The organism is Cytobacillus horneckiae (assembly GCF_002835735.1).
Lineage (GTDB): Bacteria > Bacillota > Bacilli > Bacillales > Cytobacillaceae > Cytobacillus > Cytobacillus horneckiae.
On the sequence record NZ_PISD01000013.1, the window covers coordinates 1 to 115,343 of the forward strand.

Here is a 115,343-nt window from a genome sequence, read left to right on the forward strand (position 1 = left end):
GTTATAATAAGACCATATAAAAAATGGTCAACCAGAAATATTTTCATATCTGATTGACCTTATAATACGAAAGGTGGCAGGTTAGCGACATAAGGACAATTAAGACACATTTTTTATTGTTAGTATTTTAGCTGTACGAAGCTCCAAAGTAAGTAAGTACTATCATCCTTTGAATTAGCATCAAGGAACATCCCTAAATCGCTTATATTGTACGATAAATTGGTAATAGTAGAAAATTCTTGATTTTAAGTGATTTTTGTTTTATTCTAATGAATATAAGCTTTCTAGGGTTCCGCTTTTTTACAAGGTCTGGTCCGAGAGAAAGCGCAAAGCATTTAAGCTTTGTTCACGGAGGGATAAAAGCCCGGGAGATATCACAAATATTTGTGGTATTTCCCGGGCTTTTTTTGTATTTTTATCAATCCTCCTAGGGACAATATAAAAAATATTTGAAAGAGGTGTTTTGATTTATGTGGTTACTAGTAGTCATTGCTGCACTGTTTGAAATTGGGTGGGCAACCGGATTAAAATATGCAAATGATCCTATGACATGGACATTAACGATTATTGGTATTGTTGTTAGCTTTAGCTTATTGATTGTATCATCAGTCAAGTTGCCGACTAGTACTGTCTATGCGGTATTTGTTGGGCTAGGTACTGTGGGTACAGTAATTGTTGATGTAATATTTTTTGGAACATCCCTAAATATAGGTGCCATCCTGTTTGTTGCACTCTTATTAGTAGGTGTAATTGGATTAAAAATGGTGACTGTTGAAAAGAAAGAAGTAAAGGGGGCAGGTAAGTAATGAGTTGGGTGATTCTTATTCTTGCAGGTATCCTTGAAGTGATAGGTGTTAATGGTATTCAAAAATATACTAAAGGTAATACAGTAAGTGGAATAATTTTTATCATTTTTGGTTTTAGCATTAGCCTGTTTTTGTTAGGAGTAGCCATGGAAAGTATCCCTTTAGGAGTCGCTTATGCGGTTTGGACTGGTATGGGAACAGTAGGTAGCGCTGTTGTGGGAATGGTTTTCTATAATGATTCAAAAGATGTTAAAAGAATCGTATTTTTAGCGTTAATAATTATAGCTGTTGTTGGTTTGAGAATTGTAACTATTTAATCAGTGATAAATAGACCAAAATGAGTTACTGGAAATCGTCAGATAGTAACACCAACACAAAAAAATGAATTCGGTTAAAAATAGAAAGGAGGTGAAAATATGCATCACAAAGCACCGTTGGTAGAATTTATGGGGTTAACTTTTAACTTGTCTAATATGTTAATGATTACTGTGTCTAGTGCTATCGTATTCTTAATTGCTGTAATTTCCACACGCCGTCTGGCGATGAAACCTACAGGAATGCAGAATTTTTTTGAATGGATCATGGATTTTGTTAGAAACATAATTAAGAGCAACATGGCTTGGAAAGATGGAGGGAGATTCCACGTTTTAGGGATTACCCTTCTCATGTATGTGTTCGTTTCAAACATGCTAGGACTTCCATTCGCAATCGTCTATGGTGATACTCTATGGTGGAAATCACCAACAGCTGATCCCGTAATTACATTAACTTTGGCTGCGATGGTAGTTGGTCTTTCACATTACTATGGCATAAGGGTGAAGGGCTTAAAAGGATATTTTAAAGACTTTGCCAAACCAATGTGGTTCTTATTCCCGTTAAAAATCATCGAGGAATTTGCCAACACATTGACGTTAGGTCTTCGTCTTTACGGTAACCTTTATGCAAAAGAGATCTTACTTTCCCTATTGGTAGGTTCACTTGCTACAGGAGTTGCTGGCACACTTGTTGCGGTTCTGCCAACATTAGCATGGCTTGGATTCTCAGTATTTCTCGGTAGTATTCAGGCATTTATTTTCTGCATGTTAACAATGGTTTATATGTCCCATAAAGTGAGCCAAGACCATTAACAAACATTTGTAGATTATATGAACATAATTTTGTTTTAATTTTTTATTTAAGAGGCACTACCTCATGGCTATCAAGCTAACATCGTTGAAATTTAGTGTAATGCTTGTTCCATTTTAGGAGACTTCCTTTAAATAAGGGGAAGTCTTGTTTTATTAAGCGGAAAATGAAACCGTATTTAAATATTCTTTAGTGATCATTTAGAGTCTAGATCAAGCTGCAAATTTTAAGAACTTTCTCTAATTACTTGCTCTTTTGATTTACGTGAAAAAAATAAGTGGTGAAAGTAGATGGGGTATGACTGATAAACAATTAAAAAAAGTAGCCCTCATTCATTTTGCTCTTCATGGTTATGAAGGTGGATCTTTAACCTTAATAGCAAAAGAGGTTGGTATAAAAAAACCGTCCATATATACACATTTTAAAAGCAAAGAAGAACTTTTTATTAGTACCTTTAATGATGCTGTGGAATGTGAAATCTTATTTATAAAAAAATTTATTTCCGAAAATAAAACAAAACCACTAAAAACAGCTTTGTTTAGCTTTTTGAATAAATATTTAGATAATTGTAAAAACGAAAGAAATACCAGTTTCTTCTTGAGAACTTCATTTTTCCCTCCGGTACAACTTGAAAAAATAAAATTACAAAGAAGGGAACAGATAAATATATTTTTGAACTTGAATATATTTTCAGGACACTATTTTATCAAAAATCTGATGTGCTACATTCAAATGTTAATCCAAAAACAGCCACAGTAGCATTCATTACAATGTTAAATGGATTACTTGCTGAACAATTATACGGTGATCCAGAACGTCTTGATGAGAGAATATCTGAATCTTGGTTTGTTTTTTGGCAAGGTATAAGTACAGAAATTTACTGGTAGTATTCGGACAGTCCAATGCTTTTAAAAGAAAATGTTGTTGGCACTTTTAGTCTTAACGATGTTCCAACTTTTTGATTCTATCTATCTCAGTAAAAAAGTAGAATAAAACTAACTAGGATGAAATTAAACTATCACTATTTTATATTCTCATAGAAAATAGAGCTATAAAACGAGCTGAGAGCATATTCGAAACTTATGGTAATAATTGTATTAGGTAATAAAATAACAGGAGAAATTAAAGATGGATTTTATATTATCAATGATAATCGTTTTATTATTTACAAAGGTCGCTGGCCACTTATCAGTATTATTAAAGCAACCTGCAGTCCTGGGAAAATTACTTGTTGGTATTGTACTAGGACCAGCATTACTTGGATGGGTTAATGATGGACCACTTATTCAACAATTTGCAGAAATCGGCGTACTGCTCTTGATGTTTATGGCAGGACTTGAAACTGATTTAGATCAATTAAGGAAAAACTGGAAACCTGCCTTTGCAGTTGCTCTTGCTGGTATAATTCTTCCTTTCTCTGGGGTCTTTTTAGTAGGGGAACTTTTCGATTTAGGTTTTTCTCAATCATTATTTTTAGGGGTATTATTTAGTGCTACTTCTGTTAGCATTACGGTTCAAGTTTTGAAAGAGTTAAATAAAATGGATACTAAGGAATCTGCAACTATATTAGGAGCTGCTGTTATTGACGATGTTTTAGTTGTTATACTGTTTGCAGTGATATTGAGTTTCTTTGGAACAGGAGATAGTGGAGGATCGTCAATAGGTTTATTAATTGCAAAGAAAGGGCTCTTTTTTGCAGTTGTCTTTATAGTCGGTTGGTTGGTTGTCCCAAAAGTTTTAGAATGGTACTCTAAGCTAAAGATTACTGAACCAGTTATTTCCATTAGTTTGATTATCTGCTTTGCATTCGCTTACTTTGGTGAAATGTTAGGAATGGCGGGGATTATTGGCGCCTTTGCAGCTGGATTGGCTATTTCACAAACAGCATTTAAACACACAATTGAAAAGAGAATTGAACCAATTTCTTATGCTGTATTTGTTCCTATTTTCTTTGTCAGCATAGGATTAAATGTTTCTTTTGATGGAGTAATGAATCAAATTTGGATTTTAATTCTATTAACAATTGTAGCAGTTTTGACAAAACTTTTCGGTGGTGCAGTCGGGGCTAGGCTCACTGGGAATAGTTATAAATCATCACTAGCTATTGGATCTGGGATGGTTTCAAGAGGTGAAGTCGCATTAATTATTGCTGCAACAGGACTACAGAGCGGACTCCTTCGTCAAGAATATTACACAACAATTATTTTTTCAATTATACTAACTACCTTAATTGCTCCACCATTACTAAAAATATTTTTCCAACAAAATTCAAGTGAGCTGCTAAATCAAAAAAAAATATATAAAGGCCAGTAGAAATAATTTTTTAAAGACACTTCTTAGCGATTAAGAAGTGTCTTTTACTCAAATGAAGTTAACTGTATCTGTATTATCTTTTTCTTATGGAACTATCGTGGCAGTTTAGTTTAATAAGATGGAGTTGTGAGGTGAGATTTTATCGGAACAAGTTCTTGTTCCGATTGCCGATTAGTTAAAAATCTAACTGAATTTTACATCTATTTTATTAAGCTACAGGTTATCACAATTTTTGCTTCGAATCATGGCAAAGTAAAGTTCATGTCGATATCAGATCTGATTCTTACTATTGTCTGGGCCGATTGAAAATGTAGGTGTGAGCCCAGAAAAGTCACCAGCTAAGCTCGCTAAAGGATTCCATTTATTAATTTCTATTCTATAATCTCCTGCATATACCGAAGGATCCAACTGCACGTGTTCTACTGTTCCAAGAATCAGATGATCCTCGCCGACAGGAATAATTCGATCCAGCTTTAGCTCAAAAGCGATTGGTGCTTCGAGCACCGCGGGCACATCGACTTTTTTGCAGATTTTAGGCGTGACACCGGCAAGCTCAAACTCATTCCTTTGTGGCTCGAGATTGGCAGACGAACGCTGCATTGCTTCTCCTAAAGATTCAGATACCATATTAATGACAAACTCACCAACCTCACGAATATTGGTAAGTGTATCCTTGATTGTACCAGCCCTCTCTCCTACACCGGGTCCAATAGAAAGTAGCAATGTCGGTGGGTTGCGAGAGGCAATAGTAAAAAAACTAAAGGGAGCTAAATTAAGAAACCCTTCTTTACTTTTAGAGGAAACCCACGCGATTGGTCTAGGCACAACCGAACCAATCATTAACTTATACATTTCTTGTTCGTTTAAATCGGTTTTAGTAAAATGAAGTGAGTCATATCCTGGCATAATAAGTATTATCCTTTCGTTAATTAATTCATTTGCTCTATTAAGTATAGTCACGTGCTTTAAGAATAATAAAGTACGCACTTTGAAGTGCGTACTTACATTTAGGGAAGTGATCTTGATGACCAATTATACCGAACTTAGTGGAAAACATAACCACCTAACTCCATTTGACTACACGTTAACCGTTTTGGGCGGAAAGTGGAAGATGAAAATCATGTATCAAATAGCATGCCAAAAAGTTTTACGCTACGGTGAACTCAAGAGGAGTATTTTAGGTATCACTCATAAGGTGTTGAGTTCTCAATTGAAAGAACTAGAAGAAAGCGGTATTGTCAAACGGGTGCAGTACTCACAAACACCACCAAAAGTGGAATATTCTCTAACTCCAAGGGGTAAAACTCTCATGCCGATTCTTGAAGAAATGTGCAAATGGGGGATGCAATATCTCCCCGATGAACAGAGAATACATTCATCAGTAAACTAATTACACACCATTCTAGATTGAACTATTAACGTTAGTTGAAAACAGCATGGAGCAGTTTACCTCTTGGAAGCTGCTCCTTTTTCATTAAGCTAACATTACTATATTTCCAATTGATAGTATTATCTAGGTGTGTGAGCCTCATGGTATTGAACTCATGTCGGGGGATAAGAACATAGTCCTGAAGTTGCTAATATAGCGACTTTTTTGTTTTATCGGTACAAGTTCTTGTCCCGATTACCGTAATGGAAAAGAACATGGTCCGAATACCGATTAGGTATGTATCTAATCAATTTTCGTCCGCTAATTCATTAAGCTAACGGGAAACGTTAGCTCAATAAAAACAGCGTCAGTCTAGGACTTTATTTTCTCGTCCAAGGCTGACGCTGTTTTTACAGTTGGGACTAGTCTAATACTTTTTTTACGAGCTCTGACGGTTTATAATTCGAAAAACCGCGTGGGACCAACATATCAATTCTAACACTTTATTTTTTTCTACAGCAATCCTTTTAGTTACACTTATATCTTCTTTACTTGGCTGTGTATCATAAGAAGGATGGTACAGGACATGTTAATGTTTGGAATGTTCGTTATTACCTAATTGGGGTCTCGCCATTGACGTTACCCCTATACGAAGTCCTTCAAATGAACATTTTAGGGGCCACCTTATATATCAAGGCTTTTATCCTTAGCGTGGGAAATCCGATATATGGATGGTGCTACCTCAAAAATAAAAATTCCTTCAAAGCAGTATTAAAATATAAAAAGCTATAAACTTTTAAAAGTTTATAGCTTTTTATATTTTAATCTTGAGATAAATAAATCCAATTTCTTTCATCAAATTCTTCAATAATATAGCTTGAACCTATATTTGCTAGAATTTTATTAAAAGATTCTATATTGTCTTCATTATCATACAAATCTTCTTGAATGTATTCTTTAATAATAAAGTTTGTCAAATTTGTGTTATTAACAAAATCTGCAAAGTATGATCTTAGCAAAATTGAATCTTCTTCATTTAATTTTTCATCATTAATTAATGAAATCCTAAAAACATTTAAAATCTTGTTAATATCTTCTTCGTCCATATAACATAATGGTTCTAGTTTTTTATCTTCTTCTGTAAATGGATTTCTAGTATCTTCAATTACTACATAAGATAAGATATTTTCATCTTTTAACACATGAAAAATTTCTAAATCACGTAATTTTAAAATTCTATGAAGTGATATCATAATTTCCTCCTATCCAAATATTAATTTAGGAAATGTTAATAATTTTGCTACTGTTAAGCCTACTAAAGCTGCCATTGTTATCAAAACTGAAGGTTTTGCTATTATCTGATTCCAAGACAATTTATTGACTTTTTTACGTTCTTTATCTAATTTTTCTTGTTTCTCTAATCCCTTTTTAAAATCAGCTGTTTTCTTTACATTTTTTTGTACAGATTTAGGAACACCAGCTGAATCTAGGGTTTTTTTATGACTTTTCCCCCCTGTAACTCTTTCAGCTCCCTTAACTTTTCCTTTTTCCACATGTACATGCCAATCATTATTAACTCCATCAACGTGGGGTCCTTCAACACGGTACTTCCAACCAGCAGAACCTGGGACGTCTTTCATAGTAGCAGCTGAAGCATTAGTAGGTCCAATACTTAAAAACATAGTCGATAAAAATAAGACCGATATCTCACGCTACCCCTGAGCAACGATTAGTTGTTATTAAAAAGTTAACAGAGTCAGACATAGCAGAACATGTTGAACTAGGTATTTCTTTACTAAGTTCTGCATTAGAAGCTTGGCATTTTAGCTCGCATTATGGTTTTGAGTTTGGTGCACATTCAAGAGATTATGGATATTCACCTACAAGTCGAGAACAAGTGGAAAACTGGTATAAGATATTTATTGAATATACTGTTTCGTTAGCGATATCTGATTCATCGTATTCTTATATAGCTAAATCTCTATTGGCTGAAAAGTTCAGAGGTTTATGGGTGAAGGCTAGAATGTTTGAAATTCTTGAAATTGCATCAGAAAGTATTAGAGAAAAGGAAGCCTGGAGAGAGGGATGGCTAGCGGTAAAAACCACAATTAGGTTTGATGGAACTAAAATGGATAGAGAGGACTTAACGAGACTAAATACCTTGGCTGAGAACTTGGAACCAAAAACACTTATTGAAAGAGCAAGACTATATGCACTTCTAATAGTAGGAGTACATTGGACCTAGAGGATGTTGAGGAGCATGACGATAGTGCATATATTAATGCAGAAAATACCTCAGAGTCACTAGGAAATGAGATAGGATCTAATGATCAACTTCTTCAGGAGTTATTACCTGAGTTATTGTGGAGGAAGATTAGAGAGCACATACTACTAATTGACGAAAATAAAAGGAATTATCAATTACTAAGAGGGATTTTACAAGGAATATCTACCTATGATAATGAGCTTGTTGATAGATTGTTAGACTCGGTTGTTATTGACGAAATACTCGGAAAAGCATATCCTTATCTCCAAGTAAGTATAGGAGTTGATTCAAAAGGTATAGACAGAATTATCAAATCACTAATTATCGATATAGCTCCTATATGGCAATACAAGTATTTAAGCTATGGAAGATACCTTGACTCAATTAGTGATAATGATTTTTGTGGGTTTTTGGAAGTTATTTCTCAAAAACCTGAAGGTGACACGGTTTCAATTGATATAATGAATAGGAGACTTCACGGACATCAGGATAAAAGACAAAGTGAAATAATTGTTAACTTAGGACAAACATTGTTATTAAACTTCAATTACTCGAACCGTATCCATTCTTTAGATTATGAGATATCAAATATTATTAAAGTAAGTTTTAATGGAGATAATGGAAAAGAAAATGCTAAGAAATTATGTAAAAAAATTATTTTAGCCATTGAAAATTATGAATTATCTCCAAGAGAATATAATAATACCTTATACTCTTTAGCCTCAATTCAACCTCTAGTCTTCATGGATTGTTTTTTAGATAGAGAGGAAATTAGCTATAGGTTAAAGCATGTCTTTAATGAAGGAATAAATTCTTTAAAAAATATTGAACCTAAAATTATCTTGAGATGGTGTAATGTGAACCCAGATACTAGGTTTCCTATAATTAGTTCTGTAATTATCCCCAATTATAGAAATGAAAAAACAGGAGGTTTTGAATGGTCTTCTCTAGCAAATGAAATTATAAAAGATTCAAAAAAGCCTGTTGAAATTCTAAACAGATTTAAAACCTCCTTTAGGCCAAATTCTTGGAGTGGTTCCCTTGCTAAAATGATGCAAGAAAGGATGGGTCTAATAACCATTTTAAAAACTCATGAAAATCCAGTTATTATGGATTGGGCCGAAAATAAGGAGATAGAGCTGTATAAAGAAATTGAAGATATAAAGAAGTGGGAACTAAGTTTTGAAAGTGAAAGGAACGAAAGGTTCGAATAATAGTTGTGTTTATGTAAAGATATAATGTAGAAGCTCTACCGAAATATGGGTAGAGCTTTCTTTTTTAATTAGTTGTAGCTTTAAAAGAAAGTTCGTTGATCAAAAATAACACGAAAGCCCACATTCTACGATAAATAAAAAGAATCCATTTTGAAAAAAAGATTGATCAAAATGGATTCTTACCCAGCAGATTTAAGTTTAGTTTTTATAAAATAGTTTAATCACTTTCGAGGTGTCTAAAGTTTATTTTCAACTTGGCTAATAAATGATATAGTGACTCCTATTACGTAGCGTGAAGATCAAGAGTTTATCTTCTTTTAAAATGGTGTAACTTTTTTAAAGCATCACGACATTATTCAAAACATCGCATCCTTTTTATAAAGTAAGGGTAAGCTTATTAAAAACATAACAACCCCTAAAGCTAAAAAATATAGTGGCATCGCAAGGATAGTTCCGTTATGAAAAACGCTCATACCATAGGTTGTAGCACTGACGAGTAAATAATAACCTAAGCTAAATATCGCACCCGCAGAACCAACGACATCTTGAAAGTCAACGAGCGCTAAGCTTAAACAGTTGGGTAAAGCAGTACCTGTACCAAATAAAATAATGAACACACTAACAATCACGAGTGGCATTTGGAATGAAATCGGTAAGAAATGCACCGATGTAGCGAGCAATGTACCTATGAGCATAATGGCTAAGCCGCATACGATAATCTTCTCAGGTTTTGTGTGGCTCACGAGTCGTTTAGATAGCATCGCACCTGCAATAGAAGCGAGTGCAACGATAATGCCTAAAAAACCATACATCGCACTTGTTAGTGTAAAATATTGCGTGAAAATAAATGGTGCTTCGGTATAATAGCTAAATAATACACCGTTAATACCGCCAATTAATACGCCATAGCGCCATAGACGGGCATTTGTCATCATGCGCTTTACTATTGGCAATAGGGGCTTTACTTCGATTGCAGCAGGCGCTGTTTCAGGTAAGCGTAAAAACGTATAGCAAAATACAATAACGCTCATAGCAACTAACACCCAAAATACAATTTCAAAGCCAAAATAATAATCGGAAAAGCCACCGATTAATGGGCCAATGGCTGGTGTGAAGGCAAGGGCAGCTGAAATTTGAGCAAACAATTTATGACGCTCAACACCAGTAAAGCTTTCGCGTAAAATTGTTTGTGTCACGACAGAGCCAACACTTGCACCAAACGCTTGAATAAAGCGTGCAACTAATAAAACCGCCATTTCATTTGCTACTAAACAAAGTACGTTACCAATAAAATATAAAAACAGCCCATAAAGCATTGCCTTGCGACGACCGATTTTATCGGATATACGCCCAAAGAAAAATACCCCAAAGGCAAAAGCGATAAAGTACACGCTCATCGTAAGCTGTGCATCACTCATAGAAGTTTTAAACGCTTCTGCGATAGAAGGTAATGATGGGCTAAAAATAGTTTCACTAATTTGTGGGAAGCCTACTAATACAATCAGTAATAATAAGCTAGGTGTTTTGTTTCCGATGTTTTTCTTCAAAATAATCCTCTCCTAGATAATTATAGGTTTGAAAGAAAAACATCGTAGCTTGGGAAATGGTGGCTTCACGAGTTTAATTTTTTCTAATTCACTCATGAAATTCACTTCCTTCTAATTAAAAATACTAAATAATTATACCATCCAAAAGGATAAAACGATGCAACTTTTTTATAAATGGTATAACTTTCTTCAAAACGGTACATCTTTTTTATAAACGGTACATCTTTCTTTCAAATCCACATTTACTTATTGCCTAGACCTTGTGTAACGGACTAAATTGGGGTAGGTTAGCATTCCTGTATTAATTAAAAATGTTATAGAGTTTGTGAAAAAGTGTACTTAAACTATCGGGGGCTTTAGTTAAATAAGAAATAAATAAAATTATTATTGACTTAAGAGTGTAATGACAACTAAAAAAAGATAAATGTAAAGAGCCTTGCTTCAATCAATATGTAGCAAGGCTTGTATTTAAAGTTTAAATTAATCCCTTTATTATCGGATAGTTCAATTTCAGAAGTTAAGTTAGAATAGTTTATTTGTGGCCTACCTAATTTCTTTCCCTGAGATCTGGCTAAGGCTATTCCTTCGGCTTGCCTTTGCTTTATTTTTTTTCTTTCTTGTTCGGCTCATAGGCTAATAAACTTAGGAATTGGTCTTCAAGCATTTTTCCTAAGTCACCCATACTTCTAATTTTTCTACTATCAAACAATTCTTCATTATCAAGTACTACAATATCTGCTTTAAGATTCCGAGTTATATCTTTCCATTCTTCAATGATGCCATCATAATCTCTGCCAAGTCTGTCAAGTGAATCAAAATAGATTAGGTCTCCTTCTCGTATAAAATTTTTCAATGTCTTATAATTTGGTCTGTCAAAGTTTCTCCCTGATGCCTTATCTATAAAAATGAAACGGTCTTCAACACCTAACTCTTTCATTTTTAATACTTGTCTTCCTTCGTTTTGATCTTTAAAACTAACTCTAACGTAAGCCATTCTAACCACTATAAATTCTCCTTAATACTCAATTTTTATTCTATGAAAATTACCATTATTATACATAAAATCCTTAAAAGTATATTATTTTTGTAAACGTTTATAAATAAAGTATTAAGCTTTTATAAATGAAAAGTCTATATTTATCTTTATTGTCCTAAAAGTATAAAATATTAAGCACCTTTATTTTTACACCGTCCAAATTTGCAGACGGTGTAATGCGTTTTTTAGCTTCAAAATTAAATAACTTTATTATCATTACACATTTAAAAGAGAAGCTGCCTAATGAAATGTAGTAGAAAAAGCGAAAGGTCTTATGGTGGGCGACCTAAAAGGTATCACAAGAAACATGCATGCATGAGACATGCTATTGAGCTATATAAAATGGAAAAATACACAGAAATTTCCATAAAATTTTTGTTCGCTTATGGACCTATTTTCTCGGTAAAATGGTATGATTATAAAGTAATATTTAACTAAAGTGGGGGATATTAGAAAATGAGTAAATTTGCAAAATTGTTAGCTACTGGCTTATTAGCTGGTGGAATCTTGGCTGGTTGTTCTTCTGAAGAAACAGGCACAACGGATGAACCAAAAGAGGAACCAAAAGCAGCAGAACAAAAAGCTAAAAATGCTTCTGAACCTAAGAAGGATGAAGCCGGTAACACAATCCTAGAAGAACCTGGCCAAGCAGCAGAAAGTGACCATTTCAATGCGGAACTACTTAAAATTGCAAAGGTTAATGAAACAGTAGACGTTGCACCTTTAAAGATTACAGTAAATGATATTAAGTTAATTAAGTTAACAGACGTTGATCCAACTTTTGCAGAAGAAGTTGCTTGGTCAATGGATGGGGATGCAGCTGTCTTGGAGAAAGGATTTTCATACCTTCAAATTACATACTCTGCTGAAAACACCGAAGAACAAAATATTGAATGGTATGACTTAATGAACATCATCACTGACAAAGGAGAGCAAATTGACGGTCAGTTGAAAGATTTTTATGTAGATGATGCAGACATGGATTCAGAGTTTATTGGTAAAGTTAAGAAGGACTTTACAGATACATTTGTGGTTAAGGATGAAGACATTAACAAAGTTAAATTGGTTTTTGGTAACACAATGAATGCTGATACTTACGATGATATTACTGGCGAGCAAACAGTTGAATATACGTTTGAATAAAAATAAAAAGGCTGCGGTTGCAGTCTTTTTTATTTTGAACAGTATGTAAATTCCTACAAAAAAAGTTGTGCCTGTTAACCAAACGTATACAATCATGGTAAATAAGGTGGAGCCGGTAGTATTAATATATGGATATGTAAAACCTTAGATTTAAACATTCCATCAAATTATCAGATATTGGGATATGGATTTTAGAACATTTTTGTCCATCTTTATTGCAATCGGTTGTGTTTTATTGTTTGTCATAGATTACATCTTTAGAGACAAAACGTAATCGATTTTTATAAGAACTGAGCACCTAATTAAGATATAACATCATTCTTCCTCACATAATGAAAAAAAGACGGGATAAACCCCCGTCTTTAATTTTTTCCTCCAAAATGATGAATTCAGTTAATTTTACAATTTTAAAAATTTTATTTTACCTAAAAAAAGTCTGATACCTTGTGGATATCAGTCTTTTTTTAGGATGTTTCTGCTTTAATCCAATCTATAAATATAATAACTTTAGGAATTTTGACATTTTAGCTATATATTTATTATTCAATAAATTTCCTAATCACTATCGATTTCATTTTTAAAACAAATATATAGTTTGTAAAAGTATACCTTTATAAACTATTAACATGAGGTTTTAAAAAGACTAAATTCTCCTAAGAGTATATTAGTGGAATTATTTTGGAATACGACTTGGCATCACTGATAAAGAGTTTAATTGGAATGACATTATCTATTTAAGTTAAATCAAGCGAAGAATGATTGGTTTATTTTTTTTTCTTCTTTTATTGAATATTTAGAATGTTTATGGAATTTTATGTTAAAATTGTTATATGAGATTAATGATGGGTGTGCATATATTAACGAACGAGGACAGATTAGTTGAAGAAAATGGTGATTAAGGAGGCTTAATATGGAACAAGTTAATTTTTTTGAAAACAATCTTTGTTACGAAAAAGTGGAAAACGCATACTTGTTACACAAAAAAATAATAAACGAACGTTTGCCATTTGCTGATGTCCAACACGTTGGAAGTTCAGCCATACCCAATAGTCTTACAAAAGGCGATCTTGATATACAAGTGCGTGTTACACTGGAACAATTTCCAATCGCAGTTCAAACCCTTGAAGCGTTATATGAACTTAATGAGGGTAGTTCAAAAACGGATTGTTTCAGGGCATTTAAAGATAATTCAACCGTTCCTGCTCTTGGAGTGCAATTAACTGTGATTAACTCAGAAGTTGATTTCTTCTGGAAATTCAGAGAAGTTTTGTTAATTAATGATAAATATCGAAAGGAATATGATGATATAAAGAGGAATTACGAAGGGAAAGAAATGGATAAGTATAGGGAAGCCAAAAGTGAGTTTTTCGGAAAACTTATGGAAACACCTGAATTTAGGAAACTAAAATAATAATAGTTATTTGACACAAGGAGTTAAAGAATGGAAAGTAAAATTAAATTTTATGAAAGTGAATCCCAAAAGTTCCAACCCTCTAAACACTTTATTTCACGAATTCAAGAAATGGAAAATAAGAGTAGTTATGGAGCTAAACTTTCCTTGAAATGGACGGAGATTTTAAATCAAACACTAATCAATGAAACCTACCCAGTGATTCACCCGATTGGTCAAGAGACATTTTCATTATACGCAGAGTTCCCAACTGGGGTTTTTGAATATGCTTTAGATATAGACGGTGCTATTTCCTTCATAAAAGAAAACAACTTTAAACCAGTCAAAGTTTCTCCATCGAGCATTATTAATTCTGTTGACCAGGGTAACATAAATAAAGATCCAAACAAAATAAAACCAAATCATAAAAATCCTGTAATGGTATTACAAAGTCATTATTTAACTGATAATAAACCTTATTGTATCAATGGGAATCATCGCATATTTGAGGCTTATCGAAACAACGATAAACAAATAGAAATATTTGTATTTAAAGATTTAGAATTTGTTCCTTTCTTTTATGATATTCTAAGCAAAGCTGCTTACTTTTTTGAGATTGATTACACAAATGTAGTTAGTAATAAAAGGGATTTTATAAAGAATGAACAGGGTGCTTTCGCATATGATTTATAAATAACTTGGTTTGCAGTTATTCAATTAACGGGTACGATTGTTAGAATAATTATTAATAAAGCGAAAAAACACAGAGGATGCTAAAACCTCTGCATTTTCTTATGCGATTTACTTGACTGAAAATATGTGATTTAAATCGTTATTTTACTTGTGAATTGACATTTTCTACTTCATAACCGAACTACTTAGAGTTATCCCTGGCTTCTTTTTTACAAGCCCCGATTTTATTAATCGCAGGCGGGGTTTGCGATCCCTTTTTTTCAGCCGTCATTAGGAAGAAAGACCCCTTTTTTTTCGTCGCTCAAGGATTAGCGACAAACTTACAATATTGTTATATTTATTAATTGTATACTTTTACAAACAATTTTTATAGATAAAAAAAAAGTATCATCCTTGTCTTTTTTCAGATTTTCTTTACTTGCAACAGTGGCTCCACTTACTTACTTAAATTTGAAAACGGCCAAGTTTGCTGTAACAAACTTGACCGGAGCATAATATTTAATATATTCATCAAAATAACTCAGGGAAGTCTATTTCAGGTTTAAGCATCAAACACCTAGCCAAATGGCATTTTTACCTTTCACGTTGGCTATTTGGCGACAGCTAATCCTACTTTTTAAAAGAAATTGGTTTATGTTTTAAAGAAATGGGAATCTAATTACTAACCGAATAAAAATGTTTCCTAGGGTTCCGCATATTTTGTTTGGTCTGGTCCGAGAGGAAACTCGCAGTGTTTAACACTACTGTGCCACGGAGGGATAAAAGCCCGGGAGATATCACGTTAAGTGGTATTTCTCGGGCTTTTTTATATATAAAAAACTTAAAGGAGTGTCAGAGATGAACACAAATGGTCAAAAAGCGCTCGAACTTGCGGCGCAAATCTCTACTACAGAAAAAGAGAAAAGGAAAGTGAAAGAGATAGAAATGGGACTTCCTGCTTCTGAAAGTGTTACTGATGAAAATATTACTACGTTTGTTCGTGGTGAACATCCATCATACGCAGGATTAGCGACATTTTTAAGAAGCACATATCTTGAAGATGTTTCTAAGGTTGGAGAAGTAGATGTTGCTTTTGTTGGTGCCCCTTTTGATGCAGGAACAACCTTTAGACCAGGTACACGATTCGGTCCTGAAGCAATGCGAAACATTTCAAAATTGTACCAAACGTATCATTTTGAAGCAGGTATTGATTTGAAAGAACACATTAAGATGGCTGATATCGGTGACATCTATTCCGTACACAATTTAGAAAAGCAATTTGATCAGTTAAGTAAGGCTGTAAGCCATATTGTGAATAATGGAACATTCCCTGTTGTTCTTGGGGGAGATCATTCAATCGCGTACGGTACAATTAAAGGACTAGCTGAAGCAACCGAAGGAAAAGTCGGTGTCATTCAATTGGATCGCCATTTAGATATGCAAGAAAAGGAAATGGATGAACGCATGCACGACACGCCATTATTCCACGCAAGCAATTTACCGAATGTAGATCCTAAAAACATTGTTCACATCGGTATTGGTGGCTGGCAAAACGATGTTAAAGGGGCACTTGCTGCAAAAGAGAGAGGAAATACAGTATTAACAATGGATGATGTTGATGAACTAGGCATCGATCGCATTGCTGAAATTGCCTTAGAGAAAGCATGGGCTGATGGTGTAGAAGCAGTATACCTCACAATAGATGTCGATTGTATCGACAGTGGCATTTCGATGGGAACTGGATGGCCTGAGCCGGGTGGATTTTTACCACGAGAAGTTCTTCGTTTGGTTAAAAAGCTAGCAGAAAAAGGATTAGCAGGTCTAGAAGTCGTGGAAGTAAGCCCCCCATATGACCATAATAATCAAACGGCACTAATGGGAACTAGAATTGTTTGTGATGTGCTAAGTTCATTGGTGAAAAATAAGCATTTAGGTGCATAAGTTAGTAAATCTCGTTGCTGTATTTCGGCAATGAGATTTTATTTTATACTTTTATAAACTATTTTAAATTTAATTAAGCAAGCCATCCAAAAAGTCATTTTAACTGTGCTAGCAGCCATTTCGAAAAGGAACGTATTGACAGCAAAAAATAGACAGGCTGAAGGTATTCAGGCAGCTAAAGCTAAAGGAATAAATCAGTAGAATAGATAGCTAGGGATAATGCGATTTATCGGTATAACATAGTATTGAAAATCTCATGCTCCAATTACTTCATATGAACATCTATATAATCTTCCAAGATATATATAGTTTAGGTGATAACACAAAAAAACCTTCCTATAGCACTAGGAAGGTTTACAATTATATTAAATTAATCTGTAAGACTAGCAAAATATGCTGTATAACGTTGTAATCCTTGTTGCTTCACAAATGTCAGACTGAATAAAATTCTATCATTGACTAGCTTTGATTATTAATTAGTTCCCCAAATGGCTCTTCCGCCCGTATGACCTGTATTTTTATGAATTTCTTTGTTTACTAACTCCATTCTACCTCTGTTTTGATGATGATGCCATGTATAATTTCTTGGCGGTTTCCTGCAAGAATATCCCTTTGTTGCACGGGAGAAAACTTAGCTCTTAGCGATGCATTAGCTCTGCTAAAATGTACAGTATTTGAAGACTTAAGTAACTCATTAGGTAGTGTCATGCTATGTGTCGATGAAATATAGGAAGTATTTTCTAAAACCTTTTTTCATGGTACACCCCAAAAGTTTGATTAAAAAATATTATAAAGAAGGTGAGCTCAACGTTTCATATGAAATTCATCCATTTTTCAAAACGGTGTAACTTTTTGGTCACTACCTTTAGGATCTTTTTTCATTCAATAATCTTTCAATTTTTTTCGAATAATTTTTAACAGAAGAATAAAAATTAGCTTTTAATAGTTCTGTAATTTCAGAAATTAATTGCTTGTTTATATTTTGTTCATTTAAGCGTTCGTCAACAATTCTATATAATACTTCAGAAGCTTCTTGTACAATTGTTTCATCTTCATTTTTAGCTAATTTTTTGATTTGTAACAGCAACCAATTGGAATCACTTTTGAAATTAATAAAATGTTCGAGAGCAAAACATATTTCTCTTACATTATCTCCAGAAAAAACAGCCTCGCCTTCTTTGTAAGTAAATGTTGTTTTATCCTCCGGGAATAATGTATTTGCTGAATAAGGTTGCTCTGGATTACGATAGAGTCTTGAGATGAAATCATCAAATGATTCAGCTATCTTCTCTTCAAGTTCTAACTCAACATCATAATAGAATATAGAAGGGTCTTTTTTATTTCGTTCAAAGATCCATAATGTTCTTTTGCACTCTTTTTGTCTTTTTAGGTGAAGGGAATTTAGAGAGTTGAATGTTAAACCAAAATCAATTTTTGAATTTGTTTTTTTCCTATGCAACTAAAGTGGAAGTTTAGTTGAACAAGAAACAAGGGTTTTTAGGTATTTTGTCTAATTGGTATTACTAACATTAAAATGGGGTCGACATTTTATGGTAATTAAAAAAACAAAACATTAAGCATCGGTCCTTTCATATGCCGATTTTTTCTCTTTACTAGCTAAAAGTATCTTCTCTGATTAAAATAGAAATAATATGAATACATTCAAAAAATTTCGAGGTGATTTAAGTTGAAACAATGGATAAAGGAAATTGAAATTGATGCTCCTATTGATTACGTATGGAACTTTTTAGATGGATCACTGGAGAATATGCAAAGGATTATGCCGGAGGTTCTGGAAAACAAACCAGTCAAAGTAACTGAAGAAGTGGTTGGAAGTGTATACCGTCAAAGATATAAAGAAGGTAAAAGAATTGAAGAATATGATGTCGAAACGCTAGAATACCTCAATACTCCTGACCAAAAGAACCTTAAAGTTGGTTTCACATTAGCTAAGATGTTCGAAATTACCGCAAAGTATGAATTAAGTAAAATCAACGATAAGAAAACACAGTTTACATACACTTGCACAAATCGGCCATTAAGAGCGTTCCTCAAACTTTTTTTATTTTTTGCAGGTGATAAAGTCGTCATAAAATTTTGTGAAAAAGTGAAAAAAGAGGCTGAAGCCGATTACCAAAAATCCACTATGCTGGTAAAATAGCTTCTAAAACAAAGTTATCGCAGCCATCCCTCAATTTTGTGAGGCTCGAATTTAAGAGTTTGAGTGGAAGACTATTTTAAGACGTTTCTTTGAGACAGAAAAAACCACCCATTTTTGATAATGAAAACGCAGAAATGGAAAATGGGTACTATTTTCAGATTAATTATTATATAAATGGCTTTTGGCACAAAATGATTGACCGATTAAGAAATATCTCGATTAATATCTACTATTTTCTTTTTGTAATTAAAAGATTGTGAAGAAATGGAACTAAATAAAAAGTATTTTTATGGTTGCTGCACAATAATGGTAGCAACTTTTTTATGGGACAAACGCGGCGGGTTAGTTGGATATATTATTTATTTGTTGAAATAGATAATACTAGATAAGTTCTTTAATTATTTTTATTGTGGAGGGGTTTTATTGGAAACGCTGTTTAGATATAACTGGGCGGTAAGAGAAGATTGGTATCGTTGGTGTGAAGATTTAAGTGAAGAAGAACTATTACAAAACCGAACAGGTGGAATGGGAAGTATTTTACATACTTTTTTCATATTGTTGATGTAGAGTGGAGTTGGATACGTCTCTTACAGGGTAAAACCGACTTTCAGGAGAGCTTCGATAATTATAAAAGCTTGAACAAGATTCGGAAATTGGATAAAGATTTTCATTTAGAAGTCGAGAACTTTGTGAACAACTGGAATGCTAGTATGGAAAACAATTTATTTTACGATACCCTGCCAGATGGAAGTGTTGTAACTGATACTTGGGGTGAAGTGGTGCGACATGCTATCGCTCATGAAATTCACCATATAGGACAATTATCGATTTGGGCAAGAGAATTGGGAAGAAAACCTGTCTCTGCAAACCTTATCGGACGTTGTCTTTCCTCTAAATCAAAAAAGTAATTCAAATTAATTAGGTTTCTTTCTGAAGTGAAAATGATTAAACACCTGGGGGCGTTTCTTGATAAAGAAGGTTCGCTTTTTCTTATGTCTCAAACGGGGCAGGTTAGTTGAACAAAGCATGGGTTACCGACATAAGTTCTGATATTGTGAGATAATCAAAAGATATTAAGACTTTATGGTGTTTCTTATTCAATTGCTGTCTTGTCTGCTTTTACCATTAATTTATTATTTGCAGAGCTTGTTATAAGAAAGTCAAAAATTTAATATTTATCATTTAAACAATTATTCGGAGCTCTTGGGCTTTTGTGTTCCTGTTGTTCTTTTATGTAAGATAAAAAACGAAAGTCGCAAACAGTGCTCAAATGATTTTACGATATTTTTCATTGCCATAGTGTTTTCGGATATTTCTTTAAGTAGTTACAATTGCTCATTTAAATAGAAAAAGAGTAAAGAATAATTGTTCATCTTTACTCTTTCTTTATTTTTAGTTCCAAATGGCCTCAACCCACTCGGGGTGATCAATAAATGGATTTCGATTATGCTGATAATCGTTGTAAATGCTTTCATTTCTTTGTCTCTCAAAGTTATCTACTGGATCTTGATGATGCCATTGTATAAGGGTCGAAAGCTTGCCGTGATATGGAGTTGTGCCATTATTCACAACGTTATTTACCTCTAAATCTAGTTCACCACGATCTCCTTCATAACGAACATCCATATAAAAGATCATTCGAGCTACATCGCCTTTGACTTCATCATGGGGTTCCCATGAATCGTTATCCGTAAATGTATCAGGAGCCTCACCTTGAGGGGATCCTCCATTATCAAAATCTTTATTTCCACGTGAGCTATTTACCGAAACATCTGTCGGTCGAAGATGATGTAAATCAGTTCCAGGTCCCATTGCAGTTCCGAAATTACCATGGGATTTTGCCCATACATGTTCTCTATTCCAATTATCTACACCTGAACCGTTTGATGATTTACTTTGTGATCTACCCGTATAAAGTAAAATAACGTTATTTGAGTTATTAGGATCTGCATCTGTTTGTTTCAAGGCCTCCCAAACGCTACTATAAGAAATTTCAGTATGATCATCAATAATATTATGCAAAGCTGCTTTTAATTCCTCACCTGATTTCCCAATGGCTGGATCATAATACGATCCTGTATAGCCACCTTCGTCACTGCCATCACCTGTTTCACCATCTGATGAGAGAAGAATCATTTCAGTCGTGTTTTTTAAGCCGGGATGTGAATAATAGGCTGTTAGATTTCCAGTTACCTTAATTTTTTCACCCTTTAACTCAGGGTTGCTTTTTAGACCAAATTGTGAGCGAAACTGGGACGGAAGCTGAACATAAAGCATATTTGAAGTGTTTGTTTCCATACTTGAATCTGCAATAGCCAAAGAATAATCATCTGGATAATTATTTGTAATGACAGATGTTGATGAGACCGGTTTACCAACTATATAACCTTCAACAGTTTTAATTGAATTATTTTGCTGTTGAATAGCCTGTGATACCGGTAACGATATAGATAATGCCTTCGAAGAATCAAATGAAAATAATAAAACAAAAGCTAGTAAGGCCAAGCTTGATAATTTCATAAATTTTCCCATGTGAATCCTCCTCTAATATTTGGTTTTTATTAATATAACTGTAACACCTTTCTGTTATAATATTTTTAATAATATGTAAATTATTTCTTTTTAAATAAAGATAGGAAAATATATATAGAACTATTTAATAACGCCATTGTTTTTTATCACAAATTGGGATTTGTCCAAACTGGATCTTATTCTTTTTATATGGGGAATGAAGAGCAGATAGATCTTATCATGACTAAAAATTGAAAGGTGGATAACTATGTATATCCCAAAATATTTTAAAATTGATGATGAAGAAGTGATATATGATTTTATCGAAAAAAATGGATTTGCAACGGTTTTTTCTCAACATAATGGTGAACCATATGCTACACACCTTCCATTAATGTTAAATGAATCTAAAAATGCTCTATTTGGTCATTTTGCACGTCCGAATGAACAATGGAAATATATGGATGACCAGCAGATACTTGCGGTTTTTCAAGGTCCTCACTGTTATATTTCTCCAACTTGGTACGAAACTACTAAAGCAGTACCTACTTGGAATTATGTATCTATTCATATATATGGAAAGATGGAAATTGTCGAAGATAAAAAGGTAATATACAATTCTTTAGATGATTTGGTAAATAAATACGAATCCATTGATAGCATATACAATTTAGATAACGTTGAATCTAGTTTTATAGAGGGAATGAGTAAAGGAATTGTAGCTTTCAAACTAAAAATCACAAAAATTGAAGCAAAAGCTAAATTAAGTCAAAATCATCCGGTTGAACGACAAAAATTAATTATCAAGCATCTAGAAGATACTCATCAACAAGACAATATACAAATTGCATCGCTTATGAAGAGAAATCTTACAGCGTTTAAATAGAAACTCTATTGAACTATATGGACTTCTTTAAATAAAGGGAAGTCTTTTTGTTATGTTGCTATAGGGCAGTATCCTAAATAAGGAATAAATTGAAACAATTACTTCTGTATGCCGTAAAAAAAATTAAGAAAAAGTAATTTTCATATACTATAAATGAGGCAGATAAGTGAAACATTTTTTGATGTTAAGTCGTACATTTTAGATGAGTATAAATAGAAGGAGATGAAATGTATTTTTAAAAGTGTATTAGGTATCTTAATTATCTTATTCATACTAGGAATATGCTTTTTAATGATGTACTGGGGGTTAAACCAAATCTATAAGTATGCAATAAAGTCAAAACAATATAATGACGCAGAGTTAGCAAAGGAATTATACTCCTTAAAGGAACGAGTAGAATTGCTAGAAAGAAAACTTGAAAAAAAGTAATAGGAAAATTTTTTTCTTTTTCCTCGGTCATCGACAACCAATCAGGCTGGCATATTGCCAGCCTTTTGTAATGGACTAATTTGGGGCGGCATTTCTGAAATAACTGAAAATGTTATAGAGTTTGTGAAAAAGAGTACTTAAGCTATTGGGGGCTAACGTTAATTAAATCTCAAATAAGGATCTAGTATAGGGAAATAATTATGAATTTCTCAAAGGCATGGCAATTAAATAGATCCGATAAACAGATTCAAGGCTACTCTGGCTAAACATTAAAAGCATAGGATATTCAGTTATCATTACTCATTCGTTGTTTTGGAGATATCTGTAAAATAAAGGGATTTCTACCGAGCTGCTAAAAATATATTTAGCGATAGTTGCACAATGATACGGATGTAGCATTATTTGTTCCTGAGTGACTCCCACTTCGAATAAGTATTTCTTAAATGTGGTATGTCATTAATAGAGTCTCAAAGCAAGCTGGGATTAACAAGAGTATTTATCCTGACCAGATTTAGTATCAAATCAAAAGTGGGTGCATACATTACTTCACACTAGAAAAAATTCAAGAATTAAATAGAAATTTGTATCGATTGAAGATCCTGTCCCAGAAGACCATTTACTCCGAAAAATCATAAATATTCTTGAAAATGTACTTCCTTAACAGATAAAGGCCGCCCTTCCTTATGGAATTCGTTCAGAAAGGCAACTTGAAAAAAAGAAATCAAAATGAACATTGCTTGTCGTTGGTTTCTTGGACTACGCTTACAAGAACTCGATCCATATCACTCGACCATTAGCTGAAATCGTCGTCGAAGTAATAATGTTATGTAAAAAGCTTATACAGAATAAACCAAAGGGTATCTCCACAAGCTGAGAACACATTAACTGTTCTTGATCTCATTTTGTCTTTTGGTGAGGTTTACTGTGTTCGTACTTAATCAATTCAACTGGTGGATATTCTTTAGGAAGATTCTTCATTGTTTGACGATATGGTTCGACCGCAAAGGGTCAGTTCCAAAAATTTATCCATTACTAGTGGAGGAATTAGTGTGAATATTTCCCTAAACCTTTTTACTATTTATTTCCTATAAACGAAATAGCTACCGTATCAAATTGTGAGGGCTGTGGCATAACCGTTAATATGGGTATTGAACTATTTTTAAGAAAAACAGTTGACATTTCTTCTACTTAGTAATACGATGTACTTGTAATAAGCAATACTTAATAGCGTGATTTCCCAAAAGCTATTCAGTAAAAATTTCTTTCAGTACTATGTTATACTGAATACAAGTCAGACATAATAGAGGAGGCTCTACACATGGAAAATTTAACTGAGATGCTGAAGGGGTCGCTGGAAGGCTGTGTGCTGGAAATCATCAGCCGCCATGAAACCTATGGCTACGAGATTACTCGCCGCCTGAACGAGCTTGGATTTACCGAAGTCGTGGAAGGGACTGTCTACACCATCCTCGTGCGATTAGAAAAGAAAAAACTAGTGAGTATAGAAAAGAAACCGTCAGATATGGGGCCCCCCCGCAAATTTTACTCACTTAATGAGGCTGGTCGTCAGGAACTTGAATTATTTTGGGAAAAATGGGATTTTTTATCAAAAAAAATCAACGTCTTGAAGTCAACCTAGTTTCATAAGATATTTTTGGAGTGTCTTATTCAGCTTTATAAAAAAGGAGGAAAAATACCATGATGGAAATGTTCAAAAAAATGATTGGTGATAAAAAAGAGTATAAGATGATGATGGCACGGGTTGAAGCCTTGCCAGAGGACTACCAGTTTGTATTTAAGAAAATCCAAAACTATATGTGGAATTTCTCTGCGGGCAACGGAATGGATATGCTGCACATGCAGTATGAATTAATCGAGTTGTTCGAAGCCGGTGCGGCGGAAGGCAGACAAGTGCTGGAAATCACAGGGGAGGACGTGGCGTCCTTTGCCGATGAACTAGTGGCAAACGCTAAAACCTATGTTGCCAAGTATCGTGAAGATTTGAATCAGAGTATTATGAAGCGGTTTGAAAAAAAATAAATTCAATAGAAAATACAGACTGAATAGCTGGTTATAAAAATGAATTGTCACCTTGGTTATTCAGTTATATTTTTAACTACGTACTAAGTTATACAGGTTATCAGTCACACTTAATAGAGGGTATAGACAATCTAGCTCCCAGGGCGCTCGACCGGATAATGACGGATCTCGCAAGCGGCCTTGCTGAGCATTTTATAAGGAGGAAAAAGTATGAGCAATGTAGCGATTTCTGTAAAAGGGTTAAAAAAATCGTTTAAAGACAAGGAAGTCTTAAAGGGGGTGGATTTTGAGGTGCGTCGTGGTGAAATTTTTGCGCTGCTGGGCTCAAATGGAGCGGGCAAGACGACGACGGTCAACATCCTCTCGACACTGATGAAGCCCGATGGCGGCGAAGTAGGTATTTGCGGATTTGACGTCCATCGTCAACCAGATCATGTTCGCCAGAGCATCAGCCTGACAGGGCAGTTTGCTGCTTTAGACGGCATGCTAACCGGGCGGGAAAACCTGATGATGATTGCCAAGTTGCGGGGAGTTACCAATCCCGCTCAAGTCGCCGACCATTTGCTTGCAAAATTCAGCCTGACCGATGCGGCCAACCGCCGAGCGGATCAGTATTCTGGCGGGATGAAGCGCCGGCTTGACATCGCCATGAGCCTGATTGGGACGCCAGCAGTTATTTTCCTCGACGAACCGACGACAGGGCTTGACCCTGAAGCGCGAATTGAAGTCTGGGATACGGTCAAGGAGCTTGCCGGCGGCGGCACGACCATCTTGCTGACGACCCAGTACCTGGAGGAAGCTGAACAACTGGCGGACCGCATTGCCATCTTGCATGGCGGAAAAATTATCACGACTGGTACCCTTACCGAACTCAAAGCGATGTTCCCGCCAGCGAAGGTGGAGTACATCGAGAAGCAGCCGACATTGGAGGAAATTTTCCTCGCGATTATCGGCAAAAAGGAGGAGATGTAAATGAAAAGTAAAACAGGAGTATTACTGGGACGTTTAATGCGCAACATCATGCGCAGCCCGGATACGATTATCACGGTGGCGATTACGCCAATTATGATGATGCTGTTGTTTGTCTACGTATTTGGCGGAGCTATAGAGACAGGAACGGACAACTACGTCAATTATTTATTGCCGGGAATATTGCTTATGGCAATCGCATCAGGCGTAGCTTACACTTCATTGCGACTGTTTACGGATGTAAAGAGCGGGCTGATGGCACGTTTCATTACCATGCCCATCAAGCGCTCGTCGGTATTATGGGCTCACGTGTTGACCTCGCTTGTTTCCAATGCACTTACTGTCGTGGTGGTTATCCTTGTCGCCCTCTTGATGGGCTTCCGTTCCAGCGCTGATATCCTGGATTGGCTCGCGGTAGCTGGGATACTCGGGCTGTTTACGCTGGCACTGACATGGCTAGCGGTCATTCCCGGATTGACAGCGAAGTCTATGGAAGGGGCGACAGCCTACTCGTACCCGCTGATATTCCTGCCGTTTATTAGTTCGGCCTTTGTCCCCACCGAAACCATGCCTAAAATTGTCCGTGCGTTCGCTGAGAACCAGCCCGTGACTTCAATCGTGAATACGATTCGTGCCCTCTTGTATGAAGGGTCTGTAGGCAACGGTATCTGGATTGCGGTTGCCTGGTGTGTCGGCATCATGGTCATCGCTTACTTCTTCGCCAGTAAACAATTTAAACGCCAATTAGGGTAAGTACACCATTACGGGATTAGCCATGTCAACAGTCAGCCGCTGCGATGAATGCATTTGCTATCAATGGAAGGCTGCTAAAATACCTGGGCAACCATCGACGAATCATGGAAATCCTCGAAATGGGTGTGGTTGCTCAATCACATATCCAAAAGCGAGATTTGCATTGCAAGCTTTAGAAGAATGTACAGCGGGTGGTGCTCTTTCACAGGAGGAGAAATAAAAAGAATAAAGCCCATAGCCACAAATATAATTGATGGAGGAGTATGGAAAGGCGCCAGCTATATAAAAAATTCAGGTTCAAGGAAAACACGTTCAGGAACCTATGATGCCGAAATAGAGAATAGGAGATTGATACATTTTGGTAAAATTAAAAGACTTTAATATTGATTTTGACTGTACTCAAGTGACACCTTTTTTCTAAGTCCATGAAGACTATCGGATACGATAGAAGCAAAGTAGAGTTAACCTATAATTATTAATCAATATTTAATGAGAATAAAGATTTAAATGCTATCTTTGTTTCTGAATATATTTTCAATGTAAAACGCAAGTGATTGGAAAGAACATGTAGTATAGAAGGCGATACAAATGATGGAGTAGTTTATGCTTCTATAAAAAACTTAGATCATTTATATGTATCTAATTATTGTTTTAGTGTTAAAAAAAGATTTACAGGAGCATATATTTCATTCTATTCCAATGAATATTTATTATATGGGAGCAGTGGTGCTATTGATATTATTTCAAATGATCCCTCTAACATTATTAAGCTAAAAGATAACTATAAAAACCTTTATGATACGTACTATGAGATCTCTAATGAATGATTAAACCATTTGTTAATTTACTAATTAAGTAAAACAGTATTGTACTAACAGGGCTATCATTGATAAATAAATTTAGATAAAAAAGTGATGCTAAAGGTAACCATCAGCATCACTTTTTTTTATTCCTTTTCTACCGAGATTCTGTAGCGTCTTATTTGCCTTACAACCGTTTAGTTTACAGCTAAACGATTGCTTGTTTCTCTTTAGCTTGGCTCGTCTTTAAATCTTCGTAGAAATGAGCATGAGCTGTTAGGAAGTAAGATGATAACCAAAGATAACCGATACCTAAAGTGAAAATACCAAGAATCGCCCATCCGATAAAGCTTAGGTTAAGTACGAAATACCTCCACTTATGTCCATGCATCATCTTTCTACTTTCTGTGATCGCTTGATTCACCGATAGTTCAGGGTGATCACGTAAAATGTACACCGCTTGTGAATAAGCCATACCTTTAATAATCCCTGGAATAATCAATAATAATGTCCAAAAGAAAATATAAATACTTTGTAAAATAGATATCCCTATCGCCCTGAAGAAGCTGAAATACTTAAACCCGGTAAATAACTCTCCAATACGCAGTTTTGAATCTCTGACCATCGTTAAATAGGCAAGCATAAAAGTGATAGCGAATGGTAATAAAATAATAGCAATTGCTAAATTTATTACTGCATAGCTTAAAGTTTCTTCCCACTCGGGATATGGAATGAGTACCATTTCTACCACAACGGTCGGAACAGAAGAAATAAGGAAATAAATAAATGTAAATAGAGCTCCTATCCCCCAATTTCCTTTTAACGATTGAAGTGACTGCTGTTTAATTTGTTTGCTATTCATAATATACACCTCCTTTTCACCCAAACTATTATAACGCATGTAAAATTTTAGTTCAATTTCTTTTTTATAGTGGGATTATATGATATTTTCCATTAAAAACACTTTTGCCATCACCAGTCAGTCGCTATAATCGGGCGTATGGTTCAATCCTCATATGACTAAGAATGATACAGAAATAAAACCATATGATTAAAACTTTTCATGTAAAAGCTTTATTACAATGAGTTGCCTTTTTGGTAGCTTTTGTTATTAATCAAATGGGGTCAATCCTTGTTCAACGGTATTTGGAACAAAAGCGGCAGTCTAGGTTAACAAGAAGAATCTAATATTTATTGATAAAATATAGGCAAGAGGTGAGTGAAATTAGGCGTTGATATTCGCACAAAACGCAAGTCATTTCATTCATTTTGATAGACCAGATATTATAATTGAATCAATTAATAAATTAAATTACTTTTTATTAATGGGGGAGTTTCTTCAAAACGATTGATCGCTCTTTTCTTATGTCACAAACGGGGCAAATTAGTTCTGGATTTAAATGTAAAGGAAATAACCGTATGCAAAAAAAAGAGACTAAAACACTTGGTCCCAGAATTAGATTTATTAACGGTTTACCATATTACTTTCTTTATGATTCCAAACAACTCCATACTTCTAATTCGGTCGTTTTTTCACTACGTTGATTAGTTCCTCCGAACAGGATCGGGCAATCATGAAGTACTATTTATATATAGTAAAAATAAGTCGGTTTCTTAGAGTGTAAGAAACCGATTTTTTCATTTTAATCACATAAACTTATGAAAACATCCTTATATACGATGCTCTTTAATTGTTGTTAAAAAGCATTGCATTGAATTTGTCATATATACATCTTTTCGACGTATAAAAACGGTTGAAATGCTACTGTATTTTTCTGGTATGGGGTGACAATGAACGCTGCCACTAGTTGAGAGGTTCTCAACAGTTGATTCTGGTACAAGAGTAATTCCAAGGCCAAGTGCAACACTATTTAAAATTGTCTCTAATATGTTGAATTCCATAATTCTTTTTGGGGGTATTCCTTCATCTTTTAGCCAGCGTTCTAATTTAGAACGATATCCGCATCCTTGATTAGAAACAAGGAGCGGTGTTGCTATAAATTCATCTATATGAAAGGTTTCATTTTGCGTAACAAGAACGAGTTTTTCTGTACATACATCATATTGTTCTAAAAGTGGATGTTTAATAGGTCCTGTTATAAAGGCGCCATCTAATTTGTGGTCGGCTACTTCTTTTATGAGTTCCTCCGTTAAACCAGCTTGTAGTGATAAATCAACATTTGGATATCGATTATAGTAAGAGGCTACAATGGCTGGTAACGTTCGCACTGTTTCAACTGTTCCGATTTTTATGGTTCCAGTTGGTGTATCACTGTCAAGAAAAACTTGTCTCAGTTCTTCAACATCCTGCAAAATTTTATTAACGTATTCAACCATTTTTCTCCCTTCCGGATTTAACGTCATTCCTTTTTTATGTCGATAGAAAAGTGGCGTTTTTAGCTCTTTCTCTAGTTGCTTAATACGTGCTGTTACATTAGATTGAACATAATTTAATTCCTTTGCGGCATTACTGACGCTTCCATGGTGTGCAACACTTTTGAAAATTTGTAAGTCACGCAGTTCCATTAAAATTCCCCCCTTAATACAAGGTATCATTATAAGTGATGATTAGTATCATTTTCAATCATTTTACGTGATATGCTTTCTTTTTTATAATTCTCATTGGATTAGAGATTATATGAAACGGGGGATAACCATGAGAAAGGGTCAAATGATTGTAGGTGCGATAGCTTGTTTAATCGCTAGTATGTCCTGGGGAGCAATGTTTCCAGTTGCAGATCATGCACTAGAGTATATAGATCCATTCTACTTTTCGATGATTCGATATGGGGCAGTTTCGGTTGTTTTAGTCATTTTACTATTGATGAAAGAAGGTATGAAGGCATTTCGTTTAGAGGGAAAAGGAAAGCTACTCGTCTTCTTCGGGACCATGGCATTTACTGTATATAACGTGCTTATTTTCTTAGGTCAGATGTTAATGGGGAAATCAGGTGTTATGGTAGCGTCGATTATGGAAGCACTTATGCCGATGATTTCAATTGGAATTCTGTGGGGCTATAAACAAGTTAAACCGAAGAAGTACATGATAATAAGCATGATTCTTGCATTTATTGGAGCTGTTTTTGTTATTACTAATGGGGATATGAGTTTCTTTCTTACATTAGGGGATAGCTTGTTTTCATTATCCTTTATGTTAATTGGCGTTATCGGATGGGTAATCTACACAATGGGCGGGCAAACATTTCGAGACTGGTCTACCCTTCGTTATTCAACTTTGACATGTGTATTGGGCACAGCTGTAACAGGTATCTTAACGATAATAATCACAATGCTAGGGCATGTGCCAGTACCTAGTATGGAAACGATTTTTACTATTAAATACGATTTATTGTTTATGATGATATTACCAGGTATTGTGGCATTACTTAGTTGGAACTATGGCGTGAAAATTTTATCATCTGTAAATGGCATTTTATTTATTAATTTCGTTCCAATTACTACATTAGTTATTATGATGATACAAGGATATAAAATAACCATTTTCGATGTAGTAGGGACGCTGCTTGTAATTATAGCCCTCATCCGAATTAACATATATCAGCGTAAAGAAGAAAACATGAAAAAGCAGATTTTAAAAAGCAGAACAGTTATGGAAAGCTAGAAATGCTGGAGACTGAATATACTTATTATAAATATATTCAGTCTCCAGCGGAAAAAACCAGTTTACTCGACAATCCCCAAGTGAAACGCTCCCTACAGAGGAATAACTCACATATTCTCGTCCAGACAACTGTAAAATCGCTTTCTACAAGGGAAGAGAAAACGAGCAAGTATTGGCTACAGATATTACACTTTCTCGTGTAATACAAGCTGGAGCTATTCCAATCGATACTTTAGCCACAATGTCTGAAATCTAAAATATGGAATCGTCCAGATGCCATGAAGTTTGCAGATATTTATGAAGAGGTTATGCCAAACTACCATCTACTAGTGTAAAGTTACCAAAACGCATACAATGAGGGGCAAGCATCTGACTGAAGTGAACCAATTTTATAGTCATTAACAAATTCGTTTGAAATCGTGATGAGTGCTAGGAACCGGTGTGTTAATAACCGGTTCTTCTTAATTTTGATCCTTTTCTGAGATTGAAAGTATATTTATTACAATATGAGTTGTTACTTCTATATTATAAAAAAATGTTCTGTAAAATTTACTTCCATCTTCCATTAAATTTAGTAAAAATCGCTTTATTTGTGGATTAAAGTGCCGATAATATAGATGTTTGGATATAAGTATAGAAGATTTCAGAGACTAAATAGTAATGTCTAATACTAAGCATTAACTACAGGGGTTTTACTTAGAATTCAATTGAAAAAAGTAGATAAATATTAAAATGTACGATATTAAGGATATTTAGCTTGTTGGAAAAGTCGTATTAAAATGATTATTTATTAGAGGCCATAAAATGATTACTGGTCTCCTTTTTTATGCAAATTATAGAATGCTCCCTTCTACTTTGAATATAGACAAAACAAGTACTGAACTTAAACCTATACTGCTTAAGAAGAAAATACGAGGAGTAAGTAAAGATGAGAAAATTTTTAAGTAAACTAAGCTTAAGGTTAAAACTAATGATGGGGTTTTCTATTGTAATTTTAATGACTATGGCCTCAAATGGTTTTATTATCTATTCCATAAGTAACATTAATCAGAATATGGAAAGAACTTTGCACGATCTTCCTTTATTGATTAACAATGAAAAAATTGCAGCAAATATGGCAGAGAGAACGAGTCTTTTGCAAGCATATTTTTTATCAAATGACGAATCGTATCGTATCCAGTTTGAAAACGGTATTGAAGAAAGTATTGTCTTAGAAAATAGGATTTTAGAGCTTTCGGATTCTGAAAGAGCAAAAGAGCTTATCGAAAAAAAAGTTGAATGGGGAAATTTAAGCAATCAAGTACTGGCAGAATGGGATGAAGGAAATAAAGAAGAAGCAATAAATACCTTAATTAAAGAAGTTCAGCCATTAGAGAAAGAATTGATTACAGGATTCAAAGGCATAGCTACTGAAAATGAAGGTAAAATTAAGGAAATTGCAATAGAAATTATTGAAAATGGAGAAAGAATCATATTAACCAATATAATCATTTCTCTTAGCGTAATTGTGATTGCTTTATTAATTGCAATGAGTACAGCAAAAATAATAATAACCCCAATTAAAAATGTAATGGAACGAATGAAACGAATCGGCTCAGGAGATTTATCACAAGAGCCTCTAACAGAACTTACAAATGATGAAATTGGGCACTTAGCACAATCTATGAATGAACTACAAGCAGACTTGAAAACTATTTTACTTGATATTTCTGATGTATCAGAAACAGTAGCAAGTCATAGTGAAGAGTTAACGCAATCTGCAGGAGAAGTAGCATCCGGAGCAGAGCAAGTTTCTATAACCATGCAAGAACTAGCAAATGGCTCCGAACAGCTAGCTTCAAAATCCACTGAATTAGCATCTATCGCCTCAAACTTTACAATAAAAGTTGAAGAAGCAGATCATTATGGGAAAGAAATTGAATCTTCATCCAACGAGGTTCTGCACATGACAAATGATGGACAAGAATTAATGGATTCTTCCAGTAACCAGATGAAACAAATTAATTCTGTAGTTAATGATGTAGTAGAAAAAGTTGAAACGCTATATGAAAAATCGAAAGAAATAACTAACTTGGTTGTAGTCATTAACAATGTTGCTGATCAAACGAGTCTTTTATCTCTAAACGCAGCCATAGAAGCTGCTAGAGCTGGAGAAGCAGGAAAAGGGTTTGCCGTTGTTGCTATTGAAGTGAAAAAATTAGCAGGGCAAACAGCTCAATCAGTTAAGGATATCACTCGTATAGTTGAAGATATTCAAGGGCAGTTTGAAGTTGTTGTATCGTCATTAACAAAAGGTTCAGAGGAAGTTACAAAAGGAACTGAACAAATTGATCATACGAGCAAAACATTTAAGGAAATAAATGCATCTGTTGGAGCAATGGTAGAAAGCATTCAATTCATTTCAAATAGTTTATCTGATGTAGCAAATAACAGTGTGAAAATGAACCAATCTGTTCAGGAAATCGCTGCGATTAGCCAAGAATCATCCGCTGGTGTTGAACAGACCTCAGCTGCAACTGAACAAACAGGAAGCTCTATGGAAGAAGTCACCGGTAGTGCAGAGCAATTGGCAGGTTTAGCAGAACAATTAAACAAACAGGTAAGTAAATTTAAACTTCTCTAAGTGAATGGAGTATTGAAGGGTAGATGAGATGAAAAGTGGTGTTATCCCATTCTGCTACGAACGGGGGCTTTCCTTGAAAAAGGGGGAGCCCTTTTGTTATGTAGCTAAATGGGCAATTTAGTTGAAGGATCCATGGATTTTTATGGTAGTATTTATATAGTAATGCAAAAAAAAAGAGACTTAAATGTTTAGATGAGGTGATTATTTCATTGGTGATGTTAAATCAAGATTCTCAGTACATTAGAGCAATATATCTTAAACGAGAATATAATATATCGTACGACCATTTTCCTCTTAATTTACCAGTGATTCAAAATTTGCAAAAATTAGTGTTTCATCCAAATGTAACTTATATTATTGGTGAAAATGGAATGGGAAAGTCAACTTTACTGGAGGGTATAGCTAAGGCTTTAGGGTTTAATCCAGAAGGAGGTACATTAAACTTTAATTTTTCTAGTTATGATTCCCATTCAAATTTAGACGAGTACCTTCGTTTAATAAAGGGATCGAACAGGGCGGAGGATTATTTTTTCTTTAGAGCTGAAACCTTTTATAATGTAGCAACCAATATAGAAGAATTAGATAAAGAACAAAAATTTGGTCGTAAAATTATAGATTCCTACGGAGGTAAATCACTACATGAACAATCACATGGAGAATCTTTTTTTGCAGCATTTAACGAGCGTTTTCAAGGAAATGGTTTATACATCTTAGATGAGCCAGAAGCAGCCTTATCACCATTAAGACAAATGTCGATGCTAGCTAGAATCAATGATCTTGTTAATCAAGGGTCTCAATTTATTATTTCTACTCATTCGCCAATTATTATGGCTTATCCGAATGCAAAAATCATTCAACTTAGAGAAAATGGAATTAGTGAGTCCAAATTGGAGGATACAGAGCATTATTCAATTATGAAGCAATTTTTTGAAGATAAAGATCGAATATTACACCATCTTTTTCAATAAAAATAGTATAAAAAATTTTGCAGTTCTTGAAGAATGAAATTGTTTTGTAGTGATATTAATTTAAGACGAAATAAAGAGTTAAACAGTTATGCAATCGAATCTAATTGGTCTGTTTTTTATTCATTCTAAATAAAACCAAAAGCTGATCATGTATGATCAGTTTTTTTATTTAGTCCAATTTTGTTAAAAACTTTCTATGTTCACTAATCATTATATGAAGTTTTACTATTATTAATTGGGAAATCCTTCTCTATTGTCACTGTTTTCAAATAAAAGAGTTACTATTTAAAAGCAAGTTGGAACCCAGTTTATCGTAATAATATTTTATGAATTGAACAAAATAATGAATAGGAAAGGAGGGCTTGCAAATGCTTGTTAAAAAGTATTTAAAAGGTTTGGTAGTTTTACTTACGATCATTGTGGGTGTAAACACTGCAGGCTTGCACGGCGTATTTGCCGAATCCAGTAACGAAACACAACCTATGGAGATGGTGAAAAATATTGAAGTCGAGCTGAACGATGATTACTTTAATCCGAAAGACATCACTATTTCCAATGGAAAAACGACAACATTAATATTAAAAAACAAAGGTAATAAGGAACACACTTTCACGGTGGAAAAGCTCGGAATTGATGTCGAGCTTCAGCCGGGAAAAGAAAAAACCATTACCGTGAAACCGAATAAGCCAGGTACATATGAACTGTTATGTCGGTACCATTTCAATGAAGGAATGGTTGGAAAAGTAATAGTTAAATAACGTTATTAAACATTACGGGTGCTATAGCACAACAAGGAGATCGTCACAATGGCGGTCTTTTTTAACTTAATGGGCAGGTTTGTTGAACAAAGAGCTTAATTAAATATTTATTATTGATTAATTCTAATTGGGGTCTTGCCGCATTGCCAGCAATTTAATATTTTTTAATACCCCAAAACAATATTTTTGTTTTGAGGGTTATCTTGTTTCTAAGCTTGATGGTGATGGGGTACCGCCAACATTTCGGAAATTTTGTACGGTAAGCAAACACGAAAAAAGCCAAATCCCTGTACGTTAAGGGAATTGGCCTCTTATCAATTTATAGCACTTGATACAAATTCAAACATAAAATTATTCATCTTAGGTCCTCCGTTGAATAGTGGATTATTATCTCGATCAGTATATCCACTACTATGTACACCTATCACTTGATTGTTTGTATTTAACATGGCAGAACCTGATTGACCTGGTGATGTATCGATAGTATAGTATGCAATTTGACTATCTTCATTAGTAACATTTCCACGCATACCATACTGATTAATAGCCTCATCTTCCCTAATCAAATCACCTGGATAACCGAATATTCCAATATTTTGATTCAGAATATTATTTACTTGTCTAATTCCTGCAAAACCTGCACGATCCCCTGCATGACGACCATTAGATTGTGCAAGGACAAGTACAGCGTAATCTTCAGAAATTGACCCTGTATTAATCCAATTAGAGGTAACAAAATAATCTATGGCATTATAGGCACCAAACCATGCTGTACTTTCACTTACACCGGGATGAACTGTTGCACTGACTATTCCTCTTTGTGTTTGAGCATTTACAACACAATGTCCATTTGTTAATACTCTATCTCTACCGATTAAAGTCCCTGTGCAAGTTCCACGACTGCCATCCGCCCATTCCAAGGTGATATACGTAATAGCACTAAAAGGAAACATTGTTGTGTCATTTACCATAGCTCTTCCATCTGGCCCAATTATTACAAATGGAGTTATCTCTCTTTTTCTATTATCGTCATTTATTCTTGGTGGTATAAGTTCTTGAAAATCAATTTCTAATAAATCACCTACAAAAATGGGGTTAAGTTCCCCTGATCCTTTAAAACTATCTGTTTCATTTATTAGGTCTATACTTTTTTTACTATAATCCTCATATTTAATTACTTCCCCTTTTGAATTAACTTTATCCAAGGGGTGTGAAGATTTTTTTTGATCAAAATTGAATTCTCCTAATGATCCTTCTGCAAAAGCACTGATAGGAACTAATAAAAACGCGAATAGAAAGACGACTAGAAACATGTTTTTTTTCAATATATTTCCTCCTCTTATAATATAATTATATTATAATGAATTTTCTGAAAAAATAAACCATTTTTTGGTCAAAAAAATAAAATTTGGTAATTAATCAATTTTTTAACTCGTTTTAAAAAGTTTCTTTATATTAATCTCTTTTCTCTATTTGGATTAATTTAATTTCAGCTGGGTATGATTCTAATACTTCTTCATACCAAATCGCCACCTTATCACCATTTTTTATTCCTTTTCCAAGAAACTTCATTCCACTATCATTAATTTTTGATACTTCCTCAAACTTTCTTGAAAACATGATATCTTCATGTGAAAAGCCTTCTAAATCTGAAGGCTTGATATTTTCTCCTTTTATAAAATATGTGGTTCCTTGATAAAAGACAATATGGCCAATATCGGTTGGTTGTCTTCCTTTTATAGAAATATTGCTACTAATTTCACTAAAAATCCAAATTCCAATAAGGAAAAATAGTAAAATTCCAAGATTTAAAATTGGTTTTGGGATTTTTTTTTTCATTGATTACACCTCCAAATAAAATTCATTATATTTTTGTGTTCGACAGATTCTATAGTAGCTCCTATAGTCATCATTTTTAAATCTTGCTTGAAAAGAAAACCTCACAGATCCTTTTATATGCTTGCCGTACAAAGTTTCCGAAATGTTAGCGAGGTCCCATACCCATCAAGCTGAGGTAAATCACTATACCTAAAACAAAAAAAGTATTTCTTTCTATAATATGATGGAAAGGATGGTGGCCAAAAAAGTGGGTTTTGTGCAAAGGACGAGTAAGTATCAAGCCAAAGATTTAATCGCTTTATGCGTGGGGTTAAGTCAAAAAGCAGGGAGTCCTTCTTTGACTCAGTTATGCAGTGTCTAGAATCTTCAACGGGAGTCTTGATTAGCCCTGAAGGACTTAATCAACGTTTCAACCCTTCGGCTGTCAGGCTTCTACAACAGGTTTTAACTTCCTTGCTTTCTCAAAAGCTAATTACCTCACAGGTTCTTTCTCATCGTTATACCTCTCAGTTTCGACGTATACGAATCTTGGATTCTACTACCTTTCAACTCCCAGATGTATTTGCCTTCACCTATCAAGGATTTGGAGGCAGTAGCCATACGGTCGGCGTAAAGATTCAATTAGAATATGACCTTCTCAGTGATCAATTCCTGTATATTCACTCAGGACCTGGTAAGCAAAATGATAAAACCTACGGTTCTACTTGCTTACAAACGGTGCAAACAAGTGATTGATGTATACGTTGTTTAGGATACTTTGACTTGAAAGATCTCCATCAAATGAATGAGGAAGGGGCTTATTATATCTCTCGGTTAAAATTAAACACTCGAATTTATCTGAGAAATCCTAATCCTGAGTACCAGAAAAATGGTAAGGTCAAAAAGAAATCCGAGTATATTCAATTGGATATGGAAGAGATAATGAATCAATTAAAACCTGGACAAACCTATGAGATTTCTGATGTTTATATCAGCCAGCATCAAAAGTTACCTACTAGAGTCATTTTTCATCGACTTACAGAAGAACAAACTCGAAAACGGCGAGAAAGCCAAGCGTTAAAGGAAAAGAAGAAAGGTATTGTCATGAAAGAAAGGAGTAAACGCTTGAGTGCGATGAATGTATATATAACCAATGCACCATCTGATGATGTTCCAATGGAATACGTTCATAACCTTTACTCTTTATGTTGGCAAATCGAGTTACTCTTTAAAACATGGAAGTCCTTCTTTGAAATTGATCACTGTAAAGAGATCAAAAAGGAGCGCTTAGAATGTCATCTCTATGGTCAACTAATTGCCATCCTTCTTTGTTCTTCCACCATGTTTCAAATGCGGCAGCTACTCCTCAACAAGAAAAAAAGGGAAATCAGCGAATATAGAGCCATTTATATCATCAAAGATTATTTTTTATTACTGTTTCAAGCTATAAACAAAAGCACCCAAGAGCTATCAAAGGTTCTGTTTCGCCTGTTTGACCTCCTACAGAAAAACGGGCGAAAGTCTCACCGATACGAGAAAAAACAGTCTTTGATAAATTATTGGGTGTTGTCTATCAGTATACCATGTGCCAAAAGAAAGCAGCGTAATTTTTAAAAAATAGCCTGTCCTGGCTTATTTGGCATGCCTTTTTTCAGTCTTTGCTTATTTTTAATATTCACCCAAAGTGCTCTTTTCTTGAATAAGCTAATCTTATTTTGCATATTGGTACCGGTCTACGCAATAAAACATTGTGGTATTATACCCAAAATAGAAATGGAGAGTTTATAGGTCAATTGCAATTATTTAATGGTTGTCTTCTGAAAATGTGATTTGAATCCAATGAATGTATAAAGCAAAAACGAACTAGATTTGTTACTGTTTTGCTTCATTCTTTAGCCCTTCCAATAGCTTCGTTATTGTAGCAATTGCGTCTTCTAAGGCGTTTTTATCATCTGGATTACCTGCTATCCAAAGGGCTGCTTCATTCATTGCTCCTGACAGACAATGGGTCATAGCATCCACAGATAATGGTTTTAAATATCCTTGATTTTTCATATCTTGTAATTGCTCTCGTAAATGTCTCATTGAGTTTTGTTCATCAATTAATCTAAAGACATCCCAGCCTAAGACTGCAGGACCGTCAATTAAAAGGATTTTCAGGTTCTGTTCTTCAACTACAGCTGATAAAAAGGCCTGGCAGCCAAGTAGTAATTGCTGCCATGAATCTTCACTTTTTAAAGCCTCTTTTTCAACCCGTTCTCCAACCTCTTTTTGTACGAGGTCAAAAATGTGTAAAAATAGTCCCTTTTTATGTTTAAAATGATGATAGAGAGCACCTCTGGTCATATTTGTCTCTGTAACGATATCTTCTAAAGCTGTGTTAGCATATCCTTTTTCTGTAAAATGTTTTCTTGCAGTTATAAGTAACTTTTGAACAGTTGCATCGGTTTCCATTTTATTTTTTCTCATAAAATTATGCCTTCCTAAATTGTGAGCTATTTTTATACTTGCTGTGTTGGAATCAGAGATTATTTTTCAGACCATATTTTCTCATTAAATTGAGAACGATAAGTCTCATCAGGTGGTATGATTTGAATTACATCGATTAAAATCCCATTTGGGTCACTTGTGATGAAATGTCTTTGACCAAAATCTTCATCTTTCATATCCTGGATGATGGGCAATTTTTCACTATGAATTAATCTTTTATACTCGTCATCGACATGATCAACCTCAAAATTGAGAATCAATCCCTGTACTACTTTACGATAATTTGAAGGAATCGTTTCATGGGTACTGTCAATGATTGCTAATTCGTAAGGAACAGTATTTTCCTTCATTTTTAAACTCACATACCAATCTGATTTGAAAATAGGCTTAAATCCAAAATTCATTTCATAAAAATTAGCGGTTTTTTCTAACTTTTCAGTTAAAATAACTGGATAAAAACCATTAACCAACACGACCATCTCCTTATTTTAGTTTGGTTAATTTTAACATACATACAGTATGTATGTAAATAATTACTTATCTAAAAATATTTAGGGACATAAACGCCAAACTCATATAGTTAATGGGTTTGAAGTGTGTATTGGAACCTTTCAAAATGCAGAGTGAAGGTTAAAATTGTGAGGGAGGACGTGAATTACGTTAAAAAGGTTTGAAGACGATGTAAAACATTGTAGTCTTAAATATTTCTCAAATAGTTCTAATATTATATAATGATCATTTTGTGTCTGCGCTATAGGGGCATGATAATTAATCGGTTGCTGCGGCAACCTTATTTTATTGGACGAACGGGGCAGGTTAGCTGAAGAAGGGATTTTTTAAACATATGTGGAAGTAATTGTAGGAAACACAAGAGAACTAAGAAAGTAAGTTTATCTATCATATTTCATCAAACATTAAAAAGGGTAATCTTTATATGTATATATGTTTAACTTAAAAAATGCGTCGATAACTAAAGTTTTAAGGAGGCTTTATTATGACAAATGTGTCTAGTGACAATAGAACAGATACAGCTTCGAGAGTCATTATGGCAGAACCACAAACGATCTATCAGGCATTCCTAAATCCAAAATCATTAGTTTCATGGCTCCCGCCTAAAGGTATGTCAGGTCATATTGACAACTTTGACCCTCGTGAAGGTGGAACTTACAAAATGACCCTTACTTATGAAGAAGACCAACAATCATCTGGAAAAACTTCGGAAAATACTGACGTATATCAGGGGAAGTTTTTAGAGTTAGTTCCTGACAAACGGATTGTTCAATTAGTAATCTTTGATTCTGAATCCCCAGAGTTCACAGGTGAAATGAAACAGAAATGGTTATTTGAATCCCTTGCTGAAGGCACAAGAATCACGATTGTTTGTGAAAATGTTCCTAAAGGAATACGCAAGGAAGATCATGATATCGGTTTAAAATCAACACTGGAGAATCTAGCTATCTTTGTTGAATAATTAGTAGCTAGCCAGAGTTCAAAAAGGAGAGTCCATGTCTGTATTCAATCCAGATGAAGTCCTGTACCCAGTAGCTAATATTAAGGATTTTGAAATTGAAAAATAACTCTAAAGAAGCTAACTAAATTGAGTTAGCTTCTTTAAGGAACAGGGGCTTCCCTCAAATAAGGAAGCTCTTTTCTTACGGGAACAAAGGTGCAAGTTACTACAACCAGAGTGCTTTATAAATGAACGTTTTACTATAAATATAAATTTTTGTTTAAATAATAATTAACGGAAATTTGGAAAGACCCCATTATGAATCTTTTTTCAAAATGGAGTCTTTAGGTCTTAAAGTAAACTATTTTAAAGCTACTCTGGTTTATTTGCTTCTTCTATTGAGCGTTTATTTCCTTTAAATATAAAGTATAGAGCAATTAACATAAATAATAGAGCAAACCATCGTTTAGTATCAAGTGGGATAATTAAACTATTAAACCATCCAAAGTGATCAATTACAACACTAATGACTAATTGTCCAATTATAACCGTAATACTAGTAGCAATGACACCAATTTTTGTAACAGCAAAAACATTAAAGAGTAAAAACAGCACTCCTAAAAAAACAGCACTCAGCTGCCAAAGAGGTGCATCAAATATAGCAAATATATCTCCTTGACCAAAGAATAATATAATTAGTGCTAAAAACATACTGCCTGTTATAAATGTTAAAAATGTAGTTTCAATTGTACCTGCTTTACGGCTGAATGATCCATTAATTGCTGATTGAGCACTTAATGTTATACCACCAATTAAAGTAAACAAAATCATTATAATTCCCATAATATAGACCTCTCCTAATTAACCAATATGAGTGCTATCATCATTGAAATGACAGCTAAAACTTTTTCTCTATTCATTTTGACTTTATTTGTTCCTAACCATCCAAAATGCTCAATTACCATACTCATTATTAGTTGGCCAATAATTACAGCAACCATAGTTATCCCCACTCCAACAAATGGAATGCTGATTACTATCGCTGTTAAATAAACAACACCTAAAACTCCTCCTAGTAGTGACCATTTAGGTGCTTTAACTACATATGATAAATTACCTCTGCCAAAAAATAACCATAATAGGCCAAGAATAATTGCTCCTACAATAAAATTGTAAAAACTAGTCTCTAATTTTCCGATATTTTTACCTAATTCACCGTAAATAGCTCCTTCAAAACTAAGAGCCATTCCAGCTAATAAAGCAAAAATATATGCAATAAACCGCATTATTAAATCCCCCTATTTAGATATCTAGAATTATCGATATAAATATTAAAAAATAACGAAAATCATAAGAACTTAGATTTTCGTACTAAAATATTCAGCAAACTGACTAATAGCTTCCTCATTTCTTCTATAATAAGTCCATTGACCATAACGAACAGATTCCAGTAATCCTGCTTTCTGCATCATATTTAAGTAGTGAGACACCGTAGATTGAGAAGCTTTAGCCTTTTCTTGTATATCTCCAACACATACTCCACCTTTGTAACTAACCTCCTTAGGTAGGTGAGCTCCTTGTTTAGGAAAGTGCTTTTCTGGATCTTTTAACCACTGTAAGATGTTCAGCCTAGTTTCGTTAGAAAGAGCTTTAAATATATCGATAGGTTCCATAAAGCCATTATATCGACATTTCTATATATGTCAAATCGAAGAAGTGCTTCATTTCGAAAAGTATTTAAGAAGATAGCAATAAAATGAAGGGTGAGGAATTAATTTTACATAACTTAAGATAATCAGGTTTGTGAACAAAAACACTTAAACTAACGGGGCAATACTTGATTAATGGTATTGTTCATTTCTTATGTCACATAAGGGGCAGGTTAGTTGAATAAGAATATAGATTTCAACTGAGAAGATTATAAAGGTAGAGGAAATATATGTTAATATATAAATAATTAGATTTGTCTAAGATTAGGAGAAAATTAATGAATAAGAAACTCACACTGCTCTTATTATTTATATTTTTAACTTTAGTCGGTTGTAGTAATGATAATCATGAAATGACAATAGTCCGTTTTATGAGGGTAAGAACTTGAATATCGGTGTCGTTGGTGAGGCTCCTAAGATAAGAGAAGAAAACATTATTTTTGAAATTATTGACTTAAATGATTTAAATGAAGTTAATCTATCTTAAAAATACAACGCAGTATTTATTATGAAAACTTACAAAAATTCGGTTATTCCTTTTTTCTTTATTGAGTCAAAAAAATCTTACATACCTTTCGTCGATAAAGAGACAGAATATGAGGATTTCCCTGATACAAAATCAGGAGATTATGCTGCTGGATATTACCAAAATGGTGAGGACGAAACATATTGGGGATACGGACTCTATAATAATACCGCTAATGAAATAAACATTTTTGATGTTTATTCAAGGATTTTTAGGACTATTGAAATCTTTAGTAATGAAAAATAAACTTCTAAGAAAGTAATGGTAATCAAGTATTTCATACATAATAGTGGTTTAAATCAAAATAGAGGCGATTCTTTATTAAGAAGAACCGTCTTTTATTATGTACAAAAGGTGGCAGGTTAGTTAAAGAAATAAGATGTATTGTGGTAAAATTAGTTAATTATGTAAATTGGGAGGTTGAATAAATGAGTAATTGGTTATACGTTCTTTATGCTGTAATTTTAGGAATAGTCTCTTGGTATACTGGGGAGATAGTAACCTTTGTTATGTTGGGGGCAATTCTTATTGCTTTGAATAATATAAATTCAACTCTTAAAAAGATGTATCTTCAAAATAATGAGAGAAGTAATAACGAACATAAATAGATGTGAAAATAATTTTAAAACCTACTAATTTTGTGAAAGATTACACTTAAATTATTACACTTAAACAATCGGGTTATTAATCTAAGAAGAATTAATACCCTTTTTGGCTATGGCATTAACGGAGCAGTATAGTTGAAGAGGGAGTCTGGAATAGCGAAAGAGAAGAATAGAAGAACCTTTATCGGGGAGTGTGGGTTCAGAATGATTAAAGCTGTTATATTCGATTTAGACGGAACTTTGTTAAATAGAGATGAATCAGTAAAAATGTTTATACAAAATCAATTCGACAGACTTGATAAATTGGTGGGTCATATACCAAAAGAGAAATACGTGAGAAGGTTTATAGAATTAGATAATCGTGGTTATGTTTGGAAAGATAAAGTGTATCAACAACTAGTCAATGAATTTGAGATTACTGATATAACTTGGGAGGAATTACTTCAAGATTACTTAAGTCAATTTAAGAAGAATTGCATCTCTTTCCCAAATCTCAATAGTATGTTAGAAGAATTGCGGACCAACAACCTTGTTTTAGGGTTGATTACCAATGGTAAAGGGCAATTTCAGATGGATAACATAAAGGCTATGGGCATTGAAAAGTTTTTTGAAATTATTCTAGTGTCTGAATGGGAAGGTATAAAGAAACCTGATCCTCAAATATTTAAGCGAGCATTGGACCAACTTAATGTTTCACCTAATGAATGTATATTTGTTGGCGACCATCCAGACAATGATGTAAAAGCTGCACGAAATGTAGGAATGAAAGGGATTTGGAAAAGGGATTTTCAATCGAACAATGTCGAAGCAGACTTTATTGTTGATGATTTGGGGGAATTACCTTTAATCATTGAAAATTTAAGACAACAAATTATTGAGACTTGTTAAATTTTCTTATTGTGCAAAAGGGCAGGTTAGTTGAAGAAGGATGATTCTTAGTAATTATGAATTGTATGGCTTATATGTTCGTATTGTAGTCCTGGTGGTAGACTCAAATTATCGTAATAAAGGGATAGGTAAACAGCTATTAGAAGAAGCAGAAAGTTGGGCAAAGGAAATTGGAGCAACAGGAATAGACTGAATTGTGGAAACCGACCAGAGAGAATTAGTGCTCATAAGTTTCGTGAAAATAATGTCTATTTAGAAAAAAAGCATTGGTTTTGCAAAAAAAGTTATCTAGATTGTACAATGATAATCAAAATTAAATAAAATATTTCTAATGATTTTATTTTTCTTTAATGAACGTGGGCTTTCCTTTAATAAGGAAGCTCTTTTCTTAGGTCTCAATCGGGGCAGTTTAATTAAAGATAGATGTTTAGCTTGTGTTCAACAATGGGGCCATTTAATTGAATAAGACTATACGAAAAGTCGCTTTCCCTTACGAAAGGAAAGCGGCTTTTTAGATTGATTTTTCCCTATTTTGAAAATGTTGTTGACTATTCAGTTGAACTGCATTATGTTATTATTAAGTTGAACTATATAGCTGAACTGAATAGAGGGTGAGGATATGAAACATAAATTATTACCGTTGTCTGAAACTATGCATTATATTTTATTAGCTCTGCGTGAGCCACTCCATGGCTATGCCGTAATGCAGAAGATAGAAAAGATAAGTAACAGTACTGTTATTTTAGCAGCTGGAACATTATACGGTGCGATTGAAAACTTGAATAAGCATGGTTGGATTGAACCTGTTGGAGAGTCAGGTCGGAGAAAAGTTTATATGATAACTGCAGATGGAAGAGCCATTTTGAAAATGGAACAAAACAGGTTATTGCATATTTTATCCCTGTACGAAGGAAGTGAATTCAATGAAGAAATTTAAGATGTTTTTTGATATTGAAAAACAGGAGCAATGGCTGAACGAGCAATTACAAAAAGGCTATCGTTGTACAAATATTAGTGGATTAGGAATATACACTTTCGAAAAAACTGACAAGAAATATGTAATGCGACTTGATTATCAAGATTATTTACCTAAGAAAAAGTTCAAAGATTACAAAGGGATATATGAAGACTTCGGCTGGATTTATATAAATGGCCCCTGGCTTGGTGGAATTCGATATTGGCAAAAAGAAGATGATGATCAAAATGAAATCTTCTCGGATCGCCAATCAAAGGGTAATTATTATAAAAGATTAATGGGTTATTCATTTTGGTTGGGTATGCTGTGTTTAGCTTATTATTATATGCTTGATTCGGGGTTATATCATGAAGGTCTTTGGAGTATGAAAGGTTCATTATTCTGGAAGGCATTTTTATTTGAAACTCCCTTTGTCCTTTTAAAGTTGTCTCCCGCACTTCTGGTTGTTTTTTTTGGTAGCAGTTTCTATAAAGCTTATCGAAAGTATTCAATGTTAAAAGTAAAATAATGGCAGGAGGTTAATTTTTTCTAGCGTCTCTAATCCCACATCTGACGGCGGGGGATTACCTTCTACCACGGCTACCTTTACCTTTAGTATTCTAGAACCAAAATAAAAAGGTCAACCAATAAAGATTGGTTAACCTAATAATAAGAACGGGGGAGTTACCTCATTAACAGATAAATGGAGAGTCATATTATACATGGTATTATGTGCTCTCGATTTACTTATTTAAAGCGCCTTGTTTGTTGAGGACTATATAATTTAACGCATTGGAAATTGTATAGGCAGCCTCTAAATCAATTCTTTAAAGTAAGGAATCCAAAAACATATATTTCATAATGGCTGTTGCAACTCCATTTTCTATATATTTTGCCCTTGCAAAAAATTCAATTGGAGGCTGTATTATTCTTGGATAGAATGGCAGGTTCAAACATGATAATCCTTAATCAAAAACTCTGTTACTATTTTAAGACTTGGTGTTATGTAACGTTTCCTCATGGTAAGTTTTATCATAGCTGACCCTTGTAAGGATGCAAAATAATAAAATGCCATTTCCGAAGCATTTTCTTGTTTAAACTGGCCAAGGTTCTGCCCCTTTTCGATTAATCGGATAGTTTGGTTAAACATCGCTTCACTTTGTTCGTTAAGATATTGAATTTGAGGAGAAGGGTCTTTCATCGTTGATGATTGGTTCATAAGCATGAGTAGTTCTGCAAATGCATCATCTTTTTCAAAATCATTCTATATTTCCATCGTAAACTGTCGAATTAATTCAATTGGAGACTCATCGCTTTCACTTCAGAAAAATACAGTCTCTTTTCTTATAGAACAAAATTGGCAGGTTATTTTAATAAGTAGTATGTGACTTTCTTATTCAGTCATTAAGAAATACAAAAGAAAATTGATGTAATCTTAAACAATAACTAATAGAGTCATATTACGCTTAGAAAGTACTAAGGCTTTTATTTTCTTTAAACAAAAACAATAACTTTATTATCGCAATAAATAAGATTCCCTTAAGTGATGAATTTTTATTACACAGACTGAAAAATATAAGGAAATGAGCTTTAGATGTAACATGTGTTAATATAAAGAAGAAATTTTTTCTTCAATATTTTACTCCTCTTCATTTGGAATGAAAAATCGAAGATGTTGAGTATATTCATTGATACACAGGAGGATTCAATGTATAAATTATTAATTGTTGAAGATGAAATGAATATCGCCAACACATTAAAGAATCATCTTGAAAAATACAACTATGATTGCTATATTGTAGTGGATTTTGAAAGGGTGCTCGATGTTTTTCAAGATTTCCAGCCACATCTTGTCATAATGGACATTAATCTTCCCGCCTTTGATGGCTATTATTGGTCTCGCAAAATCAGGCAGGCATCAAATTGTCCCATTATGATTCTTTCAGCTCGTATGGAGGGGGTAGATCAAGTGTATGGTATTGAAAATGGGGCGGATGATTTCATAACAAAACCTTTTTTAATGGACGTAGTTCTCGCAAAAATAAATGGGCAAATCCGGCGAGTATACGGCGAATATGCGAAAGATTCGCAAACTCGAATTTTAAAAATGGGGAACACGACTTTAAACTTGGATACTGTTCGATTATTCACACCTAAACACGAGATAATATTGTCACTAAAGGAACTTCAATTATGTTCCATACTTTTAGAGGCATTTCCGAATGTTGTGACACGACAGCAACTACTGGCAGCGATTTGGGATGACGAGGCATTTGTCGAGGAAAATACGCTTACAGTCAATATTGTCCGATTACGAAAGAAGTTAGAAGCTATTCATTCATCATTAGAAATCTCAACTATTAGAGGAATCGGCTATCAATTAACGGAGAGAAGCTTATGAGGCTTTTTTTACGTGATCACTTAAGCTTTATGATACTTTATATCATTACGTTTATTTGCCTGCCTATTGTTATTCATCGCCTAGATGGCCTCGATAATCATTATGCCTACTTTATCTTTTTAGCTATAACCTTACTAGCCATTCTTCTTTTCTTCCGTTATGTTCGACGCAAAAAAATGTATGCACATATGAATGGAAAGACCTTAGGGACAGGTTATTTTCTGATTCATCAGCCCATTGCTCCCATTGAAAAGGCATATGCGGACCAAATGCAATCAATTCAGTCTCTTCTGCTTACAAAGGAGGGTGAACACAAGGATTTCTTACAAGAACAGCAATTAATGATTTCCCAAACTGTTCATCAAATGAAAACCCCCCTTTCTGTTGTTCAATTGCTTATACAAGCAAATCAATTGAAAGAAACGAGCTTACTTCTTGAATGGCAAAAGGTAAAAAAAGAATGCGATAAATTGAACTTCTCTTTAAATCAGTTATTAACATATAGCCGATCCTCTAAACTATTAGCTGATATTAAGATTGAGCCGATTCACTTAAAGAGTATAGTCCATGAAGTGACTAACGATTTAAAGGACTATTTTATTGAGAAAGAAGTATATCCAAAAAGCAAAATTGGGGAAAATATTATAATCTTTTCTGATCGTAAATGGCTAAAAGTTGTTATTTACCAGCTATTAAGTAATGCTGTCAAATATGGAGAAAAGCAATCTTCCGTTTTAATTCATTATGAAAATGGTCAGTTACGGATCAAAAACAATGGAGAAGTAATACCTGAAAGTGAAATAAACCGTGTATTTGAATTGTTTTACACAGGTACGAAAGGTCGCATTAAGGGTGAAGCGACTGGCATCGGACTGTTCTTAGTCAAAAAAATATTATCTACATTAAATCATCCATACAAGTTATCTTCTGCTGATAATGTAACGATCTTTTCTATTGATTTTTCCAAAAGTATCGAAACGGCTGCCAAATAAGGCAGCCGTTTTTTTGCATATGACAAATTTGTCATATTGCTGTCATGTTCAAAGATTTTCTGAGGAGAAAGGTTTGACTATACTAAATGTATCAAAGGACATAAAGGAGCGAAAAATCAGTGACAAAAACAATTTTAAATGTAAAACAACTTCAAAAGGAATATACAGGGGAAATCACATATAAGGCATTAAAAGGCATCGATTTTCATTTAGGTAAGAAAGAATTTGTTGCGGTGATGGGCCCATCCGGTAGTGGGAAAACTACTTTTCTTAACTGCATATCTACCATTGATCGGCCTACTAATGGTTCAATTTTAATCAAATCAAAAAATCCATATGAATTAAATGATGATGAACTAGCAAAGTTTAGACGTACAGAATTAGGTTTTGTTTTTCAAGATTTTAATCTTGTTCATACATTAACAGTTGAGGAGAATATTTTATTACCTTTGACTCTTGACTCCGTCAATGAGAAAGAAATGAATGAGAGTTTAGAGAAAGTTGTCAACTTTTTAGGGATTAGGGAAATATTAAAAAAACGAACATTTGAAATTTCTGGTGGGCAGAAGCAACGTGTTGCGATTGCAAGAGCTGTAATTCATGAACCTAATTTATTATTAGCAGATGAACCGACTGGAAACTTGGACTCGAAATCGGTAAATAGTGTCATGACATTATTTGAATCGATTAATAAAACCTTTAATACAGCTATATTAATGGTGACACATGATGCCTACGTTGCTAGTTTTGCACACCGTGTTATCTTCATAAAAGATGGTGGTCTTTATAATGAAATACATCGGGGGAAAAACAAAAAGCAATTTTACCAAGAAATTATGGACACACTCACATTTTTAGGTGGTGGTCAGCATGAATTTTAATCATATAGTTGTTCAAAACATCTTACGAGATAAATCAACATACATTTCCTATTTTTTGAGCAGTGTGTTTTCCATATTAGTTTTTTTCTTATTTTCGACTACAGCTTTTCATCCAATGATGGCGGAATTGGACACGACAAGTACGCTAGGAATGACAATGATGCTGGCTAGCTTTTTTATTTATATTTTTTCTTTTGTCTTTATCATCTATTCCCTATTCGCTTTTTTGAAAAAGAAAACTAAAACGCTTGGCGTCTTTATGATAACTGGTGCTTCCATGAGACAAATCCGCAAGATGGTTTTTAGAGAAAATATGCTCATTGCTGGTGCAGCGATTATTACAGCAATTGCGATTGGGTTTGTTATTGCGCCATTATTTTTAATGGTTACCAAAAAGGTATTACGTGCGGAAAGCTTTGGTATGTATGTCCCAATCCCATCTATTTTACTAACGATTGTTTTATTTACTCTTTTATTCTTGATTGTTTCTAAATTTATGACACGCTTGATTAAAAAAGAAGAAATTGTCAAACTGTTAAAAGCAGATATTACACAGGAAAAGTTGATTGTACCTGCACCATTTAAAATGATACTATCCAATATTTTGAGTGTATTCTTACTCATTTCTATTATAAAGGAAATGAATTGGGTGAAATCTTTTGAAACGGTCAGTTACATTGCGTTGTTTATCAGTTTTTTATTTGCAATTTATTACACAATCACACAAGGAACGTTATTAGCCATTCGTGTATGGCAAAGACGGACATCGTATCTTAGAAAGACAAATATGCTCTTTGTTTCTAACTTAAAGGCTAAAGGGCGTTCCCATGCTCATATTATTTATTTATTAACAGTATTACTGTTAGGTGTCTTTGTATGTACGAGTGTTCTATATAGCTCTTATTACAATGTGAAAGAAAAAACAGAAGCACTATATCCTTATAGTTTCCAATATACTTCTCTCCCTGATAATACATCGGAAGTTGAGAAAGATATTACATTTATTGAATCGACATTAGACAAGGTAGGTAAGTATGATGCATACTATTTAGCCTTTAAAACTGACGAAGAGCGCAGGATTGGTTTTATGTCCGTTTCGGATTTCAATGAGCTTGGCCAGCATAAGCCAATAACGCTAAGCAATAATGAGTATTATGTTGTAGCTGGTAATGAAGGTGTGCGTCCAAATACGGAAGACATTCATGGTTACCCGTTTGGCATCCTTGAATATGCGGGTTTAGAAGAACAAAATATTTTATCAACTGGATTACAAAATGTTTTTTATATCATCCCTGATAAAGTATATGAAACAATTGAATATCCAGTCTATAAAGTATTTGCCTATGAACTGGATAAGTGGACAAACAAGATCAATGTGGCTAATACCATTTTGTCAGAGGTTTCTACAGAACCTGGTATGCACTTAATGGCTTCTAAAATTGACTTATATGATGCGGAGAAGTTTGTAAAAAGCATCATGTTCTTTATTGGCTTTATGCTTAGCCTGATCTTTATGAGCGCTGCGATGAGTATTCTTTATTTTTACCTCCAAACATCACTGGAAGGAGAAAAGGAAAAATATGCAGGCATTCGGAAAATCGGCTTCTCTGTTAAAGAGTTAGCATCTGTTGTGACAAAAGAGCTGGCTACTTTAACTTTTATCCCGTTTACAATTGCAGCCTTAATTTTATTAGCAACGATGTTCATCATCCGCAACTATATTTCATCGGCATTTTATCAATTAACGGCAATTGGATTAGGTATATTTTTATTTCTGTTTATTATAAGCTTTTTCATCATTCGGAGGGCTTATTTAAATAAACTTGTGGATTAACAATGCCCGATTTTGGCTAGTAAAAAGCAAAACTAAGGATAATATTTTCATATTGCTGATCTTTCTAAAATATGGATTTAAATGGCTGTATGTAGAAAAATTATATTCTTTAATGAAATCTATTGCAAAATAGAAAGTTACTAAATCCATTTTTATAGATAATGATGGGCGTCAGCATATAAAGCTGGCGCTTTTAGTCTGTTTTAGGGGTGGACGCATTGTTCCACTGTCCATCCAAATTTGACAAATGTGGCTACCCTTTTATAGAAATTGTGAAATAATGTACTAAAGCTAAAGGGGGCAATACTTGATTAATGGTTTTGTTCCTTTCTTATGTCACATAAGTGGCAGTTTTGTTGAATAAGGTTATGATATTATTAATGCTAAAAATAGGAGTTGGAAATCATATTTTAAAGGAGGTTACGATAATGAATCAAGAAACTACGGTATTAGATAGTATGTTACAAAAAATTGATCAATTAAATGAAGAAGAAGCGAAAGCCTTTTTGAAATTAATATATACAAGAATAAATATTTACGAAAAAGGAAATGGGAATTATCTAGCTGAAAAATTAATTAAAGATATTTCAAATGTTTTTACAAAGATACCTGAAGCAACGCAAATTAGAGTAGGTAAGAAATAGTTGATTCTAGCTAATTTATCTTTGCCTATAGAGGCAGTATAGTTTAAGTGAAAGTATTCACAAATGGATATTTCTATTTATTTATAGTTAAGCATAAGTTAAGGCATCTAGTTAATAAACCTGGAGGCCTAATTTTGTATGGATATACAAATTACATTGGAATCAAAAGGTGAAAAAATAGCGCTTATACGGTCTTATTTTTATCCTCTATAGCTAAAACATCTCTTGCTGCTTCTATGAAAGATAATATGATGGGGGAAATCCACTTGTCTTTATGCCATAACATTTGTGTATAAACATGTAAATCTGGATTTTGCCATGGAAGAGTAACAAGATCACCTCGTTCAACTTCGGCTTCCACTGTTATTTCAGGAAGAAAGGCAATACCAATTCCCGTAATGGCACATTGTTTAATGGCTTCAGCATTTTGAAACTCTAAATAAGTAATTGTATCAATGCCCTTCTTCTCAAAAGACTGGTCAAACATTGTTCGATAAGTACAACCTTTTTCATTAACGAGAAACACTTCCCCGTGAAAATCTTCTTCCTTTAAAACAGTAAGCTTCGCTAGATGATGATCTGGAGAGACGAAAAAACGGAAAGTTTCTTCCAGCAGTTGTTCCACTTCAAGTCCTGTTGAAAGAATTGGTTCATCCAGCATAAAAACTACATCCGCCGTTCCCTCAAAGAGAGTTTGCTTGAGTTGCAAATTTGGAACAGAGCGGAAGATGAGACGAACTCCTGGATTGCGTGAACGAAATAGCTTAAAGACAAGTGGAAGCCGATAGGCGCAAAGAACTTCGTTGGCACTTATTGTTAGGGTGCCGCTTAGATTTCCCTTGTCTTGAACAGCACCGCGAGCTTCTTCCAATTTGTCTAAAATACTTTGGACATGAGTTAAAAAGTGTTCACCTGCAGTAGTGAGAACTAGTTGTTTACCTAATCGGTCAAAGAGCCGGACACCAAGCTCTTCCTCCAATGCTTTAATTTGCATTGTAACGTTAGAGGGCACATAATTCAGCGCTTCGGCAGCCCGACTGAAATTTAACGTTGAAGCAACTGTGTGGAAGGTTTTTAGCTGACGCAATTCCATTATACTCTCTCCTTTTGGTTTCAAAATTATTGAAGACTACTTTGAATTTTGTTCACTTTTCTTGAGATTACCATAGGGTCTATACTGTTAACAAGCAATCATTTAATGGTTTCACATTGAAGGGAGAGTTCATTATATGACTTATGAGATTTTTGATTTAGGTAATGTAACTTTACAATCTGGAGTGATGTTACAAAGCGCTTTTCTTGCTTATAAGACTTATGGGAGATTGAATGAAAAGAAGGATAATGTCATCGTCTATCCAACTGCTTTTGGCGACCAACATGTTCAGAATGAATGGCTGATTGGAAAAGACATGGCGTTAGATCCGGAGAAATATTTCATTATTGTCCCAAACTTACTTGGAAACGGATTATCTTCTTCACCCAGTAACATGCCTCCCCCATTTGACAAAGCTAATTTTCCGCAGATAACCATCTATGATAACGTTGCATTCCAATATCGGCTGGTTACTGAAAAATTTGGCATTCAAAAGATTGCCCTTGTAGTTGGATGGTCAATGGGAGGTATTCAAGCATTTCAATGGGGGGCAAGTTATCCTGACATGGTGGAACGTATTGCCCCTTTTTGCGGAGGTGCAAAGACTTGGCCACAAACGTATGTGGTCCTGGACGGAATGAAAGCTGCTCTCATGGCTGCAATTACCTTCGATGCAAGTAAAATAAACCAGCTGACCTCTGCAGACATGCGCAGCGTTGGTCGTGTCTATGCAGGCTGGGGCCTATCGCAGGCATATTACGGAGAGGAACTTTATCGTGATTTGGGATTTGACTCATTAGAAGATTTTGCAACTGGCTTGTGGGAAACAAGCTTTATGAAAATGGATCCACACAATGTGCTCGCCATGTTATGGACAGGACAAAATGCAGATATTAGTGCAAACCCGGTATATCACGGAGATTTCGATGTGGCGCTTAAAAGCATTAAGGCTCTAGCCTGCATCATGCCAGGAAGCACGGATTTATTCTGTACGACAGAAGATAACCAATATGAGGCTAAGCTTATACCTCATGCAGTTTTAAATCCTATCGAATCGATTTGGGGCCATTTTGCTGGTCGCGGAATAAATAGTGATGATAATAAATTCATTGATGATAGCCTTAAACGTTTGCTGGCACCTAATACTAATTGATATAGATCGAGTGTAGGTTTCTTTTTAAAATAACGGGCTCTTTACTTGAAGAAGTCAAACATAAAGAAGTCGATTCCTTAATGTACAGAGAATTCGACTTCTTTATGATTGCTTAGCGTACAAAATTTCCGAAATGGTGGCGAGACGCCATCCCCATCAAATTGATTTAATATATGCCTTCAATTAATAAAATAACCGTTCACCTCCGGAACCAATGCATATTAGATGCATTTAAAAATAACGTCCCGGAAAAGGAAATCCGATATTTATTTGATTTAATTTCTCTTTATGGGTTGCAACGGTACAAAGCATACCTTGCTAATCAAATAACAGAAATTTCAAGGTTCTGAAACAATAAAAAAGGACGCTTAACAGCGTCCTGAGTCCTTTTCTATACATCATTTTTAACAGTAAATATTAATGATAACAAACTATGTTTACTTCTGCCTTTTTTCCATTTTTTTCATGATTATCAAACTTATAATGCTTATAATTGCAATACCGTACATGATAGTCTTATTTATATTTCCCCAACTGTCTATTGTAGCTATTAAAATTATAATTAACAATAAAATATAAATTAAATAACTCATTAAAGTAGCTTTTTCTTATGGAACTAAAGGTACAGTTTGGGTAGAAGAAAAATTAACTTTATATATAAGTGAGTACTTACTTATATTGACTTTGAAACAAAAGCCCCTTATTATAAAAAGTGAGTAATCACTCACTGGTGTGTATCTATGCCGCAAACTAATCTTATTGATAAAATGATTGCAAAAGCTAAACAGTCAAAAAAAGAGACAGCAGCAAAAGGTTATCGGAGCACCAATACAAATCTTTGCTGAAAAGGGCCTTATTGCTTACTGACACAAAATTTATTGATCAGGCAACTGAATTAGATGAGGTTATTCACTTCTTTATGAGAGGTTTATGCAACTAAAAAATATCGAGGAGGGTGTTTTATGAAAATCTTTAAGAATAAGACTGCTTGGCTCGTACCTATTGTCGCCCTTACAGTTATGTTTATTTTTTCTTTGACTCTTATTCCATCAGCGAATTCTCAACCAGAGAATTTACCAATTGCAATTGTCAATGAAGACAAGGGAGTAGAAATTTCTGGCCAACCCCCATTGAATATGGGGGAAACTATAGTTAAGTTAGTAGAGAGTAACATGGATACTTCATCCGATGAAGAGGCACCAGTAAAATGGATTAAGGTAAGCAGTGCAGAAGAGGTACAAGAAGGCTTAAATAATCAGGAATATTATGCAGCACTGATTATCCCAGAGGATTTCAGTATAAATCAAGCTTCTTTACAAACACCAGAACCGTCTTCCCCTGAGATTGGCATTTATATCAATCAAGGTATGAATGCTGCAGCTGCTTCGGTTACAGGAGAAATGTTAAATCGATTAGTTGATAATATGAATAACAATATGCGAACAGAGATTTTTAGTGATCTTGAAACACGAGGTGCGACACTAACAGTTGCACAAGCAGCCGCTTTAACAAATCCTATTACTAAAAGTGTGAACATAGTTAATGGTGTAGGAAATAGTGCTAATGGGAATGCTCCTGTATCGTTATTTCAACCATTATGGATGGCAAGTATAGCTAGTGCTGCTATTATTTTTTTGGCAACAAGTAAACTTTCCATTCGTAGTAGGAAAGAGAGCTTAGGGACGAAACTTGGTCAAGTAATTATTGGAGCAATAGCTGCATTCATCGTTGGGTTTGGCTTAACATGGATTGCAGATGGAATGCTAGGATTTGATATACTACAATTCTCTGCTACTGGTTTTTTCCTTACCCTTACCTTCTTTAGCTTCTTCGTAATGATACTAGCTGTACTTTCATTATTGGGAATTAAAGGGATAGTGATATTTGTTCTATTACTTTTCTTCGGTGCACCTTTACTTGCCTTACCACCAGAAATGATGCCTACATTTTATTCAGACTGGATTTACTCATGGTTACCGATGCAATTTATGGTAGAAGGTCTTCGAGAATTATTCTTCTTTGGGAATGAATTAACATGGAATACTCCAGTATCCGTACTTTTCTGGATTGGAATAATAAGTATGCTAGTCCTATTTGCTACTGCTCTTATACAAAAGAACGAGCAAAATGAGAAGAATGTTGGAATAAAATAATGAACCCACTGCAATACGAGCAATTTCCTTTTTCTGTAAACTTCACAATTCACCTTGTTCATTATTAAAAATATCTTGTTGAACAACCGGGGGCGTTTCTTCATAATGAAGGATCGCTTTTTTTATGTGACAAACGCGGCAGCTAGTTGAATAGAAAAGACAACCCTTTGTTTCTTCCTTTTCTTATCCTGAATTAAGATCAAGATAAAAGACAACGCCTTGTATGAGAATTTCTTGGTAACAGAAGCTGCAATTATGTACTATCCATAATAACTTTAGTGATTTATAACAGACCTAAGTTAACGTTGCCTATAGTAACTTTTCCATCCCTTTGTATCAGAATATTTCATTAAGCAGCACTAGATAATTTAAAGGTTTTAGAAGGTGGAGGAATCCTTAAATGAATGTAGAAAAAGATATTAATGACAGGGGGTTAATATGGATTTGAGTGTTGGAAGTAAGATTAGTTTTAGGAGAACGTTCACAAAAGAAGATGTTGAAACATTCACGAAGGTATCATGGGATGAAGGTACACACCACATTACTCCTGATGATAAAGGGAGGCTAGTTATTCAAGGCCTTTTAACTGCTACACTTCCTACGAAAATAGGAGGAGAAAATGATGTGTTAGCACACACAATGAACTTCAATTTCTTAAAGCCTGTATACACAGGAGATACGATTACCTGTGAGGCGATCATAGAAAAGTATACTCAAAAAGAAAATGGAAGAGTGTCAATACAAGCAAGCTTCACCTGTATTAATCAAGAAGACGTAGAGGTTATGAAGGGGGTGTTTGCAGGAGTCATTTTATAGAAACTAAATGTAAGCGTTGTTATTATCATTACACTTCGAAGGGTGATTTAATAATGGATTCTAAAATTATCTTTATTGAAAGAAAATTTCCAAGTGCAAATATGATATTAATAAAAGACAAAAGATCAATATTAATTGATTCTGGCTTTAAATCAGACGTAACTGAAACAGAAAAATTTTTAATAGACAATCATGTTTCCCCAAAAGATCTCAATAGTATTATTAATACACATTATTATAGTGATCATGTAGGTGGGAATCATTACTTTCAAAATAAGTACAAGACTCATGTTGCTGCGCATTCACTAGATGCAGAGCTGATTAACAAAGCAAACGATGAAGCGTGTAGTGCTGAATGGTTAGATCAACCTGTTGACCCTTATCATGTAGATACTTATTTGAACGACGGTGACGTAATTGAAACAGGGACAAGAAGGTTTGAGGTCATTCATACACCAGGTCATACTCTAGGTCATATCTCTTTGTATTGTGTTGAAGAAAAAACGTTAATCTGTGGCGATCTCTTTCATGCAAATGATGTAGGTTGGTTTAATATTTTTAGAGAAGGTTCAGTTTCATTAAGTCTCGCTTTACATAGCTTACAGAAGCTATCTGAAATGGATATAAATCTTTCCTATTCTGGTCATGGGAACCCAATTTCGGATCCTAAGCTCTCTATTAATAATGCAATGGTAAGAATTAAGAAATGGCTAGATTCACCAGAAAAATATTCATGGCACGCATGTAAGAGGATCTTTTCTTTCACATTAATAATGAGAGATGGTTTAGACGAGGAAGAAATTGATTCATATTTAATAAGATGTGGTTGGTTTAACGATATGGCAATCCATAGTTTCCATACTTCACCTAAAGAATTTGTCTCCACATTAATAGATGAAATGCTACGTTCCGGGGCAGCCAGCTGGCAAGGTAAGCGCTTAGTTGCAAGTGCAGAATATAATTCTCCTAACATGAATGTTTATGAAGAGCATAGTAAACCAAAGAACTGGCGAAAAGTTCATGCAGATTAAAAAAGCCTAATATAAGGCTTTTTTAATCTGCGTATAATTATGGTCGAGTGTAGTTAATTCATGTATCTTGAGTAATCGGTTGCAGTTAAGCCATATATCTTCTTAAACTGGCGATTCAAATGGGTTAAATCAACAAATTGATATTCACTGATTGCTGAATAAACATCTCTTTCTTTTTCGATTATCTCCTTTGCGCCCTCAATTTTACAATTTAGGTAGAATTGGTAAGGTGTCATGCCCGTCTGTGACTTAAAAAATCTAATAAATTGAAACTTAGACATACTAAATTCTTCAGCTATCATGTCAATCCTTAGATTCGCTTTAGAAAAAGAGCGGATCTTATCTTTGATAATAAAAATTAAACTGTCCTGACCATGAAGTTTATCGCATGTATCATAACCTATTAAACTATCTGCGAGCTTAATAAATAAATCATCACAGATATGTTCATTTTCTTGCTTGAAAACTGCCTTAGCTAAATTGATAATGTGGTATTGAATGTTTTTATTATAAATAATCGGGTTAGAAAAACGGAATATCTCCCTTCGCTCCACCGCCTCTAACAACAAATGTGGTTCAATATACAACATTACATACTCAAGCCCGGAATCATCGTGAGCCATACCATCATGAGTCTGTTCTGGATTAAACAACATCACTCCATTTTGATAAGAAAGCTGAAGGTGTCCATCTAAATGATAGTGCTGAATACCACGCCTAGTAACCCCAATTGCATATTCACTATGAGAGTGCTTCTTATATGAAAAATCGGTAATACTAGCTGATAAAGCTGTTATTCCACCATATTTTTTATAAATAAAATCGTTCATAGTGATACACCTCATATATTGGCATTAGAACCATATCATTACGGCTGCATAAATCAGGCAGCTTGCCATAACAACATTGGTCATTTTATTATATTTCCTTAATAATTCTTTAAAGATTGCACCAAACCCTACCCATAATAAAAAAGCAATGAAACCGATTATTGTTATACCTATTACACCTATTGTTAAAGCAAACGTACTATTATAGTAAGGTAGCACAAAACTAGGAAATACTGTTAAGGTAAAGATAACCACCTTAGGGTTTAAGAATTGGGAAATTACTCCGAAGGAAAAGGAAACGGTATGGCTTGAATCAGTTTTCTTAGATACATCCATTTTATATACTTGATAGGCTAGAAAGAGCATATAAATACTCCCTAGAATTTGCATATAAATTAATATATTTGGAATTAAATTTATGAATAATGAATTTAATACGGCGGAACTTGCCAGCAATACTCCAAAGCCAATTGTTGAACCATATGTAAAAAGCATAGCTGCCTTAACACCATAGTTCTGTACATATGACAGTATAATAATATTTGTAGGACCTGGTGTCACTGTAACAATAAGACAATAGACTACAAAAGAAAGTATATTCACTTGCTCTACACTCCTTGATGTATAATATTCACCTTAAGATACATCTAAGAGAAAAGAGAATATAGTACATTATTGCAGTAATAAAAAACGAACAAAAAAGTATATTCATGGTAAAAGGATTTATTATATGATTTTTCAGTTCCATTTATAGTTTTTATATCCTCTATCTCCATACCGCATTACAACTAACAGAGCATTTCTTCATTAAGAAGAGATGCTTCTCTTCTGTCGCAAACGGCTTACATCTAATAGTTTAAATTATTGGTATTATTTAAGGGTTATCTGGAAAATTTTATCCTAAATTAATCCATTTTTGCGTTATAATGGTGACAGGGTGATTGAATGGATTTAGGTACAAATGTATGAAAGGAGATGCTTCATATTATGACCGATGGACTATCTTGTAGTTGTAGGTCACCTAGAATGGCTGATAGCAAGGATGAAGTCTTTTCATAATGCTACAACAACTGAGAAAAGGCATACGTTATGGAAAATAATCTAGAAATGGGGATTTAGGGGATGGAAGACGTTATTCTAGAAATTATTGATTTGAAAAAGAACTATAGTTCAAAGTCTGTCTTGAATGGTGTATCTCTTCAAGTGAAAAGAGGAGAAATCATTGGTTATATTGGACCAAACGGCGCTGGAAAAAGTACCACTGTTAAAATTATGCTTGGCATTGAAGCTGAATTTTCTGGTGAGGTTAAAATCTTCGGTCAAGATATTTCTGATGGGGATATAAATTATAAACGAAAAATCGGTTATGTGCCGGAAATAGCAGAAGTATACGATAATTTGACCGGCCATGAATATTTAACCTTCATTGGAGAATTGTATGGTCTCGATTTTGAGCTTGCCGACTATAAGGCAAAAAGCTTAATGGAACTATTCGGTATAGGCGAAGTCTATTATTCACGAATTGCTACCTATTCTAAAGGAATGCGACAAAAGCTTTTAATTATCTCGAGCTTATTACATAATCCGGAGCTTTTGTTTTTTGATGAACCAATCAATGGCTTGGACGCGAATAGCGTAATGATATTTAAAGAAATTATGACTCAACTTGCCGAGCAAGGAAAAACAATTTTCTATTCTTCTCATATTATGGACGTGGTCGAAAAAATAAGCAGCCGAATCATTCTCCTGCATGATGGTAAAATTGCCGCCGATGGTACATTTGAGGAGTTGAAAACGCAAAATACTAAAGGTTCACTTGAGCAAATCTTTAACCAACTTACCGGATTTAGTGAGCATAAAGAACTTGGTTCAAGATTTGTATCGGTTGTAGGGGAGATGTGAGGGATGCAAGATTATCGTGCGCTAAAACTATTAGATCGTTTTGAGAAAGTATTTAGCAGCTTTGGCGTAGATTACAAGATAATGAGGAGACTTTTACAAGTAAAGTTAACGATGGACGGCCGGCGAGTCCCAACTATTTTCTCAGAAAATAAGAAAAATAAAAATAAGGAAGATAGCAATCAGTTTATAAAATCTTTATGGATTTACGTATTATTCGGGCTGTTTATGATACCATTTTTATTTATCGGCAATAATCTTCTTTTTCAAATGAGTTTCTTCTATGGGATTTTTACTTTTTTTATTATGACCACTATGATTTCCGACTTTTCGTCTGTTTTATTAGACATCAGAGATCGGAATATCTTGTTTCCAAAGCCAGTTGATCGGAAAACGATGAGTACTGCGAAAATGGTGCATGTTCTTATTTATCTATCTTTTCTTACTATAGCATTTGTAGGAATCCCATTAATTGTTGTACTTGCCAAAAAGGGCATCTTATTTTTCCTTATTTCAGTTGTGAACATCATCTTAATTGACCTTCTGATTGTAGTGTTAACCGCACTTATCTATATATTTATTTTACGATTCTTCGACGGGGAGAAATTAAAGGACATCATTAACTATGTGCAAATTGGGTTATCGCTTATGATTATGGTTGGGTACCAATTACTTATTCGCTCCTTTGAGTTTATCGACTTAACTATTTCTCTTGAACCACGATGGTGGCAAATATTTATTTTTCCGATGTGGTATGGAGCAAATACTGAAATGATCCTGAATGGTGAATTTCAGCTATTTTACGTTATATTTACTGTTTTAGGAATCCTGGTTCCATTCCTATCTATTTGGACATTTATGAGGTTAAACTCCACTTTCGAACAAAGCCTTCAAAAGCTTGCCTATCATGGGAATGCAAAAAAAAGGAAACGTAGCAAAATGGGTCAAGCTCTTCTTAGAATCATATGTCGCTCACATGAGGAAAGAGCCTTTTTTCGATTCGCCAGTTCGACAATGAAAAATGAGCGAGATTTTAAATTGAAGGTCTATCCATCTTTAGGTTTTTCAATCGTAATTCCGTTTATTTTTATTATGAATAGCTATGATACTGATCTTAATCATCTATCCGCTAGCAAGTCGTATTTAACGATTTACTTTAGCTTAATTATCATTCCGACCATCATGGTTCTCCTAAAGTATTCAGGAAAATATAAGGGTGCGTGGATTTTCAGAGTCGTTCCTATAAACCATCTAAAGCCTATGTTTAGTGGTACGATAAAAGCGTTTATTCTTAAACTGTATCTACCAGTTTACTTGTTTTTAAGTGCGCTATTTATTGTACTATTTGGGGTAAGTATTGTGCCGGATCTTGTTGTTGTATTTTTAAATGCCTGTATATATGCTGTCATTTGTTTTATGATTTTAAAAAAATCCATTCCCTTTTCAGAGTCTTTTGTCGAGTACAATCAAAAGAGCAACGGTGGTGTTTTATTCGGATTAATGTTGTTTGTGGCATTATTTGCTGGCCTGCATTTTGCCAGCACCTTTGTCTCTTATGGAATCTATCTGTATTTGATCATTGCCATCATTTTTCTAGGCGTTATTTGGAAAGTGGCTTTCAATATTACTTGGGAGAAGATTCTTAGCTAATCTACTGAGCACAAAAGCATTTTAAGGCTGCGCAATGTAGCCTATATGGTTCAAAACGCTGTTGATTTTGGTATCAACAGCGTTTTCTTATGTTAATCTGAAAGCCTTCGTTGCTTCCTTAATATAATAGAAGTTACCAAGAATTATGTCTATCACCAAACCTCAATGATATCTTTTTCAATCGAGCAGGTAAGTATAAAAAGGTTTTATTCTTGATTGCGGCGAATTTTATTTGAAGTTTAATATCTGAATGGATCAGGTTAGATCAAAACAGGAGGTAAGATATTGGATGAATTTGTAGGGGTAGTAAAGGAAATCCGTCGTTTTCCTGTAAAATCGATTTTAGGTGAGTTATTACCGTCAGCTTCAATAGAAAAGAGAGGTATCTCAGGCGACCGTTTGTGGGCAATAAGGAACAAGAGTGGAAAGTTTGGTAGCGGTAAGACGACACGCCGTTTCCAACAAATGGACGGGTTATTCAAATTGAGATCAAGATATGAGGGGAATACCCCAACGATAGCCATGCCTGATGGAACAGAATTTCGCGGTGACAATAATGTAGTCAATGAGGCATTGACCAAGTTTCTCGGATGTGAAGTAACTTTGGTAAGAGAAGAATTAATCTCTCATTTTGATGAGGGGCCAATTAGTATTATTACAACTTCGGCGTTACGTAAATTGAGTCAGGAATTAGGAGAGCCGGTAGATCCTCGAAGGTTTCGAGCAAATTTTTTATTTGATACTGAACTAACGGGATACAGCGCAGAAGATTGGGTTGACCGATTAATAAAAGTCGGTCCAAAAGTTATCCTCAAAGTTGTTGCTCCACTCCAAAGGTGTGTTATGGTGAACAATTCACAAGAAGAGCTAAAGCAGGACGTGAGAATACTTAAAAACTTAGTTAATAATCATGGTGCGGCATTTGGGGTTTGGGCCAAGGTGATAGTGGATGGGGAGGTAAGTGATGGAGATAGCGTATATTTAGATTAAGACAATTTTGGTTCAGCGGATGTTACCAAATGTTTAAATCCTATTTTTCAAAATGGAGCTATTAATAAAAGGGAAGGCTTATTTAACTTCCCTTAAGCCCTTCCCTTCAAGCATCTCTTGAATACCTTCCTCACAAACTCCGTAGGATCGCCAAGAACAAGTTTCACAAACAACTTCAATGTCCGAGGGAACTACAAACTTTCGTATGCATGACTCAATGTCCTCCCATTTCAGGATTTGTCCGATTTTAAGCCCCATTTTCTCTAAAATAGCAGCATCTTTTTCATAAATACAAGCGTCTTCGCAGTGGTATTTGCCTGAGTTAGGATATTTTTCACACAAATGATCAGGTCCCTTAACTAGCTGAATTAACGTCTTAGGGTTATTTCTCAAGGTTTGATGCAAATGAGTCATATTATCTACGTATTCTTTGGAATAGCCCATTCCCCGATAGCCCAAAAGGCAAAAAAGGTGGTGACCTCGCAACTTATACATAATTCCCTCCCATTTTATAGAAATATTTATTAGTTAACCAATTGATTTATTAGTTAACATTAATCATAACAGATTATAACGGAGACAACATATAGCTAACTAATCCAGATGAAAACGTGAAGTATACCTGCCTTTGTTGTGGTAATAAAGCTTTAAATGAAGAACCACCAGATACCTATGAGATTTGAGAAACCTGCTTTTGGGAAGATGATGGTTGCTAATATAAATATCTATATGAAACGGGTGCTAATCATATTTCCTTTAGAAGAGCACAAGCAAAATATCTTTGTGAATGACAGCCAGTACGTATCAATGGCCACTCATTCTGTAAACACTCCTTATAAAATGGAGATGTGGAGGTTGCTTTAAAATAAGAAGTTCAAATGGCTATAATAATCTTGACTGCAATAGCCCCTCCATTAATAGGAAGGGTTGTTTTACCGTTAACTAAAAATATTACTCGTTCTAATAAAATGTTATATTAAGGTAAAATAGTTTATTAATGAAAGCTGTTAATATTTATAAGTTTTGGAGGGGCAATGGGTATATTTTGGACCATTCAATCTGCTGCAAAGTGGGAGGAAGTTAAAAAAATAGGTTATCTTATCGGTGTACATGAACAGATTTGGCCAGAGTTTGTTGAACCTTATCTTTGGATGATGGAACAAATGAAATCAAAAATAAAAAACTATGATCAAGCAGAATATCCAGTTTGGGTATGGACTAATAGGCCCGATTTAAGAAGAAGTGGACATTTAAATAAAGGAGAGAGCGGTGTTTTGCTAAAAATTGATATTGATGATGACAGGATCCTTCTATCAGATTTTCAAGCATGGCATTTTGTATTAGATGGAGTTTACTGCAATATCGAAGCAAAGGAAGAAAACGAACTTAATTTATCATCGAAATCAATAAAAGAGAGTTGGAAAAAAATTTTCGACTTAAATGATTTAGCCAATAATCCTGATTGGGGAGAGTGTATTATCCAAGGAGTAGCTGGTAAGATTTTGCTACATGAAATTACTTTTGCGAAGGAATTTACCGCTCGATAAATAAGAGGCGACATAAAGTCAGTTGCAGAAGCTTCTAATCTTGTTGAATCACACCTATTTTGCTATTGGTCATGATGCAATCAATATTTCATCTTTAATTGCATGCAGTTTTACATCATAAATTCTCCCTGGAGGTAAGATGAAAAAAACAAGCCTATATGCTTATATAACGTTAAAAAGTGAAGAATTCAGTAATTTTCCATTAGAAATTGTAACGGAGCGCTTAGGAATAAAACCTACTCAAACATGGAAAGCTGGCGATCGAATTCATCCGAATAATCCGGATAATCGATTAGAACGTTCCTACACTTGTTGGAAATTTAAAACAGAGACTATCGAAACACTTGATCCGGAGGAAGTGCTACGCCCTATTTTTGAGTTATTTGAATCAAAGACGGATGTTATGAATCAACTAAAGGAAGAATATGATTTACAGGCAGATATAGAATTAGTCATTGAAGTATATGATGGTTACATGCCAGGATTAGTCATTTATCCAAAGTTCAGTACATTTTTCGCGGCTATTGATGCAGCAATAGGTATTGATATGTATGTGTTTTCATTAAATTCGGTAGAAGAATAATTTGTCGCCACCTAAAACTTTGGATTGGATTGTTATTGCGTTTGTAACAATATTAGTGATGTTCGTTGCTCTTATTATCATTACACTTGCATCATTACCCCATCTGGGAGATGAAAGAAAAAACTTTATTAAAATGAAGGCACAATCATATTCATTTGCGGTCGTAGTTATTTTGTTAATAATAGAAATTATAGAGTCTATTTATCTAACTATCTGGAGAGAAAGTTCTTATGATGGAATTTCACCGTTTTCACTTCTTATAGCAATTTCAGAAGTATATCTGGTAACATTACTAATTTACAAGAAGAAATATGGTAATTAAATGAAAAATAGAATTCGTGAATTGAGAAAATCCTCGAAGTTATCTCAAGAAGAAGTAGCTAAACGTTGTAATGTGTCGAGACAAACAATCAATGCAATTGAAAATGATAAATACGATCCAACCTTACAATTGGCTTTTAACTTGGCTTCTGTCTTAAACACTACTGTGGATGAACTATTTATCAATGAAAATAGCTAAACAGTTTAGTCGCGTTAAGCAAAAGAGCGCTCTCCACTTATAGGGGACAGCGCCTTTAATTGCTTAATATTTTTTTATAAAATAGATCCCTATTCCAAGGTTATAGATAGCATGGGCGAGTATTGCGGGAATTAAAGAACCCGTAAAATAAAACAACAAAGCAAATATAAAACCATTAATAAAAACCCCTGCTAAAACTAAATAAACTCCTTTATATTGGGGGATATGAATAATCCAAAATAAAAATGTGCTAATAAAAATTATGGCCCAATCAACTAATGGAGCGTAACCAATAAACAGTCCGATTAATACACCTCTAAAGAAAAACTCTTCAAAAAGCCCTCCACCTAATGAACTAACTGCAATCCCACTAGGGGTCTTCATGATTTTATATATGATTTCAGCGCCTTCGTTTTCAGGAAGCTTGGTATTTGTAGCTATGATGAGAGTAACAGCAATTACTAGGATAATCAAACCAACGATTAAACCAAGGAGTATAACTGAAAAATAAGTGGAATTATCAGGAACAAACAATGAAATGACAAACGGTATAAACTCTCCCCATCTAAAAATAGCTATAAGAAATAATCCTATGAATAAAAACGGTGTTAATCCTAATAAAATTTGAATTAACAGCTTATAATGTTGTCGAGCACTAACGTCACTCATTTTCTTCCCCCTTAAATGATTCTTGGTTGCACAGCATATTAGATTTTACAAAACATAATAAATGACTATTTACGATTGTTATGTTAGTACATGACGCAACGTTGGGGTCAATCACTTTTTGATATTTTGTCTAAAAATAGATTTCTTAAGTGGAAGAGGAAGGTAGAGGATATAGATTTTTATATATTCATAACGAAGAATCGCGGCGGGGTAGTTTAAGAAGATAACGAGAGAAAAAGGAGGGTTCTTTCTTTATTGAGGGAGGTGCATTGGATTTGTCTAAACGATGAAGCACTTCATATTAGAAGTGCTCTTCTCTACTTACATCCAGTAAGTTTCACCAATTAGCATTTTCTTTAATTGGGAAGTATCTAACTGTAATCTGCTCCATTCTGCATCTAACCTTGCAATGGCTTCTGGGCCGGTATCATCAGCCAAGTGATAAGTACCATAATGCATTGGAATAAATGTCTTTCCTTTTAATTCTAAAAATGCCTTCACTGCGTCCTCTGGGTTAATGTGGCTTACCCTCATAAACCACTCAGGCTCATAGGCACCAATTGGCATTAACACTGTTTGGATGTTAAATTTACTGGCTATATCTTGAAACCCACGAAAATAACCTGTGTCTCCAACAAAATAGATAGAATGCTGCTTATTTTCGATGATCCATCCACCCCAATGAGATGTGTTTGTGTCAGTAAGTGTTCGTTTCGTCCAATGCTGTGCTGGAACAAACGAAAAGGTCATATTATTTTGATCGAATGAATCGTACCAACTGCCCTCGATCACTTTTTTATAACCTCGCTTTTTAAAGAATTGACCTAACCCAATCGGAACATAATAAGTCGGATTGCCTTTCAGACTTTTAATCGTTGGAAAATCGAGATGATCATAATGTCCATGAGAAATAAACACCACGTCGATTTCAGGTAAGTCGTTTAGCGAGATACCTGGCGCAGTTAGTCGTTTTTGAAGTCCCATGCGATTGGCCCATACAGGATCGGTAATCATGTTCATACCATTCATCTGAATGAAAAATGTAGAATGTCCAATCCAGGTAATAGAGGGATCCGCTCGATTGTTATTTAGCTTGTCTATTTCCTTAAATGGAGCCTGTTCAATTTGGATACTGAGATCCTTTTTTTTATTTTTACGTTCCATCTGCCAACGATGAAAATCATAGAATGATTTTGTGTTTTCTACATTATCTAAGTTCGCATAGCGTTGTTTCATTGCATGATATACCTCCAATGGTTTCAATTCAGGTTGTTGAACTCTTAATAGGTTTCTAGACAGAGCTTATTTACTTGAGAGATCTCACGTTAAAGTGAAGGGTACATTGATAAAAATTATTATATCTATGTAATTCTAAAAGTAAAAGATTTAAGCGTAAGGTATATAGTTTATTAATTTATCTATGTTTTGAAAAATAGGGTGCTTAAATGTGTTTTTTTATACTAGCCCCTTTATCATTCACCTGTTTTTTTGCAAATACCTTTTTGTTCCAACTAACTATATTAAAATTATACTAATGGTAATTCTATTTCCTCATTTAAATAACCTTCGTATCTATTCATCTTTTACTACTTTGGTAAATCCATTAATCAGTGCCTTACTTGTTGCCTGCGTTTCCATAATATTAAAGAGCTGGGCAATTTCTAATGCGCGCAATAGCCGTACATGTCCAAAGAATCCGTTTGAAAAATCTTGATGAACGAACTAAACATTTTCTGGAATTGGTATATACGGTGCCTTAATGATATGCCCATTATTCATTAACACTTCTTTAACTTGTTCTATCAAATCTAAGTTGGCATCTATACAATATCTATAGAATTCTTTTACATCTGTCCGATTTATAAAAATTATAGCTATTAAATAGACTGATTATTTACAAATTTTTAACTTTAAAGAAGATAATCTGTGTAATATTATTGCAAGTAGAAGCATTTTCAATCAGACATTAAAAATAATGCGCGCTCCATTTCGCTTTAATTGCAATCTTTTTCTTACTATTAACATCTATCACAAAAAAATGAACATAGATGTTAGTATATAAAACCATTACGTATAGGAGGAATTTACATGCTGAAGAAATCGGTGTTGTTTGTTTTTTCGTTGGCTTTGACATTTGCTGTTTTTCTATATGACATACCGGCGGCATCGGCATTTCCACCCGGTACACCGTCCAAGTCCACCGCCCAATCACAGTTGAATTCGCTGACCGTTAAATCCGAAGGTTCTATGACCGGCTACTCGCGAGACAAGTTTCCACATTGGATCAGCCAAGGTGATGGCTGTGACACTCGCCAGCTGGTGCTTAAGCGTGACGGCGACTACTACAGTGGTAACTGTCCCGTCACATCGGGTAAGTGGTACAGCTACTACGACGGCATCACCGTGTACTCACCGTCTGAAATCGACATCGATCACATCGTCCCGTTAGCAGAAGCATGGCGTTCGGGCGCTAGCGGCTGGACTACGGAAAAGCGCCAGAGCTTCGCAAACGACCTCAACGGCCCACAGCTAATCGCGGTAACCGCTAGTGTAAATCGATCCAAGGGAGACCAAGATCCGTCGACGTGGCAGCCACCGCGTTCTGGTTCACACTGCGCGTACGCAAAGATGTGGGTCAACACCAAGTATCGCTGGGGCCTGCACGTGCAGTCGGCGGAAAAGTCCGCGCTGCAGAGCATGCTCAATGCCTGCTCCTACTAGTCTGTTATTATTTGCAGAGAAACCATTCTGCCCAGAAAGGAGTCTACTCGTATGGAAAAGAAATCGTCCATCTTCACCGCAACACACGGTGTAATGACAGCAGAAGTCGGCGTAATCAGTGGGGAGCTCGAACTTCGCAGCACCTGTGATGACGACGGCACCCTCACATTAGCCATCACCTATGTTGGCGCCGAGGAATGGTACACGTTGCCAGGGGATGATTACCACCTGCACGACTTGCGTGACCACGAAGTCGTCCACCGCCTGCTCACCGCCGTACTTGAGCGCTCATGAGCTGGTATGCTCTATCAAAGGGTGCTTTCGTTTAATTATGCATAAGATCAGCTGCCTAGTAAGGCAGCGATTTTTTTATAATTAAAGCAGTATAGTCGAAGAAGAGTTTAGTTCAGTAAGAACACCCAATTTTTAAAATGTATAGAAAATGATGAGATAACATTTAAATTCATGACTTAACAACTAACTTTTAAAATAGGTAATTTAAGGTATTCATTAAAGCGTAAGTGATAAGTAAAATATTATTTGAGAATAAAAATTAGCAATACATCATTTGGAAATGTGGTTTATAGAATATTAGAATTGGAGATGTTAGGCGTGAAGTGGAAAAAGAAAGGTTTCATTGGTGTGATAACACTATTTGCAGCAGTCTTATTAACTCCTATTGCTGTCTCCGCACATGGTTATGTGGAACAGCAACCCTCTAGAGCACTTCTATGTGCACAAGGTGTAAATCAAAATTGCGGAGGGGTTCAGTGGGAGCCTCAATCTACTGAAACAGCGAAAGGCTTCCCTGAATCAGGGCTTATAGATGGGCAGTTTGCTTCTGCAAATGGGATTTTCACAGAGCTTGATGAACAATCAGAATGGCGTTGGGAAAAGGTTACTATGAATCACGGGAAGCAAACATTTCAGTGGCATTTGACGGCAGCCCATTCAACTTCTAAATGGCATTACTATATTACAAAAAAAGATTGGGATTCGAATGCGCCTTTAACTCGTGAGCAGTTTGAATTGACACCATTTTATGAGCAGTATGATTATGGGGTTGTTCCAGGACAGAAAGTACAGCATGAGGTGACTGTACCAGAGCGAGAAGGTTATCATGTAATCTTAGCAGTTTGGGATGTTGCTAACACAGGAAATGCATTTTATCATGTTATAGACGCTGATTTCTCAGGGGGTGGAAGTGTGCCAACCCCAGACCCCGATCCTGTTCCTGAACCACCTTATGAGGGAGACACTTGGGATTCAACTACTACATACCTCCAAGGTGATAGGGTCGTTTACGATGGGCATGAATATGTGGCGAAATGGTGGACAAGTGGCGATCAACCTGATATATCAGACGCTTGGATGCTGCTCAGTGAAAATGTAGTTCGAACATGGAATAGAAATGCTGTGTACTACGGTGGAGACCGCGTTCAATATGAAGGAGTAATCTATGAAGCTCAGTGGTGGACAAAAGGAGATGTTCCATCAAATTTAGGTGTTTGGAAAAGAAAATAGGTACAAATTTAACTCAGTACAGCCGTTGAAGTTGTGCTGAGTTTTTACTATTAATTCGATAAAATAGTAATTAACTTCTAAAGACCAGGGGCAGTGCTTACATACGGTTTTGCCCTTTGCTTGTCGCTAGCGGCAGGTTAATTTTTGAAGGTATTAACATTAAGTTAAAACATTCCTATTTACAAAAAGATGGATCCCTATTATAGTTATTAAAGAGTCTTTATATCTATAATTAAAGGAGTTATTGATGATGAATCCCAAATTACAAAAGAAAATTAGCAGCTTAGAAAAAATCGAGAGATTTCCAGCAGATAAATTATTTGAATTCCTACCTATTAAGAAAAATGACAATGTATTGGATCTTGGAGCTGGTACTGGTTACATTTCTCTTTCTATTGCTGAGCGAGTTCAAACCGTATATGCATTCGATTATGATAAAGAAATCCTTAAATACCTGGAAACATTAGCAAAGGAAAGAGACATTGTAAACATTAAAACGGTTGTAGGAAACTTTAAAGATATTCCGTTAGATAATCATTTTATTGATATAGCTATTGCTTCAATCGCTTTGCACGAAGTTCAACCCCTTGCAACAGCTTTGAAAGAAATCAACAGAGTGTTGAAAGACAAAGGCTTATTCTTATGCATTGAATTAGAAAAGACGGAGATTTCTACTGGACCAAGAGTTTCTTCTAAAGATATGGAAGCTGAAATCCTTGATGCCGGGTTTTCCATTGTTGATAAAAACTACCCATCAATAAAAATTGCAAACCAGCCTGTCTATATTATTCTCGCTCAGAAAAATAAATAAAATAAAAACCTGATTTGTTTCTTATTGTAAGATGGCAATCACTATTGTGCTAACGGGGACAATACTTAAGTAATGGTATTGTCCTTTTCATATAGTGGCAGTTTAGCGAGATAACTTACCAGTAGTCAAAAAAACTCATTTAAATAGAAAAAGAGTAAAGAATAATTGTTCATCTTTGCTCTTTAGTTGATTTCATTTCTATTGTCTCTCAAAGTTATCTACAGGATCTTGATGATGCCATTGTTTATAAGGGTCGAAAGCTTGCCGTGATATGGAGTTGTGCCATTATTCACAACGTTATTTACCTCTAAATCTATTTCACCACTATCTCCTTCATAACAAACATCCATATAAAAGATCATTCGAGCTATATCGCCTTTGACTTCATCACGGGGTTCCTATGAATCGTTATCCGCAAATGTATAAGGTGCCTCACCATGTCGGGAGCCTCCATTAGCAAAATCTTTGCTCCTTACAATATTTAAGCAGGCTTTAACATTTTCTAAATTCAATCCATTAATATAAGTATTATTTTTTCTAGACGTAAAAAAAACCCCCTTAAGTATGATGTTTTCTACTTAAAGGGGGTAATATCACTTCTGGTTTTCTTTCTAGCGGAATATTGGAAAAACCATTCAAATGGCTGGCCCTGCCATTTGAATAGACTTCCCGGCTCCTAAAAATAAGCCTGTCCCAATCGTCCAAATCTCTTTTTAATTCCTGTTTTTCCATATTATTCCCTTCTCTGTTGTACATCATGGAAATATGCAAATTCTAAGGGTTTCTTTCAATGCTTTTGAAATAATCATATCCCGTAACTTAATTTTTTTATCAGCATATATCTTTTCGGATATTTTTAATATTATAAATCTCACTAGCATCTTACTATAAATTCCATAAGGGATATCATCAAGATTATGGAAATTTACACCGTTAAGGCAGAAAACCGTGTATCAATAGGGTTTATTCTATTAAGAATAAATCAATTTTGTTAAAAATAAAGAGTGCGATTGTTTCATATAATATGACCTGTCTCAAAAGTTATTATCGTTGTAAAACACTCCATTTATAACCCCAATAAATAACTTAGCGTTGTCAATACGCAGCTTCAGAACTCGCCGGGCAGCATTCCTGTTTTAACTGAAATGATTCGAGAGTTTGTGAAAAATGTACACAAACAATAGCGGGCAATACTTGATCATCGGTGTTGTGTTTTTTATCTGGAACTATCGGGGCAGGCTAGTTTAATTAAATACATCTTTTAATTGACTAATCAATGGTATTATTAAGGTAATAATAAACAATTAGGTGAAAGTATGGATAAATGAAAAAATTAATACAGCAGAAGATAAAAGTTAATAAACAAAAAACAGAGAACTAATTTGCTTCCAAACCATATATCCAATTAAAAGGTAGTAAATGTAATTATTATATTAAAGATGGTTGCTCTTCTATTATAGGAGGAGAAAGCTTTAATACGTTATATGCTACAATCTTAAAAAGGTAAACTTTGGAGGCACACCACTGCGATCAGACTTATAACGAAATTAGGATCTTGATATATCCCGTCAAGGACATATTATGAAACAGTGCTTTAATAAAGGAGTTGTATAAAATGGATGAAAAAAAAGATACAGAAATAAAACGCTCTTCAAAAGCAGAAAACATTCTAGCTCAGATCAATAGTAAAACTAAGCTAGGCGACTTACGAAAAATCGCGAAGGACATTAAAAAAGATCACGAACTAGCTATGGAACTTTGGTCAACCGAGGAGTTTTTGCCCAGACTATTAGCAATCTTAATTATGGACAAAAAACTTCTTTCACAAGATGTGCTAAATAAGCTTGATAAGGATATGCAGACTCACACTTTTGATGAGCGTAATAACTTAATGGATTGGTTAATGGCAAATCAGCTCACCAAAGACAAGAATAAAATTGCATTGATGGAGTCATGGGAAAATAGTCCTTCTGCTCTTCAAAGGCGTGCTTTCTGGTATTATCAAGGGCGATTGAGATGGACTGGACAAACACCGCCTGATAACACCGCAGACTTGCTATCTGCATTAGAAGCTAATATTACGCAGGAAGAACCGGAAGTTCAATGGGCTATGAATTTCACCGCAGGCTGGATAGGCGTTTATGATGAAAAGAATCGTGCACGTTGTATTAAACTTGGTGAGAAAACGGGTCTTTACAAAGATGAAATAGTTGCAAAAGGATGTACTCCCAGCTATTTGCCGGAGTTCATTACGATTGAAGTTAACAAACGATATAATAATTAGTTCCCTCTGTTAGGGTTTAATGCAAACAATAAAGGAATTCAAAGCCTCAACCGAAAAATAAAGAAAACAACGCGTTATGGCAGCTAGTTAGTGAAATATGCAAAGAAGATGTAAAGGATTAACTTATCTTTAAGAAGAACAACTTTCCAACTGAGCAGTACAAGGATACGGTTCAGTAGGAGATAAAAAAGGACGATAGCCATAAAATTGGTAATCGTCCTTTTTCAACTATAGGGGCTTTCGTTCAATAAGAAATATTAAATTGATATTTTATCTAACAAAAACCGTCATTTTTTGATTCATTTCTTTCAGAATAGCGGTTTTTGAATTCTTATTATATATGGGATTTCTCATCAAATATTTTTTTAAGCTACAGGCTGAGATTAATTATAGATTTGCAAAAATAAGGAAACAGCTAATTGATTTTTAATCAAGTAAGACTATTGAATATTAGCTGATCTCATGGTAATATTTGATTGGTTAATCATTTTTTTATTTAATCAATTAATTTGTTTTGAGCTTGAAAATTGTTAATCCCCTATGAATGAGGGATTATCACTAAAGATATAGGAGCGGAGTGGTATGTTCGCACAGCAAGGAAATCAACTCAATAAAAAAAGAGCCATATCACTTGATTTAGCGAGAGGGCTTATGCTGTTGTTAATTGCATTAGCGCATGCACCCTTATATCTGTATGGTTCGCAGCCAGGGATAATGAGCCGACCAGAAAGTGTTCACTTCTTGGATAATATAATCAATTCATTTGGTGAGCTTTTTATAGACAACCGCGCTAGGCCATTATTCGCTGTAATATTTGGATATGGACTAGTGTTAATGTTCGAGAGTCAATTATCTAAAGGTAAAAATATTAAAGAAGCGAAGAGAACAATTAGAAAAAGGTCTTACTATTTAATCTTGTTTGGGATGATATTAGCGGTTTTTATTGGTGGGCAGGATATATTAATGGCTTATGGTGTAGCAGGGCTTTTAGTTGGATGGCTGTTATCACGCGATCATAAAGTATTCATATCAGCTACAGTTATTGTTACAGTCCTGTTTCTCACATATCTTCCATTCCTGTGGGGCTTCATTCTGCAAGAGATTGGCAGCTATGGTTTTGGAACGGAGTTCTCTCAAAATGATAATTATTTACAATCACTTTTAGAAGCGGCTTTGTATTTCCCGATTGTCCCTATCTTTATTCATTTGCTGTTTCCTATCCTTCCCTCTGTACTGATAGGAATATGGTTCGGAAGGAAGCATTTGTTAACAGAAGCACAGAAACAAGATAAAAAATTGAAAAGAATAGCTTCTTTTGGAATTACGATATCTATATTAGGTGCATTGCCTATCGTGTTAATTGATGAGGTATGGGTGCCAAGCTTATTTTTAACTGGTTTTATTTATGGAATTCAAATCATCACTGGCACTGCTGGCGGGATTGGATATGCAGCATTATTTGGGATGATAGGTAATCGTCTGAAAAACCCTAATAGGATAACAACCTCATTAACTGCGTTAGGCAAGCGCTCATTAACATTCTTTGTTTTAAATGAGACATTGTTAGTTCTTCTTCTCTCACCTGCCGCATTCGGTTTAGGCGATAGATTAAGTAATACGGGTGTTACTGTGATTGCTATTATTGTCTGGGGTTTATCTGTGATACTTGCTACTATTTTAGAAAAGCATCAGATGAAGGGTCCTTTAGAAACTTTAATGCGTTCATTAGTGTATAATAGGTAGATTATAAAAGGTTGCTGCAGCAGCCTTTTTTATTGTTTAAAAAAAATATTGGGCTTATCACATGGTATAATATGGATTGGTGTGCGTTCATACATATTAGTTTTTTGAAAAGAGGGAAAGAATGACCAAGCATTGTTGTGATCAGATGACCTACCATGCAAATTTAACGTGTGAAATTCATAAAAATCTGTTTGATTGTCCTGATAAGCTTATAATTTTCCACGAAGAGGATTGTGAATATGGTTTAATCATTCATGATGGTGGCTCTTCAACGATTGAAATCATGTTTTGTCCTTGGTGTGGTATAAACTTAGGATATTAACGCATTCGTTTAATGAACGAAGTAGTTTTTCTTATAGACGGACCGTCTTTTTCTTATAGTGGGAAAGGGGAAGACTGAAAATGGTGGTGATTATTTGTCGCTTAGCTTTTATTATTTATTAGTGAGCCAATCTTCTACGAAATTAGCTTACACATTATATTCAATGACCATTATTACCTTCATCTATCAAACAACTCAGTCAGCTACGTTGGCATCTGCTGTTACGATAGTTAGTGTCGTTTCTCAATTAATAGGTGGAAGTACAGTCCCGCTGATAATGCAAAAATACGCATTAAAAAGCATTCTTTTAATATCTCAAATCGTACAGTTAATTATATATTCTTTTATTGTTGTAGCCTTATTGACTATACCTAGCCCTGTAAATTATATCTTGTTATTTATCTTACTTGGAACTATTTCTTTTTTTGATGGATGGTCAAATCCTTCAAGGAATGCATTGATACCAGCAATCGTTTCGAAAGAGAAATTAGTAGATGCAAATAGCATCTTATCTACAACAAGCCAATCATTGCAACTCCTTGGATGGTCTATTGGTGGGATAGTCATCGTTTACCTTGGTCACGAAAAGGCCATCCTTATTACGATTGTTTTATTATTGGTTTCTCTCCTTTCATTATTTTTGTTAAAAGCGAAGGCAGCAAAGGATAAAAAGAATAGAAAGGGACGACTAGAGACTTTAAAAGAAGGTTGGATTCTTGTTTTTAAGCATCCTAAACTAAGTACGATTAATAAGATGGATATGATTGAACTATTTGGTGGGAGCATCTGGATTGGTGCTGTAACTTTAGTCTTTGTTCAAGAGGCTTTAGGACAAGATGAGAAATGGTGGGGATATATAAATTCTGCTTATTATGCTGGAACGATACTTGGCGGTCTTTTGGTTTGGAGGCTATCCCAACTTGTAAATCAACATCTGGTGTTCTTTATCTTGCTTGGCTCGGTTGGTGTTTCTATTCTTATAGTGATTTATTCTGTTGTTTCTCTTCCAATGATTGCTTTGATTTTAGTGATCCTCATGGGGCCGCTTTATCAAGTTAGAGATATTGCTCAAAGTACGTTTATACAAAATTCAATCGACAAAGAAGATTTGGGTAAGTACTTAGCGGCAAAAGCTACAATAAACCAAGTGGTTTTTAGTTTGTCCGTTTTCATTATTGGAGTCCTAGTTGATTTGGTGAATGTTAGATTTGTTTATTTGTTTTCTGGATTGTTATTGTTCTTCTCTAGTATATATGGTTACTTCAAACTATTAAAAAAGCATGATTCATACAGTAATGAATCTTCTAAATTTCTTTAAGGCATTTCTTCATCGTGAGGAATGCCTTTTATTTATATATAACAATAATAATATAAATAAAATCGATAATAATTTATTGCAAAACGATAAATTTTGTATTAAAATCAATTTGATGATAAATAGGTGAGGTGCTTTTTATGAAACGAGTGTCAACACTCTTTTTAAAGATAGCTGTTATTCTAATGGGCATTCCTGTGCTTGCTTTGTGCCTCTTTTTGGTGCCTGAGCTTGCAGAGTATACAGTAGAATTGTATCCCAATATGACTTATATGAAAGTGCTCGTATTTCTCTTTTTTTATGTAACGGCGATACCGTTTTACATTGCTCTATATCAAGCTTTTAAACTAGTAGGCTTTATTGACAAAAATATAGCGTTCTCGGAGTTATCTGTAAGAGCTTTAAAGAACATCAAAAACTGTGCAATCACAATCAGCATGTTGTATGTGGTAGGCATGCCGCTCTTGTATCTTATGGCAGAGATGGACGACGCCCCAGGTATTATAGTAATCGGATTGGTCATTATTTTTGCTTCAATGGTGATTGCAGTCTTTGCTGCTGTGCTACAAAAGCTGTTAAAAAATGCCATAGATATAAAATCTGAAAACGATCTAACAGTCTGAGGTGAATAACATGGCAATTATCATCAATATTGATGTGATGTTGGCTAAAAGAAAAATGAGCGTAACAGAACTTTCGGAGAGGGTTGGAATTACAATGGCTAACCTTTCTATATTGAAAAACGGAAAGGCAAAAGCGATTCGATTATCAACTTTAGAGGCGATTTGCAACGCTTTAGAATGCCAACCCGGAGATATTCTAGAATACCGTGAAGTTACGCAACATATGAATCATTTGTAAAAGGGGAGCTACTCGTGAATGTAATCATTCGAAAAAGCAGGCATATGAGAGGAATAAAACAACTCATTCATTTTGGTTGGGAGCAGGCATTATCATGTTTGTTTCCAGTCGTTATTTTTGCCTCTTTGGCTTTGACACAAATCGTGCCGCTTCCCTTCCTCCCGCGGTATGATTGGCTGCTGATTATCTGCCTTCTGATGCAGTGGTGGATGGTGCAATCTGGCCTGGAAACAAGAGATGAACTCAAGGTTATCACCTTGTTCCACTTGATTGGACTGGCTCTTGAAGTGTTTAAGGTGCATATGGGCTCCTGGGCTTATCCAGAGGAAGGCTATTTCAAAATTTTTGGTGTGCCATTGTATAGCGGGTTCATGTACGCAAGTGTAGCGAGTTATCTCTGTCAGGCGTGGAGGAGACTGAAGGTTGACCTTGTTAAGTGGCCGCCGTTTTTAGTGGTTGTACCGCTTGCAGCTGCGATTTATTTAAATTTTTTCACCCACCACTTTTGGATTGACGTTCGTTGGTGGCTATCTGGACTTGTTATTATTGTCTTTTGGAAATCATGGGTTACATACGAGGTAAATGGAATTCGTTATCGTATGCCGCTCGCTTTTTCCTTTGTGCTCATCGGATTTTTTATATGGGTAGCTGAAAATATCGCAACATTCTTTGGAGCATGGGAATATCCAAACCAAACCGATGCTTGGAGCCTCGTTCATTTAGGAAAGGTAAGTTCATGGCTCTTATTAGTGATTGTTAGCTTTCTTATTGTAGCAACGTTAAAGCGGGTGAAGGGGGAAAATTCCACTAAGATAGAGACTAGCTGACTATTAAGATATTTACTTAAGCTATAGGGTTTTGTGTTTAAAAATTGGTTGCTGCGGCAACCTTTTTTATTGGACTTATTGGTATGCTTTAGTTTTCTCTTGTAGACATGAATGTAGTTTTTTTTTCATATTATATTTTTGGGGTGAAAAGAATGAGAATTGCTTATCGAAGTTCAGACGTTGATTTAATGGCAAGGATGATGCGAGCTGAAGCCGAAGGTGAAGGACAACTTGGAATGCTATTCGTTGGAAATGTAATTGTTAATCGTGCGATCGCAGACTGTTTAGACTTTAAAGAAGTAAGAACCATTCCACAGGTCATATATCAAGTTCAAGGGGGGAATTACTCTTTTGAAGCTGTTCAAAAAGGGAATGTATTTTATAACAGAGCGAGGTCGGCCGAAAAAAAATTAGCTGAAAGGAATTTAAAATATTGGCGAGAACACCCAGGAAAATATGCTCTTTGGTATTTCAATCCATATGCACCATGCCCACCAACATGGTACGATCAACCCTTTGCTGGTCAATTTAAAAATCATTGTTATTATGAACCAAAACCTGGAACATGTGACAGTGTTTATTCGTGAGCCTTATGCTTAATCTTTTCAGACATTAAGTATTTATCTTATGAAATAGGAGGGAACATCCTGGTTATCGGGTGCTCTAAGTATGTACCAAAGGAAATACAGATTTTACAATATTGTACTCCAAGGGAGAAGGAGGCGTTTTTTCATTAAGAAGAGGCGCTTTTTCTTATGCCTTAAAAGGGGTAGTCTAGCTTCAGAAAGACTAAACTAATGCCATAGATACGAAGTTTTTATTATAAACGATAATGGGTTATATACAATCGGGGCGAAAGGAATAATATAAATATGACTAGTTGGAGATATAAGCCCCCCACTAAAGAGGGGCAATGTCGTTAATAAAGTGGTTGTTGGTTATGACAAGATGGAAATCCATTAATATCCTGTATCATAAAAGCATCGTATTGTTTAAGGGCAAATTGGGCTTGATACAAGTATTCAATTACGAGAATCTTTTTACCAGATAGACCGCATAAAACCCCTGTTGCCCCTTGCCCATTTGTTAATGAAATCCCTACAGGCTGGCCAATTAAATAACTAATTTTTTGTTGCCAAGGCATCACCATCACTCCTTTTATATAATCATATTACATTGGGATAAATGGGTGCCTGTTAGCTCCCTAAACGAGACTTTATCGATAAACTGATGTCACTTGAAATCTATCTTTACTAGGCCTTCCTCTTCCTTGTTTTCCAAAAAATCACCCTTCCTAATATCAAAGGAATGATAAATTGAAGCGGTATATGAAGGTAATAAGGGACAAGCTTCAACCCTAAATATAAATGTTCGGCATTGTCTTCGCTTCTATAGAGGGAAAGGAGGTGAACGGCTGCCATTAAAATGAGTAAGTGCCAACTCTTTTGCTTCAACTTGAATAACTGTGTCAGGACGACCTGTGCAGGTGGGGGTTCTTGAGAAAGGAGCTCTTTTTTCTCAAGAAAAGCACCATTAAATAAAATAATGGAACAGGTATTTTTCAACATTAATTTTTTACATTAATTTTCGCCAGGAATCAAACATGCTCTAGGGTTTTTAGAAGTAAAGTTTCGACACAAAAAGGAAATAATTAAATGAGGTTAATTGTTTTAAATTTGTTTTTAAAGACATTTTGACTATCCAGGTTGTAAATTATATAGTTGGAATAGGTGTTGTTAAGAATGTGGCTTAACGGTTCTGTGAGGAGTTTAAAGACGAGAGGGTTTGAAATCTCCGAACGACATCATTTTAATATTAGGAGGGAACAACATGGAAGTATTTGCAGATTATTTAGCGAAGATTGATCATCCGCAACATCGGGCACGAACGGAAGAAGTTTTAACTTGGGTAACTAAGAAATTTCCAAATTTGCTGCCAAAAATTGCGTGGAATCAGCCTATGTTTACCGATCACGGCACATTTATTATTGGCTTTAGCATAGCCAAGCATCATTTGGCTGTTGCCCCTGAAAAGGCAGGGATTAATCATTTTTCTGATGATATTGTGCAGGCTGGCTATGATCACACCAAGGAGCTGGTCCGTATGAAGTGGGATAGTCCGGTTGATTTCTCATTACTTGAGAAAATGATTGAATTTAATATTTTGGATAAGGCAGACTGTTCAACCTTTTGGCGAAAATAGAAAAAATAGGATAGCCCTTTGCTTCTAACCACGTACATGGCCCCCAACACTCTTGTTGTGAATCCTCTAGTATGGGGAATGTAAAAGCTTATAAGTATACATTATTACAGAAGTTAGAAAATCACCCTCTTACTTATCCAGAAAATTGCAGATCGTTACAGAGAAACTTAATTAATGAACCATGACTTTTATTTACTCCATTAATGAGGTCTTTTAGTTCAACAACCCTACAAAACATTCATTAAAGCTCGATTAAATAATTTAATCTTCTTTTTAAATACTGAAAATATAATTTGATTATGTGTGGAAGATGTGGTTTAAAGGAAACTCGTAAAAAGTTATAGAATACAGTAAATATTAAAGGAGGCGGTAAATGAAATGTTTTGGCTATGGGGCGTTGTTTTGCTTATTTTCGTGTCGCTATTGTTATTTGGATATTTATTAGATAAAAAGACTGACCGCTATAAGTTAATTAATGATAAAAAGACAAAGGAAGGACAAGAAGCTGTAAAAGATAAAACACAAAAGCATAACCCGCCTAATATTAACCACACAGATCATTGGTAAGCCCATTAGAGCTGAATTTTTTGGGATAACTATGAAAATAAAGGTGGATCATCTTTGAAAATGAAAGAATGTAAATTATCATTGAGTTCGCAACATTTAAAGAAAAACGCCATTTAATCATATAAACTTTTTATGTTATAAAATGGCGTTTTTCATAAAATTAATGTGCATTCATTTCTTCAGCGATTTCCTTTCCGCTAAAATTAGAAGGATAGTAAGTTGGCCAATTATCTAATTGATCTAAAAGTTCATCATGCTTTTCATCTCCAAAATAAATATGGTAATGGCCTGCTTCAGTTGGATAAATACTATGATCACTGAATTGAACATGTTTCGGTACTCCACTTACAGCTCCAACTAAATCAAATAAATAACGAACACCTCGATTTCCAGATTCATAATTCAAAACTTCGTATCCGTTATATTTATATTCGCCTGTTGTTCCTTCGCCATTTTTATAAAAAGTCATCGTATTATCTTCAATAACGATTCGTTCAATTTCTGTTTCATATCCAACGGTATAATATTCTTTATATTCATCAAAGGCTTTATCTTTCTTTGTTTCTACTTTCTTTTGTAAAACTTCATCTAAACTTCCATCTAATAAGTATGGATAAACTGATTGCCAATCTCCTTCCCAATCAGATAACGCTCTATCTTCAATTTCGTCATCCTCAAATATTCCTGAATATATTTCTTGCAGTTTTTCATCATGATGACTGTGATCGTGACTATGGTCATGATCGTGGTCATGGTCATGATTGTGGTTATGATCATGATCAGTCGCAGATTCAGATTCAGCAGACGAATCTTTAGTTGGTTTATCTTCTTTTTCTTGACACCCGGTAAGTATCGTACCTATTAAAAAAAACGCAAAAATTGATTTTATAAGATCTTTTTTCATAAATGAATGGTCTCCTTTTTTTTATAAATAGTAAACATTACGATTTATATCTGGTGATTTTCCCTGTTAATTGATGCTTAACCTCCTTAAAAAAATGTTAGCTATCCTATGTAAATCGTAACAATTCCTTTTTACACCTTATGAATATACTTTGTTTTAAAGTATCTGTCAATATAAATCGTAATTATTATTATTTGCATTTATGTTTTTTTGATAAAAGGGAAGTTTGTAACTTTGTGTGTTAGAGTTGGCAAGTAAAAAAGGGAAAGAAATGGATGATAACGAATGATTACTTAAAGAAAAGGGGAGAGGTAAAATATGCTATTAGAAAAATTTTCGCATTTATGCGTCAGTGCTGCTTCAATATGCGTCGCTCAAACTTTATGAGTCAATGCCTGCACCTTATGCGCCTCACCATGCATTTATGCGTCAGTGCGTACACTTTATGCGTCCCATTTCGCATTTATGCGTCATTGCTGCTCCAATATGCGTCGCTCAAACTTTATGCGTCATTGCTGCTCCAATATGCGTCGCTCAAACTTTATGAGTCAATGCACCATTACAAAAAAATGAGTGCTTATTATTGCCGGGAGAAAAGTTGCACATATAAGTGAACATGTAATTGTGCAACTAAAGGGGCGGCTCTTTAATGAGGAGGCCCGTTTTATAGCAGGATTATTGTTTTTTGTGAGCATAAAATAAGATATTGAAAATATATAAAGAAGGAGATGAATCATAAGGGAGGAGTTGCAATGGCGGATCCGATTGTTGTTCGGTCATTAGACGAAATTAAATTTTGGTCTAGAATTATGAAGGAACATGCGTTATTTTTGAGCTTGGGATTTACTTACGAACAGAAACAATTAATTGATGAAGCACGACAATTTATAGCTATATTTGAAAGAATAGAAGAAAAGTTAACTAGATTTACGATTAATTCAGATTTACAACAAGTTCAGGCATTTAATGCCGAGGTTTATCAAGCTGCAGCGGCTATATGGAGCTATAAACGAAAGGTGCTTGATTTAACTCTGCGGTGCGAAATCCGCACAAATAATTTCCCTTTATTAGTTGATCATATTAGCAGAGAAGCGGCATACTTTGCCAATCGGTTACAGGAATTAAATGAAGGGATATTATCGCCAAAACCTGATGAAATCATCGAGGAAAATGTGTTCTTCTTAAAAATCATGGCAGATCATGCGAAGTTTATCGGACATCTTTTAGATCCATCTGAAAGAAAATTAGTTGAACAGGCTAGGGAATTTAGCCATGATTTTGACCAGCTTGTTTTTCAGGCTATTGATTTGGATTATATGCGGCCAGAATCGGAGACAAAACCAATCCTAAGTCAATTCTTAAATCAAAATAAAGTGTCTGTTGTCTCGTTAAGGGATTTTAAGAAGACAGCAACAGAACTGATAGAAGAATGCCGTATTAAGAGCAATATTCATCCACTGCTAGCAGATCATACCTTTAGAGAAGCGGAAAGGTTTTTGGAAATCATTGATTTATTTGAAGCTAATTTAAGTGAGAATCAATTTAAATAACGTTCCGATTCCTTATGGAACAAAGATATGATCAAATAAAAATAAAGGGTGCTTTAAGAAATTCGATGGAAGTTATTCATCTTTTAATTTTAAGGCAGTGGCGATTTTTCTTCGAGAAGAGTCGCCTTTTTTACCTAATAAGGATATTTATGTAAATTAAAGGTTGGTTTTACTGATGAAATGAACGACTACATCGATTGAAAGGAGATGTTTATTTATGACCGAAGCATCACTTTCTGTTTCAAGGGCTGCAGTAAGGGGGATAGCATCAGGTGTATTTTTTATGTCTTTATTTGGTATGTTGTGGGCGTACACTGGAATTATGGGGCTGAGCGGGAGGGGCATGCCGTTTTTGTTAGTCCTTGCTGTGGCTATAGGCATAGCACTTTTTATCGGCGGCATTTTCTTGATGCGCGCATCGCGTAAATTAACGAAGGAAGTTTCTGAACCTCCTGAATTCTTGGATGGGAGGCGCACGAGGTATTGGTTTAACTTTATTTTAGCTGCAGAAGGTTTGGCGATTGCCATTGCCATTGCTGTCTGTCGAGCAATTAGCCACACTGAGCTTATCCCTCCAGTAATAGCCTTAATCGTTGGTGTTCATTTTTTTCCCCTGGCTTCTCTTTTCCAAGTAAGGCTCTATTATTTAACAGGTACTCTTCTTTGCTTAATCGCTATATTTACGATGGTATTCATGCCTTTAGAGGTTGGAGTGGGAGAATATCAGATCAACACATTTATGTCAGTAGTAGGGTTAGGCTCTGCATTCATTCTATGGGGGACTGGCTTGGCAATATGGATTATGGGTAGAAGATTGCTTGCTGATGTCCAAAATAATTGAACTAGTAGAGGTTTGCGCATACTGGTGTAGAATAGTAAAGAACCTTGAGGGGCTCAAGGTTCTTTACTATTTATTGAAGGAGGATTTTCTCCAAATCTTCCAATACGATATTAGCTGATAGTACACCGCCTGATGTATTCCAGGTTGCATCATCCACCTCATAGGACTTACCGTTTTTGACAACATTCAAGTTTTTCCAAAGTGGGTCATTCGTCCATTCTTTTGCGGTATCAATCGCAATTTTATCTCCAGGCACTGCATAGGTGAAGTAGAATAAGATATCTCCATCCATTTTCGGGATAACTTCTTTCCCTACATCAATGGCTAATTTCCCTAATTGATTATCTTCAGTGAATAGCTCTGCTTGATGCTCGGCATGTTTAAATCCTAATTGATCAAAGATTACACCTGAAAATGAATCAGTATAGTAGATTCTCACTTTATCTGCCATGAAGCGGACAACAGAGATTTCTTGGTTTGTTTTGTCTCCAAGCTTTCCTTTTAGATTCTCTACATTGTTATCAAAGTCAGCAAGGATTTGATCTCCTTTTTCCTTTTGGTTTAAAGCTTCAGCATATAATGCAAAGTTTTCTTTCCAATCTCCGCGAAGTGTTTCAGAGAAAATGGTAGGAGCAATGGCATTTAATTTATCATAGACCGCTTCCTGACGAATCTTATTTCCTATGATTAGGTCAGGCTTTAAAGCAGCAATTTTTTCTAAATTAACTTCATGCTCGACACCGACAACCTCTACGCCTTCCATATCCTCACTTATATGGTCATACCAAGGGGAGCCAAGCCATGACTGAACTGCGCCAACTGGTTTGACCCCTAAGGCAAGCAAGGCTTCTGTTGCTTCATTTGTTAAAACAACGATTTTTTTAGGCTCTTTCTCTAAGGTTGTTTTCCCCATTGCATGATTGACAGTATAGCTTGTATTTGTTTCTTGTTTCTCTCCTGCGCTTGTTTCCTCATTTTTATTGTCACTGCCGCAGGCAGCTAGCAGAAAAAGAGTGAAAATTGAAATAAAAAAGAATGAAAGATTCCGCTTCATCGTAAAAGCCCTCCGTAATATGTATTGAAAGTATTATAATTGTTCTGAACGGTATAATAATATATCTGTCTTAATAGTTTGTCAATCTAATTGATAATGATTTTCAGGCTCATTGACTTTGAGCAATAATTAGCATTTAATAATAGAGAACTAATTTTTTGAATTTAATATAGAGTTTAGGGTCTTCTCTTTTTTTAGTAATAAATCGGCTTTGGAATCGAATCTAGTAACTAAATATTTATAATAAAAAGGAACTTTCATATGATCTTAATTAACAGACGACAAAAGTGGCTCGGGCTGATAGCTGGAGTTCTGCTAACTGCAGCAGCCATTTGCATGAGTATTGTATATGGCTACACAAATACGACTTGGTCAATGGCAATTGATTCGTTTATTCATTTTAATGGTTCTAACGAGCATATTGTTCTGCAGACAGTCAGGCTTCCGCGGGCATTAATTGCTGCCACAGTTGGCGCCAGCCTTGCTATTGCTGGTGTCATAATGCAAACGTTAACTAAAAATCCGTTAGCCTCACCGGATATTTTAGGAATTAATGCCGGTGCCGGATTTGCCATAGTTCTATGCGTGACATTCTTTGGGATGAGCGATTTGCAGCATTTTTCAGTTGTTTCTATTGCCGGTGCAGCTATTTCTGCCTTTTTCGTATATGTGATTAGTGTGAATGGGAGAGATGGACTGACGCCGATGAAGATTACACTTGCCGGTGCAGCGATGGCAGCATTATTCTCTTCTTTAACACAAGGAATTCTAGTAACGAATGAAGCAGCTTTTGAACAAGTGCTCTTTTGGCTAGCTGGGTCAGTTGCCGGCAGGAAAATGGAGATATTAACATCGGTTCTTCCTTATATCACAATAGGTATTATTTTATCCATTTTATTTGCCAGCAAAATGAATATTTTAGCATCAGGTGAGGATGTTGCTAAAGGTCTTGGCCTAAAGACAGGCAGGTTAAAAATGATAATGGGCTTAATCGTTATATCACTGGCTGGAGGATCTGTAGCTATTGCTGGACCGATCGGATTCATTGGTATAGTCATTCCGCATATTGCACGTTATTGCATAGGAAATGACCACAGGTGGCTGATTCCTTTTTCCGGCCTATTAGGTTCGATTGTTTTAATAGCGGCTGATATTTTATCTCGATACATATTGATGCCAAGAGAAATTCCTGTAGGTGTCATGACGGCTATTATTGGAACCCCTCTGTTTATTTATATTGCAAGAAAGGGGTTCAGTGGCAATGAAAAAATATAAAAGCTTTCGCTTATTCAATGAAAAAATTTCATTTCTATTATATCCAAGAGCGGGGATGATTCTCGCGATTATGGCAATGGTTACATTAAGTATCATTGTGATCAGTACTGGCGTAGGAGAGATGTACATAGCTCCGCTGCAAGTACTGCAAGTTTTCTTTGGACAGGGTTCTGATTTAGACAAGCTCGTTATTACCGATCTTCGTCTGCCAAGAATTTTAACTGCCCTTTTTGTAGGAATGAGTTTAGCTGTCGCCGGTGCCATTTTGCAAGGCATGATTCGTAATCCGCTGGCTTCACCAGATATTCTTGGATTGACTGGTGGAGCCTCAGTGGCTGTAGTCACTTTTTTAACGATCTTTAGCGACGAGAATTACTCATTAACAGTCAGTATTAATTGGATGCCAGTAGCAGCGTTTGCCGGTGCTGCGGCTGTTGCTTTTATAGTCTATGTTTTATCGTGGAAAAAAGGAGTTTCAACGATTCGGCTCGTCTTGATTGGTATAGGAATAACTGCCTTAATGAAGGCACTTACCACTTTCATGATTTTAGTTGGTCCTATTTACAGAGCAAGCCAGGTAAATCTTTGGATTACTGGATCTGTCTCGGCTGCGACTTGGCAAAATGTATTTATTTTGGCGCCGTGGAGTATCATGTTCATTCTTTTTGCTTTTACCTATTCAAGGAATATTAATGTGCAGGGATTAGGAGAAGAGGTTGCTGTCGGGTTGGGGAGTAATGTTCAAAAGCAAAGAGTGATTATGCTAGCGATTAGCACAGCATTAGTTGGTTGCGCAGTAGCCTTTGCTGGCGGAATAGGATTTGTCGGTTTAATGGCTCCTCATATGGCTAGAAGACTAGTCGGTTCGAATTTTGGAGCATTATTGCCTGTATCGGCTTTAATTGGAGCCATTTTAGTTTTAGTCTCAGACTTAATAGGGCGTACATTGTTTTCACCGCTAGAAATCCCAGCAGGCGTTTTTACTGCGAGTATTGGAGCCCCTTATTTTATTTATCTTTTATTAAAAGCAAAAAATTGAGAATGTCATTCCAAAGAAAGGAGGCTAAATCATGGTCAATTCAATTGAAACAAAGCAGCTCACACTTTCCTATGGAGACTCGATTGTTCTAAAAGAGCTTGATGTGGAGATTACAGAAGGTGAGATTACAGTCTTTATTGGAGGGAATGGCTGCGGAAAGTCAACGCTTCTGCGTTCAATTGCCAGATTGCTGAAACCGATGTCTGGAGCTGTTTTATTGGAAGGTAAGGAAATTGCCAAGCAATCCACGAAAGATATAGCAAAGAAAATGGCTATCCTTCCCCAATCCCATTCTGTGCCGGAAGGGTTAACGGTGCTGCAATTAGTGAAGCAAGGGCGGTTCCCTTATCAAAATTGGCTTAAACAGTGGACGAGGGAAGATGAAGAAGAAGTGCTGCAAGCAATTCGAGTTACAGGACTTGAATCATTAAAGGATCGCTCGGTTGACTCACTCTCTGGTGGACAAAGACAGAGGGCATGGATTGCAATGACATTAGCACAGGATACGAGCATTATTTTACTTGATGAGCCAACGACTTACTTGGACCTTACCCATCAAATAGAAATTTTGGATTTGTTATATCAGTTAAATCAAACAGAAAAACGAACGATTCTCATGGTATTACATGATATTAATTTGGCCAGCAGATATGCGCATTCGATTATTGCCATTAAAAATCAGAAGGTCTATGGAAAAGGCAAACCTGAAGAAGTCATTACATCGGATTTAGTCAAGAAGGTGTTTGACTTGGATTGCGATATAGTAGGTGATCCTATTTTTGGCACGCCAATGGTGATTCCTCATGGAAAGGGAAGACGCATCAAATAGGGCTCTTTTTAAATAATGTACCAAAACAGTGGGAGATGAATGCTCCCACTGTTTTGGTAAAAATTTTGTGTTACTTATTTCCAGTTGCTGTACAATGATAGTATAAGAAATTATTCAATGACCTCGCCATCAGGCAAAATGCCTTCATTAATCCAGCAATCAATCATTTGATTAAAGAAATCAGGCGTTGCCAGTGATATGCCATGTCCAACATTCGCTAAAATAACGCCTGTACAATTCGGATTATTTTTTACAAGATCCTTTGCGGACTTTATCATCAAGCCTTTTTCCTTTTCTCCTACGGTTACTAAGATCTTACCTTCCGCTTTTTCAAACCCTTGCGGTATTCCGAATGACATATTCTCTTCCAATATTCGAATGAGTGTTTCTAATTTCATTTGAGTGCTTTCTTGATAATATTTATCAAACAAATCATTGTCTAAATAAAGGGTTTTAGCTTGTAGCCTGGAAAAATACTTATTTTTAATAAAGGGAAAGGATAGTTTAACAGAAGGTGAGATGAGCTTTTTTGTAAAGGATAGCGGCCTTACTAACGCACTGTTAATGATGGCGTAATGAATCAATTGCGGCTTAATACTTAACATTTGGACGGCCACCTGGGCGCCAAGAGAAAAGCCGATGACGACGACTTCTTTTCCACTTGCTTTCTCCTCTATTAGTGATATCAGCATTTCTGCGCTTTCTTTAATCGAAAAGGTGTGCTCGCTAGAACTTAAACCTTGTGCGGGTAAATCAGGTACGACACAATGATAATGAGTGAAGAACTGAATTTGTTTCTCCCACATCCAGCCGCTGACCCCTCCACCATGTAAAAATAGCATGAAAGCCGCATTTTTATCACCGTATTCTTTGTAGTATAAAGACATGCATCATCACTCCAGTATTGGATTGAAAATATTAATTAATCTGTATATTAATGTTATAATATATTAAATATGGAAAAAGGAGAAGAGGATTGATGAGAGTATGTTTACTGGCTTTCATTGTTTTTCTTGCTGGATGTACGCAGTCATCAAAGATGGAATTAGAGAAACAAATTGCTTTAAAAAATGATGCTCCCGAAAAGTTTTCAGTTGATCAACAGGAATTTGAGATGATTCCATTTTATAGGCCCTATTTAGATTATGTCTCAGAACAGCATTCAATAAAAGGAAATAGGGATGAAGCCTTTTCCAGCCTGGTTGTCCAGCACCTACAAAATTGGATAAATTGCAGGAAAAGATTATTAGTTTAGATGAGCAGTATAAAGAGATTAGCGCTGCTCTAAAAGAAGGACTGGAGGATGCAGCGAACCTTCTTCCAGCAGAGGATTTTAAAATATATTTGATTCCATATGAGCTCGAGTATGAAAGTGTAGATATGCAAGGTGTGTTGGGCTTTGCGACCGACCAAGGTGCAATGGTTCTTTTCATTGATCCGGAACAGTACACAACAGAGAGTTTAAAGCAAACTGCAGTACATGAATATCATCATTTAGTGTTTATGGGCATGTCGGATTCCCGCAATTATGATTTATTAGATAAAGTGATGATGGAGGGAAAAGCAGATGCATTCGCACATGCTCTTTACCTTGATTATTCGGTACCTTGGATCGAACCGTTAAGCCCAGAATCAACAGAGATTGTTTGGTCTTTTATTGAGGAAAATCAATATTCTATTAATAGAGATGATCATTACATATTGCAATTTGGCAGCTCTTTAGAGGGCATACCGCAATGGTCCAACTATCGAATCGCGTTTCAGATCATGACGGAATTTTTGAAAAATCATCCGCAAATGACAATTGAGGAATGGACGATGATGCCTGCGGTTGACATTGTTGAAGGGAGCGATAGGTTTAAGTTAGACTGATATATCACAAAAAGATAAAATGGGCACTACTTCTCAAAAGCAGTGCCCGGAATTTGAGAAAAGAGACAAAATGGGCACTACCCTCTCAAAAGAACCTTTAGTAACTAGATTGCCTCTCTTCTCCTGCTGGAGTGGAGCAGTCACCTCTCCAAATCCAACTAGATTTCTCATAATAATTTTTAGCATTCTGAACTACTTTTAGTTGCAATTGTTTCATTCTTCTTCCCATTTTAAAGAAGGAGGGTGATTGTAAAACTTTATCGATTCAGAAAAGTTGGCGAAAAAGAATTCTTCCTTAATGTAATTCCTCGGAATTTGATAGACGATATTTCCATCATAGTTATAAAATACAAAATGCCACTTTTTATATGGGAGGAATAAAAATCTGTCTTTAAGCAATGGTCGGATTTTTTCCAAATCAACTGATTCAATATCGAGTAACTTTGTATATGTGTAATCACCGAAGTGGTTGTATTCAAGGCTATGTTCCCTCAGTTGGACAAACACATTTCTTTCAAGTATTTTCGCATATATAAAGTTTACTAGCAGCCATACTGGTCCTGTAAATAGTCCAAGTGCAGCCCAATCATTATTTATAAAAACGGTCGAAAGAATAGAAAGGACAAATAATATGATAGCAGTAGTAATGTGTTTTCGATTAAATCTAGGTGTATACAATCCATAAATAGCCTCTTCGTCCTGCTCGGTATCATAACTTTCCTTTAGCAGCTCTTTAAAATCCTCTATATGGTTTTCAATAGGCTGAGATTCCCAAGGCATAAAATCAGTAAAATTAGCATCATATTCATCAATTCTATTGGGTGTCGGTAGCTGTGATGGATGAAAGGGACCAATCAGCATTCTCATCCAGCCATTGCTTGCAAAGGTCGGATAGGAGGAGCGGAAACGGACAATATAATAAATGAAGTCCTCGTCATAGGTAGAATTTTTGCGTATAAACGAATCCATAACTTCCGTTTCATCAGGGAATTTGCCAATGCCATCTTCATGGTGATAAAAAGTGAAATCAGCATGTTCAATAACGAAATATTTTTGATACTCCAAATCCTTTACCAATGTTTCAGTTTTATAATAATTAACAATATTATAAGCGTAGTCTGTTGCTTCATTCCCGCGCATTATATCCAGTGCCACTTGCGGCGATGCATCCAGCTTCCTTTTCCACAGTAAAATAAGGTAGGTCAGTTTTATATATGGGTCTTTCCAATTAAAAATATAGTCGTAAGACAATAATTCTGCATCACTGCAGTAACTTGCTTTAATACTTAAATAGCCTCTTAAAGAAATGCGTTTATGGAGGTAGGTATTTCTCCATGCCTCATATACATATTCTCTTGTATAAACTTCATCATATTGCATATACTCTTCAATTAATCTATCAAGTTCACTTGTAACAAACTCATTATCGGCGAACTGCTCTCCACTCTTAATATAATCGTTAGACACACAGTGTGAAAGTAGATAATGATAATACTTATAATACCAATTGTGATGAATCACATTGTTCTCAATAATAGCATTTAGAGCTGTCAGCATACTCTCTTTATTTTCTAAAATTTTGTTCTCATAGTAAACTGGGAGAATATTTAATTGCAGGTGAAGCTTTTTAAAAATCCTTTTATAGGCCTCGAGTGATTCATCAGTATTAATAATGAGCAAGTAGCTCATTGAAAGAAGGATGCCGCGATAAGAATAGTGATATATATGCCTTTCGATTACCGGTACCATTTCCTCATTAATATAAACTCCTGCTACGTTCGTTAATGCTAGAGAGGGGTCATCCCAATCCTCATTGCTTATCGGGAAGATTCTAGCAGCCTCTGCAAACAAAGTGAAACTGTCTTCCAATTCAATCTCTCCATCCCATTTAAAACAACGGTTAATTGCTTCTTCACGGATAGATAAATCTTTGCTCGAAAATAGTTTTAGAATTTCGTTAAGCTCTTTATTGTTCATTTTAACGTTCCTTTTTTTGATATATATGTAAATTATACTTCTATTTGGATTTAGAAAGCTATCAGAATTTAACTATTTTTTAAAAAACACCTTATTGGATTGTAGACAGAGGAGGTTAGTGAAAAATAGCTTTGCCAATGTCTCTTTTTTTAAATTTCACATCAAACCTGATATACTACTCCCTAATCTACGAAAAAGAAGGGAAGTCCAATGCGTTTAAGTATTTTAGATCAAATTCCAAGGCCAAAGGGAAAGAGTGTGGAGGAGACAATAGCAGAAACACTCACAACAGTCGCATTTGCAGAGACGTTAGGCTATGAACGCTATTGGTTTGCTGAACATCATGGGACAAAGGGGATGACGTCCAGCAGTCCTGAAATATTGATGGCTGCAGCCGCTGCCAGGACAACGACTATTCACGTTGGAAGCGGAGGTATTTTGCTGCCTCAGTATAGCCCATATAAAGTAGCTTCACAGCTCCTTCAACTGCAATCGCTATTCCCGGGCAGGATAGATGGGGGTGTAGGTCGTTCTCCAGGAGGAAATGAAAGGATTCGATTGGCGCTCTCTGATAGAAGGGAAAATCAACTGGGTGAATACTCTGAAAAACTGGAAGAGCTGATTCGCTTTTTAAAAGGAAACAAAGGACTGCAGGCCACACCGCGTACAAAAGACGCACCAACGCTGTTTTCGTTGGGATTAGGTGAAAACAGCGCAAAGCTTGCAGCGAGTTTAGGAATAGGCTATGTATTTGGTCATTTTATTAACTCCACGAGAGGTCAGAATGCACATAAGGTTTACCGGGAGAACTTTACCGCTGGATGGATGGATTCTCCTCAAGCATTATCGGCAGTTTTTGTCATTTGCGGCGAATCAGACGAGCATGCAGAAGAATTGGCAGCGAGTCAGGATTTATGGCTGTTAAGAACGGAAAAGGGTCTAGATAGTCGGATTCCAAGCAATGAAGAGGCTAAAACAGTGAAATTAAGGGAGGAAGATAAAAAAATCATTTTAAGAAACCGAAGAAGAATGATCATTGGTGACCCAAAAACAGTGAAGGAACAGTTGAATATTCTTGCTGACAAATATCAAAGCAATGAATGGCTCATCTTAACGAATGTATATGATTTTGAGGAAAAGAGACGTTCATTCGAACGGCTTGCTTCGGTTTTTTGAGGGTAAAAAAGCGGATTCTCAGTAAAGGAATCCGCTAAAATTGTCTTAGCTTTTTAGAAAACTCGGGTTTGCGAAAGCTGGATTTGGATATTTATAAAATCCTTCTCCAGTTTCTCTGCCAAGTTTTCCTTTATCAATATACTCAGTTTTTAATAGCTCAGCAAGTTTTTTGAAGTCTTCATTACCCGTTGCTTCTGCTTTTCCTGATGAAATATTATAGGCTGTTCTAATACCGACTACGTCGAGGATTGCGAAAGGTCCTAGTGGTGCCCCTGTACCAATCATCCATGTTTTATCAATTGTGTCAGGATCGGATACTTCTTTTACAAGCAGTTGTTGTGCAGCTTCTAATAATGGAACCAATAAAGAATTTAAAATATAGCCAGGCTGTTCTTTATGCAATTGCAATGGCACCATGCCAATTGCTCTGGCGAATTCAACGACGTCATTGAATACGTCCATATTTGTTCCAGGATGCTTCATTACCTCCGCAGTATTGTTTTTCCAAATTTCATTTGCGAAGTGAAGAGCTAGAAACTGTTCTGGTCGGCCAGTCGCTTCAGCAAATTGACTCGGTAATAATGTAGAAGAGTTTGTTGCGAAAATTGTTTTTTCTGGTGCTACTTTTCCTAGCTCATGATAGAAGTCTATTTTTATTTTAACCACTTCTGGGATTGCTTCGATTACTAAATCAGCATCCGCTGTTGCTTGTGTTAAATCAGAGTAAAATGACATGCGGTTAAAAGCTTGATCCACTTGTTCATCTGTCGCACCCAAGTCTTTTTTATAGTTTTCTTTTAGCTTGATAACTCTATCTTTTGCCATCTCAAGTGCATCGTCAGTAATATCGTAAACACTAACATTAAATCCATTAAATGCTGTTTGGTATGCGATTTGGCTACCTAAAACACCGCTTCCGGCAACTGTTATGTTTTTATAATTCATGCTGCATCCCCCTCATGTATGAATATAATTTATCCCTTCGACACAATTATGACATATTTCTCATGCCAGTAACTTTCGACCTATTAAAGGATAGTTAAGTAAAATTAAAGTAACTTAGAAATGACGGACCTAGTATTATCAAAAGCGCATGGCAGTAAGGGGGGAGCAGAGAGGAACTGATTCCTGAAAATCAAAAAAGAGTATGTTTTAAGGAAAACATACTCTCAAAATGACTGGATATTATTTTTTTTGTACAGTAATTGTCCAAGCGGCATCGCCAATCGCCTCGTAGTTAGTAATCGAGTGCCCTTCTTCTGCTGCCCATCTTGGAATGCTTTCTGTCGCTTGTGTGCAATCGAAGTTAATAATTAATTCCTCTCCAGAATGAATATCTTCAATCGCTTTTTTTGCTTCTATTAATGGGAAAGGACAAACCTGCCCCATTGTTTCTAAAGTTTTTGCCATTATTAATTCCCTCCTATGCAGTAGTTGATACAGATTGAGCTTTTATTTTTTGCGGTCTTACAAAGACAAAGTAAGACGCAGTCCATGTACCTAAAATAATAAATAATAAAGATATCCACCCTTGCCAAGTCATCATTGCAGTCATGACTAATCCATTTCCAATTGAACAGCCTCCTGCTAAACTTGCGCCAAATCCCATTAAATTTCCGCCGATAAAGCTATTAATTCCTGTCTTTGTGTCAGGCATGCGGAAACGGAATTCGCGGCTTGCTTTCGCTGCAATAAATGAACCTAAGAAGATTCCCAGGACTAAGAAAACGCCCCAATTAATATATGAAACATCCCCTGTAACGGAGTATTGAATAATATTTGCAGATGGGGTTGTGATTCCAAGACCAGCCATTCTTCCCGTTGCTTGGCTTAATGGCCATGCAAGAATGGCAATTGCCCCTATAAGCACGGCAGTAAAGAATGGATGCCATCTTTTTTCAAATAGAAAATAAGATAATCCTGTCCGTTTTGGTTTTAACGACGGAATGACAACCTTTGGTTTATTTACTTCTTTTATAAGAATCCATATGACAACAGCCACTAATATCGCAATGAAAATCCAAACGGAAACCCCTAATGTTTCAGGAATAGAATTACTAGGCAATGTGGTTGCTTGTAAAGATTGATTGACTGGAAAAAGAAATCCTGATTTCATGACTGCACTCATTACCATATATCCGAATAGCGCGATCCAGCTCCCAATTAATCCTTCACCGGCACGATACCATGTTCCTGTTGCACATCCACCGGCAAATACAATCCCTATTCCAAATATAAATGAACCAATAATGACCGCTACCCATGGGAATGCTCCAGCTGAAAATTGAATGACGCCAGTTTGAATAAGCAGATATACACCAATGCTTTGAACTGCAATAGCAATCAATAACGCATAAAACATGCGATTGTCTTTTGCAATATACATGTCACGGAATCCTCCAGTAAGACAAAAACGCCCCCTTTGCATGACAAATCCAAGCAATGCCCCGCAAATAAGTCCTGTGATAATCATCTGAGCCATTTTATCTTCACTTCCTTTCAATTCCGAGTATTTACATTTGGATTATATGGTATATGCCAAAATGGGTCTATAGGATATTTGAACTAAACGATAAAAGACCTATAAAATTATTTTTTCATCGATCGTGCTAAAAGGTCTGACTTAACGCGAAAGTTATAAAAAGGAAGCTGCTTGCAGCTTCCTGTCCTGGAGATGAATGTGTGATTTTACTAGATTTTACTAATGGTATTAATCGTGTTAAAGCGAAATGTTCCTGCATTTTTAACCACAGCTTGAATAGGATAAAACTCTGCCAGCTTATCCGAAAAAAACCATTGACGCTTCTTCTTTACGATTATAAATAATCCCGTTTCTGATCCTAATGGCGTAAGCCCTTCTTTAGTTTCTTTCCAATTATCTATTCCAAGGTCATTCATTTGTTTGACTAAGGAAGGGACATCATCGGTAACGATGCCAACTTCGCTAATGTAAAGCAGCTGCCGTTGATTAAATGTGTCGGTACTGCTGTTTTGTAAATTATGTCTTGCAATGAGCTCAACGATATTGCCGGCAGGATCAGTAAAGTAAATTGCGTGTGCATTCCAGCTTTCAAAATAAACTTCATCCTCGCCTTCCTCGGAATGAAGTGCAACGAGAGAAGTTAACCAACCTTTTGCCTCGCTCAGCAGATTGTGCGGGATATTGATTGTAAAGTGATAAAATGGATTTGAATCCGTTGTATCAGTCCCGATGAAAGTTAATTTTGTACTACCGATTTTAACTGAAAACTCATGCAATAAATCAGAAAGTAATTCTAATTTGAGCTTCTCTGTGTAAAATTCCTTCAAACGTTTTAATTGTGACGTTTGAAGGGTGATATGAGTAAATTCCATTTTTTAATTGCCCCCTTTTTCGATGAGTGTTTTCTATTAATAATTATATTTGTTAGAGAATGTAAATGAATCGAGAGAATGGCTGACCTGCCATACAACTTTTGATGTAGTTGGCATAATGGTACATTATTAATATTCAAACTTAATAGGGAGGTGAATAAGTTGCAAAATAGCAGGCAGGTTTTATGTGAGAAGCGGACATATTCACGAGATTTTCAAGCCCATCACCACGATTTTGGCCAATTCTTATTTCCTTTACAAGGAACCTTGGATTTGCATACAGCAGGGCATCATATCGCTTTGAATCCGGATTACTGCTTTTATTTGCCGCCAGGACATCATCACAATTATCGCGCTACAGGCAGAAATGAATTTTTAATCCTCGACATCCCTAACGTTTATTTGCCGAATGAAACAGAATCAATGTATATGAAGCTTGACCAGCAATGGTCATCTATTCGATTTTTATTAATGGAGGAGTCAAGAGATACACGGACAAATTCAGCTTCATTAAATGATTTAACGAAATATGTGTCACATAAGCTGGAATTATCAAATTCTCCTTCTATTGATTATATTCATAAGCATTATAAAGAAAAAATTAGATTAGAAGATTTAGCAAAAATAGAGCACTATCATCCTGTTTACTATTCATCCTGGTTTAAAAGAAAATTAGGGAAAACCCCAAAGGAATATATTGCAGAGCTGCGTTTAAGAGAGGCAAAACAATTGTTATCTAACACATCAAGCTCTATTACGAGTATAAGTGAAGAACTAGGGTTCGAGAATTTGTCCTCATTTTCGAGATGGTTTGTCAATGTTGCTGGGCAATCGCCACAGAAATTTAGAAAAACTTAATTAATGATAAATAACCCCTTAAAAGTTGTAAAGAAAGATGAGCATTACTGCTATATCATTAGTTTTATACAGCTGGAGAAGGGAGATAGGGTAGCATGGTTACGATTGATGATTTTAAAAAATTGGATATCCGGATTGGCACAATTATAGAAGCAGAGCATTTTCGGGAAGCGCGCACGCCGGCGATCAAGCTTAAGGTTGATTTTGGTGCGGAAGTAGGTATTAAGCAATCTTCTGCGCAAATCACAAAGCGTTATTCACCGGCAGGACTCATTGGTCGCCAAGTCGTTGGCGTAATAAACTTTCCACCGATGCGTATTGCAGGATTTAAATCTGAGGTACTCATCGTTGGCGGCGTTCCAAATGCTGGTGATGTCGTGCTTCTAGCCCCAGATGATCCAGTCGAAAATGGAACGTATATTTCTTAAAAGCCTGAACCACCAACAGAGGTGGTTTAGGTTTTTATTTTTTTGATTTAATTAGGAGGCAGCAATATAGTTAACTAATTGAATCGCGAATCGTCAGTGACAAAATCGCAGAGAGAGAATCGAATTGTCATTTTATTTGCTATGCTCATGCTGTTCATAATGAACAATGGCCTTTTCAACAAATTCAAGAATAGGCTGATCTATAGGATAGAGCTGTAATTCAGAGGATGCTTGTTGAGACTTTCGTACTTCCCAAAATTTATTTGCCAATTCTGCATTTCCTGAAAACATTTCCTTAGATAAAACCATTATGTCAAAGGCAATTAGCTGCCCTTCCCTAGATTCTGGGGCTGTCTGATTTTCTAAGCATAATGAAACCCGTTCAATTATATTTATCCACAGTGTGGTTAGCGAATGATTGCTTTCCAACTTAGGGAGCTGAGTATCTATTACTGTCTGTTCATCAGCTGAAAATAAAACCTCCATTAATGCCTCTTTCTTTTGCTTCTTGTCATGTTGTAAATCCTCATTCAATAGCGGGAGCAACTGCTCCCATTCTATTTTTCCTTCTAGCTTAAGAATATTTAAAAGTGTGTTTGTATGATTTAGTGACTGTTGTAATCTATTTAGCTCAATTTCCAGTTTCTTTTTGTGAACATTTAAAGTTTTCTCTGTAGAAGTCAATTTTACAATTTTGCCGATATGATCGAGTGACATCGAAGTAGATTTTAAAAGTTGTATTTTTTGTAAAAGAAGCATGTCGTCAGAAGAATAAAACCTTTTTCCACTTTCATTTTTATATGTAGGTTGTACCAATTTTATTTGATCATAATAGCGAAGTGTTCTAACAGATATATTTAATTTTTTAGAAACTTCTCCGGTTGAATAGTATGTCATTTGTAAACCTCCTAAAAAAAGCTTGTAGGTGACGCAGCGTAACTAGTTAACATTAATGTAACACATTACCATTATAGGGGGATTACATATGGTCAAAAATACCTTCAAATCGATGAACTGGACAAATAAAGATATGATTTTAATGCTCTTTATCACTTTTATAGTAGTGCCGGTTATTATCGAGCTTTTATTGCATCAATTTTTTTATTTTGTTTTTCAGGATCGATTATATTCTGGGACAACGACTGGGTTTGTTATGTCACTGGTGTTTACAGTTTCGGTCTATAGTATTGCTTTAAAGCCTTATGGATTAAAATGGGCTGATGTAGGTTTTAGATCATTTTCTAAACGGTACTGGAAAAGTATAATTGGCTGGCTAATTATATTGATCGTAGCGAGTGTTTTTTTAGTTCTTTTGATGGAGCAGATGAAATTGGGTATTGAGAATAGTAAAACAAATTCTATGCAATCTAATTTAAATTGGCTAACCTTTACAATAGCCTTTATCTCAGCCGCAATCATTTCACCTCTGTACGAGGAGATATTCTACAGAGGGTTTATCTATAAATGGTTTAGAGTAAAGTGGGGTGTAACAGCAGGAATTCTAATTAGTTCGATCATCTTTACGATTGTCCATATTCCTACCTTTAATACCTTACCAGTGAATTTTGTTTCAGGAGTCATCTTTGCCTGGACGTATGAAAAATCCGGCTCGATCCTTCCGGCAATCATCATTCATAGTCTGTTTAATGGAACTGCTGTAATACTTACTGCTCTTGCATAGTGCTCCTTTCATGTATTTGGGTATATATGGTACATTAATTATATACTATTTAAGTGAGCGTGATGGATTTGAATGACATTTTCCCAATCATAAGCTTTGTTGTCGTAATCATTTATTTTATTTCAAAACATAAAGAAGTCTTAAAAAAATTATCTAACAAGCAAAAATTGGGAATGGCAGTTTCATATATTGCAGCGATTTCAGGTGCTGCCAGTTGTATTTATATCGGCGGGAAGTTTTTAAAATCGGTTTTAAGTAATCAGTTCGTCATAACAATCTTTGGTATGGCTCTTATCGTGGTTACACTCTTCATTACTTCATTCATTTTAAATATAGTGATTAAAAAACTGACAGGAGGTCAATTTGATCTTACAAAAGTTTAAGTGGGGGAGATACGTTGAAATTAATTATAGACTCGCTGTTTTTTATTATTATAGGGTTTTATACTTATCAGTTTATTCTCGTATTATTGAAAATGAAGCAAAATATTACTTTTCCTATGGAAAATGAAGAGCTGGAGGACATTAGAATTTATCCTCAAAAGAGTGTGAATTTTCCCTCTTATCAAGAACAGAAATGGAGCATAATCAGCTATGGCATGATTCTTTTATTTGTCGTTAGTATGTATGTGGTTGGTGTGGTGACGGGCTTGTTTAATTGGTCATTTTATTTACTCTTATTTTTGCCGCTCTCCTATTCTTATTCACTATTAAATATGTTTTTCATCGTGGAGGATGGCATTGTTGGTGGGAGCCGTTTTTTGCCATGGAGAAAAATAAAATCATTCGATTTTGTTCCAATTGATATCAATCATCGATACTACGGCCATTCAAAAGAGGTAAATGGCGGCTATGAATTAAAATTAAAATCAGGTTTGCATTCGATTAGTTTAATTGTGACTTCTTCTAGTTTAAAAGAAAAAATCAGTGTGATTATAAATAAGTATGTTTCAAAAAGAAGCGAGGGATAGCAAATGGATTCTAGAATAGAAAAGCTGATACAGCTGACAAAGGAGAAATGGGGGCTGAATGAATATTATCTCCATTCCCATAGTATTGATCAAAGGGTGACAAGCTTCAATGATACATACTATACATTGAGCATGGAGTGGTTCCCAAACGGGGCGGAGATAGAGGAAGGTTTGAATCCTGATGGAACTGCTTCCATCTCTTTAAATATACATAGTGGAAAATATGAGAGCATTATTTTTGTCGGCGGTGTATCATATGCAGCTGGAGTGTGCTTTAAAGATGATGAGACTCACGACATCATTCAATGGGTAGAAACAGAAACCGGACTAACGAACGGGCAAGATTTTCAGTTGGAGAAGGAAGAGGAAGGCCATCTGTATTTCCGCCAATGTCTAAATGGGAAGCCTGTCTCACCGTCTGGATATATTGAATTGAGGTATGATGATTTTAGGCGATTAACCTTTTTCTCTGTCTACCATCAGCAAGTGCCTGGTGCTGTGCTTAAAGAGGAAGAGTTCACTCTTTCAATAGCTGAGATAGAAGAATTAGTTGGAGAACAATTGCAGCTCATTCATTTTCCTAATTATGATGAGCAGCTGATTACGCCTGCCTATGCTATTGAGGAAATTTATATTCGTAATCATTTAAAATCCACGATTGAATATACTTTAGATGACCGAAACCGCTTGGAAATCAAACGTTTGATTGAATGGACTCATCCCTCCACAGGTGATTTTGAAAAAAGAGAGATGTTTCAGAGGTCTAGAGAATATACTGCAGAACAGGCTTTTTCAAAGGAATCGAGCATAGATACTTTGCCAATCACGGAAATGGAGCAAGAAAAATGTATAAGCGCCGTGGAAGAAGTGGTAAGTAAACTATATCCTGCTGAAAGCGGAAAGTGGGAATTGAAAACATTACACCGGGATAACGGCTCGATATATGCAGTGGTGAAGTCGAAAGTGCAAACTGCCAATATTTTCAAGAGGAAGATACTTGTAATGATAGATAAAGATAGCTTTGAACCATTAAATTATATGGACACTTCCTCCATGATGGAGATGTATGATGCATTTGATCAAGCTGGAGAAGTCATGATTTCAAAAAAACAGGCACTGAAAAAAATTCACAAGCATTTAGAATTAAAGCCTATTTACGTGTATAACCATCAACAGAATGCATATGTGCTATGCGGTATGCTCGACTGCCAATATGCAGTCAATGCAGTGAATGGAAAAGTTGTACCGCTGGCTGATTTATAAGTTCCAAGGAGGTAGGTTAATTGGTAAATAAGCATGAGTTTTTTTTACAAAAGGCAATTGATGCAGCTGTGAAGAATACGTCTGTTCATGGCGGTCCATTTGGTGCGATTATAACGAAGGATGGAGAAATCATTGCTGAAGGTGTGAATCGAGTGACTGACCATCATGACCCAACAGCACATGCGGAAGTGATGGCTATTCGTGAGGCTTGTAAAAAACTGAATGCATTTGAATTAAAGGACTGTGTACTTTATTCAAGCTGTGAGCCATGTCCAATGTGTTTAGGTGCTATATATTGGGCGAGGTTAAAGAATGTTTACTACGCTGCGGATAGAAAAGATGCTGCGAAGATTCAGTTTGACGATGATTTCATATACAACGAAATCGAGAAGCAGCCTGAGCAGAGAACATTGCCTTTTATTCATTTATCAATTCATTCCGCACTTGATCCATTTAAAGCATGGGCTAAGCAAATAGATAAAACACAATATTGAAATGCTTATGAGCATTAGACTATAGCATATGCAGCGTTTTTCTATCTTTTGGATTTCTCACAATATATTCAAATTAATTTCATACCAATTTTTCAATTAATATCATTGTTCTGCTAAAATGAAGAGTATACAAGCATACATACAAAGGAGAAAATTATGGCATCAAAAAATTCATCATCTGCATTTAAACTGATTACGTTATTGACGATTATCGTGTTTGCAGCGATTGCCATCATCGTCGTAATTAGCAGCAATAATAAGGAAGAAAGCAATGACAATGATATCGTCTATGATCAGTCACCATCAATAGAAGGACAGCCTGTATTAGGTGAAGAGGCTGCACCTGTGCAAGTAGTGGAATTCGGCGATTTTAAGTGCCCTGCATGTAAAGCATGGGGAGAGAATATTTACCCACAGCTTGTTGAGGATTATGTGAATACCGGTAAAGTGCAATTTTCTTATATGAATGTACTTTTCCATGGAGATGAGTCGAAGCTTGGGTCTGTGGCAGCAGAGGCGGTATTAAATCTTGAACCTGATTCATACTGGGATTTTCATAAGGGACTATTCGCTAAGCAGCCAGAAGATGATCATGATTCACAATGGCTGACAATGGATGCGATCAATGAGGTAGCAGGAGAAACAACAAGTATTGCTCCTGAAGCGCTTTTGGCAGAAATGCAAACAAAAGAAGTGATTGAGGCAGTAAATGTTGATACAACTTTAGTAAATGAGTATGAAGTCAAGCTTACGCCATCTATTATGATTAATGATACAATGCTGGAAGATCCGTTTGATTATGAACAGATTAAACGATTGATTGATCAAGCATTAGAGGAACAAGAATAATGAAAAATAGCCAGATTTCTCTTTATATTGCATGGGTAATCTCAATCGTAGCCACATTAGGCAGTTTATATTTTAGTGAAATTCGTGGCTTTATTCCTTGTGAGCTTTGCTGGTATCAGCGGATATTGATGTATCCCCTTGTACTTATTTTAGGCATAGGGACTTTTTATCATGATGCATCAGTGAAACGAATCGTCATCCCAATGGCCGGCATTGGCTGGCTTATTTCCTTCTATCATTATCTAGTGCAGAAGGTTCCTGGTTTCGCGGAAATTAAACCATGCACAAGCGGGGTTCCATGCAGCGGGCAATATATTAATTGGTTCGGCTTTGTGACGATTCCATTTTTAGCATTAACGGCGTTTACGCTTATTCTTGTCGTAATGTTCACAATGAAAACTAAGAAAAAATAATAAAAAAAGCACATTTTTTGACAGAATGTGCTTTTTCCTTTTTATTTAAGAACCGTTAGCAGTATACCAGCAATAAAGTTTGGCAGTCCGAAAAGTGCCAGCATGTACATGCCCGTATTTCTCTTATCGCGATGATCCTTTGTTTCTGTATGAATATTTGCCCTAATTTGGTCACCGCTAATAAGTGCGCCGCCAAGTACCCCGCTAAGCAAAAAACAAACAATTCCAAGGCCGCCTACAATGTAAATGAATATATCTAAAGAAGTGATAAGTGCGAGAATAAAAAGGGAACATGCTGTAATCGTTCCAATCAGTATACTCTTTTTCATGAAAAACACCCCCACTCTATCATAATAAAATTATTTGGATATTATTACGTATGTTTGCTTCATATCATTGCTTTTATCGTCTCATCCTTCAATGTTCATGATGATAAAATTTGTTAATTAAATTTTTCTCTCATCTTGCCCTATGATTTTATTACCTGCTTTCATAGGGATTCTCCTTTCATAAAAGTCCAGTGTAGTACACATCCATCCTTTCACATTTATGAAATATATGTGAATTTTGAAACCTTTTCCAATTGAAAGCCGTAAATTGGAAAAAGAATTTAAAGGGTGATCGAATGAAAAGGAATATTGTGCTTGCTGCAATGATATCGTGTCTATTATTCTGTGCGTTGATTATTACAGCAACCTTGACGCCGTTATCAAGTATGGGAAACAATGCGAATCAATTTAATGGCTTTGGTATGTGGGTTTCCGTCGGCGGAATTTTAATAATGTATTTAATTCCAGTAGTAATATATATGTTTGGATTAACGTGGATGAAATATGTTATGGTCGTCTTGTGTAGTATAGGGACACTAGTATTTTTGTCAGCTTTTGGTATCGTAATGGTGATTGGCTGGTTCAATGAAATGAGCGATTTTACAAGTGTATTGGTGATTTGTGGATTAGGAACAACAGCTAATATTATTTGGTTTATTTTAGCCTTTCGTTCAGACAAGCATCATTCAATTATGGAGAAGCCAAATTCGATCTAAAGAATTTGGTTTTTTAATCCGGAATTAATATCGTTGTTTTATTATGAAAACTAAAAGGTATACTAACAATATAAATTACGATACATCAGATGAAGGAGGATTTTTTACGATGAAGGATACGATTAAAAAAGGAATGGCACTCGGTTTAGGCCTAGCTGTTGCAAGTAAAGAACAGGCGCAAAAGATGATGGATGATTTAGTAAAGAAGGGTGAAATGACAAGGCAGGAATCAAAGGAATTTATGAATGACGCTTTAAAAAAAGGAGAGGAAAAGCAAACCGAAATGGATAGCATGATGCATGAAAGGATGGCAAAAATGCTAAGTGACTTAAATGTAGCTACAAAGGAAGAGGTCAAGAGGCTTGAGCATAGAATTGTTGAATTAGAAAATCAACTTAACAAACCTGAATAGCTTGTTTTAATTTAGTTTTCGTAAGGAGGAATTCCTATTTTTAAAAATAGATTCCGTCATATTCATCGTTACCGTGAGATTGCTGTCGCTTTTTCAAGGAATGGCTTTGGTTTTCTTGTAAAGGAACTTGGACTCCATGAAGTTTTATCCTTACCTAAAAGAATGCTGGTTAAAAACAAATCAGAACCTCATAGCAAAACAACCGGTGAGAGAATCAGGCTGTTTTTAGAAGAATTAGGGCCTACTTTTGTAAAAGTTGGCCAAATTGCCAGTACTCGTCCTGATATTATTCCTCAGGATATTATTATAGAACTGGAAAAACTGCAGGAACATGTAAATGCCTTTCCGTTTGCCGAGGTAAAAAAAATTGTGGAGCATGAACTCGGGGAAGATTTAAATGTCCTGTTTCGCGAATTTCATGAGGAGCCGCTGGGATCTGCTTCTATTGGCCAAGTACATTATGCCGTACTTCATTCAGGCGAGGAAGTAGCAGTAAAAGTACAAAGGCCGCATATAGAAAAAGGAATGAAGACTGATTTAGAAATCTTACAAGAAATTGCCCGGATAGCCGAACAAAAATTGGAATGGGCGGCAAATTATAAAGTGGAAGCCATTGTTAAAGAGTTTTCAAATGCCTTATTGAATGAATTAAATTATTCATTAGAAGGCAGAAATGCTGAAAGAATCTCTAAGCAATTTAAAGATAATCCGCATTATCGTATCCCTAATGTCTTTTGGGAATATACAACTAAAAAAGTATTAACAATGGAGTGTGTTAAAGGTAAAAGTCTTCTTGAAGTAGAACAATTACAAAGGGAAGGCTATAATACTAAGTTATTAGCTGAGCGGGTGGTTCAAGGGCTGTTTCAGCAAATACTAGTTGAAGGTATATTCCATGCTGATCCGCATCCAGGAAATGTTTGTGCATTACCTGGAAATGTTATTGTGTTTATGGACTTTGGCATGGTTGGAAGGCTGACAGCGGAGATGAAAACAAACTTTGCCTCACTAATTATTGCAATGATGCGCCAAAGTACAGAAGGTGTCATTAAGGCAATTATTCGCATGGGTGTAGTTCCGGATGACGTGGATATGGAACTTCTGAAATCTGATGTTGATTTACTTAGAGACAAGTATTATGATATCCCATTAAGTCAAGTATCCCTTGGTGAGGCAGTCAATGATTTATTTTCAGTGGCCAATCATCATCACATACATATTCCGACAGATCTAACTTTAGTTGGGAAGTCGCTTCTTACGATGGAAGGGCTGGTAGAGAAGCTCGATCCTGAAATTAGTATTGTGAAAATTGCTGAACCTTTTGGCCGCAAATTGATTGTGGATATGTATCGACCGGACCATTTAGCAAAAGATGCTGTTGACCATTTAGGTGAATACGTAGATATTTTCAGAGACACACCAAGGAATCTGAAGCAAATTATATCACTTATTAAAAAAGGCAAGATTCCATTGGAATTGGTTCTGCCAGATAGTGAAAAATTTCTAACAAGGATTGACCGTATTAGCAACCGTCTCGCATTCAGCATTGTTTTACTTGCCTTTAGCATTATCATGGTTGGCCTCATTATCGGTTCAGCCCTAGGCAGACAATCGTCAATGCTCTGGAATATTCCAGCTGTTGAGATAGGCTTTGTGATTGCTTTATTAATGTTTCTTTTCCTTATTTACTCAATATTTAGAGCAGGAAGGTTTTAGACTGTCGAGAATCGCTCGGCAGTCTATTTGTATGCGGAAATTTAATAATAATATTATGCATCCATATTTCGACGCTCACTGGAGTATTAACAAGCTATAATAGGTTCAGATAGCGAATAACAGATATCGCAGTGAAGCTGCTCTTTTTTTAGAGCACAGTAAGGAGATAGATGCATGAATCCATTGAAATTTATATTATTAACCGTATTAACTACTTTTCTCATGGGCTCTTCTTTTGCAGTTGGAAAGCTTGGCTTGGCACATGCTTCCCCATTATTGCTTGTGGCGCTGCGATTCATAATTGCAGGTATCGTGATGGCGATTTTAGTAAGGGTTTTAAAAAGACCGCATCCGCTCAATAAAATAAATTGGGCGAAGATGCTGATGATAGGCGCCTTTCAAACAGCTGGAGTGATGGGGTGTATTTTCATGAGCTTGCGGACAATCACAGCCAGTGAGTCTTCAATTTTAACTTTTACCAATCCGTTACTCGTAATCATATTCGGTACAATGTTCTTGAAAAAGCGCTACCGATTTTATCAGTGGATAGGCGTTTTTTTAGGAATCACCGGTGTTATTATTACATTAGGGGCACAGCTGGAATTTAGAATTGGAATTATATACGGCATTGTATCTGCTGTTTCTTGGGCAATTGCCACTTTATTAGTGAATCAGTGGGGAATACACTTTGATACATGGGTTCTGACAGCTTATCAGATGCTTTTCGGCGGGATTCTTTTGCTGCTCTGCAGCCTGCTATTGGAAGTACCGGTTTTTACTATTAATGCCGAATCAGTTGTTATTCTATTATGGCTGGCGATTATGTCTTCAATTGTCCAATTTGCCGTTTGGTACTATCTGCTGCAAAATAGTGATCCCGGAAAAACAAGCGCGTACCTATTTTTGGCGCCATTCTTTGGTGTCCTAACAGGCTGGCTATTATTAAATGAACCATTAAACCCCTCAATTATCATTGGAGGCGCATTTATTTTTACTGGGATATTTCTTGTGAATAGAAGGTTTCAGCAAAGGGAGGAACAGATAAGGAAGGCGATGTGACAAGTGAAGTACAGAAAAATAACAGAATTTTTGTGTCAGTCGTGAAGTTTGCGTCAGTCGAAGAGATTTATGCGTCGCTGTCACAGTTTATGAGTCAGTCAAAGGGATTTATGCGTCGCTGTCACAGTTTATGAGTCAGTCAAAGGGATTTATGCGTCACTGTCACAGTTTATGCGTCAGTCAAAGAGATTTATGCGTCACAGTCGCAGTGTATGAGTCAGTCGCAGCAGTATATGCACCACTTTGCAATGTTTACACCACTCACAGCTGGCTATGCGTCACGTTCATTATTTTGCATAATCAAACTATATAAGTAAAAGGAGGGGTTATTTGCCTAACCAATGGCCATATCAATTAAGAGTGACTAAATATAATCCAGCGAATCGGGATGCTAATGGATATTATGCAGTCGATGAGTGGATTAGTCCGTCCGATATCGGAGGGACTTTTAACGGAGAATTATTGACGTTGGAGCATTATTTGAATGTAGAACAAGCATACATTGATACAATCATGTCATTTTTAGAGGAATGTCAGGTGGAAACGATGAGGATGTTTATGGTGGAACATCGGGAAATGGATTCAGCATCGTCTTTATATGAACAGAAATTTAATGAAATGGCCATGCAGGAGGATAAGGTTGTTCAGCTGGATGATGTCCCGACCATAGGTAGAATGGTTTTAAGAGACTTTGCCTATTGCCAGCTCGTTGCAACGAATCGCACATTCATTCATTTCGGCTGGGATTATTATATGTATATCGGCACAGTTAAAGAAACGCCTTATGCAATTGCATCTGCAAAAGAAAACGGCTTATTTGCCGAGTGCTATCCTTCTCCTTATCAGATAGGTGAAGAAGACATCATTAGAACGGTTGAATGGGGATTAAAAGAAGAGGAAACGATTGTCGGAGATGAAGAGGTAAAAGGAATTTTAAGGGAAGAACTTCAAAGGGCTTTAAAATTATCAAATGAACATCCAGTGACAGGTTCTTTTTCTATTAACGCTTCGCAGAAAGAATTTTTCCAGCGATACCTTAAGCATGAAATGGACTTTGAAAAATATGATTATTACCTATGGGGAGGAAATTAAATATTAATTGTCGCTTGTTTTCTCTAAAAATCCAAATAAAAAACCACCCGTAAAAAGACTCGACAGTCAGGGTGGTTTCCTAATAGGAAAGCATTTTGTTTTTCTATCCTATCGAATAAGTATTTAAGAGAAAAGTCTTGACCAAGTAGATGGCCCTGGATATCCGTCCGCATCACTGCCTGTCCACCCTTGAGCTTTTTGAAAAGCCTGACATGCCTTTCGATCAGCTTCACTCCATTTTGGACCAGCACCAACAGAATAATATTGACCATATCCTTTTTGGATTAATTTTTTTCCCATAGCAGTAACATATTCATTATTAGCCCCTGAACCAAAAAAGTGTATTCCAGGAAAATTAGATATATTAGGAGTACTTCCCGCTATTTGAAAAAGCTTTTGCCAAGTAGAAGGGCCAGGATATCCATCCGCATCACTGCCTGTCCAGCCTTGTGCGCGTTGGAATTCTTGACAGTTCAGTCTATCAGCTTCACCCCAAGTAGGCCCTGGTCCTACTGTATAATGTTTACCAAAGCCCGCCTTAACCAATTGCACACCTAACATCGTAACGTATTGATTCGAAGCACCCACCCTAAAATACTGTGTACCCGGAAAAGATGGCTGTGTATATGAATTTCCTGAACCATAAATACTTGTTAAACGGCTCCAAGTGCTTGGACCTGGTATTCCGTCCGCATCGCTACCTGACCAGCCTTGAGCTCTTTGGAATGCGGCACATGCTTGTTGGTCAGCAGAAGTGAATTTTGGCCCAGGACCTACTGTATAGTAACTTCCATATCCTGCTTTTACTAACATTTTCCCTAACAAAGTTACATAATTATTATAAGCGCCAATATAAAAATATCGTGAACCAGGAAAAGAGGAAGACCCGCTACTATCATATGGTAATCCGATCGGGACCATTCCGCCTGTTTGTGGCGCAGTGCCACTTCTACTATAATCAATGACGGCTATTCCAGCGAAGTTGCTGGCACTTAAATACCTATATCTTCTAAATACTCCATGAGCAGAGGAGATTAATGGTACACCTGGCCAGGTGTTGCCTTCAATAGTAGAGAACACTTGATGTTTATGATCATATCTCTCTATAATTCCTATGTGTGACCAAAAATTACCCTCTCTAAAAAAAATAAGCCCACCCACAACAGACTTTTCAAAATCTGGATCTCTTTTTGCAGAATATAAAATTAAGTCTCTATCATAAAATTGCCTATGAAGAAAACTTCGATGATATTCAACGCTAGCACTCCTAGTAAATAAATCGCTATTTCCTGATTTTGCTGCACACCAACTCACAAAACTTGCACACCATGGTTGGTAATTCATTCCTATCCATTTTCCATATTTGGTGTCATTATTAGGTCCTTCTAATGTTCCGATCTCACCTGCTGCAACTCTTAACATGTCTAAGCTAATTGGTACAGTAAAATCCATATCATTTTCTCCTAAGATAGATTTAATTGTTATTTGACTAAAGAATCAATATCTACTAAAAGTATATTCGGATCTTGCGGTAATTCTGCTTCTTCTTCTAGAAAGACATCGTTCCACTCATTAGGATCGAGAGGCAAGCTATTTTCATCACCTTCAATTGGTGGAGGATTTGTTTGATCCGCAAAAACTTGCAATGGAATACTCGATGCAGTAATGGAAATAGCACTAACTCCAAGATATTTTAAGAACCTACGTCGATTAATTATTTTCTCAGACATACCGAACCTCCTTCCTATTTATTACATTTATAGCTATCGTACGATATTTAGAAAATTCAGGAAAGATTAAATAGAACTATTATTTTAATAGATAAATAGGATGTTCCTACGTCTAAAATTTCGGATTTAAGAATTTTATAAATATCTTATTGAATAGGATTGTCTATCGCTAAATCCCGTGATAAGATGGCTGTAATTAAAATAATCGCAGGGGGACTCGTCGAGTTGAGAAGGTTAAAACCTGACCCTTTGAACCTGTTCGTTCATACGATCGTAGGGAGCAATGTACATAGCAGCGTAAAGTAAAGATATTTGTATGCTCAAGCTCCCCTCATTGGGGAGCTTTTTATGTTGTGTCATCTATTTCTTCCTGTAAATATTTTAATAATTTGATATAAAAGAGGGTTGTTTTCATGGGTAAAAGAGTTGCTTTAGTTACAGGTGCCAGCCGAGGTTTAGGAGCTGCAATTGCAAGAAAGCTAGCTCAGCAGGGCTGCAATGTGATTGTTAATTATGCCAGCAGCAAAGAGAAGGCAGAAAAAGTAGCTGCTGAAATCGGTCAAGATCAGGCCATTGCCATCCAGGCAGATGTTAGGGAAAAGGCAGAGGTGGAGAGAATGGTTGCAGAAGCGGAGGAGAAATTTGGACCAGTCGATATTGTCATTAATAATGCACTCGTTAATTTTAAATTTGATCCAATTGCTCAGGCTTCAGTAGAAAACTTAACTTGGGAACAATATAATGAACAGCTGGAAGGAGCGGTGAAGGCTTCGCTGAATGTAATTCAGGCTGCTCTCCCTTCATTAAAAGAATCAAGTCACGCCCGAGTGATTCAAATAGGAACAAATTTATTTCAAAACCCTGTTGTTGCTTATCACCAATATACAACAGCTAAGGCTGCTTTAATCGGTTTTACTCGCAATATGGCAAAAGAATTGGGACAATACGGCATTACTGCAAATATGGTTTCTGGCGGTCTGCTTGAAACAACTGATGCAAGTGCTGTCACTACACCAGAGGTCTTTACGATTGTGGCTGAGAGCTCAGCAATGAAGCGTGTGACTCAGCCTGAAGATGTGGCAGAAATGGTTGCCTTCTTGGCTTCACCAGGTGCCAGAGCAGTAACTGGTCAAAATATTGTCGTAGATAATGGCTTAACGATGAACTAAAGAGCATAAAAAAGCTGTCGATCAAACTGTCGGCAGCTTTTTATGATATTATTCACCTTTAGAACCAAATAAACCGGAGACCTTTCGCTGGACTGAGAAAATAAAGCGTGATTCCAGTGATGAATATAATGAGTTTGTGCAGTCTGTAAATCAGCTGTCTGAAAACTGTGAGTCTCTAGAGGAAATAGAAACCGAAGCAAAGCACTTAAATCAATTTCTTCCTCATCTCGATATCATGAATATGAAGGCGACTCTTCTTGATTTATTTGTTAATGATCTTAACTATCAATCAATTAACTTGTTAGTGGTTGCGCTATCATCAAATAAACAGCTGTCGCACTTGCAAAATTTTATTCAGCCGATTAATCACTGGGTATCTGTGATTAAGTCGAGGGAACAGGTCTTAGCTGTTTAACAATTCCATCTTTATAGTCATGTACATTCCGTAGGGCCCCTTTAGATATTAGTCTGAAGGGGCTGTTATCAATTTCTTTAAGGTGAGCAGACCTTCCTCTATTTGCTTAAAATCTGAATAAACATAGGAGAGCCGGAGGTGATGATAATCAGATGATTGATAGATATAGCCAGGATTGATTAACACTTGCTGCTTTAAAAGTTTTAGGAAGAGCTGTTTATTTACGATTGGGTGATTAAGTTTCAGCCATATATAGAAACCGCCTGTCGGTTCGTTCCACGTTGCAAGACCTTGAAAATGCTTCAGTAATAGGGAGTGCATGAAGCTGGCTCTGCTTTGAAGTTTCTTTCTTAGGCTGATGAGGTGGTTCTCATAAAGGCCTGTTTCAATCCAATGAGCAACCAACTGCTGTGAAATCGCGCTTGAACCATAATCTGTCTGCATTTTGATATCAGCCAATCTATCGATAACAGGCTGCGGGCCAACCATCCAGCCAATTCTAAGGCCGGGGCTTAATGTCTTGGAAACACTGCCTACATATAAGACCTGTCCAGTATCATCGAGCGATTTTATCGCTGGAGGAGCGCAATCTTCAAAATTTAGTTCATGATAAACATCATCCTCAATGATGGGGATTTGCAGTGATTTGCAGAGTGAAAGCAGTTGTTTTCTTTCTTCCAGCGATTGTGTGCTGCCTGTAGGGTTATGAAGAGTAGGGACAGTGTACAAAATAGATTGCCTTAGTTTACTCCTATTTTTAAGCTGCTCATCCTGATTGTATGAAACAACCTCCATACCAGCAGATTGAAAAGGGTGAACAGAGTTCAAATATGACGGTGCTTTTTGCCATACGATAGAGCCTCTTTGAAGCAATCCTAAAGAAATGAGCTGTAACGCTTGAAGGGCACCCGATACGATTAAAATATTTTCAGGGGAAGCTTGAAGCTGTCGCCTTTTTAAGTGCTGACTAAGAGCAGCTCTGAGTTTTAAGCTTCCTTTTGGCTCTGAATAGCCAATCTCCCGTGGATGGAGTTTAATCTCCTTTAGTGACTCTTCAATTGTTGATACTGGTAAAAGCGCAGGCGATAATTCTCCAGTCCCTAATCGTATGATGCGCGAGTCATGTTCAAATTCGTTTATCAGCTGGATTGTATGATAATTTGGTTCGTGAATACTTTCAGAAATATGCTTTTCCCAGTGAGGCTGCTTGCTTTTTAATAGAACGTTCCAGC

At 35.5% G+C, this 115,343-nt stretch carries 121 protein-coding genes, 8 pseudogenes and 3 riboswitches (1 of these 132 running past the window's edge); of the genes and pseudogenes, 88 read left to right on the forward strand and 41 right to left on the reverse strand.

Features of this window, described 5'->3' with window-relative positions; genetic code table 11:
• Positions 1-273 precede the first annotated feature (273 nt).
• A riboswitch (guanidine-I (ykkC/yxkD leader) is annotated at positions 274-373 on the forward strand.
• Between the two features lie 97 nt (positions 374-470).
• The 5 genes from CWS20_RS06625 (at position 471) to CWS20_RS06645 (ending at position 4,244) form a co-directional block, all read left to right on the forward strand.
• Entirely contained in the window at positions 471-806 is a 336-nt protein-coding gene (locus tag CWS20_RS06625; protein WP_066192533.1) for a DMT family transporter, read from the forward strand.
• On the forward strand, positions 806-1,123 hold the full coding sequence (locus tag CWS20_RS06630; protein WP_066192535.1) for a DMT family transporter: 318 nt from the start codon (positions 806-808) through the stop codon (positions 1,121-1,123). The genes CWS20_RS06625 and CWS20_RS06630 overlap by 1 nt, the downstream gene beginning before the upstream one ends.
• 99 nt (positions 1,124-1,222) lie before the next feature.
• Complete coding sequence (gene atpB, locus CWS20_RS06635) at positions 1,223-1,933, forward strand: F0F1 ATP synthase subunit A (protein WP_066192537.1); 711 nt, start codon at positions 1,223-1,225, stop codon at positions 1,931-1,933.
• A 295-nt stretch (positions 1,934-2,228) separates the two neighbouring features.
• The gene (locus tag CWS20_RS06640) at positions 2,229-2,690 is read left to right on the forward strand and encodes a TetR/AcrR family transcriptional regulator (RefSeq protein ID WP_083957222.1); all 462 of its coding nucleotides are present in this window, start codon (positions 2,229-2,231) and stop codon (positions 2,688-2,690) included.
• 369 nt (positions 2,691-3,059) lie between these two features.
• Positions 3,060-4,244, forward strand: a complete 1,185-nt coding sequence (locus CWS20_RS06645) for a cation:proton antiporter (RefSeq protein ID WP_066192539.1) — start codon at positions 3,060-3,062, stop codon at positions 4,242-4,244.
• A gap of 270 nt (positions 4,245-4,514) precedes the next feature.
• Here the strand turns inward: CWS20_RS06645 and CWS20_RS06650 are convergent, their stop codons facing one another.
• Positions 4,515-5,150 carry a flavin reductase family protein gene (locus CWS20_RS06650; protein ID WP_066192541.1) on the reverse strand — a complete coding sequence of 212 codons (636 nt, stop codon included), beginning with the start codon at positions 5,148-5,150 and terminating at the stop codon, positions 4,515-4,517.
• 118 nt (positions 5,151-5,268) lie between these two features.
• Here CWS20_RS06650 and CWS20_RS06655 point away from each other — a divergent pair, with 118 nt between their 5' ends.
• The gene (locus CWS20_RS06655; protein ID WP_066192542.1) at positions 5,269-5,634 is read left to right on the forward strand and encodes a winged helix-turn-helix transcriptional regulator; all 366 of its coding nucleotides are present in this window, start codon (positions 5,269-5,271) and stop codon (positions 5,632-5,634) included.
• Positions 5,635-6,434: 800 nt separating this feature from the next.
• Here CWS20_RS06655 and CWS20_RS06660 read toward each other — a convergent pair.
• Together CWS20_RS06660 and CWS20_RS06665 are read right to left on the reverse strand one after the other, a co-directional pair.
• Positions 6,435-6,866, reverse strand: a complete 432-nt coding sequence (locus CWS20_RS06660) for a terpene synthase (protein ID WP_066192544.1) — start codon at positions 6,864-6,866, stop codon at positions 6,435-6,437.
• A gap of 9 nt (positions 6,867-6,875) precedes the next feature.
• Positions 6,876-7,253 (reverse strand): hypothetical protein, encoded by a 378-nt coding sequence (locus CWS20_RS06665; RefSeq protein ID WP_142385365.1) that lies wholly within the window; start codon positions 7,251-7,253, stop codon positions 6,876-6,878.
• 257 nt (positions 7,254-7,510) lie between these two features.
• On the opposite strand from CWS20_RS06665, the gene CWS20_RS27710 reads away from it, so the two are divergent.
• Positions 7,511-7,858 carry a hypothetical protein gene (locus CWS20_RS27710; RefSeq protein ID WP_142385366.1) on the forward strand — a complete coding sequence of 116 codons (348 nt, stop codon included), beginning with the start codon at positions 7,511-7,513 and terminating at the stop codon, positions 7,856-7,858.
• Positions 7,849-9,093 (forward strand): hypothetical protein, encoded by a 1,245-nt coding sequence (locus CWS20_RS06675; RefSeq protein WP_066192548.1) that lies wholly within the window; start codon positions 7,849-7,851, stop codon positions 9,091-9,093. Before CWS20_RS27710 ends, CWS20_RS06675 begins: the two co-directional genes overlap by 10 nt.
• A gap of 356 nt (positions 9,094-9,449) precedes the next feature.
• Here the strand turns inward: CWS20_RS06675 and CWS20_RS06680 are convergent, their stop codons facing one another.
• Together CWS20_RS06680 and CWS20_RS06685 are read right to left on the reverse strand one after the other, a co-directional pair.
• Entirely contained in the window at positions 9,450-10,640 is a 1,191-nt protein-coding gene (locus CWS20_RS06680; RefSeq protein ID WP_066192550.1) for a multidrug effflux MFS transporter, read from the reverse strand.
• A 509-nt stretch (positions 10,641-11,149) separates the two neighbouring features.
• Positions 11,150-11,634, reverse strand: a pseudogene (locus CWS20_RS06685) (recombinase family protein); the annotation flags it as partial.
• A 498-nt stretch (positions 11,635-12,132) separates the two neighbouring features.
• Here CWS20_RS06685 and CWS20_RS06695 point away from each other — a divergent pair.
• The 4 genes from CWS20_RS06695 to CWS20_RS06710 all read left to right on the forward strand — a co-directional run bounded on the left by CWS20_RS06695 (position 12,133) and on the right by CWS20_RS06710 (position 16,822).
• A complete protein-coding gene (locus CWS20_RS06695; protein WP_066192553.1) occupies positions 12,133-12,819 on the forward strand; it encodes a hypothetical protein in 687 nt (228 codons plus the stop codon).
• A 910-nt stretch (positions 12,820-13,729) separates the two neighbouring features.
• The gene (locus tag CWS20_RS06700; RefSeq protein WP_066192555.1) at positions 13,730-14,230 is read left to right on the forward strand and encodes a GrpB family protein; all 501 of its coding nucleotides are present in this window, start codon (positions 13,730-13,732) and stop codon (positions 14,228-14,230) included.
• A 30-nt stretch (positions 14,231-14,260) separates the two neighbouring features.
• Positions 14,261-14,902, forward strand: coding sequence for a hypothetical protein (locus CWS20_RS06705; protein ID WP_066192557.1), 642 nt, complete (start codon positions 14,261-14,263; stop codon positions 14,900-14,902).
• A gap of 671 nt (positions 14,903-15,573) precedes the next feature.
• Positions 15,574-15,677, forward strand: a riboswitch (guanidine-I (ykkC/yxkD leader).
• Between the two features lie 62 nt (positions 15,678-15,739).
• The gene (locus CWS20_RS06710) at positions 15,740-16,822 is read left to right on the forward strand and encodes an agmatinase family protein (protein ID WP_066192558.1); all 1,083 of its coding nucleotides are present in this window, start codon (positions 15,740-15,742) and stop codon (positions 16,820-16,822) included.
• A gap of 472 nt (positions 16,823-17,294) precedes the next feature.
• On the opposite strand, the pseudogene CWS20_RS28925 reads toward CWS20_RS06710, so the two are convergent.
• Together CWS20_RS28925 and CWS20_RS06720 are read right to left on the reverse strand one after the other, a co-directional pair.
• A pseudogene (locus CWS20_RS28925) lies at positions 17,295-17,408 on the reverse strand (HNH endonuclease); the annotation flags it as partial.
• 279 nt (positions 17,409-17,687) lie between these two features.
• The gene (locus tag CWS20_RS06720; protein WP_066192560.1) at positions 17,688-18,281 is read right to left on the reverse strand and encodes a hypothetical protein; all 594 of its coding nucleotides are present in this window, start codon (positions 18,279-18,281) and stop codon (positions 17,688-17,690) included.
• 228 nt (positions 18,282-18,509) lie between these two features.
• Between CWS20_RS06720 and CWS20_RS06725 the strand changes: the two genes are divergently transcribed.
• A complete protein-coding gene (locus CWS20_RS06725) occupies positions 18,510-18,983 on the forward strand; it encodes an SRPBCC family protein (protein ID WP_066192562.1) in 474 nt (157 codons plus the stop codon).
• Between the two features lie 423 nt (positions 18,984-19,406).
• A pseudogene (locus CWS20_RS06730) lies at positions 19,407-19,891 on the forward strand (DinB family protein).
• Positions 19,892-20,375: 484 nt separating this feature from the next.
• Here CWS20_RS06730 and CWS20_RS06735 read toward each other — a convergent pair.
• Positions 20,376-21,515, reverse strand: coding sequence for an endonuclease (locus CWS20_RS06735; protein ID WP_101226253.1), 1,140 nt, complete (start codon positions 21,513-21,515; stop codon positions 20,376-20,378).
• Between the two features lie 129 nt (positions 21,516-21,644).
• On the opposite strand from CWS20_RS06735, the pseudogene CWS20_RS27925 reads away from it, so the two are divergent.
• The 9 genes and pseudogenes from CWS20_RS27925 to CWS20_RS28595 form a co-directional block, all read left to right on the forward strand.
• Positions 21,645-21,749, forward strand: a pseudogene (locus CWS20_RS27925) (GNAT family N-acetyltransferase); the annotation flags it as partial.
• A gap of 13 nt (positions 21,750-21,762) precedes the next feature.
• Positions 21,763-22,380: an FMN-binding negative transcriptional regulator gene (locus CWS20_RS06740; RefSeq protein WP_066192564.1), complete on the forward strand. Its 618-nt coding sequence runs from the start codon at positions 21,763-21,765 to the stop codon at positions 22,378-22,380.
• Between the two features lie 1,111 nt (positions 22,381-23,491).
• Positions 23,492-23,607 (forward strand): annotated as a pseudogene (locus CWS20_RS28325) (transposase); the annotation flags it as partial.
• A gap of 520 nt (positions 23,608-24,127) precedes the next feature.
• Positions 24,128-24,448 carry a PadR family transcriptional regulator gene (locus CWS20_RS06745; RefSeq protein WP_066192566.1) on the forward strand — a complete coding sequence of 107 codons (321 nt, stop codon included), beginning with the start codon at positions 24,128-24,130 and terminating at the stop codon, positions 24,446-24,448.
• Positions 24,449-24,507: 59 nt separating this feature from the next.
• Positions 24,508-24,849, forward strand: coding sequence for a DUF1048 domain-containing protein (locus tag CWS20_RS06750; protein ID WP_066192568.1), 342 nt, complete (start codon positions 24,508-24,510; stop codon positions 24,847-24,849).
• 210 nt (positions 24,850-25,059) lie between these two features.
• Positions 25,060-25,821, forward strand: coding sequence for an ABC transporter ATP-binding protein (locus CWS20_RS06755; protein WP_066192570.1), 762 nt, complete (start codon positions 25,060-25,062; stop codon positions 25,819-25,821).
• Positions 25,822-26,571, forward strand: coding sequence for an ABC transporter permease (locus CWS20_RS06760; RefSeq protein WP_066192572.1), 750 nt, complete (start codon positions 25,822-25,824; stop codon positions 26,569-26,571).
• A 22-nt stretch (positions 26,572-26,593) separates the two neighbouring features.
• Entirely contained in the window at positions 26,594-26,791 is a 198-nt protein-coding gene (locus CWS20_RS06765; protein ID WP_066192574.1) for a hypothetical protein, read from the forward strand.
• Positions 26,792-26,823: 32 nt separating this feature from the next.
• Positions 26,824-26,923, forward strand: a pseudogene (locus CWS20_RS28595) (toxin C-terminal domain-containing protein); the annotation flags it as partial.
• Positions 26,924-27,579: 656 nt separating this feature from the next.
• On the opposite strand, the gene CWS20_RS06780 reads toward CWS20_RS28595, so the two are convergent.
• Both CWS20_RS06780 and CWS20_RS06785 read right to left on the reverse strand, forming a co-directional pair.
• Entirely contained in the window at positions 27,580-28,233 is a 654-nt protein-coding gene (locus CWS20_RS06780) for a DUF975 family protein (protein WP_066192578.1), read from the reverse strand.
• Positions 28,234-29,042: 809 nt separating this feature from the next.
• Positions 29,043-29,897 carry a LysR family transcriptional regulator gene (locus tag CWS20_RS06785; RefSeq protein WP_066192580.1) on the reverse strand — a complete coding sequence of 285 codons (855 nt, stop codon included), beginning with the start codon at positions 29,895-29,897 and terminating at the stop codon, positions 29,043-29,045.
• A 130-nt stretch (positions 29,898-30,027) separates the two neighbouring features.
• Between CWS20_RS06785 and CWS20_RS06790 the strand changes: the two genes are divergently transcribed.
• From CWS20_RS06790 to CWS20_RS06805, 4 genes are all read left to right on the forward strand, one after another.
• On the forward strand, positions 30,028-30,993 hold the full coding sequence (locus tag CWS20_RS06790) for a DMT family transporter (protein ID WP_066192582.1): 966 nt from the start codon (positions 30,028-30,030) through the stop codon (positions 30,991-30,993).
• A 928-nt stretch (positions 30,994-31,921) separates the two neighbouring features.
• Entirely contained in the window at positions 31,922-33,616 is a 1,695-nt protein-coding gene (locus CWS20_RS28600; RefSeq protein WP_066192584.1) for a methyl-accepting chemotaxis protein, read from the forward strand.
• Between the two features lie 215 nt (positions 33,617-33,831).
• Complete coding sequence (locus tag CWS20_RS06800; protein WP_066194192.1) at positions 33,832-34,584, forward strand: AAA family ATPase; 753 nt, start codon at positions 33,832-33,834, stop codon at positions 34,582-34,584.
• Between the two features lie 368 nt (positions 34,585-34,952).
• Complete coding sequence (locus CWS20_RS06805) at positions 34,953-35,342, forward strand: cupredoxin domain-containing protein (protein ID WP_066192586.1); 390 nt, start codon at positions 34,953-34,955, stop codon at positions 35,340-35,342.
• A 314-nt stretch (positions 35,343-35,656) separates the two neighbouring features.
• Here the strand turns inward: CWS20_RS06805 and CWS20_RS06810 are convergent, their stop codons facing one another.
• Positions 35,657-36,667: a trypsin-like serine peptidase gene (locus CWS20_RS06810; protein WP_066192588.1), complete on the reverse strand. Its 1,011-nt coding sequence runs from the start codon at positions 36,665-36,667 to the stop codon at positions 35,657-35,659.
• A gap of 130 nt (positions 36,668-36,797) precedes the next feature.
• Positions 36,798-37,181: a DUF3221 domain-containing protein gene (locus CWS20_RS06815; protein ID WP_066192590.1), complete on the reverse strand. Its 384-nt coding sequence runs from the start codon at positions 37,179-37,181 to the stop codon at positions 36,798-36,800.
• Positions 37,182-37,401: 220 nt separating this feature from the next.
• Here CWS20_RS06815 and CWS20_RS06820 point away from each other — a divergent pair.
• Positions 37,402-38,767: pseudogene (locus tag CWS20_RS06820) on the forward strand (IS4 family transposase).
• 265 nt (positions 38,768-39,032) lie between these two features.
• Here the strand turns inward: CWS20_RS06820 and CWS20_RS06825 are convergent.
• Together CWS20_RS06825 and CWS20_RS06830 are read right to left on the reverse strand one after the other, a co-directional pair.
• Positions 39,033-39,629, reverse strand: a complete 597-nt coding sequence (locus tag CWS20_RS06825) for a TetR/AcrR family transcriptional regulator (RefSeq protein ID WP_066192594.1) — start codon at positions 39,627-39,629, stop codon at positions 39,033-39,035.
• 59 nt (positions 39,630-39,688) lie between these two features.
• Positions 39,689-40,123, reverse strand: a complete 435-nt coding sequence (locus CWS20_RS06830; protein WP_066192596.1) for a VOC family protein — start codon at positions 40,121-40,123, stop codon at positions 39,689-39,691.
• A 521-nt stretch (positions 40,124-40,644) separates the two neighbouring features.
• Here CWS20_RS06830 and CWS20_RS06835 point away from each other — a divergent pair.
• Positions 40,645-41,121: an SRPBCC domain-containing protein gene (locus CWS20_RS06835; RefSeq protein WP_066192598.1), complete on the forward strand. Its 477-nt coding sequence runs from the start codon at positions 40,645-40,647 to the stop codon at positions 41,119-41,121.
• A 351-nt stretch (positions 41,122-41,472) separates the two neighbouring features.
• Here the strand turns inward: CWS20_RS06835 and CWS20_RS06840 are convergent, their stop codons facing one another.
• The 3 genes from CWS20_RS06840 to CWS20_RS06850 all read right to left on the reverse strand — a co-directional run bounded on the left by CWS20_RS06840 (position 41,473) and on the right by CWS20_RS06850 (position 42,773).
• Complete coding sequence (locus CWS20_RS06840) at positions 41,473-41,943, reverse strand: DMT family transporter (protein WP_066192600.1); 471 nt, start codon at positions 41,941-41,943, stop codon at positions 41,473-41,475.
• Positions 41,944-41,957: 14 nt separating this feature from the next.
• Positions 41,958-42,386, reverse strand: a complete 429-nt coding sequence (locus CWS20_RS06845) for a DMT family transporter (protein WP_066192601.1) — start codon at positions 42,384-42,386, stop codon at positions 41,958-41,960.
• 72 nt (positions 42,387-42,458) lie between these two features.
• Positions 42,459-42,773: an ArsR/SmtB family transcription factor gene (locus CWS20_RS06850; RefSeq protein ID WP_066192602.1), complete on the reverse strand. Its 315-nt coding sequence runs from the start codon at positions 42,771-42,773 to the stop codon at positions 42,459-42,461.
• Positions 42,774-43,317: 544 nt separating this feature from the next.
• Here CWS20_RS06850 and CWS20_RS06855 point away from each other — a divergent pair.
• The 6 genes from CWS20_RS06855 to CWS20_RS06880 all read left to right on the forward strand — a co-directional run bounded on the left by CWS20_RS06855 (position 43,318) and on the right by CWS20_RS06880 (position 46,312).
• Positions 43,318-43,581 (forward strand): hypothetical protein, encoded by a 264-nt coding sequence (locus CWS20_RS06855; RefSeq protein ID WP_206605387.1) that lies wholly within the window; start codon positions 43,318-43,320, stop codon positions 43,579-43,581.
• Between the two features lie 182 nt (positions 43,582-43,763).
• A complete protein-coding gene (locus CWS20_RS06860) occupies positions 43,764-43,943 on the forward strand; it encodes a hypothetical protein (RefSeq protein WP_066192604.1) in 180 nt (59 codons plus the stop codon).
• A gap of 201 nt (positions 43,944-44,144) precedes the next feature.
• A complete protein-coding gene (locus CWS20_RS06865; protein ID WP_066194194.1) occupies positions 44,145-44,828 on the forward strand; it encodes an HAD family hydrolase in 684 nt (227 codons plus the stop codon).
• Between the two features lie 40 nt (positions 44,829-44,868).
• The gene (locus tag CWS20_RS06870) at positions 44,869-45,021 is read left to right on the forward strand and encodes a GNAT family N-acetyltransferase (RefSeq protein WP_083957223.1); all 153 of its coding nucleotides are present in this window, start codon (positions 44,869-44,871) and stop codon (positions 45,019-45,021) included.
• A 426-nt stretch (positions 45,022-45,447) separates the two neighbouring features.
• Positions 45,448-45,765, forward strand: coding sequence for a PadR family transcriptional regulator (locus CWS20_RS06875; protein WP_066192606.1), 318 nt, complete (start codon positions 45,448-45,450; stop codon positions 45,763-45,765).
• Entirely contained in the window at positions 45,752-46,312 is a 561-nt protein-coding gene (locus CWS20_RS06880; protein WP_066192608.1) for a DUF2812 domain-containing protein, read from the forward strand. Before CWS20_RS06875 ends, CWS20_RS06880 begins: the two co-directional genes overlap by 14 nt.
• Before the next feature lie 420 nt (positions 46,313-46,732).
• Here the strand turns inward: CWS20_RS06880 and CWS20_RS06885 are convergent, their stop codons facing one another.
• Entirely contained in the window at positions 46,733-47,008 is a 276-nt protein-coding gene (locus tag CWS20_RS06885; protein ID WP_066192610.1) for a hypothetical protein, read from the reverse strand.
• A gap of 483 nt (positions 47,009-47,491) precedes the next feature.
• On the opposite strand from CWS20_RS06885, the gene CWS20_RS06890 reads away from it, so the two are divergent.
• The 5 genes from CWS20_RS06890 to CWS20_RS06910 all read left to right on the forward strand — a co-directional run bounded on the left by CWS20_RS06890 (position 47,492) and on the right by CWS20_RS06910 (position 52,535).
• On the forward strand, positions 47,492-48,184 hold the full coding sequence (locus CWS20_RS06890) for a response regulator transcription factor (protein WP_066192612.1): 693 nt from the start codon (positions 47,492-47,494) through the stop codon (positions 48,182-48,184).
• Entirely contained in the window at positions 48,181-49,176 is a 996-nt protein-coding gene (locus CWS20_RS06895; protein WP_066192614.1) for a sensor histidine kinase, read from the forward strand. The genes CWS20_RS06890 and CWS20_RS06895 overlap by 4 nt, the downstream gene beginning before the upstream one ends.
• A 119-nt stretch (positions 49,177-49,295) precedes the next feature.
• A complete protein-coding gene (locus CWS20_RS06900) occupies positions 49,296-50,057 on the forward strand; it encodes an ABC transporter ATP-binding protein (protein ID WP_066192616.1) in 762 nt (253 codons plus the stop codon).
• Positions 50,047-51,891 (forward strand): ABC transporter permease, encoded by a 1,845-nt coding sequence (locus CWS20_RS06905; protein WP_066192618.1) that lies wholly within the window; start codon positions 50,047-50,049, stop codon positions 51,889-51,891. The genes CWS20_RS06900 and CWS20_RS06905 overlap by 11 nt, the downstream gene beginning before the upstream one ends.
• 428 nt (positions 51,892-52,319) lie before the next feature.
• A complete protein-coding gene (locus tag CWS20_RS06910; protein ID WP_066192621.1) occupies positions 52,320-52,535 on the forward strand; it encodes a hypothetical protein in 216 nt (71 codons plus the stop codon).
• A gap of 184 nt (positions 52,536-52,719) precedes the next feature.
• Here CWS20_RS06910 and CWS20_RS06915 read toward each other — a convergent pair whose 3' ends face one another.
• Complete coding sequence (locus CWS20_RS06915; protein WP_066192624.1) at positions 52,720-53,628, reverse strand: LysR family transcriptional regulator; 909 nt, start codon at positions 53,626-53,628, stop codon at positions 52,720-52,722.
• A 136-nt stretch (positions 53,629-53,764) separates the two neighbouring features.
• On the opposite strand from CWS20_RS06915, the gene CWS20_RS06920 reads away from it, so the two are divergent.
• From CWS20_RS06920 to CWS20_RS06935, 4 genes are all read left to right on the forward strand, one after another.
• The gene (locus CWS20_RS06920; protein WP_066192626.1) at positions 53,765-54,781 is read left to right on the forward strand and encodes an alpha/beta fold hydrolase; all 1,017 of its coding nucleotides are present in this window, start codon (positions 53,765-53,767) and stop codon (positions 54,779-54,781) included.
• A 968-nt stretch (positions 54,782-55,749) separates the two neighbouring features.
• Entirely contained in the window at positions 55,750-56,934 is a 1,185-nt protein-coding gene (locus tag CWS20_RS06925) for a YhgE/Pip domain-containing protein (protein WP_066194197.1), read from the forward strand.
• A gap of 438 nt (positions 56,935-57,372) precedes the next feature.
• Complete coding sequence (locus CWS20_RS06930) at positions 57,373-57,750, forward strand: FAS1-like dehydratase domain-containing protein (protein ID WP_066194200.1); 378 nt, start codon at positions 57,373-57,375, stop codon at positions 57,748-57,750.
• A 53-nt stretch (positions 57,751-57,803) separates the two neighbouring features.
• Positions 57,804-58,781 (forward strand): MBL fold metallo-hydrolase, encoded by a 978-nt coding sequence (locus tag CWS20_RS06935; protein ID WP_066192628.1) that lies wholly within the window; start codon positions 57,804-57,806, stop codon positions 58,779-58,781.
• Between the two features lie 53 nt (positions 58,782-58,834).
• Here the strand turns inward: CWS20_RS06935 and CWS20_RS06940 are convergent, their stop codons facing one another.
• A complete protein-coding gene (locus CWS20_RS06940) occupies positions 58,835-59,611 on the reverse strand; it encodes an AraC family transcriptional regulator (protein ID WP_066192630.1) in 777 nt (258 codons plus the stop codon).
• Between the two features lie 24 nt (positions 59,612-59,635).
• Positions 59,636-60,214 (reverse strand): LysE family translocator, encoded by a 579-nt coding sequence (locus CWS20_RS06945; protein ID WP_066192632.1) that lies wholly within the window; start codon positions 60,212-60,214, stop codon positions 59,636-59,638.
• 519 nt (positions 60,215-60,733) lie between these two features.
• Between CWS20_RS06945 and CWS20_RS06950 the strand changes: the two genes are divergently transcribed.
• From CWS20_RS06950 to CWS20_RS06960, 3 genes are all read left to right on the forward strand, one after another.
• Complete coding sequence (locus tag CWS20_RS06950; RefSeq protein ID WP_066192634.1) at positions 60,734-61,513, forward strand: ABC transporter ATP-binding protein; 780 nt, start codon at positions 60,734-60,736, stop codon at positions 61,511-61,513.
• Between the two features lie 3 nt (positions 61,514-61,516).
• Complete coding sequence (locus CWS20_RS06955) at positions 61,517-63,160, forward strand: hypothetical protein (RefSeq protein WP_066192637.1); 1,644 nt, start codon at positions 61,517-61,519, stop codon at positions 63,158-63,160.
• Positions 63,161-63,445: 285 nt separating this feature from the next.
• A complete protein-coding gene (locus tag CWS20_RS06960; RefSeq protein ID WP_066192639.1) occupies positions 63,446-64,150 on the forward strand; it encodes an MOSC domain-containing protein in 705 nt (234 codons plus the stop codon).
• A gap of 78 nt (positions 64,151-64,228) precedes the next feature.
• Here CWS20_RS06960 and CWS20_RS06965 read toward each other — a convergent pair whose 3' ends face one another.
• Positions 64,229-64,645, reverse strand: coding sequence for a DUF1284 domain-containing protein (locus CWS20_RS06965; RefSeq protein WP_066192641.1), 417 nt, complete (start codon positions 64,643-64,645; stop codon positions 64,229-64,231).
• A 539-nt stretch (positions 64,646-65,184) separates the two neighbouring features.
• On the opposite strand from CWS20_RS06965, the gene CWS20_RS06975 reads away from it, so the two are divergent.
• The 3 genes from CWS20_RS06975 to CWS20_RS06990 all read left to right on the forward strand — a co-directional run bounded on the left by CWS20_RS06975 (position 65,185) and on the right by CWS20_RS06990 (position 66,800).
• Positions 65,185-65,697, forward strand: coding sequence for a DUF3841 domain-containing protein (locus CWS20_RS06975; RefSeq protein WP_083957225.1), 513 nt, complete (start codon positions 65,185-65,187; stop codon positions 65,695-65,697).
• Between the two features lie 139 nt (positions 65,698-65,836).
• A complete protein-coding gene (locus tag CWS20_RS06980; RefSeq protein ID WP_066192644.1) occupies positions 65,837-66,280 on the forward strand; it encodes a DUF4279 domain-containing protein in 444 nt (147 codons plus the stop codon).
• A gap of 322 nt (positions 66,281-66,602) precedes the next feature.
• Complete coding sequence (locus CWS20_RS06990) at positions 66,603-66,800, forward strand: helix-turn-helix transcriptional regulator (protein WP_066192646.1); 198 nt, start codon at positions 66,603-66,605, stop codon at positions 66,798-66,800.
• A 63-nt stretch (positions 66,801-66,863) separates the two neighbouring features.
• On the opposite strand, the gene CWS20_RS06995 is transcribed toward CWS20_RS06990, so the two are convergent.
• From CWS20_RS06995 to CWS20_RS29290, 3 genes are all read right to left on the reverse strand, one after another.
• Positions 66,864-67,469 carry a CPBP family intramembrane glutamic endopeptidase gene (locus CWS20_RS06995; protein WP_066192648.1) on the reverse strand — a complete coding sequence of 202 codons (606 nt, stop codon included), beginning with the start codon at positions 67,467-67,469 and terminating at the stop codon, positions 66,864-66,866.
• A gap of 321 nt (positions 67,470-67,790) precedes the next feature.
• Positions 67,791-68,705: an MBL fold metallo-hydrolase gene (locus CWS20_RS07000; protein WP_066192650.1), complete on the reverse strand. Its 915-nt coding sequence runs from the start codon at positions 68,703-68,705 to the stop codon at positions 67,791-67,793.
• 486 nt (positions 68,706-69,191) lie between these two features.
• Positions 69,192-69,347, reverse strand: coding sequence for a DUF3231 family protein (locus CWS20_RS29290; RefSeq protein ID WP_083957226.1), 156 nt, complete (start codon positions 69,345-69,347; stop codon positions 69,192-69,194).
• A 210-nt stretch (positions 69,348-69,557) separates the two neighbouring features.
• Here CWS20_RS29290 and CWS20_RS07010 point away from each other — a divergent pair, with 210 nt between their 5' ends.
• From CWS20_RS07010 to CWS20_RS07025, 4 genes are all read left to right on the forward strand, one after another.
• Positions 69,558-70,190: an HNH endonuclease family protein gene (locus CWS20_RS07010; RefSeq protein WP_066192652.1), complete on the forward strand. Its 633-nt coding sequence runs from the start codon at positions 69,558-69,560 to the stop codon at positions 70,188-70,190.
• Between the two features lie 51 nt (positions 70,191-70,241).
• On the forward strand, positions 70,242-70,484 hold the full coding sequence (locus tag CWS20_RS07015; protein ID WP_066192656.1) for a hypothetical protein: 243 nt from the start codon (positions 70,242-70,244) through the stop codon (positions 70,482-70,484).
• A gap of 309 nt (positions 70,485-70,793) precedes the next feature.
• Positions 70,794-71,714 (forward strand): lytic polysaccharide monooxygenase, encoded by a 921-nt coding sequence (locus CWS20_RS07020; RefSeq protein WP_066194209.1) that lies wholly within the window; start codon positions 70,794-70,796, stop codon positions 71,712-71,714.
• A gap of 247 nt (positions 71,715-71,961) precedes the next feature.
• Positions 71,962-72,525 (forward strand): class I SAM-dependent methyltransferase, encoded by a 564-nt coding sequence (locus CWS20_RS07025; RefSeq protein ID WP_241504151.1) that lies wholly within the window; start codon positions 71,962-71,964, stop codon positions 72,523-72,525.
• A gap of 201 nt (positions 72,526-72,726) precedes the next feature.
• Here CWS20_RS07025 and CWS20_RS28605 read toward each other — a convergent pair.
• Positions 72,727-72,992, reverse strand: a pseudogene (locus CWS20_RS28605) (endonuclease); the annotation flags it as partial.
• A gap of 91 nt (positions 72,993-73,083) precedes the next feature.
• Complete coding sequence (locus CWS20_RS27930; RefSeq protein ID WP_157090498.1) at positions 73,084-73,257, reverse strand: hypothetical protein; 174 nt, start codon at positions 73,255-73,257, stop codon at positions 73,084-73,086.
• A gap of 883 nt (positions 73,258-74,140) precedes the next feature.
• On the opposite strand from CWS20_RS27930, the gene CWS20_RS07035 reads away from it, so the two are divergent.
• From CWS20_RS07035 to CWS20_RS07070, 8 genes are all read left to right on the forward strand, one after another.
• A complete protein-coding gene (locus tag CWS20_RS07035) occupies positions 74,141-74,809 on the forward strand; it encodes a DNA alkylation repair protein (protein WP_066192662.1) in 669 nt (222 codons plus the stop codon).
• Between the two features lie 582 nt (positions 74,810-75,391).
• Positions 75,392-76,552, forward strand: coding sequence for a DUF418 domain-containing protein (locus tag CWS20_RS07040; RefSeq protein ID WP_066192665.1), 1,161 nt, complete (start codon positions 75,392-75,394; stop codon positions 76,550-76,552).
• A 121-nt stretch (positions 76,553-76,673) separates the two neighbouring features.
• On the forward strand, positions 76,674-76,874 hold the full coding sequence (locus tag CWS20_RS29410) for a DUF6980 family protein (RefSeq protein WP_066192668.1): 201 nt from the start codon (positions 76,674-76,676) through the stop codon (positions 76,872-76,874).
• 94 nt (positions 76,875-76,968) lie between these two features.
• The gene (locus tag CWS20_RS07050) at positions 76,969-78,192 is read left to right on the forward strand and encodes an MFS transporter (protein WP_066192670.1); all 1,224 of its coding nucleotides are present in this window, start codon (positions 76,969-76,971) and stop codon (positions 78,190-78,192) included.
• Between the two features lie 137 nt (positions 78,193-78,329).
• Positions 78,330-78,812 (forward strand): DUF2975 domain-containing protein, encoded by a 483-nt coding sequence (locus CWS20_RS07055; protein WP_066192672.1) that lies wholly within the window; start codon positions 78,330-78,332, stop codon positions 78,810-78,812.
• A gap of 10 nt (positions 78,813-78,822) precedes the next feature.
• Complete coding sequence (locus tag CWS20_RS07060) at positions 78,823-79,050, forward strand: helix-turn-helix domain-containing protein (RefSeq protein WP_066192674.1); 228 nt, start codon at positions 78,823-78,825, stop codon at positions 79,048-79,050.
• A gap of 44 nt (positions 79,051-79,094) precedes the next feature.
• Positions 79,095-79,877: a DUF817 domain-containing protein gene (locus CWS20_RS07065; RefSeq protein ID WP_066194212.1), complete on the forward strand. Its 783-nt coding sequence runs from the start codon at positions 79,095-79,097 to the stop codon at positions 79,875-79,877.
• A gap of 152 nt (positions 79,878-80,029) precedes the next feature.
• Positions 80,030-80,464, forward strand: a complete 435-nt coding sequence (locus CWS20_RS07070) for a cell wall hydrolase (RefSeq protein ID WP_066192676.1) — start codon at positions 80,030-80,032, stop codon at positions 80,462-80,464.
• Positions 80,465-80,796: 332 nt separating this feature from the next.
• Here the strand turns inward: CWS20_RS07070 and CWS20_RS07075 are convergent, their stop codons facing one another.
• The gene (locus tag CWS20_RS07075) at positions 80,797-81,021 is read right to left on the reverse strand and encodes a hypothetical protein (RefSeq protein WP_066192678.1); all 225 of its coding nucleotides are present in this window, start codon (positions 81,019-81,021) and stop codon (positions 80,797-80,799) included.
• Positions 81,022-81,707: 686 nt separating this feature from the next.
• On the opposite strand from CWS20_RS07075, the gene CWS20_RS07085 reads away from it, so the two are divergent.
• Entirely contained in the window at positions 81,708-82,079 is a 372-nt protein-coding gene (locus CWS20_RS07085) for an iron chaperone (protein WP_066192682.1), read from the forward strand.
• Positions 82,080-82,457: 378 nt separating this feature from the next.
• Positions 82,458-82,646: a hypothetical protein gene (locus CWS20_RS07090; protein WP_066192683.1), complete on the forward strand. Its 189-nt coding sequence runs from the start codon at positions 82,458-82,460 to the stop codon at positions 82,644-82,646.
• Between the two features lie 160 nt (positions 82,647-82,806).
• Here CWS20_RS07090 and CWS20_RS07095 read toward each other — a convergent pair whose 3' ends face one another.
• Positions 82,807-83,550, reverse strand: a complete 744-nt coding sequence (locus CWS20_RS07095) for a metal-binding protein ZinT (RefSeq protein ID WP_066192685.1) — start codon at positions 83,548-83,550, stop codon at positions 82,807-82,809.
• 752 nt (positions 83,551-84,302) lie between these two features.
• Here CWS20_RS07095 and CWS20_RS07100 point away from each other — a divergent pair.
• Both CWS20_RS07100 and CWS20_RS07105 read left to right on the forward strand, forming a co-directional pair.
• Positions 84,303-85,100 (forward strand): DUF2935 domain-containing protein, encoded by a 798-nt coding sequence (locus CWS20_RS07100; RefSeq protein ID WP_066192687.1) that lies wholly within the window; start codon positions 84,303-84,305, stop codon positions 85,098-85,100.
• A gap of 217 nt (positions 85,101-85,317) precedes the next feature.
• Positions 85,318-85,941 (forward strand): DUF7010 family protein, encoded by a 624-nt coding sequence (locus CWS20_RS07105; RefSeq protein ID WP_066192689.1) that lies wholly within the window; start codon positions 85,318-85,320, stop codon positions 85,939-85,941.
• Positions 85,942-86,011: 70 nt separating this feature from the next.
• On the opposite strand, the gene CWS20_RS07110 is transcribed toward CWS20_RS07105, so the two are convergent.
• Entirely contained in the window at positions 86,012-86,995 is a 984-nt protein-coding gene (locus CWS20_RS07110) for an ABC transporter substrate-binding protein (protein ID WP_066192690.1), read from the reverse strand.
• A 261-nt stretch (positions 86,996-87,256) separates the two neighbouring features.
• On the opposite strand from CWS20_RS07110, the gene CWS20_RS07115 reads away from it, so the two are divergent.
• Genes CWS20_RS07115 through CWS20_RS07125 form a run of 3 tightly spaced genes read left to right on the forward strand, consistent with a single transcriptional unit; the run spans position 87,257 to position 90,138 of the window.
• On the forward strand, positions 87,257-88,270 hold the full coding sequence (locus CWS20_RS07115) for a FecCD family ABC transporter permease (RefSeq protein ID WP_066192692.1): 1,014 nt from the start codon (positions 87,257-87,259) through the stop codon (positions 88,268-88,270).
• Positions 88,257-89,309 carry a FecCD family ABC transporter permease gene (locus tag CWS20_RS07120; protein ID WP_066192693.1) on the forward strand — a complete coding sequence of 351 codons (1,053 nt, stop codon included), beginning with the start codon at positions 88,257-88,259 and terminating at the stop codon, positions 89,307-89,309. Before CWS20_RS07115 ends, CWS20_RS07120 begins: the two co-directional genes overlap by 14 nt.
• Before the next feature lie 31 nt (positions 89,310-89,340).
• Positions 89,341-90,138, forward strand: coding sequence for an ABC transporter ATP-binding protein (locus CWS20_RS07125; RefSeq protein ID WP_066192695.1), 798 nt, complete (start codon positions 89,341-89,343; stop codon positions 90,136-90,138).
• A gap of 110 nt (positions 90,139-90,248) precedes the next feature.
• Here the strand turns inward: CWS20_RS07125 and CWS20_RS07130 are convergent, their stop codons facing one another.
• Positions 90,249-91,025, reverse strand: coding sequence for an alpha/beta fold hydrolase (locus CWS20_RS07130; RefSeq protein WP_066192697.1), 777 nt, complete (start codon positions 91,023-91,025; stop codon positions 90,249-90,251).
• Between the two features lie 92 nt (positions 91,026-91,117).
• Between CWS20_RS07130 and CWS20_RS07135 the strand changes: the two genes are divergently transcribed.
• Together CWS20_RS07135 and CWS20_RS07140 are read left to right on the forward strand one after the other, a co-directional pair.
• Complete coding sequence (locus CWS20_RS07135) at positions 91,118-91,393, forward strand: hypothetical protein (RefSeq protein WP_066192699.1); 276 nt, start codon at positions 91,118-91,120, stop codon at positions 91,391-91,393.
• Positions 91,360-92,010 carry a DUF2268 domain-containing putative Zn-dependent protease gene (locus tag CWS20_RS07140; protein ID WP_083957228.1) on the forward strand — a complete coding sequence of 217 codons (651 nt, stop codon included), beginning with the start codon at positions 91,360-91,362 and terminating at the stop codon, positions 92,008-92,010. The genes CWS20_RS07135 and CWS20_RS07140 overlap by 34 nt, the downstream gene beginning before the upstream one ends.
• 213 nt (positions 92,011-92,223) lie before the next feature.
• On the opposite strand, the gene CWS20_RS07145 is transcribed toward CWS20_RS07140, so the two are convergent.
• Positions 92,224-93,987, reverse strand: a complete 1,764-nt coding sequence (locus tag CWS20_RS07145; RefSeq protein WP_066192703.1) for a hypothetical protein — start codon at positions 93,985-93,987, stop codon at positions 92,224-92,226.
• A gap of 210 nt (positions 93,988-94,197) precedes the next feature.
• Between CWS20_RS07145 and CWS20_RS07150 the strand changes: the two genes are divergently transcribed.
• A complete protein-coding gene (locus tag CWS20_RS07150) occupies positions 94,198-95,163 on the forward strand; it encodes an LLM class flavin-dependent oxidoreductase (protein ID WP_066192705.1) in 966 nt (321 codons plus the stop codon).
• Between the two features lie 45 nt (positions 95,164-95,208).
• Here the strand turns inward: CWS20_RS07150 and CWS20_RS07155 are convergent, their stop codons facing one another.
• From CWS20_RS07155 to CWS20_RS07170, 4 genes are all read right to left on the reverse strand, one after another.
• Positions 95,209-96,108 (reverse strand): 3-hydroxyacyl-CoA dehydrogenase, encoded by a 900-nt coding sequence (locus tag CWS20_RS07155; RefSeq protein ID WP_066192707.1) that lies wholly within the window; start codon positions 96,106-96,108, stop codon positions 95,209-95,211.
• Positions 96,109-96,348: 240 nt separating this feature from the next.
• Positions 96,349-96,573 carry a sulfurtransferase TusA family protein gene (locus CWS20_RS07160; RefSeq protein WP_066192709.1) on the reverse strand — a complete coding sequence of 75 codons (225 nt, stop codon included), beginning with the start codon at positions 96,571-96,573 and terminating at the stop codon, positions 96,349-96,351.
• 13 nt (positions 96,574-96,586) lie between these two features.
• A complete protein-coding gene (locus CWS20_RS07165) occupies positions 96,587-97,645 on the reverse strand; it encodes a YeeE/YedE family protein (protein WP_172941497.1) in 1,059 nt (352 codons plus the stop codon).
• Positions 97,646-97,854: 209 nt separating this feature from the next.
• Positions 97,855-98,517 carry a VOC family protein gene (locus tag CWS20_RS07170; RefSeq protein WP_066192711.1) on the reverse strand — a complete coding sequence of 221 codons (663 nt, stop codon included), beginning with the start codon at positions 98,515-98,517 and terminating at the stop codon, positions 97,855-97,857.
• A gap of 162 nt (positions 98,518-98,679) precedes the next feature.
• On the opposite strand from CWS20_RS07170, the gene CWS20_RS07175 reads away from it, so the two are divergent.
• Both CWS20_RS07175 and csaA read left to right on the forward strand, forming a co-directional pair.
• The gene (locus CWS20_RS07175; protein WP_066192713.1) at positions 98,680-99,375 is read left to right on the forward strand and encodes an AraC family transcriptional regulator; all 696 of its coding nucleotides are present in this window, start codon (positions 98,680-98,682) and stop codon (positions 99,373-99,375) included.
• A 95-nt stretch (positions 99,376-99,470) separates the two neighbouring features.
• Positions 99,471-99,803 (forward strand): chaperone CsaA, encoded by a 333-nt coding sequence (csaA, locus tag CWS20_RS07180; protein ID WP_066192715.1) that lies wholly within the window; start codon positions 99,471-99,473, stop codon positions 99,801-99,803.
• 132 nt (positions 99,804-99,935) lie between these two features.
• Here csaA and CWS20_RS07185 read toward each other — a convergent pair whose 3' ends face one another.
• Entirely contained in the window at positions 99,936-100,700 is a 765-nt protein-coding gene (locus tag CWS20_RS07185) for a MerR family transcriptional regulator (RefSeq protein WP_066192716.1), read from the reverse strand.
• An 88-nt stretch (positions 100,701-100,788) separates the two neighbouring features.
• Between CWS20_RS07185 and CWS20_RS07190 the strand changes: the two genes are divergently transcribed.
• The 7 genes from CWS20_RS07190 (at position 100,789) to CWS20_RS07220 (ending at position 105,473) form a co-directional block, all read left to right on the forward strand.
• The gene (locus tag CWS20_RS07190) at positions 100,789-101,484 is read left to right on the forward strand and encodes a CPBP family intramembrane glutamic endopeptidase (RefSeq protein ID WP_066192718.1); all 696 of its coding nucleotides are present in this window, start codon (positions 100,789-100,791) and stop codon (positions 101,482-101,484) included.
• 62 nt (positions 101,485-101,546) lie between these two features.
• Positions 101,547-101,867: a hypothetical protein gene (locus CWS20_RS07195; RefSeq protein WP_066192720.1), complete on the forward strand. Its 321-nt coding sequence runs from the start codon at positions 101,547-101,549 to the stop codon at positions 101,865-101,867.
• A 14-nt stretch (positions 101,868-101,881) separates the two neighbouring features.
• Positions 101,882-102,454 carry a hypothetical protein gene (locus CWS20_RS07200; RefSeq protein ID WP_066192721.1) on the forward strand — a complete coding sequence of 191 codons (573 nt, stop codon included), beginning with the start codon at positions 101,882-101,884 and terminating at the stop codon, positions 102,452-102,454.
• A gap of 3 nt (positions 102,455-102,457) precedes the next feature.
• Complete coding sequence (locus tag CWS20_RS07205) at positions 102,458-103,717, forward strand: hypothetical protein (protein WP_066192723.1); 1,260 nt, start codon at positions 102,458-102,460, stop codon at positions 103,715-103,717.
• Between the two features lie 20 nt (positions 103,718-103,737).
• On the forward strand, positions 103,738-104,211 hold the full coding sequence (locus CWS20_RS07210; RefSeq protein ID WP_066192724.1) for a nucleoside deaminase: 474 nt from the start codon (positions 103,738-103,740) through the stop codon (positions 104,209-104,211).
• Positions 104,212-104,367: 156 nt separating this feature from the next.
• On the forward strand, positions 104,368-105,060 hold the full coding sequence (locus CWS20_RS07215) for a DsbA family protein (RefSeq protein ID WP_066192726.1): 693 nt from the start codon (positions 104,368-104,370) through the stop codon (positions 105,058-105,060).
• Positions 105,060-105,473, forward strand: coding sequence for a disulfide oxidoreductase (locus CWS20_RS07220; RefSeq protein WP_066192728.1), 414 nt, complete (start codon positions 105,060-105,062; stop codon positions 105,471-105,473). Before CWS20_RS07215 ends, CWS20_RS07220 begins: the two co-directional genes overlap by 1 nt.
• Positions 105,474-105,514: 41 nt before the next feature.
• On the opposite strand, the gene CWS20_RS07225 is transcribed toward CWS20_RS07220, so the two are convergent.
• On the reverse strand, positions 105,515-105,802 hold the full coding sequence (locus CWS20_RS07225; RefSeq protein ID WP_066192730.1) for a DUF5316 domain-containing protein: 288 nt from the start codon (positions 105,800-105,802) through the stop codon (positions 105,515-105,517).
• 296 nt (positions 105,803-106,098) lie between these two features.
• Between CWS20_RS07225 and CWS20_RS07230 the strand changes: the two genes are divergently transcribed.
• The 5 genes from CWS20_RS07230 to CWS20_RS07250 all read left to right on the forward strand — a co-directional run bounded on the left by CWS20_RS07230 (position 106,099) and on the right by CWS20_RS07250 (position 110,797).
• Positions 106,099-106,518: a DUF5391 family protein gene (locus tag CWS20_RS07230; RefSeq protein WP_066192732.1), complete on the forward strand. Its 420-nt coding sequence runs from the start codon at positions 106,099-106,101 to the stop codon at positions 106,516-106,518.
• A gap of 109 nt (positions 106,519-106,627) precedes the next feature.
• Entirely contained in the window at positions 106,628-106,930 is a 303-nt protein-coding gene (locus CWS20_RS07235; RefSeq protein ID WP_066192733.1) for a phasin family protein, read from the forward strand.
• Positions 106,931-106,966: 36 nt separating this feature from the next.
• Positions 106,967-108,646 carry an ABC1 kinase family protein gene (locus tag CWS20_RS07240; RefSeq protein ID WP_180321505.1) on the forward strand — a complete coding sequence of 560 codons (1,680 nt, stop codon included), beginning with the start codon at positions 106,967-106,969 and terminating at the stop codon, positions 108,644-108,646.
• A gap of 174 nt (positions 108,647-108,820) precedes the next feature.
• Positions 108,821-109,705 (forward strand): DMT family transporter, encoded by an 885-nt coding sequence (locus tag CWS20_RS07245; protein ID WP_066192736.1) that lies wholly within the window; start codon positions 108,821-108,823, stop codon positions 109,703-109,705.
• Positions 109,706-110,035: 330 nt separating this feature from the next.
• On the forward strand, positions 110,036-110,797 hold the full coding sequence (locus tag CWS20_RS07250; protein ID WP_066192738.1) for a DUF7683 domain-containing protein: 762 nt from the start codon (positions 110,036-110,038) through the stop codon (positions 110,795-110,797).
• Between the two features lie 123 nt (positions 110,798-110,920).
• Here CWS20_RS07250 and CWS20_RS07255 read toward each other — a convergent pair whose 3' ends face one another.
• Positions 110,921-112,249, reverse strand: a complete 1,329-nt coding sequence (locus tag CWS20_RS07255) for a peptidoglycan-binding protein (protein WP_066192740.1) — start codon at positions 112,247-112,249, stop codon at positions 110,921-110,923.
• 29 nt (positions 112,250-112,278) lie between these two features.
• The gene (locus tag CWS20_RS07260) at positions 112,279-112,527 is read right to left on the reverse strand and encodes a hypothetical protein (RefSeq protein ID WP_066192741.1); all 249 of its coding nucleotides are present in this window, start codon (positions 112,525-112,527) and stop codon (positions 112,279-112,281) included.
• A 199-nt stretch (positions 112,528-112,726) separates the two neighbouring features.
• A riboswitch (TPP riboswitch) is annotated at positions 112,727-112,824 on the forward strand.
• 116 nt (positions 112,825-112,940) lie between these two features.
• Here CWS20_RS07260 and CWS20_RS07265 point away from each other — a divergent pair.
• Positions 112,941-113,696, forward strand: coding sequence for a 3-oxoacyl-ACP reductase (locus tag CWS20_RS07265; RefSeq protein ID WP_066192743.1), 756 nt, complete (start codon positions 112,941-112,943; stop codon positions 113,694-113,696).
• A gap of 136 nt (positions 113,697-113,832) precedes the next feature.
• Positions 113,833-114,111: a hypothetical protein gene (locus tag CWS20_RS07270; protein WP_066192748.1), complete on the forward strand. Its 279-nt coding sequence runs from the start codon at positions 113,833-113,835 to the stop codon at positions 114,109-114,111.
• 48 nt (positions 114,112-114,159) lie between these two features.
• On the opposite strand, the gene CWS20_RS07275 is transcribed toward CWS20_RS07270, so the two are convergent.
• Positions 114,160-115,343, reverse strand: partial view of an aminotransferase-like domain-containing protein gene (locus CWS20_RS07275; protein WP_066192750.1) — the 3' portion only. Its footprint extends 238 nt past the window's final position; the window shows 1,184 of its 1,422 coding nt (coding positions 239-1,422); the start codon falls outside the window, past its right edge — the gene reads right to left on this strand; it ends in the stop codon at positions 114,160-114,162.

Coding starts and splice junctions, on each gene's coding strand:
- CWS20_RS06625 (WP_066192533.1), top strand. CDS start 471: ATGTGGTTACTAGTAGTCATTGCTGCACTGTTTGAAATTGGGTGGGCA.
- CWS20_RS06630 (WP_066192535.1), top strand. CDS start 806: ATGAGTTGGGTGATTCTTATTCTTGCAGGTATCCTTGAAGTGATAGGT.
- atpB (WP_066192537.1), top strand. CDS start 1,223: ATGCATCACAAAGCACCGTTGGTAGAATTTATGGGGTTAACTTTTAAC.
- CWS20_RS06640 (WP_083957222.1), top strand. CDS start 2,229: ATGACTGATAAACAATTAAAAAAAGTAGCCCTCATTCATTTTGCTCTT.
- CWS20_RS06645 (WP_066192539.1), top strand. CDS start 3,060: ATGGATTTTATATTATCAATGATAATCGTTTTATTATTTACAAAGGTC.
- CWS20_RS06650 (WP_066192541.1), bottom strand. CDS start 5,150: ATGCCAGGATATGACTCACTTCATTTTACTAAAACCGATTTAAACGAA.
- CWS20_RS06655 (WP_066192542.1), top strand. CDS start 5,269: ATGACCAATTATACCGAACTTAGTGGAAAACATAACCACCTAACTCCA.
- CWS20_RS06660 (WP_066192544.1), bottom strand. CDS start 6,866: ATGATATCACTTCATAGAATTTTAAAATTACGTGATTTAGAAATTTTT.
- CWS20_RS06665 (WP_142385365.1), bottom strand. CDS start 7,253: ATGAAAGACGTCCCAGGTTCTGCTGGTTGGAAGTACCGTGTTGAAGGA.
- CWS20_RS06695 (WP_066192553.1), top strand. CDS start 12,133: ATGAGTAAATTTGCAAAATTGTTAGCTACTGGCTTATTAGCTGGTGGA.
- CWS20_RS06700 (WP_066192555.1), top strand. CDS start 13,730: ATGGAACAAGTTAATTTTTTTGAAAACAATCTTTGTTACGAAAAAGTG.
- CWS20_RS06705 (WP_066192557.1), top strand. CDS start 14,261: ATGGAAAGTAAAATTAAATTTTATGAAAGTGAATCCCAAAAGTTCCAA.
- CWS20_RS06710 (WP_066192558.1), top strand. CDS start 15,740: ATGAACACAAATGGTCAAAAAGCGCTCGAACTTGCGGCGCAAATCTCT.
- CWS20_RS06735 (WP_101226253.1), bottom strand. CDS start 21,515: ATGGGAAAATTTATGAAATTATCAAGCTTGGCCTTACTAGCTTTTGTT.
- CWS20_RS06740 (WP_066192564.1), top strand. CDS start 21,763: ATGTATATCCCAAAATATTTTAAAATTGATGATGAAGAAGTGATATAT.
- CWS20_RS06745 (WP_066192566.1), top strand. CDS start 24,128: ATGGAAAATTTAACTGAGATGCTGAAGGGGTCGCTGGAAGGCTGTGTG.
- CWS20_RS06750 (WP_066192568.1), top strand. CDS start 24,508: ATGATGGAAATGTTCAAAAAAATGATTGGTGATAAAAAAGAGTATAAG.
- CWS20_RS06755 (WP_066192570.1), top strand. CDS start 25,060: ATGAGCAATGTAGCGATTTCTGTAAAAGGGTTAAAAAAATCGTTTAAA.
- CWS20_RS06760 (WP_066192572.1), top strand. CDS start 25,822: ATGAAAAGTAAAACAGGAGTATTACTGGGACGTTTAATGCGCAACATC.
- CWS20_RS06765 (WP_066192574.1), top strand. CDS start 26,594: ATGTCAACAGTCAGCCGCTGCGATGAATGCATTTGCTATCAATGGAAG.
- CWS20_RS06780 (WP_066192578.1), bottom strand. CDS start 28,233: ATGAATAGCAAACAAATTAAACAGCAGTCACTTCAATCGTTAAAAGGA.
- CWS20_RS06785 (WP_066192580.1), bottom strand. CDS start 29,897: ATGGAACTGCGTGACTTACAAATTTTCAAAAGTGTTGCACACCATGGA.
- CWS20_RS06790 (WP_066192582.1), top strand. CDS start 30,028: ATGAGAAAGGGTCAAATGATTGTAGGTGCGATAGCTTGTTTAATCGCT.
- CWS20_RS28600 (WP_066192584.1), top strand. CDS start 31,922: ATGAGAAAATTTTTAAGTAAACTAAGCTTAAGGTTAAAACTAATGATG.
- CWS20_RS06800 (WP_066194192.1), top strand. CDS start 33,832: ATGTTAAATCAAGATTCTCAGTACATTAGAGCAATATATCTTAAACGA.
- CWS20_RS06805 (WP_066192586.1), top strand. CDS start 34,953: ATGCTTGTTAAAAAGTATTTAAAAGGTTTGGTAGTTTTACTTACGATC.
- CWS20_RS06815 (WP_066192590.1), bottom strand. CDS start 37,181: ATGAAAAAAAAAATCCCAAAACCAATTTTAAATCTTGGAATTTTACTA.
- CWS20_RS06825 (WP_066192594.1), bottom strand. CDS start 39,629: ATGAGAAAAAATAAAATGGAAACCGATGCAACTGTTCAAAAGTTACTT.
- CWS20_RS06835 (WP_066192598.1), top strand. CDS start 40,645: ATGACAAATGTGTCTAGTGACAATAGAACAGATACAGCTTCGAGAGTC.
- CWS20_RS06840 (WP_066192600.1), bottom strand. CDS start 41,943: ATGGGAATTATAATGATTTTGTTTACTTTAATTGGTGGTATAACATTA.
- CWS20_RS06845 (WP_066192601.1), bottom strand. CDS start 42,386: ATGCGGTTTATTGCATATATTTTTGCTTTATTAGCTGGAATGGCTCTT.
- CWS20_RS06850 (WP_066192602.1), bottom strand. CDS start 42,773: ATGGAACCTATCGATATATTTAAAGCTCTTTCTAACGAAACTAGGCTG.
- CWS20_RS06855 (WP_206605387.1), top strand. CDS start 43,318: ATGAAAACTTACAAAAATTCGGTTATTCCTTTTTTCTTTATTGAGTCA.
- CWS20_RS06860 (WP_066192604.1), top strand. CDS start 43,764: ATGAGTAATTGGTTATACGTTCTTTATGCTGTAATTTTAGGAATAGTC.
- CWS20_RS06865 (WP_066194194.1), top strand. CDS start 44,145: ATGATTAAAGCTGTTATATTCGATTTAGACGGAACTTTGTTAAATAGA.
- CWS20_RS06870 (WP_083957223.1), top strand. CDS start 44,869: ATGATTCTTAGTAATTATGAATTGTATGGCTTATATGTTCGTATTGTA.
- CWS20_RS06875 (WP_066192606.1), top strand. CDS start 45,448: ATGAAACATAAATTATTACCGTTGTCTGAAACTATGCATTATATTTTA.
- CWS20_RS06880 (WP_066192608.1), top strand. CDS start 45,752: ATGAAGAAATTTAAGATGTTTTTTGATATTGAAAAACAGGAGCAATGG.
- CWS20_RS06885 (WP_066192610.1), bottom strand. CDS start 47,008: ATGCTTATGAACCAATCATCAACGATGAAAGACCCTTCTCCTCAAATT.
- CWS20_RS06890 (WP_066192612.1), top strand. CDS start 47,492: ATGTATAAATTATTAATTGTTGAAGATGAAATGAATATCGCCAACACA.
- CWS20_RS06895 (WP_066192614.1), top strand. CDS start 48,181: ATGAGGCTTTTTTTACGTGATCACTTAAGCTTTATGATACTTTATATC.
- CWS20_RS06905 (WP_066192618.1), top strand. CDS start 50,047: ATGAATTTTAATCATATAGTTGTTCAAAACATCTTACGAGATAAATCA.
- CWS20_RS06910 (WP_066192621.1), top strand. CDS start 52,320: ATGAATCAAGAAACTACGGTATTAGATAGTATGTTACAAAAAATTGAT.
- CWS20_RS06915 (WP_066192624.1), bottom strand. CDS start 53,628: ATGGAATTGCGTCAGCTAAAAACCTTCCACACAGTTGCTTCAACGTTA.
- CWS20_RS06920 (WP_066192626.1), top strand. CDS start 53,765: ATGACTTATGAGATTTTTGATTTAGGTAATGTAACTTTACAATCTGGA.
- CWS20_RS06930 (WP_066194200.1), top strand. CDS start 57,373: ATGGATTTGAGTGTTGGAAGTAAGATTAGTTTTAGGAGAACGTTCACA.
- CWS20_RS06935 (WP_066192628.1), top strand. CDS start 57,804: ATGGATTCTAAAATTATCTTTATTGAAAGAAAATTTCCAAGTGCAAAT.
- CWS20_RS06940 (WP_066192630.1), bottom strand. CDS start 59,611: ATGAACGATTTTATTTATAAAAAATATGGTGGAATAACAGCTTTATCA.
- CWS20_RS06950 (WP_066192634.1), top strand. CDS start 60,734: ATGGAAGACGTTATTCTAGAAATTATTGATTTGAAAAAGAACTATAGT.
- CWS20_RS06955 (WP_066192637.1), top strand. CDS start 61,517: ATGCAAGATTATCGTGCGCTAAAACTATTAGATCGTTTTGAGAAAGTA.
- CWS20_RS06965 (WP_066192641.1), bottom strand. CDS start 64,645: ATGTATAAGTTGCGAGGTCACCACCTTTTTTGCCTTTTGGGCTATCGG.
- CWS20_RS06975 (WP_083957225.1), top strand. CDS start 65,185: ATGGGTATATTTTGGACCATTCAATCTGCTGCAAAGTGGGAGGAAGTT.
- CWS20_RS06980 (WP_066192644.1), top strand. CDS start 65,837: ATGAAAAAAACAAGCCTATATGCTTATATAACGTTAAAAAGTGAAGAA.
- CWS20_RS06990 (WP_066192646.1), top strand. CDS start 66,603: ATGAAAAATAGAATTCGTGAATTGAGAAAATCCTCGAAGTTATCTCAA.
- CWS20_RS06995 (WP_066192648.1), bottom strand. CDS start 67,469: ATGAGTGACGTTAGTGCTCGACAACATTATAAGCTGTTAATTCAAATT.
- CWS20_RS07000 (WP_066192650.1), bottom strand. CDS start 68,705: ATGAAACAACGCTATGCGAACTTAGATAATGTAGAAAACACAAAATCA.
- CWS20_RS07010 (WP_066192652.1), top strand. CDS start 69,558: ATGCTGAAGAAATCGGTGTTGTTTGTTTTTTCGTTGGCTTTGACATTT.
- CWS20_RS07015 (WP_066192656.1), top strand. CDS start 70,242: ATGGAAAAGAAATCGTCCATCTTCACCGCAACACACGGTGTAATGACA.
- CWS20_RS07020 (WP_066194209.1), top strand. CDS start 70,794: ATGTTAGGCGTGAAGTGGAAAAAGAAAGGTTTCATTGGTGTGATAACA.
- CWS20_RS07025 (WP_241504151.1), top strand. CDS start 71,962: ATGATGAATCCCAAATTACAAAAGAAAATTAGCAGCTTAGAAAAAATC.
- CWS20_RS27930 (WP_157090498.1), bottom strand. CDS start 73,257: ATGGAAAAACAGGAATTAAAAAGAGATTTGGACGATTGGGACAGGCTT.
- CWS20_RS07035 (WP_066192662.1), top strand. CDS start 74,141: ATGGATGAAAAAAAAGATACAGAAATAAAACGCTCTTCAAAAGCAGAA.
- CWS20_RS07040 (WP_066192665.1), top strand. CDS start 75,392: ATGTTCGCACAGCAAGGAAATCAACTCAATAAAAAAAGAGCCATATCA.
- CWS20_RS29410 (WP_066192668.1), top strand. CDS start 76,674: ATGACCAAGCATTGTTGTGATCAGATGACCTACCATGCAAATTTAACG.
- CWS20_RS07055 (WP_066192672.1), top strand. CDS start 78,330: ATGAAACGAGTGTCAACACTCTTTTTAAAGATAGCTGTTATTCTAATG.
- CWS20_RS07060 (WP_066192674.1), top strand. CDS start 78,823: ATGGCAATTATCATCAATATTGATGTGATGTTGGCTAAAAGAAAAATG.
- CWS20_RS07065 (WP_066194212.1), top strand. CDS start 79,095: ATGAGAGGAATAAAACAACTCATTCATTTTGGTTGGGAGCAGGCATTA.
- CWS20_RS07070 (WP_066192676.1), top strand. CDS start 80,030: ATGAGAATTGCTTATCGAAGTTCAGACGTTGATTTAATGGCAAGGATG.
- CWS20_RS07075 (WP_066192678.1), bottom strand. CDS start 81,021: ATGCCTTGGCAACAAAAAATTAGTTATTTAATTGGCCAGCCTGTAGGG.
- CWS20_RS07085 (WP_066192682.1), top strand. CDS start 81,708: ATGGAAGTATTTGCAGATTATTTAGCGAAGATTGATCATCCGCAACAT.
- CWS20_RS07090 (WP_066192683.1), top strand. CDS start 82,458: ATGTTTTGGCTATGGGGCGTTGTTTTGCTTATTTTCGTGTCGCTATTG.
- CWS20_RS07095 (WP_066192685.1), bottom strand. CDS start 83,550: ATGAAAAAAGATCTTATAAAATCAATTTTTGCGTTTTTTTTAATAGGT.
- CWS20_RS07100 (WP_066192687.1), top strand. CDS start 84,303: ATGGCGGATCCGATTGTTGTTCGGTCATTAGACGAAATTAAATTTTGG.
- CWS20_RS07105 (WP_066192689.1), top strand. CDS start 85,318: ATGACCGAAGCATCACTTTCTGTTTCAAGGGCTGCAGTAAGGGGGATA.
- CWS20_RS07110 (WP_066192690.1), bottom strand. CDS start 86,995: ATGAAGCGGAATCTTTCATTCTTTTTTATTTCAATTTTCACTCTTTTT.
- CWS20_RS07115 (WP_066192692.1), top strand. CDS start 87,257: ATGATCTTAATTAACAGACGACAAAAGTGGCTCGGGCTGATAGCTGGA.
- CWS20_RS07120 (WP_066192693.1), top strand. CDS start 88,257: ATGAAAAAATATAAAAGCTTTCGCTTATTCAATGAAAAAATTTCATTT.
- CWS20_RS07125 (WP_066192695.1), top strand. CDS start 89,341: ATGGTCAATTCAATTGAAACAAAGCAGCTCACACTTTCCTATGGAGAC.
- CWS20_RS07130 (WP_066192697.1), bottom strand. CDS start 91,025: ATGTCTTTATACTACAAAGAATACGGTGATAAAAATGCGGCTTTCATG.
- CWS20_RS07135 (WP_066192699.1), top strand. CDS start 91,118: ATGAGAGTATGTTTACTGGCTTTCATTGTTTTTCTTGCTGGATGTACG.
- CWS20_RS07145 (WP_066192703.1), bottom strand. CDS start 93,987: ATGAACAATAAAGAGCTTAACGAAATTCTAAAACTATTTTCGAGCAAA.
- CWS20_RS07150 (WP_066192705.1), top strand. CDS start 94,198: ATGCGTTTAAGTATTTTAGATCAAATTCCAAGGCCAAAGGGAAAGAGT.
- CWS20_RS07155 (WP_066192707.1), bottom strand. CDS start 96,108: ATGAATTATAAAAACATAACAGTTGCCGGAAGCGGTGTTTTAGGTAGC.
- CWS20_RS07160 (WP_066192709.1), bottom strand. CDS start 96,573: ATGGCAAAAACTTTAGAAACAATGGGGCAGGTTTGTCCTTTCCCATTA.
- CWS20_RS07165 (WP_172941497.1), bottom strand. CDS start 97,645: ATGGCTCAGATGATTATCACAGGACTTATTTGCGGGGCATTGCTTGGA.
- CWS20_RS07170 (WP_066192711.1), bottom strand. CDS start 98,517: ATGGAATTTACTCATATCACCCTTCAAACGTCACAATTAAAACGTTTG.
- csaA (WP_066192715.1), top strand. CDS start 99,471: ATGGTTACGATTGATGATTTTAAAAAATTGGATATCCGGATTGGCACA.
- CWS20_RS07185 (WP_066192716.1), bottom strand. CDS start 100,700: ATGACATACTATTCAACCGGAGAAGTTTCTAAAAAATTAAATATATCT.
- CWS20_RS07190 (WP_066192718.1), top strand. CDS start 100,789: ATGGTCAAAAATACCTTCAAATCGATGAACTGGACAAATAAAGATATG.
- CWS20_RS07195 (WP_066192720.1), top strand. CDS start 101,547: ATGGATTTGAATGACATTTTCCCAATCATAAGCTTTGTTGTCGTAATC.
- CWS20_RS07205 (WP_066192723.1), top strand. CDS start 102,458: ATGGATTCTAGAATAGAAAAGCTGATACAGCTGACAAAGGAGAAATGG.
- CWS20_RS07215 (WP_066192726.1), top strand. CDS start 104,368: ATGGCATCAAAAAATTCATCATCTGCATTTAAACTGATTACGTTATTG.
- CWS20_RS07220 (WP_066192728.1), top strand. CDS start 105,060: ATGAAAAATAGCCAGATTTCTCTTTATATTGCATGGGTAATCTCAATC.
- CWS20_RS07225 (WP_066192730.1), bottom strand. CDS start 105,802: ATGAAAAAGAGTATACTGATTGGAACGATTACAGCATGTTCCCTTTTT.
- CWS20_RS07230 (WP_066192732.1), top strand. CDS start 106,099: ATGAAAAGGAATATTGTGCTTGCTGCAATGATATCGTGTCTATTATTC.
- CWS20_RS07235 (WP_066192733.1), top strand. CDS start 106,628: ATGAAGGATACGATTAAAAAAGGAATGGCACTCGGTTTAGGCCTAGCT.
- CWS20_RS07245 (WP_066192736.1), top strand. CDS start 108,821: ATGAATCCATTGAAATTTATATTATTAACCGTATTAACTACTTTTCTC.
- CWS20_RS07255 (WP_066192740.1), bottom strand. CDS start 112,249: ATGGATTTTACTGTACCAATTAGCTTAGACATGTTAAGAGTTGCAGCA.
- CWS20_RS07260 (WP_066192741.1), bottom strand. CDS start 112,527: ATGTCTGAGAAAATAATTAATCGACGTAGGTTCTTAAAATATCTTGGA.
- CWS20_RS07265 (WP_066192743.1), top strand. CDS start 112,941: ATGGGTAAAAGAGTTGCTTTAGTTACAGGTGCCAGCCGAGGTTTAGGA.